The 112291-nt window shown below is 66.4% G+C and carries 104 protein-coding genes, 1 other RNA gene, 2 pseudogenes and 1 riboswitch (1 of these 108 running past the window's edge); of the genes and pseudogenes, 49 read left to right on the forward strand and 58 right to left on the reverse strand.

The annotated features are described in order from the left end of the window. From QE444_RS20715 to QE444_RS20745, 7 genes are all read left to right on the forward strand, one after another. Positions 1-1061, forward strand: partial view of a nucleobase:cation symporter-2 family protein gene (locus QE444_RS20715; RefSeq protein ID WP_309741453.1) — the 3' portion only. Its footprint begins 316 nt before the window's first position; only the last 1061 of its 1377 coding nucleotides appear in the window; its start codon lies beyond the left edge, outside the window; the stop codon is at positions 1059-1061. Positions 1062-1131: 70 nt separating this feature from the next. Then, complete coding sequence (locus tag QE444_RS20720) at positions 1132-1788, forward strand: TetR/AcrR family transcriptional regulator (RefSeq protein WP_187980146.1); 657 nt, start codon at positions 1132-1134, stop codon at positions 1786-1788. Next, on the forward strand, positions 1785-2369 hold the full coding sequence (locus tag QE444_RS20725; RefSeq protein WP_273861859.1) for a YigZ family protein: 585 nt from the start codon (positions 1785-1787) through the stop codon (positions 2367-2369). Before QE444_RS20720 ends, QE444_RS20725 begins: the two co-directional genes overlap by 4 nt. 195 nt (positions 2370-2564) lie before the next feature. Next, positions 2565-3776: an ammonium transporter gene (locus QE444_RS20730; RefSeq protein ID WP_187981250.1), complete on the forward strand. Its 1212-nt coding sequence runs from the start codon at positions 2565-2567 to the stop codon at positions 3774-3776. 209 nt (positions 3777-3985) lie between these two features. Then, positions 3986-5776, forward strand: coding sequence for a SulP family inorganic anion transporter (locus QE444_RS20735; protein WP_309741456.1), 1791 nt, complete (start codon positions 3986-3988; stop codon positions 5774-5776). A gap of 33 nt (positions 5777-5809) precedes the next feature. Further along, positions 5810-6181 carry a copper homeostasis periplasmic binding protein CopC gene (gene copC / locus QE444_RS20740; RefSeq protein ID WP_133862510.1) on the forward strand — a complete coding sequence of 124 codons (372 nt, stop codon included), beginning with the start codon at positions 5810-5812 and terminating at the stop codon, positions 6179-6181. A 294-nt stretch (positions 6182-6475) separates the two neighbouring features. Then, positions 6476-7081 carry a CopD family protein gene (locus QE444_RS20745; RefSeq protein WP_309741458.1) on the forward strand — a complete coding sequence of 202 codons (606 nt, stop codon included), beginning with the start codon at positions 6476-6478 and terminating at the stop codon, positions 7079-7081. 33 nt (positions 7082-7114) lie between these two features. Here the strand turns inward: QE444_RS20745 and QE444_RS20750 are convergent, their stop codons facing one another. The 4 genes and pseudogenes from QE444_RS20750 to QE444_RS20765 all read right to left on the reverse strand — a co-directional run bounded on the left by QE444_RS20750 (position 7115) and on the right by QE444_RS20765 (position 13866). Next, complete coding sequence (locus tag QE444_RS20750; RefSeq protein WP_187980150.1) at positions 7115-7720, reverse strand: outer membrane protein; 606 nt, start codon at positions 7718-7720, stop codon at positions 7115-7117. A 169-nt stretch (positions 7721-7889) separates the two neighbouring features. After that, positions 7890-8901 (reverse strand): annotated as a pseudogene (locus QE444_RS20755) (class 1 fructose-bisphosphatase). A 164-nt stretch (positions 8902-9065) separates the two neighbouring features. After that, positions 9066-11162, reverse strand: a complete 2097-nt coding sequence (gene glgX, locus QE444_RS20760) for a glycogen debranching protein GlgX (RefSeq protein WP_309741461.1) — start codon at positions 11160-11162, stop codon at positions 9066-9068. Between the two features lie 262 nt (positions 11163-11424). After that, on the reverse strand, positions 11425-13866 hold the full coding sequence (locus tag QE444_RS20765; RefSeq protein ID WP_133862515.1) for a glycogen/starch/alpha-glucan phosphorylase: 2442 nt from the start codon (positions 13864-13866) through the stop codon (positions 11425-11427). Positions 13867-14182: 316 nt separating this feature from the next. Here QE444_RS20765 and QE444_RS20770 point away from each other — a divergent pair, with 316 nt between their 5' ends. After that, on the forward strand, positions 14183-14929 hold the full coding sequence (locus tag QE444_RS20770) for an SDR family oxidoreductase (RefSeq protein WP_133862516.1): 747 nt from the start codon (positions 14183-14185) through the stop codon (positions 14927-14929). Between the two features lie 146 nt (positions 14930-15075). Here the strand turns inward: QE444_RS20770 and QE444_RS20775 are convergent, their stop codons facing one another. The 4 genes from QE444_RS20775 to ptsP are packed head-to-tail and all read right to left on the reverse strand — an operon-like array spanning position 15076 to position 22107. Continuing rightward, the gene (locus QE444_RS20775) at positions 15076-16431 is read right to left on the reverse strand and encodes a chloride channel protein (RefSeq protein WP_280311399.1); all 1356 of its coding nucleotides are present in this window, start codon (positions 16429-16431) and stop codon (positions 15076-15078) included. A 47-nt stretch (positions 16432-16478) separates the two neighbouring features. Further along, positions 16479-18263: a PTS fructose-like transporter subunit IIB gene (locus tag QE444_RS20780; protein WP_309741465.1), complete on the reverse strand. Its 1785-nt coding sequence runs from the start codon at positions 18261-18263 to the stop codon at positions 16479-16481. Next, on the reverse strand, positions 18260-19228 hold the full coding sequence (gene pfkB / locus QE444_RS20785; RefSeq protein WP_309741468.1) for a 1-phosphofructokinase: 969 nt from the start codon (positions 19226-19228) through the stop codon (positions 18260-18262). Before pfkB ends, QE444_RS20780 begins: the two co-directional genes overlap by 4 nt. Then, positions 19225-22107, reverse strand: a complete 2883-nt coding sequence (gene ptsP / locus QE444_RS20790; RefSeq protein WP_309741470.1) for a phosphoenolpyruvate--protein phosphotransferase — start codon at positions 22105-22107, stop codon at positions 19225-19227. The genes pfkB and ptsP overlap by 4 nt, the downstream gene beginning before the upstream one ends. A gap of 281 nt (positions 22108-22388) precedes the next feature. On the opposite strand from ptsP, the gene cra reads away from it, so the two are divergent. Both cra and QE444_RS20800 read left to right on the forward strand, forming a co-directional pair. After that, a complete protein-coding gene (gene cra, locus QE444_RS20795; RefSeq protein WP_133862521.1) occupies positions 22389-23381 on the forward strand; it encodes a catabolite repressor/activator in 993 nt (330 codons plus the stop codon). Continuing rightward, positions 23378-24175 carry a TatD family hydrolase gene (locus QE444_RS20800; RefSeq protein WP_309741472.1) on the forward strand — a complete coding sequence of 266 codons (798 nt, stop codon included), beginning with the start codon at positions 23378-23380 and terminating at the stop codon, positions 24173-24175. The genes cra and QE444_RS20800 overlap by 4 nt, the downstream gene beginning before the upstream one ends. Here QE444_RS20800 and ampD read toward each other — a convergent pair. Then, on the reverse strand, positions 24172-24732 hold the full coding sequence (gene ampD / locus QE444_RS20805) for a 1,6-anhydro-N-acetylmuramyl-L-alanine amidase AmpD (RefSeq protein WP_309741474.1): 561 nt from the start codon (positions 24730-24732) through the stop codon (positions 24172-24174). The two genes, QE444_RS20800 and ampD, sit on opposite strands and share 4 nt — an antisense overlap. Further along, on the reverse strand, positions 24732-25208 hold the full coding sequence (locus QE444_RS20810) for an FAD/FMN-containing dehydrogenase (protein WP_133862524.1): 477 nt from the start codon (positions 25206-25208) through the stop codon (positions 24732-24734). Before QE444_RS20810 ends, ampD begins: the two co-directional genes overlap by 1 nt. An 83-nt stretch (positions 25209-25291) precedes the next feature. Between QE444_RS20810 and QE444_RS20815 the strand changes: the two genes are divergently transcribed. Together QE444_RS20815 and QE444_RS20820 are read left to right on the forward strand one after the other, a co-directional pair. Then, entirely contained in the window at positions 25292-25771 is a 480-nt protein-coding gene (locus tag QE444_RS20815; protein ID WP_309741476.1) for an MOSC domain-containing protein, read from the forward strand. Positions 25772-26028: 257 nt separating this feature from the next. Next, on the forward strand, positions 26029-27321 hold the full coding sequence (locus QE444_RS20820) for an NAD(P)/FAD-dependent oxidoreductase (protein WP_273806432.1): 1293 nt from the start codon (positions 26029-26031) through the stop codon (positions 27319-27321). Between the two features lie 67 nt (positions 27322-27388). Here the strand turns inward: QE444_RS20820 and QE444_RS20825 are convergent, their stop codons facing one another. Next, entirely contained in the window at positions 27389-29575 is a 2187-nt protein-coding gene (locus tag QE444_RS20825; protein ID WP_187980160.1) for a DUF1631 domain-containing protein, read from the reverse strand. Positions 29576-29860: 285 nt separating this feature from the next. On the opposite strand from QE444_RS20825, the gene nadC reads away from it, so the two are divergent. Then, positions 29861-30709 (forward strand): carboxylating nicotinate-nucleotide diphosphorylase, encoded by an 849-nt coding sequence (gene nadC, locus QE444_RS20830; protein WP_309741480.1) that lies wholly within the window; start codon positions 29861-29863, stop codon positions 30707-30709. A gap of 118 nt (positions 30710-30827) precedes the next feature. Next, positions 30828-31049: a hypothetical protein gene (locus tag QE444_RS20835; RefSeq protein WP_133862529.1), complete on the forward strand. Its 222-nt coding sequence runs from the start codon at positions 30828-30830 to the stop codon at positions 31047-31049. On the opposite strand, the gene QE444_RS20840 is transcribed toward QE444_RS20835, so the two are convergent. Together QE444_RS20840 and purU are read right to left on the reverse strand one after the other, a co-directional pair. Then, positions 31037-31288, reverse strand: coding sequence for a hypothetical protein (locus QE444_RS20840; protein ID WP_285386386.1), 252 nt, complete (start codon positions 31286-31288; stop codon positions 31037-31039). The genes QE444_RS20835 and QE444_RS20840 overlap by 13 nt on opposite strands. Then, a complete protein-coding gene (gene purU / locus QE444_RS20845; protein ID WP_133862531.1) occupies positions 31260-32111 on the reverse strand; it encodes a formyltetrahydrofolate deformylase in 852 nt (283 codons plus the stop codon). Before purU ends, QE444_RS20840 begins: the two co-directional genes overlap by 29 nt. 300 nt (positions 32112-32411) lie before the next feature. On the opposite strand from purU, the gene mvaT reads away from it, so the two are divergent. Next, on the forward strand, positions 32412-32795 hold the full coding sequence (mvaT, locus tag QE444_RS20850) for a histone-like nucleoid-structuring protein MvaT (RefSeq protein WP_187980162.1): 384 nt from the start codon (positions 32412-32414) through the stop codon (positions 32793-32795). A 244-nt stretch (positions 32796-33039) separates the two neighbouring features. On the opposite strand, the gene sbcB is transcribed toward mvaT, so the two are convergent. Next, the gene (gene sbcB / locus QE444_RS20855; RefSeq protein ID WP_187980163.1) at positions 33040-34485 is read right to left on the reverse strand and encodes an exodeoxyribonuclease I; all 1446 of its coding nucleotides are present in this window, start codon (positions 34483-34485) and stop codon (positions 33040-33042) included. 108 nt (positions 34486-34593) lie between these two features. Between sbcB and QE444_RS20860 the strand changes: the two genes are divergently transcribed. From QE444_RS20860 to QE444_RS20870, 3 genes are read left to right on the forward strand one after another with little or no spacing between them, the layout of a single operon-like run. Then, entirely contained in the window at positions 34594-35796 is a 1203-nt protein-coding gene (locus QE444_RS20860) for a DUF4350 domain-containing protein (RefSeq protein ID WP_309741485.1), read from the forward strand. Continuing rightward, a complete protein-coding gene (locus QE444_RS20865) occupies positions 35793-36788 on the forward strand; it encodes a MoxR family ATPase (RefSeq protein WP_285386391.1) in 996 nt (331 codons plus the stop codon). Before QE444_RS20860 ends, QE444_RS20865 begins: the two co-directional genes overlap by 4 nt. Then, positions 36785-37579 (forward strand): hypothetical protein, encoded by a 795-nt coding sequence (locus QE444_RS20870; RefSeq protein WP_309741487.1) that lies wholly within the window; start codon positions 36785-36787, stop codon positions 37577-37579. Before QE444_RS20865 ends, QE444_RS20870 begins: the two co-directional genes overlap by 4 nt. On the opposite strand, the gene QE444_RS20875 is transcribed toward QE444_RS20870, so the two are convergent. Then, entirely contained in the window at positions 37564-37926 is a 363-nt protein-coding gene (locus tag QE444_RS20875) for a PilZ domain-containing protein (RefSeq protein ID WP_026083800.1), read from the reverse strand. The two genes, QE444_RS20870 and QE444_RS20875, sit on opposite strands and share 16 nt — an antisense overlap. A gap of 56 nt (positions 37927-37982) precedes the next feature. Next, positions 37983-38369: a tol-pal system YbgF family protein gene (locus QE444_RS20880; protein WP_133862536.1), complete on the reverse strand. Its 387-nt coding sequence runs from the start codon at positions 38367-38369 to the stop codon at positions 37983-37985. A gap of 196 nt (positions 38370-38565) precedes the next feature. Between QE444_RS20880 and pyk the strand changes: the two genes are divergently transcribed. Then, positions 38566-40017: a pyruvate kinase gene (gene pyk, locus QE444_RS20885; protein WP_133862537.1), complete on the forward strand. Its 1452-nt coding sequence runs from the start codon at positions 38566-38568 to the stop codon at positions 40015-40017. A 98-nt stretch (positions 40018-40115) separates the two neighbouring features. Here the strand turns inward: pyk and QE444_RS20890 are convergent, their stop codons facing one another. After that, the gene (locus tag QE444_RS20890; protein ID WP_166655937.1) at positions 40116-40286 is read right to left on the reverse strand and encodes a hypothetical protein; all 171 of its coding nucleotides are present in this window, start codon (positions 40284-40286) and stop codon (positions 40116-40118) included. Between the two features lie 124 nt (positions 40287-40410). Here QE444_RS20890 and QE444_RS20895 point away from each other — a divergent pair, with 124 nt between their 5' ends. Continuing rightward, complete coding sequence (locus QE444_RS20895; RefSeq protein ID WP_309741496.1) at positions 40411-43026, forward strand: DEAD/DEAH box helicase; 2616 nt, start codon at positions 40411-40413, stop codon at positions 43024-43026. A gap of 79 nt (positions 43027-43105) precedes the next feature. Here QE444_RS20895 and QE444_RS20900 read toward each other — a convergent pair whose 3' ends face one another. After that, positions 43106-43579, reverse strand: a complete 474-nt coding sequence (locus QE444_RS20900; RefSeq protein ID WP_187980168.1) for a phosphate-starvation-inducible protein PsiE — start codon at positions 43577-43579, stop codon at positions 43106-43108. A 207-nt stretch (positions 43580-43786) separates the two neighbouring features. On the opposite strand from QE444_RS20900, the gene QE444_RS20905 reads away from it, so the two are divergent. Then, positions 43787-44593: a SirB1 family protein gene (locus QE444_RS20905; protein ID WP_187980169.1), complete on the forward strand. Its 807-nt coding sequence runs from the start codon at positions 43787-43789 to the stop codon at positions 44591-44593. On the opposite strand, the gene QE444_RS20910 is transcribed toward QE444_RS20905, so the two are convergent. From QE444_RS20910 to QE444_RS20920, 3 genes are all read right to left on the reverse strand, one after another. Next, entirely contained in the window at positions 44590-45279 is a 690-nt protein-coding gene (locus tag QE444_RS20910) for an LrgB family protein (protein ID WP_133862541.1), read from the reverse strand. The two genes, QE444_RS20905 and QE444_RS20910, sit on opposite strands and share 4 nt — an antisense overlap. After that, positions 45272-45655 (reverse strand): CidA/LrgA family protein, encoded by a 384-nt coding sequence (locus tag QE444_RS20915; protein ID WP_309741500.1) that lies wholly within the window; start codon positions 45653-45655, stop codon positions 45272-45274. Before QE444_RS20915 ends, QE444_RS20910 begins: the two co-directional genes overlap by 8 nt. 112 nt (positions 45656-45767) lie before the next feature. Next, on the reverse strand, positions 45768-46217 hold the full coding sequence (locus tag QE444_RS20920; RefSeq protein WP_187980170.1) for a flavodoxin: 450 nt from the start codon (positions 46215-46217) through the stop codon (positions 45768-45770). Positions 46218-46438: 221 nt separating this feature from the next. On the opposite strand from QE444_RS20920, the gene QE444_RS20925 reads away from it, so the two are divergent. From QE444_RS20925 to QE444_RS20940, 4 genes are all read left to right on the forward strand, one after another. Next, complete coding sequence (locus QE444_RS20925; protein WP_187980171.1) at positions 46439-46999, forward strand: antibiotic biosynthesis monooxygenase; 561 nt, start codon at positions 46439-46441, stop codon at positions 46997-46999. Positions 47000-47095: 96 nt separating this feature from the next. After that, positions 47096-47794: a dihydromonapterin reductase gene (folM, locus tag QE444_RS20930; RefSeq protein WP_273861841.1), complete on the forward strand. Its 699-nt coding sequence runs from the start codon at positions 47096-47098 to the stop codon at positions 47792-47794. Between the two features lie 15 nt (positions 47795-47809). Beyond that, the gene (locus tag QE444_RS20935) at positions 47810-48103 is read left to right on the forward strand and encodes a DUF1244 domain-containing protein (RefSeq protein ID WP_273861840.1); all 294 of its coding nucleotides are present in this window, start codon (positions 47810-47812) and stop codon (positions 48101-48103) included. Further along, a complete protein-coding gene (locus tag QE444_RS20940) occupies positions 48100-48438 on the forward strand; it encodes a HopJ type III effector protein (protein ID WP_273861839.1) in 339 nt (112 codons plus the stop codon). The genes QE444_RS20935 and QE444_RS20940 overlap by 4 nt, the downstream gene beginning before the upstream one ends. Positions 48439-48495: 57 nt before the next feature. Here the strand turns inward: QE444_RS20940 and lpxC are convergent, their stop codons facing one another. The 17 genes from lpxC to rsmI form a co-directional block, all read right to left on the reverse strand. Beyond that, a complete protein-coding gene (lpxC, locus tag QE444_RS20945) occupies positions 48496-49410 on the reverse strand; it encodes a UDP-3-O-acyl-N-acetylglucosamine deacetylase (protein ID WP_017640702.1) in 915 nt (304 codons plus the stop codon). 109 nt (positions 49411-49519) lie between these two features. Further along, positions 49520-50701, reverse strand: a complete 1182-nt coding sequence (gene ftsZ / locus QE444_RS20950; RefSeq protein ID WP_133862548.1) for a cell division protein FtsZ — start codon at positions 50699-50701, stop codon at positions 49520-49522. A gap of 53 nt (positions 50702-50754) precedes the next feature. Further along, complete coding sequence (gene ftsA / locus QE444_RS20955) at positions 50755-51999, reverse strand: cell division protein FtsA (RefSeq protein ID WP_017640704.1); 1245 nt, start codon at positions 51997-51999, stop codon at positions 50755-50757. 16 nt (positions 52000-52015) lie between these two features. Continuing rightward, positions 52016-52870: a cell division protein FtsQ/DivIB gene (locus QE444_RS20960; protein WP_133862549.1), complete on the reverse strand. Its 855-nt coding sequence runs from the start codon at positions 52868-52870 to the stop codon at positions 52016-52018. Positions 52871-52935: 65 nt separating this feature from the next. Then, on the reverse strand, positions 52936-54351 hold the full coding sequence (gene murC / locus QE444_RS20965) for a UDP-N-acetylmuramate--L-alanine ligase (protein ID WP_252977276.1): 1416 nt from the start codon (positions 54349-54351) through the stop codon (positions 52936-52938). A gap of 34 nt (positions 54352-54385) precedes the next feature. Beyond that, the gene (gene murG / locus QE444_RS20970) at positions 54386-55456 is read right to left on the reverse strand and encodes an undecaprenyldiphospho-muramoylpentapeptide beta-N-acetylglucosaminyltransferase (protein WP_187980176.1); all 1071 of its coding nucleotides are present in this window, start codon (positions 55454-55456) and stop codon (positions 54386-54388) included. Beyond that, on the reverse strand, positions 55446-56645 hold the full coding sequence (ftsW, locus tag QE444_RS20975) for a putative lipid II flippase FtsW (RefSeq protein WP_133862632.1): 1200 nt from the start codon (positions 56643-56645) through the stop codon (positions 55446-55448). The genes murG and ftsW overlap by 11 nt, the downstream gene beginning before the upstream one ends. After that, positions 56645-57988, reverse strand: coding sequence for a UDP-N-acetylmuramoyl-L-alanine--D-glutamate ligase (gene murD / locus QE444_RS20980; protein ID WP_187980177.1), 1344 nt, complete (start codon positions 57986-57988; stop codon positions 56645-56647). Before murD ends, ftsW begins: the two co-directional genes overlap by 1 nt. 5 nt (positions 57989-57993) lie before the next feature. Next, the gene (gene mraY / locus QE444_RS20985; protein ID WP_007162057.1) at positions 57994-59076 is read right to left on the reverse strand and encodes a phospho-N-acetylmuramoyl-pentapeptide-transferase; all 1083 of its coding nucleotides are present in this window, start codon (positions 59074-59076) and stop codon (positions 57994-57996) included. Further along, positions 59076-60443, reverse strand: a complete 1368-nt coding sequence (murF, locus tag QE444_RS20990; RefSeq protein ID WP_285386399.1) for a UDP-N-acetylmuramoyl-tripeptide--D-alanyl-D-alanine ligase — start codon at positions 60441-60443, stop codon at positions 59076-59078. The genes mraY and murF overlap by 1 nt, the downstream gene beginning before the upstream one ends. Continuing rightward, positions 60436-61905 carry a UDP-N-acetylmuramoyl-L-alanyl-D-glutamate--2,6-diaminopimelate ligase gene (locus tag QE444_RS20995; RefSeq protein ID WP_187980179.1) on the reverse strand — a complete coding sequence of 490 codons (1470 nt, stop codon included), beginning with the start codon at positions 61903-61905 and terminating at the stop codon, positions 60436-60438. Before QE444_RS20995 ends, murF begins: the two co-directional genes overlap by 8 nt. Further along, positions 61902-63587 carry a peptidoglycan D,D-transpeptidase FtsI family protein gene (locus QE444_RS21000; protein WP_405046486.1) on the reverse strand — a complete coding sequence of 562 codons (1686 nt, stop codon included), beginning with the start codon at positions 63585-63587 and terminating at the stop codon, positions 61902-61904. The genes QE444_RS20995 and QE444_RS21000 overlap by 4 nt, the downstream gene beginning before the upstream one ends. A 59-nt stretch (positions 63588-63646) precedes the next feature. Continuing rightward, positions 63647-63940 (reverse strand): cell division protein FtsL, encoded by a 294-nt coding sequence (ftsL, locus tag QE444_RS21005; protein WP_017640714.1) that lies wholly within the window; start codon positions 63938-63940, stop codon positions 63647-63649. Beyond that, the gene (gene rsmH, locus QE444_RS21010; protein ID WP_280311417.1) at positions 63937-64878 is read right to left on the reverse strand and encodes a 16S rRNA (cytosine(1402)-N(4))-methyltransferase RsmH; all 942 of its coding nucleotides are present in this window, start codon (positions 64876-64878) and stop codon (positions 63937-63939) included. The genes ftsL and rsmH overlap by 4 nt, the downstream gene beginning before the upstream one ends. Before the next feature lie 2 nt (positions 64879-64880). Then, positions 64881-65336, reverse strand: a complete 456-nt coding sequence (gene mraZ, locus QE444_RS21015; RefSeq protein ID WP_007162063.1) for a division/cell wall cluster transcriptional repressor MraZ — start codon at positions 65334-65336, stop codon at positions 64881-64883. Between the two features lie 288 nt (positions 65337-65624). Continuing rightward, positions 65625-65980, reverse strand: an RNA gene (gene rnpB / locus QE444_RS21020) — RNase P RNA component class A. A 66-nt stretch (positions 65981-66046) separates the two neighbouring features. Beyond that, the gene (rsmI, locus tag QE444_RS21025) at positions 66047-66898 is read right to left on the reverse strand and encodes a 16S rRNA (cytidine(1402)-2'-O)-methyltransferase (protein WP_280311418.1); all 852 of its coding nucleotides are present in this window, start codon (positions 66896-66898) and stop codon (positions 66047-66049) included. A gap of 123 nt (positions 66899-67021) precedes the next feature. Between rsmI and QE444_RS21030 the strand changes: the two genes are divergently transcribed. The 4 genes from QE444_RS21030 to QE444_RS21045 are packed head-to-tail and all read left to right on the forward strand — an operon-like array spanning position 67022 to position 70375. Next, the gene (locus tag QE444_RS21030; protein WP_285386401.1) at positions 67022-68809 is read left to right on the forward strand and encodes a penicillin-binding protein activator; all 1788 of its coding nucleotides are present in this window, start codon (positions 67022-67024) and stop codon (positions 68807-68809) included. Next, a complete protein-coding gene (locus tag QE444_RS21035) occupies positions 68806-69180 on the forward strand; it encodes a YraN family protein (protein ID WP_285386402.1) in 375 nt (124 codons plus the stop codon). The genes QE444_RS21030 and QE444_RS21035 overlap by 4 nt, the downstream gene beginning before the upstream one ends. A 32-nt stretch (positions 69181-69212) precedes the next feature. Beyond that, positions 69213-69806: a phosphoheptose isomerase gene (locus QE444_RS21040; RefSeq protein ID WP_007162067.1), complete on the forward strand. Its 594-nt coding sequence runs from the start codon at positions 69213-69215 to the stop codon at positions 69804-69806. Beyond that, positions 69803-70375 carry a BON domain-containing protein gene (locus tag QE444_RS21045; protein ID WP_133862560.1) on the forward strand — a complete coding sequence of 191 codons (573 nt, stop codon included), beginning with the start codon at positions 69803-69805 and terminating at the stop codon, positions 70373-70375. The genes QE444_RS21040 and QE444_RS21045 overlap by 4 nt, the downstream gene beginning before the upstream one ends. A gap of 62 nt (positions 70376-70437) precedes the next feature. On the opposite strand, the gene QE444_RS21050 is transcribed toward QE444_RS21045, so the two are convergent. Continuing rightward, entirely contained in the window at positions 70438-70674 is a 237-nt protein-coding gene (locus QE444_RS21050; RefSeq protein WP_133862561.1) for a DUF2171 domain-containing protein, read from the reverse strand. A gap of 148 nt (positions 70675-70822) precedes the next feature. Between QE444_RS21050 and QE444_RS21055 the strand changes: the two genes are divergently transcribed. Next, positions 70823-71476 carry a sulfite oxidase-like oxidoreductase gene (locus QE444_RS21055; protein ID WP_309741519.1) on the forward strand — a complete coding sequence of 218 codons (654 nt, stop codon included), beginning with the start codon at positions 70823-70825 and terminating at the stop codon, positions 71474-71476. 7 nt (positions 71477-71483) lie between these two features. Here QE444_RS21055 and QE444_RS21060 read toward each other — a convergent pair whose 3' ends face one another. Beyond that, complete coding sequence (locus QE444_RS21060; RefSeq protein WP_133862563.1) at positions 71484-71888, reverse strand: hypothetical protein; 405 nt, start codon at positions 71886-71888, stop codon at positions 71484-71486. After that, positions 71885-73105, reverse strand: a complete 1221-nt coding sequence (locus tag QE444_RS21065; protein ID WP_133862564.1) for an N-acetylmuramoyl-L-alanine amidase — start codon at positions 73103-73105, stop codon at positions 71885-71887. Before QE444_RS21065 ends, QE444_RS21060 begins: the two co-directional genes overlap by 4 nt. A 279-nt stretch (positions 73106-73384) precedes the next feature. On the opposite strand from QE444_RS21065, the gene osmE reads away from it, so the two are divergent. The 11 genes and pseudogenes from osmE to QE444_RS21115 all read left to right on the forward strand — a co-directional run bounded on the left by osmE (position 73385) and on the right by QE444_RS21115 (position 85235). After that, on the forward strand, positions 73385-73723 hold the full coding sequence (gene osmE / locus QE444_RS21070) for an osmotically-inducible lipoprotein OsmE (RefSeq protein ID WP_133862565.1): 339 nt from the start codon (positions 73385-73387) through the stop codon (positions 73721-73723). 192 nt (positions 73724-73915) lie between these two features. Continuing rightward, complete coding sequence (locus tag QE444_RS21075; RefSeq protein WP_132832850.1) at positions 73916-74437, forward strand: hypothetical protein; 522 nt, start codon at positions 73916-73918, stop codon at positions 74435-74437. Between the two features lie 404 nt (positions 74438-74841). Then, the gene (ilvD, locus tag QE444_RS21080) at positions 74842-76677 is read left to right on the forward strand and encodes a dihydroxy-acid dehydratase (RefSeq protein WP_133862566.1); all 1836 of its coding nucleotides are present in this window, start codon (positions 74842-74844) and stop codon (positions 76675-76677) included. 473 nt (positions 76678-77150) lie between these two features. Then, entirely contained in the window at positions 77151-78344 is a 1194-nt protein-coding gene (locus QE444_RS21085; protein ID WP_133862567.1) for a carbohydrate porin, read from the forward strand. A gap of 63 nt (positions 78345-78407) precedes the next feature. After that, positions 78408-79436, forward strand: a complete 1029-nt coding sequence (locus tag QE444_RS21090; RefSeq protein WP_007162077.1) for a sugar ABC transporter substrate-binding protein — start codon at positions 78408-78410, stop codon at positions 79434-79436. 106 nt (positions 79437-79542) lie between these two features. Continuing rightward, a complete protein-coding gene (locus QE444_RS21095) occupies positions 79543-80625 on the forward strand; it encodes an ABC transporter permease (protein ID WP_133862568.1) in 1083 nt (360 codons plus the stop codon). After that, positions 80625-81392 carry an ATP-binding cassette domain-containing protein gene (locus tag QE444_RS21100; RefSeq protein ID WP_042137188.1) on the forward strand — a complete coding sequence of 256 codons (768 nt, stop codon included), beginning with the start codon at positions 80625-80627 and terminating at the stop codon, positions 81390-81392. Before QE444_RS21095 ends, QE444_RS21100 begins: the two co-directional genes overlap by 1 nt. Before the next feature lie 330 nt (positions 81393-81722). After that, positions 81723-82586: pseudogene (locus tag QE444_RS23710) on the forward strand (cache domain-containing protein); the annotation flags it as partial. Between the two features lie 132 nt (positions 82587-82718). Then, entirely contained in the window at positions 82719-83444 is a 726-nt protein-coding gene (locus QE444_RS23715; RefSeq protein WP_405046303.1) for a methyl-accepting chemotaxis protein, read from the forward strand. Between the two features lie 110 nt (positions 83445-83554). Next, entirely contained in the window at positions 83555-84913 is a 1359-nt protein-coding gene (locus QE444_RS21110) for a nucleobase:cation symporter-2 family protein (RefSeq protein ID WP_187980184.1), read from the forward strand. Positions 84914-85034: 121 nt separating this feature from the next. Further along, positions 85035-85235, forward strand: a complete 201-nt coding sequence (locus QE444_RS21115) for a hypothetical protein (protein WP_007162082.1) — start codon at positions 85035-85037, stop codon at positions 85233-85235. On the opposite strand, the gene QE444_RS21120 is transcribed toward QE444_RS21115, so the two are convergent. After that, a complete protein-coding gene (locus tag QE444_RS21120; RefSeq protein WP_309741532.1) occupies positions 85232-85726 on the reverse strand; it encodes a DUF523 domain-containing protein in 495 nt (164 codons plus the stop codon). The genes QE444_RS21115 and QE444_RS21120 overlap by 4 nt on opposite strands. Positions 85727-85757: 31 nt before the next feature. Beyond that, on the reverse strand, positions 85758-86390 hold the full coding sequence (locus tag QE444_RS21125; RefSeq protein ID WP_187980186.1) for a 2OG-Fe(II) oxygenase: 633 nt from the start codon (positions 86388-86390) through the stop codon (positions 85758-85760). Between the two features lie 178 nt (positions 86391-86568). On the opposite strand from QE444_RS21125, the gene QE444_RS21130 reads away from it, so the two are divergent. Further along, positions 86569-87306 carry a DUF2059 domain-containing protein gene (locus QE444_RS21130; RefSeq protein WP_133862572.1) on the forward strand — a complete coding sequence of 246 codons (738 nt, stop codon included), beginning with the start codon at positions 86569-86571 and terminating at the stop codon, positions 87304-87306. A gap of 6 nt (positions 87307-87312) precedes the next feature. On the opposite strand, the gene QE444_RS21135 is transcribed toward QE444_RS21130, so the two are convergent. Beyond that, positions 87313-88251 carry an alpha/beta hydrolase gene (locus tag QE444_RS21135; protein ID WP_280311423.1) on the reverse strand — a complete coding sequence of 313 codons (939 nt, stop codon included), beginning with the start codon at positions 88249-88251 and terminating at the stop codon, positions 87313-87315. Between the two features lie 182 nt (positions 88252-88433). Between QE444_RS21135 and QE444_RS21140 the strand changes: the two genes are divergently transcribed. The 4 genes from QE444_RS21140 to QE444_RS21155 are packed head-to-tail and all read left to right on the forward strand — an operon-like array spanning position 88434 to position 93171. Next, positions 88434-88904, forward strand: coding sequence for a MarR family transcriptional regulator (locus QE444_RS21140; RefSeq protein WP_133862574.1), 471 nt, complete (start codon positions 88434-88436; stop codon positions 88902-88904). Positions 88905-88907: 3 nt separating this feature from the next. Next, positions 88908-90362, forward strand: a complete 1455-nt coding sequence (locus QE444_RS21145) for an efflux transporter outer membrane subunit (protein WP_285386410.1) — start codon at positions 88908-88910, stop codon at positions 90360-90362. 16 nt (positions 90363-90378) lie between these two features. Further along, entirely contained in the window at positions 90379-91590 is a 1212-nt protein-coding gene (locus tag QE444_RS21150) for an efflux RND transporter periplasmic adaptor subunit (RefSeq protein ID WP_133862576.1), read from the forward strand. A gap of 54 nt (positions 91591-91644) precedes the next feature. Beyond that, positions 91645-93171, forward strand: coding sequence for a DHA2 family efflux MFS transporter permease subunit (locus QE444_RS21155; RefSeq protein ID WP_133862577.1), 1527 nt, complete (start codon positions 91645-91647; stop codon positions 93169-93171). Positions 93172-93179: 8 nt separating this feature from the next. On the opposite strand, the gene QE444_RS21160 is transcribed toward QE444_RS21155, so the two are convergent. From QE444_RS21160 to QE444_RS21170, 3 genes are read right to left on the reverse strand one after another with little or no spacing between them, the layout of a single operon-like run. Next, complete coding sequence (locus QE444_RS21160) at positions 93180-93554, reverse strand: c-type cytochrome (RefSeq protein WP_309741538.1); 375 nt, start codon at positions 93552-93554, stop codon at positions 93180-93182. Further along, positions 93551-94363, reverse strand: a complete 813-nt coding sequence (gene mutM, locus QE444_RS21165; RefSeq protein WP_093256224.1) for a bifunctional DNA-formamidopyrimidine glycosylase/DNA-(apurinic or apyrimidinic site) lyase — start codon at positions 94361-94363, stop codon at positions 93551-93553. The genes QE444_RS21160 and mutM overlap by 4 nt, the downstream gene beginning before the upstream one ends. Before the next feature lie 26 nt (positions 94364-94389). Continuing rightward, positions 94390-95214 (reverse strand): HDOD domain-containing protein, encoded by an 825-nt coding sequence (locus QE444_RS21170; protein WP_405046487.1) that lies wholly within the window; start codon positions 95212-95214, stop codon positions 94390-94392. A gap of 220 nt (positions 95215-95434) precedes the next feature. Here QE444_RS21170 and QE444_RS21175 point away from each other — a divergent pair, with 220 nt between their 5' ends. Beyond that, entirely contained in the window at positions 95435-95974 is a 540-nt protein-coding gene (locus tag QE444_RS21175) for a type 1 glutamine amidotransferase domain-containing protein (protein ID WP_187980192.1), read from the forward strand. Positions 95975-96281: 307 nt separating this feature from the next. Here QE444_RS21175 and QE444_RS21180 read toward each other — a convergent pair whose 3' ends face one another. The 8 genes from QE444_RS21180 to QE444_RS21215 all read right to left on the reverse strand — a co-directional run bounded on the left by QE444_RS21180 (position 96282) and on the right by QE444_RS21215 (position 104768). Beyond that, the gene (locus tag QE444_RS21180) at positions 96282-96872 is read right to left on the reverse strand and encodes an LON peptidase substrate-binding domain-containing protein (protein ID WP_133862581.1); all 591 of its coding nucleotides are present in this window, start codon (positions 96870-96872) and stop codon (positions 96282-96284) included. Between the two features lie 88 nt (positions 96873-96960). Next, positions 96961-97659: a membrane integrity-associated transporter subunit PqiC gene (locus tag QE444_RS21185; RefSeq protein WP_273861824.1), complete on the reverse strand. Its 699-nt coding sequence runs from the start codon at positions 97657-97659 to the stop codon at positions 96961-96963. Positions 97660-97753: 94 nt separating this feature from the next. Next, the gene (gene parC, locus QE444_RS21190; protein WP_309741544.1) at positions 97754-100006 is read right to left on the reverse strand and encodes a DNA topoisomerase IV subunit A; all 2253 of its coding nucleotides are present in this window, start codon (positions 100004-100006) and stop codon (positions 97754-97756) included. 140 nt (positions 100007-100146) lie between these two features. Next, positions 100147-102045 carry a DNA topoisomerase IV subunit B gene (gene parE / locus QE444_RS21195; protein WP_273861823.1) on the reverse strand — a complete coding sequence of 633 codons (1899 nt, stop codon included), beginning with the start codon at positions 102043-102045 and terminating at the stop codon, positions 100147-100149. Positions 102046-102052: 7 nt separating this feature from the next. Next, complete coding sequence (locus QE444_RS21200; RefSeq protein ID WP_133862585.1) at positions 102053-102661, reverse strand: YqiA/YcfP family alpha/beta fold hydrolase; 609 nt, start codon at positions 102659-102661, stop codon at positions 102053-102055. Positions 102662-102754: 93 nt separating this feature from the next. Further along, a complete protein-coding gene (gene cpdA, locus QE444_RS21205) occupies positions 102755-103579 on the reverse strand; it encodes a 3',5'-cyclic-AMP phosphodiesterase (RefSeq protein WP_178083930.1) in 825 nt (274 codons plus the stop codon). 122 nt (positions 103580-103701) lie between these two features. Beyond that, on the reverse strand, positions 103702-104157 hold the full coding sequence (locus QE444_RS21210; RefSeq protein WP_132832828.1) for a DUF1249 domain-containing protein: 456 nt from the start codon (positions 104155-104157) through the stop codon (positions 103702-103704). Continuing rightward, positions 104148-104768: an NUDIX domain-containing protein gene (locus QE444_RS21215; protein WP_133862587.1), complete on the reverse strand. Its 621-nt coding sequence runs from the start codon at positions 104766-104768 to the stop codon at positions 104148-104150. Before QE444_RS21215 ends, QE444_RS21210 begins: the two co-directional genes overlap by 10 nt. 186 nt (positions 104769-104954) lie before the next feature. Here QE444_RS21215 and QE444_RS21220 point away from each other — a divergent pair, with 186 nt between their 5' ends. Continuing rightward, positions 104955-105704 carry an RsiV family protein gene (locus tag QE444_RS21220; RefSeq protein ID WP_133862588.1) on the forward strand — a complete coding sequence of 250 codons (750 nt, stop codon included), beginning with the start codon at positions 104955-104957 and terminating at the stop codon, positions 105702-105704. 206 nt (positions 105705-105910) lie between these two features. Here the strand turns inward: QE444_RS21220 and cytX are convergent, their stop codons facing one another. Together cytX and thiC are read right to left on the reverse strand one after the other, a co-directional pair. After that, positions 105911-107173 (reverse strand): putative hydroxymethylpyrimidine transporter CytX, encoded by a 1263-nt coding sequence (cytX, locus tag QE444_RS21225; RefSeq protein ID WP_187980201.1) that lies wholly within the window; start codon positions 107171-107173, stop codon positions 105911-105913. Between the two features lie 97 nt (positions 107174-107270). After that, on the reverse strand, positions 107271-109148 hold the full coding sequence (gene thiC, locus QE444_RS21230) for a phosphomethylpyrimidine synthase ThiC (RefSeq protein WP_309741551.1): 1878 nt from the start codon (positions 109146-109148) through the stop codon (positions 107271-107273). A gap of 102 nt (positions 109149-109250) precedes the next feature. Beyond that, positions 109251-109377, reverse strand: a riboswitch (TPP riboswitch). Positions 109378-109486: 109 nt separating this feature from the next. Between thiC and QE444_RS21235 the strand changes: the two genes are divergently transcribed. Continuing rightward, positions 109487-110983, forward strand: a complete 1497-nt coding sequence (locus tag QE444_RS21235; RefSeq protein ID WP_309741553.1) for a TolC family outer membrane protein — start codon at positions 109487-109489, stop codon at positions 110981-110983. On the opposite strand, the gene waaA is transcribed toward QE444_RS21235, so the two are convergent. Continuing rightward, positions 110929-112194, reverse strand: a complete 1266-nt coding sequence (waaA, locus tag QE444_RS21240) for a lipid IV(A) 3-deoxy-D-manno-octulosonic acid transferase (protein ID WP_309741555.1) — start codon at positions 112192-112194, stop codon at positions 110929-110931. The genes QE444_RS21235 and waaA overlap by 55 nt on opposite strands. Positions 112195-112291 lie beyond the last annotated feature (97 nt).

Here is a 112291-nt window from a genome sequence, read left to right on the forward strand (position 1 = left end):
AACGCGGCGGGACACCGGAGGACATCCTGGCGATGATCTTTGGCGTCTGCTTCTTTGGCGCCTTCGTCCAGATCGGCCTGAGTCGCTGCCTGGGCCTGTTGCGCCGAGTGATCACACCATTGGTGACCGGCATCGTCATCACCCTGATCGGCATCAGCCTGATCAGGGTGGGCGTCACCGACCTCGGCGGCGGCGCCAAGGCCGCCAACTTCGGTGCACCGCTCAACCTGGCCCTCGGTGGCCTGGTCCTGGTGATCATCATCGGCCTGAATCTGTCACGGCGACCCTGGTTGCGGCTGTCGGCGGTGATGATCGGCCTGCTGGTGGGCTCCCTGGCCGCCTGGAGCTGTGGCCTGCTGAAACCCCAGGCGCTGCCGGATCTGCCCCTGATCAGTGTCCCCCTCCCCTTTCGTTTCGGCTTCGCCTTCGACTGGTCGGCCTTTTTGCCGGTCGCGCTGATCTATCTGATCAGCACCCTGGAAACCACCGGCGACCTGACCGCCAATTGCCTGATCTCGCGGCAACCCATCGAAGGCCCCGGCTATCTGCGACGGTTGCGGGGCGGGGTCCTGGGTGACGGCGTCGCCTGCCTGCTCGCGGCCACCTTCAATACCTTTCCCAGCACCACCTTCGCGCAGAACAACGGGGTGATCCAGCTGACCGGCGTGGCCAGCCGCCATGTCGGCTACTGGATAGGCGCCATCCTGCTGGTGCTGGGCCTGTTTCCCATCCTGGGCGCCGTTCTGCAGCAGATTCCCAAGCCGGTGCTGGGCGGTGCGACCCTGGTGCTGTTCGGCAGTGTCGCCGCGGCTGGAATACGGCTGCTGGCGCAGTGCACGCTGGATCGCCGCAGCCTGCTGATCATCGCCACTTCCCTTGGCGTGGGTCTCGGCGTCGCCAGCCAGCCGACACTGCTGGATCAGTTGCCGCCACTGGTGAAGAGTCTGTTCGATACTGCGATCACCAGCGGCGGCATCACCGCCATCCTGCTCAACCTGCTGCTGCCCGAAGAGCGCAGCGCAGCGCTGACGGAATGCCGCTCGCCGGCGCCACACCCATAAAAGAGCCCTTGTGTCCGGGACCGGGGGTACGCTATTGATGCCTGCCGCGCCTTTGGATCCTATCGTTGTCATGACCCTTCTCGTACCCGCCCATCACGCCGGCCAGGACAAGCCGGCCGGACGCATCCGGCAGAAGAATGAGGAGTCGATCCTGAGCGCGGCGGAGGAAGAATTCGCGCGCCATGGCTTCAAAGGTACCAGCATGAACACCATCGCCCAGCGCGTCGGGTTGCCCAAGGCCAATCTCCACTACTACTTCAACAACAAGCTCGGCCTCTATATGGCGGTGCTGGGCAACATCCTCGAACTCTGGGACAGCACCTTCAACCACCTGACCGTGGAAGACGACCCCGCCGAGGCCCTCAGCCGCTACATCCGCGCCAAGCTGGAATTCTCGCGGCGCCAGCCGCTGGCCTCGCGGATCTTCGCCATGGAGATCATCGGTGGTGGTCACTGCCTGTATGAATACTTCGATCAGGACTACCAGACCTGGTTTCGCAGCCGGGCGGCGGTGTTCGAGGCCTGGATCGCGGCCGGCAAGATGGATCCGGTGGATCCGGTCCACCTGATCTTTCTGCTGTGGAGCAGTACCCAGCACTATGCCGACTTCGCCAGCCAGATCTGCCAGGTGACGGGACGCAGCCGCCTGACGCGGCAGGATTTCGACGAAGCGGCGCGGACCCTGACCCATGTCATCCTCAAGGGACTGGGCCTCCAGGCGCCATGACCTTCACCCTGATCCGGGATGCCGCCTTTGAAGAAGAGGTGCGCAAAAGTCGTTTTCTGGCCCTCGCCGCGCCCGTTTCCACGGTGGAAGCGGCCATGACCTTTATCGAGCGCGTGAGCGTACCGACCGCGACCCACAACTGCTGGGCGTGGAAGCTTGGCAACCAATACCGCTTCAATGACGACGGCGAGCCCGGCGGCACCGCGGGCCGGCCCATCCTCGCTGCCATCGAGGGGCAGGATTGCGACCAGGTGGTGGTGGTGGTCATCCGCTGGTACGGCGGCATCAAGCTGGGTACCGGCGGACTGGTGCGTGCCTATGGCGGTTGCGCTGCGCGCTGCCTGCAGCAGGCGGACAGGCAGCCGCTGGTGGTGCGGCAGGACTACGGCTTCGCCTGTACCTATGCGGAGTGGCCGCTGATCAAGGCGCGCCTGGCCGCCTTGGCGGTGGTGCTGCTCGAAGAGGACTACCAGGCGCTGGAGATCGCCCTGCGGATCGCCGTAGAACCGCAGCGTCGCGACGAGGTGGCGACCTTGCTGACCAATCTGAGCAGTGGTCGGATCGTTCTACGCTCGCTTTAGCGGCACGACCTTTGCTGTCTAGTGGTGCATGCCTTTCCGACTTGCACCGCCCTGGCGCATTCCTGTGCTCTACCCGGGTTGTGTCTTGTCTGGCGGCAAGACTGAACCTGCCAAGAGCTGCAGCCCGCCCCAAAAGCGCGCATCAAGCAGCCGTCAGGCATGTTTTTGGTGCAACCCTTTCAGATGACTGCCCTGATGAACGAATTGCCTTCTGCCGTGGCGACCCTGGTCCACAGTGCCAATACCCTCTTTCTCCTGCTCGGCGCCGTGATGGTGCTGGCCATGCACGCCGGCTTCGCCTTTCTCGAAGCCGGCACCGTGCGGCACAAGAACCAGGTGAATGCCCTGTCCAAGATCCTCGCCGACTTCGCCATTTCCACCCTGGTGTACTTCTTCGTCGGCTACTGGATCGCCTATGGCGTGACCTTTTTCGCGCCGGCCCAGGTGCTGACCGCCGACAGCGGCTACGGACTGGTGAAGTTCTTTTTCCTGGCGACCTTCGCCGCGGCCATTCCGGCGATCATCTCCGGCGGTATCGCCGAGCGGGCGCGCTTCGTGCCGCAGCTGTGCGCTACGGCGCTGATCGTGGCCTTCGTCTATCCCTGTTTCGAAGGCCTGATGTGGAACAACAACCTGGGGCTGCAGGACAGCTTCGAAGCGCTGTTCGGGGCGCGCTTTCACGACTTCGCCGGCTCGGTGGTGGTGCACGCGGTGGGTGGCTGGCTGGCCCTGGCGGCGGTGATGCTGCTGGGGCCGCGTCAGGGTCGCTATCGCGAAGGCCGGTTGGTGGCCTTTCCGCCGTCGAACATTCCCTTCCTGGCGCTGGGCTCCTGGATCCTGATCGTCGGCTGGTTCGGCTTCAACGTCATGAGCGCCCAGAGCCTGGCGGGTGTCAGCGGACTGGTGGCGCTGAATTCGCTGATGGCCATGGTCGGCGGGACGGCGGCTGCCCTGCTGCTCGGGCGCAACGATCCCGGCTTCCTGCACAACGGTCCCCTGGCGGGACTGGTCGCCGTCTGCGCCGGCTCCGACCTGATGCATCCCATCGCCGCGCTGACTACAGGCCTGGTGGCGGGCGCCCTGTTCGTCTGGGCCTTTACCGCGGTGCAGACGCGCTGGAAGCTGGACGATGTGCTGGGCGTCTGGCCATTGCACGGCCTCTGCGGCGCCTGGGGTGGCATCGCCTGCGGTCTGTTCGGCCAGACGGTGCTGGGTGGCCTGGGCGGGGTAAGCCTGCTGGCGCAGCTGGCCGGCACGGCCCTGGGTATCGCGATCGCCCTGCTCGGTGGACTGGCCGTCTACGGGCTGCTCAAGGCCGTGCTGGGCTTGCGGCTGAGTCAGGAAGAGGAATACCAGGGCGCCGATCTGTCGATCCATCGCATCGCCGCCAACAGCCACGATGGCTAGTGGCCCAGGTTACCCACAGCCAGCGTGTACAGTAATGTGGATAACCCGTGCATGAAGTCACGAGAACGCCACGGAGACCGGTCTGGCGGCGACTGGTGAAGAAATGAGCACATGCGGTGTCGTGGCGGCAACCGTGGATGGCGGGCAGCCGGTAGCCGGCCAGTAACAGTAATCGGTAGAGTGGGCGATCCTTTTTCCAGGAGTGCCCCATGCCCGCCCTCTCGACCCTGCTGCCCTGGCTCCGCGAGGTGGACCGCACCACCCTGAAGGCGGACCTGGGTGCGGGTCTGCTGGGCGCGGTCCTGGCGCTGCCCCAGGGCGTGGCCTTCGCCACCCTGGCCGGACTGCCTCCGCAATATGGCGTCTATGGCGCCGTGGTGCCCTGCATCGTCGCCGCCCTGGCGGGTTCCAGTCGCCATGTGGTGACCGGTCCGACCAATGCCAACTCCCTGGCCCTGCTGGCAGCGCTGTCGCCGCTAGCGCTGGCGGGCTCCGGCCCCTACATCGACCTGGCCCTGGCGGTGACCCTGCTGGTCGGTCTGTTGCAACTGACGGTGGGCGCCCTGCGCCTGGGCGCCGTGGCCAACTTCATCTCGCCTTCGGTGCTGCTCGGCTTCATGAGTGGTGCGGCCGTGCTGATCGGGCTCTATTCGCTCAAGGACCTGTTCGGGTTGTCGCCGCCACTGGGCACCTCGGCCTTCGGCGTCCTCGGCTATGTGCTCGCCCATCCGCTGGCGATCCACTGGCCGTCGCTGGTCATCGGTGTGGTGACCCTGGTCGCCACCCTGCTGCTGCGCCGGCTGCGCCCGCGCTGGCCGACCATGCTGCTGGGCCTGCTGGCCGGTTGCCTGAGCGCCTGGATCCTGGAGCGCAGCGTGCCGGGCGCGGCCCAGGGGATCGCCACGGTCGGACGGATCCCCTCGGCGCTGCCGCCCTTCCATCTGCCCGACGTCACCCTGCAGGACCTGGGCAATCTCTCCGGGATCGCCGTGGCCCTGACGCTGGTGGCCCTGGGGCAGTCGCTGTCGATCGCCAAGGCGGTGGCCCAGCGCTCCGGGCAGCGGCTGGACGTCAATCGCGAATTCCGCGGCCAGGGCCTGGCCAATCTGGTCGGCGGCTGCTTCTCGGCCTATGTCTCCTGCGGCTCGCTGAATCGCTCCATGCCCAATTTCGAAGCCGGGGCCCGTACGCCGCTGGCGGCAGTGTTCGCCGCCCTGCTGGTGGTGGCGCTGGTAGCCTTCGGGGGTGCCCTGATCGCCGCCATTCCACTGGCGGCCATCGCCGCCACCCTGCTGCTGGTGGCGCGCGGCCTGCTGGACCTGGGGCGCTGGCGCGAGGTGCTGAGGGTCAGCCGCACCGAGGCCCTGGTGGCCGGGGTGACCTTCCTGGCGACCCTGACCATTCCCCTGGACCGCGCCGTGCTGCTAGGCACGCTGGTGTCCCTGGTGGCCTATCTCTATCGCACCTCGCACCCCGCCATCCGCCCGCTGGTGCCGGATCCCCGTACCCCCGAGCGTCGCTTCACCCCATTGGACGAACTGGGCCAGCCGGCGCAGGAGTGTCCGCAACTCAAGCTGGTGCGGGTGGAAGGCTCGGTGTTCTTTGGCGCCGTACCCCATGTCGGCGATCAGCTGGATGGCTTTCGCCGTGCCCAGCCTGGCCAGAAGCACGCCCTGTTCATGACCAAGAGCATGAATTTCATCGACCTGGCGGGTAACGACCTGTGGCGGCGGGAGTGGCGCGAGCGCCGGGCCCAGGGCGGTGATCTCTATTTCCATCGTCCCCGCACGCCGGTCCTGCAGCTGTTCGCCAAGACCGGGTTTCTCAAGGAGCTGGGCGATGGCCACGTCTTCTCGTCCAAGGATCAGGCCCTGCGCAGCATCTATCCGCGGCTGGACCCGGAGGTCTGCCGCACCTGCACCGCGCGCATCTTCGTCGAATGCTCGGCGCGCGCGGCGGAGCAGGCGCCAGGCGCGGACGCCACCCGGACGGACTGCTAAGCTGGCGGTTTCCTTCTGCCGCCGGAGATTTCCATGACCGCTGCCCTGCGTCTCGCTCGCCGCCTCGCCCTGACCGCCCTGCTGTTGCCCGGCCTGGCACTGGCCCATGGTCATCTCAAAAGCGCCGAGCCCGCCCCCGACAGCACCAGCGCGGCACCGAAGCAATTGAGTCTGAGCTTTTCCGAAGGGATCGAGGCGTCTCTCAGTCAGGTGCTGTTGCAACGTCAGGATGGCCAGGCCAGCACGGCGATCACTACCGGCAAGGTCATTTCCGGGCGCGACGAGCGCACCCTGGACGTGCCGCTGGATGCGCCGCTGGAACCGGGTCGCTACCAGGTGAAGTGGCGCGTACTGGCCAAGGACGGGCACAAGACCCAGGGCGATTACCGCTTCACCGTCCAGTAAGGATGGACGGCGGACTGGCGACGCCCGATGCCTGGCGCCCCGTCGCCCGTACCCTGCTGCTGCTGCCGCTGCTGCTGACCTGGGGCTATCTGGCCCTGGCGCTCTGCTTGGGTCGCCCCGGCTTGCGGCTCTGGCTACTGGCACGCGCCCGCCTCTCGGCCCGCCTGCTGGGCGCGCTGCTGCTGCTCGGGATATCGAGCCAGTTGCCGCTGCAGGCCGCGCTGGTGGGCGAGGGCTGGACGGATGCCTTCAACCTGCCGCTGTGGCAGCTGTATCTGGCCACCGAGGCCGGCCATGGCTGGCGCTGGCAATTGCCACTGGGTCTGCTGCTGGCGTTGTGGCTGCTGGTGGGGACCCGGGATTCACGGCAGTCGGTGGCTATGGGGATTCAGCGGCCTGCTGCTGGCCAGTCTGGCCCTGGGTGGCCATGCCGCCGCGACGGCGGCCGGGTTAGGCCTGGCGCACCAGCTGAACCAGGCCCTGCATCTGCTCACCACGGGGCTCTGGCTGGGCAGTCTGCCCGGGGTGCTGCTGTGCCTGGGGCAGCCGCCCCCGGACCTGAGGGATGACGTCCAGCACTTGCTGCGCGGCTACTCGCTGCCCGGGCAGATCTGCGTGGCGCTGGCCTTGCTCAGCGGCGCGCTCAACAGCCTGCTGATCCTGGGGCCGGACGGCCTGCTGCGGCTGACGCCCTACTCCGCTCTGCTGCTGGCCAAGGTACTGGTGGTGGCGACGATGGTCGTCCTGGCCCTGGCCAATCGTTATCTGCTGGTGCCGCGATTGGGACAGGGGCCGCAGGCATGGCAGCTGCTGCGCCGGGCCACGGCCATGGAGATCGCCCTGGGGGTGGTCGCCGTCGCGCTGGTGGCGGTCTTCGCGGGGCTGGATCCCTTCAGCTGAAAGTCGGGGCGCCCGCTGGCGCCCCGGCACGCCTCAGAAATAGACGTTCATGCCCAGGTAGATTTCCTTGCTGCTGTCGAGCTGGCTCGAGCCGAGCTTGGCGCCGTCCTGGTCGATATCGGGCTTGGCATTGCTGCGCAGGTAGCGATAGCCGGCTTCCAGGGAGGTGCGCTCGTTGACCTGCTGCAGGATGCCGGCCTGGACCCCGGCCACATAGCCGAGGTCGCTGTCGTGGCCGAAACTGGAACCATCCTGGGTGACCCGGGCGACGCCCAGGGTCCCGCCACCGAACAGCTTGGTATTGCTGCCCAGGGGATAGAAGGCATCGTAGCTGCCGGTCAGGTCCTGCTGCTTGAGCCCGAGGCCAGCGCTGCTGCCGCTGGCCTGGTCGAGGGTGGCATAGTAGCGACCGGTGTCGTTCTGCTGACCGAGGCGCAGCCCCCAGGTGTTGCTGCCATCGATGGCACCATCGGTATCGGGGCTGTTCAGGTTGCGGTCGAGGGCGTGGCTGTTGCTGAAGTTGTCGTAGCTCTTGCCATAGGTGAGGCCGGCGAAGTTCTGGGTATCGGCGGCAAAGACCTGATGACTGGCCAGGGCCAGCAGGCCGAAGAGGACGACACGGGATTTCAGGGCGTTCATGGTGAAAAGCTCCTCACACGATGCGAATACAGCCCGACCGGCTGCGCGGCCATCTTCGGCGGCGGCGGATTAGCGGCGGATTAAGGGGACTGAATCGGAGCTGAACGCTGAGGCACGACGCGAGGAGTGAACCGGACCGCCCGTTGCAGGCGGTCCGGCTTGAAGGCGATCAACGCTGACGGTGGTACTCGGTCACGCGTTGCACTTCTTCCTTGGAGCCCAGGAACACCGCTACCCGCTGGTGCAGGCCATCGGGCTGGACGTCGAGGATGCGCTGGTGACCGTTGGTGGCAGCGCCACCGGCCTGCTCCACCCAGCAGGGCCATGGGATTGGCCTCGTACATCAGGCGCAGCTTGCCGGGCTTTTCCGGTTCGCGGGCGTCGCGCGGGTACATGAAGAGGCCGCCACGGGTAAGGATGCGATGGACGTCGGCCACCATGGAGGCGATCCAGCGCATGTTGTAGTTCTTGCCCAGGGGACCTTCCTTGCCGGCCAGCAGTTCGTCCACGTAGCGCTTGACCGGGGCTTCCCAGTGGCGCTGGTTGGACATGTTGATGGCGAATTCGGCGGTGGTCTCGGGGATGGTGATGTCTTCGTGGGTCAGCACGAAGCTGCCCAGCTCGCGATCCAGGGTGAAGCCCTTGACGCCGTCGCCCAGGGTCAGCACCAGCATGGTCTGGGGACCGTAGATGGCGTAGCCGGCAGCGACCTGCTCGGTACCCTTTTGCATGAAGGCTTCTTCGGTCACATCACCGGTGGTGCTGCTGACGAAGTCCTTGCGCAGGATGGAGAAGATGGTGCCGACGGAAACGTTGACGTCGATGTTGGACGAGCCGTCCAGCGGGTCGAACATCAGCAGGTAGGCGCCCTTGGGGTAGTGACCGGGGATCTGGTGAACCTGGTCCATTTCCTCGGAGGCCATGCCGGCCAGGGTGCCGCCCCACTCGTTGGCTTCCAGCAGGATCTCGTTGGACAGCACGTCCAGCTTCTTCTGCACCTCGCCCTGGACGTTCTCGGTGCCCATGCTGCCGAGCACGCCACCCAGCGCCCCCTTGGACACCTCGTAGCTGATGCGCTTGCACGCCCGGGCCACGACTTCGATGAGGAAGCGCAGGTCGGCCGGGGTCTTGTGGCTGCGGGTCTGCTCGATGAGGTAACGACTGAGGGATATCCGGGACATCGCGGTGCTCCTTGTAATGATGGGCGCGAGTGTAGCGCCAAAGCTCAAGCTCCGTCTCAAGCAGAGCGGACCGACAGGCCGGGTCTGCCAGCCAGTGCCGATTTGCTGCTTCCTCGACCAGGTGAGAAAGCGATCAGCGCTGACGGCCGACCGGGAACGGGCGCCTAGGGCGCGTCCGGGGTCTCCACGGCCAGCAGTACGCCTCGGCCAACACGGAGGTTTTCGGCGCTGGGATAGACTGCCGAGCCGGGTTCCAGTTCAGGCCGGCGACTGTCCAGCTGTATCACCCAGTGATGTCCGTCACGTGACTGGGGCAGACGCAGCTCGATCTCCTCCCGACGTGGCTGGAAGGCCAGCCAGATTCGCGCCGCCTCGGGTTGATCCTCGCCATCGAGGGATTCCAGGGTGAGCGCAAGCGGCAAGCGGCCCCCGGCTTGCCAGCGACCGTCATCCATCGACACGCCATCGGCATCGAGCCATTCGATCCTCACCCAACCACGGGAATCGGGGCGGCCCAGCAGCCGCTGTGCCTGCAAGGCCGGCAATTCCTGGCGTAGCGCCATGAGGCGACCGACGAAGGCGCTCTGCCGTTGCCCGGCGGGGCTGCCGGCCTGCTGCCAGTCCAGCCAGGACAGTTCGTTGTCCTGCACATAGGCGTTGTTGTTGCCCTGCTGGGTGCGACCGAATTCGTCGCCGGCGGTCAGCATGGGTTCGCCACCGGCGAGGATCAGGGTCGCCAGCAGGGCGCGCTGGTCGGCGGCGCGGGCCTCCTGGATGGCCGGATCGGCGCTCGGGCCTTCGACGCCGTTGTTCCAGCTCTTGTTGTCGGTGGTGCCGTCGCGATTGCCCTCGCCGTTGGCTTCATTGTGCTTCTTGGCGTAGCTGACCAGGTCGGCGAGGGTGAAGCCGTCGTGGGCGGTGATGAAGTTGACGCTGGTGCGCAGCAGGCGATCGCCCGCGCCGAAGAGATCGGCGCTACCGGCCAGGCGGGTGGCCAGGGCGCCACGCAGCCCCTCGTCACCGCGCCAGAAGCGGCGGACGTCGTCGCGGAAGGCGTCGTTCCATTCCTGCCAGGGCGCGCGAAAGGCGCCGACCTGATGACCGCCGGGACCGATGTCCCAGGGCTCGGCCACCAGTCGCACCTGGCGCAGGACCGGATCCTGGGCCAGCGCCTGGAGCAGTGGTGCGTCACGATCGAAACCGCTTTCCAGGCGACCCAGCGCCGGTGCCAGGTCGAAGCGGAAGCCGTCGACGCCGGCGGTGGTGACCCAGTGCCGGAGGCTGTCCAGGGTCAGGCGCAGCGCTGGCGGGCTGTACAGGGCCAGGCAGTTGCCGCAGCCCATGTCGTTGATATAACGCGCCGGATCGTCCGGCTGCAGGCGGTAGTAGCCGGCATTGTCCAGGCCGCGCAGATTGAAGGTGGGGCCGAGTTCATCGCCTTCGCCGGTATGGTTGAAGACCACGTCGAGCAGCACCTCGAAGCCGACGGCCTGCAGGGTGGCTACCGTCTCGCGCAATTCGTCCAGGGCCTCGTGCCCGGCCAGGCGCGGATCGACGGCGGCCATGAGCACCGGGTTGTAGCCCCAGTAGTTGGCCAGGCCCAGGGCCGGCAGATGGCGGTCGTCGGCCCAGGCGGCGATGGGCAGCAGTTCCAGGGTGGTGACGCCGAGGCGGTGCCAGTGCTCGATCAGCGCGGGATGCCGCAGCGCTGCCAGGGTGCCGCGCTGGCGGGCCGGGACCTTCGGATGCAACTGGGTCTGGCCGCGGACGTGCAATTCGTAGATCAGCCCGGCATCGCGTCGCTTGGGCGCGGGCGTCAGGGCGTCGAGCGAAGGCAGGACGATGGCCTTCGGGACATGGGCGCCGCTGTCGCGCTCGTCCGGGCGGCTGGGGTCTTCGGGGTGGAAGCCATAGGTGCTGGGGTGCAGCTGGAACGGCCGGTCCACCGCCAGGGCCCAGGGATCCACCAGCAATTTTTGGGCATTGAATCTGAGCCCGTCCTGGGGCCGATAGGCGCCCTGGGCACGCAACCCATATCTTAGGCCTGGCTTGGCGCCAGGTAGAAAACCATGCCAGACGCCGCCCTCATGTTCGCGAAAGGCCAGGCGCTGGGTCTCGGCCTCACCCTTGGCATCGTAGAGGCAGAGTTCGACGGCTTCGGCGGCAGGGGACCAGACGGCGAAGTTGATCCCGCCGTCGACGACGGTGGCACCGTAATGGGCGGGATTGCCCGCTTCGAGGCGGGTGAAGGTACGGGGCATGGGGACTCCGGTGACGGGCTTGCGGGGCGGATACTGCAAGGATGTAGACGTCGTGGAAGGCAGGGGTTCTCAGTCGGGGAGTGGCTGATCGTGGCCATGGCCAGCCGCCGTAGGCTGGGTTGAGCGTAGCGAAGCCCAGCACATCCTGCCTGGGCGCCGGCTCTGTCGTGGCCCTTATCGCGGCCATGGGCCGCTCCTACGGATGGCCTGTAGGAGCGGCCGCAGCGGCGGACCGCCATGGCCGCGATAGACCCTATAACGACTACAGCGCCTTCCAGATCTCCGTGGCGTATTCGCGGATGGTGCGGTCGGAGGAGAACCAGCCCATGCTGGAGGTGTTGATCACCGCCGATTGCCACCATTTGTCCGGCTGCTGCCAGCGCATTTCAACCTGGCGCTGGGCGTCCCAGTAGGCATCGAAGTCGGCGCAGACCAGGAAGCGGTCGTGCCAGGTAAGCACGTCGAGCAGGCTGTTGTAGCGAGCCGGATCCTCGGGGGAGAACTGGCCACCGCGCAGACCCGCCAGGACCTGGGCCAGGCGTGGCGAATTCTCGATGATGTCCGAGGAGATGCCGCCGCTGCGCTGGCGCTCCTCCACCTCGGCCGCCTTGAGGCCGAAGATGAACATGTGCTCCTCACCGATCAGCTCGCACATCTCCACATTGGCGCCGTCCAGGGTGCCGATGGTGAGGGCGCCATTGAGGCCGAACTTCATGTTGCTGGTGCCCGAGGCTTCCATGCCGGCGGTGGAGATCTGCTCGGACAGGTCCGCCGCCGGAATGATGACCTCGGCCAGGCTGACGTTGTAGTTGGGCAGGAAGACAACCTTGAGCAGGTCGCGGGTCAGGGGATCGTTGTTGACCACCTTGGCCACATCATTGGCCAGCTTGATGATCAGCTTGGCCTGGTGATAGCTGGCGGCGGCCTTGCCGGCGAAGATCTTGACCCGCGGCGTCCAGTCGCCGTTGGGGTTGTCGCGGATGGCCTGATACAGCGCGATGGTCTGCAGCAGGTTCATCAGCTGCCGCTTGTACTCGTGGATGCGCTTGATCTGGACGTCGAACAGCGCGGCGGGGTCGAGATCGATCTCCATCCGCTGTTTCACCAGGCTGGTGAAGGTGTCCTTGTTGCGTTGACGCTGCAGGGCGAAGCGCTCGCGGAAGTTGCTGTCGTTGGCATAGGGCTTGAGCTGCGGCAGGGTCTTTTCCGGATCGTGCAGCACGCCCTGGCCCAGGGTATCCACCAGCAGGTCGGTGAGCGCCGGATTGGCCTGGTGCAACCAGCGGCGGAAGGTGATGCCGTTGGTCTTGTTGTTGATGCGATCCGGATAGAGTCGGTGCAGCGAGCGGAAGACCGTCTTGCGCATCAGGTCGGTGTGCAGTCCCGACACGCCATTGGTGCTGTGCGAGCCGAGGAAGGCCAGGTTGCCCATGCGCACCCGGCGACCCTGGCTTTCGTCGATCAGGGAGACATAGGAGATCATGGCGCCATCGGTCTCGCCGCGGGCGCGCAGGGAGTCGAGGAACTGCGCATTGATCAGGTAGATGATCTGCATGTGCCGCGGCAGCAGGCGCTCCATCAGCTGCACCGGCCAGGTCTCCAGCGCCTCGGGCAGCAGGGTGTGGTTGGTGTAGCTGAGGGTGCCGACGGTGGTGCTCCAGGCGGCGTCCCAGGGAATGCCGTGGACGTCCACCAGCAGCCGCATCAGCTCGGCCACGGCAATGGCCGGGTGGGTGTCGTTGAGCTGGATGGACACGTGCTCGGGCAGGCTGAGCAAGTCGTTGTGCTGCTTGAGATGACGGCGGGTCAGGTCGGCCAGCGAGGCGGCGACGAAGAAGTACTCCTGGCGCAGGCGCAGTTCCTGGCCGGCTTCGCTGCTGTCGGCCGGATAGAGCACCCGCGAGATGCTCTCGGCGCGCGCCTCGTTGGCCACGGCGCCGACATGGTCGCCGGCGTTGAAGGTTTCCAGGTGGAGGATCTCCAGCGGTCGGGCGCGCCAGAGTCTCAGGGTGTTGGCGCCCTCCCCGCCCCAGCCGATCACCGGGGTGTCATAGGCCACCGCACGGATGCGTTCGCCGGGCGTCCACACCTGGCGGCGCGGATCGCCTTCGCCGTAGGGCGCGACGTGACCGCCGAAACCGATCTCGTACACCACCTCGGCCCGTTCGAACTCCCAGGGGTTGCCGAAATCCAGCCAGTTCTCCGGCTGCTCCAGCTGGAAGCCATCGGCGATCACCTGGCGGAACAAACCATGCTCGTAACGGATGCCATAGCCATGGCTGGCGATGCCCAGGGTGGCCATGCTTTCCATGAAGCAGGCGGCCAGCCGGCCGAGACCGCCGTTACCCAGGGCGGCGTCCGGCTCCAGCCCGCGGATGCGCTCCAGGTCGACGCCGAGGTCGGCCAGGGCACGGCGGGTCTCTTCGAGGATGCCGAGGTTGGACAGGCTGTCGATCAGCAAGCGACCGATGAGGAATTCCAGTGAAAGGTAGTAGACCCGCTTCTGGCCGGTGCGATAGGCGTCGCGGGTGCGACTCATCCAGCGGTCGACGATGTAGTCACGGGCGGCCAGGGCGGTGGCCTGGAACCAGTCGTGGTCGAGGGCGTTGTCGGGGTCCTTGCCGACGGCGTAGGTGAGCTTGGAGAGGATGTTGGTACGGAGCGCGGAAACTTCGTTGGGCGAGATGAAGCGGGGTCTTGTCATCAGGATTGACCTCTACAAGCGCTTGAGCTTTGTCTGAAAAGTACCTGCGCATCGGTGATGCTGCGTTGAAAATCAACTCAGAATGCTCATTTACCGCTCGTAAACTGCGCTTCCTCGCTGATTTTTGCCTTGTCTCACCTTCACTCGGTGACCTTTCAGACAAGCCTGGGAATCAGATCGCGAAGTGGCCGCGGATAATGCGGCGCGTGCCGTTCACCCTACTTTTAGGCGAAACGTCGGGCACGTCCAAGCTTTTTTCGACACATCAGACGGTTAGCCGTCTCCCCTCTCCGCTCTCTAGCCCGAGGTTTTCATCATGCGCAAGACCCTGCTCATCACCGGTGCAAGTCGCGGTATCGGCCGCGCCACGGCCCTTGGCGCCGCTCGCCGCGGCTGGAATGTCGCCTTCAACTATCGCCAGGACGAGGCCGCGGCCCGGGCCACCCTGGCCGAGATCGAGGGTCTGGGCGTGGAAGGCCTGGCACTGCGCGGCGACGTGGCCGACGAAGCCCAGGTGCTGGCGCTGTTCGAGCGCACGGTGGCGCGCTTCGGCGGGCTGGACGGCTTCGTCAACAATGCCGGGATCGTCGACCATTCCCAGCCATTGGTGGACATGAGCGCAGAGCGCCTGCGACGGATGTTCGAGGTCAACGTCTATGGCGCCTTTCTCTGCGCGCGCGAAGCGGCCCGTCACCTGTCGCGGGAACGCGGCGGCCGCGGGGGGGCCATCGTCAATGTCTCCTCCATCGCCGCCCGCCTGGGCTCCCCCAACGAATACGTCGACTACGCCGCCAGCAAGGCGGCGCTGGACACCCTGACCCTCGGCCTGGCCAAGGAACTCGGTCCGCACGGGGTAAGGGTCAACGCGGTGCGACCGGGCGTGACCCTCACCGACATCCATGCCAGCGGTGGCCAGCCGGGGCGTGCCGAGCGCCTGGGCGTGACCACACCATTGGGGCGTGCGGGTGACGCCGAGGAAATCGCCGCCGGCATTCTCTGGCTGCTGTCGGACGAAGCCTCCTACACCACCGGCGCCCTGCTGGATATCGGCGGTGGACGCTAGGGCCGGGCTCTGTACGAACAATCGCCGAGCGACGGTCAGGCGAGGCGAAAAACGCTGAGGAAGCGGAGTTTACGAGTGGTAAATGAGCATTCCGAAGTGTTTTTTCAACGAAGCATCACCAAGCGCAGGCATTTTTCGTACAGAGTCTAGTCGCGTCGGGGCGTGAGGGCGTTCAATACCTGTTGCGACAGCGCATGGTAGAGCGGCACCGGCATCAGCCAACCGGAGACGGCGGCGGCCAGCAGACAGGCCGCCAGCACCGGCAGCGCCATGTCCGGGCTGTGGGCCAGCTCCAGGGTGATGACGGTGGCGGTCAGCGGGGTACGGGTGACGCCGGCAAGGTAGGCGGCCAGGCCCAACAGGGCGCATTGCGGCAGGCTGATGCCCGGCAGCCAGTCGACCAGCCAGGGGCCCAGCGCCGCCCCCACCGCCAGCGAGGGCGAGAACAGGCCACCTGGCACCCCGGCCAGGTAGGAGACGACATTGGCGAGGAATTTCCACAGCAGGAAGTCGCCCCCGGTCACCGGCTCGCCGGCCAGGATGGCATGGGTCTCGGCATAGCCGGTGCCGAACACATGCTGGCCGGAAAGCAACCCCAGCGCCGCCAGCACCAGTCCGCAGCCGGCGGCGAAAGCCACCGGACGCCGCCCGCGCAGGGCGTTCAGGCGCCCCAGCCAGCCCCGGTCGGTGGGCAGCACCAGGCGGCCGTAGCAACCGCCCAGCAGTCCGCCGACGACGCCGATCACTGCCACGCCGATCCAGCCCAGGCCCCAGGTCAGGTGCAGATCCAAGGCGCCGAGATAGCTGTAGGGGCCGACGATGCCCAGGGTGACGATGCCGCCGAGCAGCACGGCGGTCAGCACCAGGCCGCTGAAGCGCTGCTCGAAGGTGTGGGTCAGTTCCTCGATGGCGAAGACCACCCCGCCCAGGGGCGTGTTGAAGGCGGCGGCGATCCCGGCGGCACCGCCGGCGAGGATGAGTCCGGACAGGGTGCGGCGGCCATGCAGGCCGAGGCGCTTGCCGAAGCCATAGAGCAGCGCGGCGCCCACGTGTACCGTAGGTCCTTCGCGGCCCACCGAGCCGCCCACCAGCAGGGCGCCGGCGGTGAGCAGCAGCTTGGCCAGGGCGATGGGTGGCGCCAGCAGCCGGGCACGCAGATCCGCTTCGGGTCTTTCGAGGGTGGCGATGACCTGGGGAATGCCGCTGCCACGGGCATCGCGCAACACGCCTTGCGTCAACCAGACCAGTCCGGCGAAGCCGAGCGGCGTCACCAGCCAGGGCCAGATCGCACTGTGCCGTAGCATTTTCTGGAAGAGGCCGAAGGAGGCATCGGCCAGCCAGGCGAAGGCCAGACCGGCCAGCCCTACCAGCACCGCGCCGACCCAGAAGGCGATGCGCTGGCGCCACTCGCGCAGCCGACGGCGCCGGCGATGGCGCAGCAGATGCAGCCGACGCCGGGCGGCGACTTCGGGATCGGTATCGGGAAAGACGGGATCGGACATGGAGAAGAGGACACCAGGAAGCGAGAGCCTCCCAGTGTAACCTCTTGTTACAGCGGTATCGTCAGGGTCCGGATCAGGCCGCGGGGACCAGCTCGGTGGCGGCTTTCGTTGCGCTTGAGCACCGCGTAGATGACCCCGGTCACCAGACTGCCGGCGGCGATGGCGCCCAGGTACAGCCAGGCGTGGCTGATGGCGTTGGGGATCAGCAGCACGAAGAGGCCACCGTGGGGCGCCATCAGCTTGCAGTTGAACAGCATCACCAGGGCGCCGGTCAGGGCGCCGCCGATGACGCTGGCCGGGATCACCCGCAGCGGATCCTTGGCGGCGAAGGGAATCGCCCCCTCGGAGATGAAGCACAGCCCCAGCACCGAGGCCGCCTTGCCGGCCTCGCGCTCGCTCTGGGCGAACTTGTGCCGCGCCAGCAGGGTGGCGATGCCCATGCCGATGGGCGGCACCATGCCGGCCGCCATGGTGGCGGCCATGGGTCCGTAGGTCTTGGACGCCAGCAGGCCGACGGTGAAGGCGTAGGCGGCCTTGTTGATCGGGCCGCCAAAGTCGATGCACATCATGGCGCCGAGGATCAGGCCGAGCAGCACGGCATTGCTGGTGCCGAGATTGTTGAGGAAGTCGGTGAGTCGACTGAGGGCGCCGGCCACCGGAGTGCCGACCAGATAGATCATCACCAGGCCGACGATGAGGCTGGCGAACAGCGGGATGATCAGGATCGGCTTGAGCGCCTCGACGCTGGCCGGCAGCTTGACGTGCTGGGCGATGGCCTTGGCCACGTAGCCCGCCAGGAAGCCGGCGATGATGCCGCCGATGAAGCCGCTGCCCAGACTGGCGGCCAGCCAGCCACCGATCATGCCGGGCGCGAGACCCGGACGGTCGGCGATGGAATAGGCGATGTAGCCGGCCAGCACCGGGACCATCAGCTTGAACGCCGATTCGCCGCCGATCTGCATCAGGGCCGCGGCCAGGGTGCCCTGCTCCTTGAAGGCCTCGATGCCGAAGACGAAGGACAGGGCGATCAGCAGACCGCCCGCCACCACCATCGGCAGCATGTAGGACACCCCGGTGAGCAGGTGCTTGTAGACGCCCGCGCCTTCCTTCTTGGCGGGTTTGGCGCCCTCGCCCGCCGCTGGCACGGCGCTACCGGCCAAGGTTTCGCCCTCGGCCAGCGCCTTCTTGATCGTCGCCTCGGGTTGCTTGAGGGCGACGCCGGTGCCGCAGCGATAGACGCGCTTGCCGGCGAAGCGCTCAACATTGACCTCGATGTCGGTGGCCAGCAGCACCACGTCGGCATCGCGAATGGCCTCGGCCGGCAGCGGATTGCGCGCCCCTACCGAGCCCTGGGTTTCCAGGTGCAGGCGATAACCGAGCTTCTTGGCCGCGTTCTGCAGGGCCTCGGCCGCCATGAAGGTGTGAGCGACACCGGTCGGGCAGGCGGTGATGGCCACCAGCCGTGGCGTCTCGCTGGCACTGGCCGGTACGCTTGGCGCAGCGCCGCTGGCCGCCGGGGCCTGTTCCAGCACCTTGGCTTCGCTGGCGGCGCGCTGCAGGAAGGCATCGACGTCGCGCAGGGCTTCGGCCGGAGCGGCGCGGTAGACACGCTTGCCGACGAAGCGGGACAGGTCGACCGCTCCGGTATGGACCACCACCACCAGTTCGGCGCGCGCCACCTGGTCGTCGGTCAGCAGGGTGGCCTCGGGGCCGTCGTGGATCTCGACGCTGGTGGTCCAGCCACGGCGCTGGGCGGCGGCGTCCAGCAGGCGCGCGCTGAGCACGCTGGTGACCATGCCGGTCGGGCAGGTCGTGACGATGGCGATGTTCATGGGTTTACCCCTGATTCTTGTTCTAGCGGAAAGTCGGGAAGGACGCGTACCCGCACCTGGTCTTCGAAGGTGGCGAGTTGCGCGGAATCGTTGATGCCGAAGCCGATCTGGGTGACCGCCAGGGCCGCGATGGCGGTGGCCGTAGTCAGGGTGCGTTCCGGCGACTGGCCGGTGAGCAGACCGTGCAGCATGCCGGCCAGCAGGGAATCCCCCGCCCCGACGGTGCTCGCCACGGTGACCCTAGGCGGCTGCGCCTCCAGGGTCTGCTGACCGTACCAGCGCACGCCGTCGGCGCCCTGGGAGATCACCAGATGCTCGATGCCGAGGGCGCGCAGTTGCTCGACCAGCAGCGTCTGCTCGGTGGCGGTCTCGGCGGGTGCACCACAGGCTTCGGCCAATTCTTCGGTATTGGGCTTGATCAGCCAGGGACCGGCGGCCAGGGCGGCGCGCAGGGCGGCGCCACTGGTGTCCAGGGCCACCGGCAGGCCCAGCGACTTGAGCCGACCGACCAGCGCGGCCAGCCACTCGGGGGTCACCCCGCGCGGCAGGCTGCCGGCCACCACCACGGCGTCGTGGCCAGGGGCCAGGCGATCGAGGGTTTCGAGCAATTCCTGCTGGGCGGCGGCGGACACCTCCGGGCCGGGTCCGTTGATGTCGGTGATGCGCCCAGCGGCCTCGGCCAGCTTGAGATTGCTGCGGGTTTCGCCGGCGACCCGGACGAAGGCATCGGTGAAGCCGCGGCGGGCGAACAGGGCCTCGAAGGCGGTGGCGTTGTCAGCACCGAGAAAGCCGCTCACCGTCAGGTCGTGGCCGAGATCGGCCAGCACCTGGGCGACGTTGATGCCCTTGCCGGCGGCATGGACGATCACCGCCTCGCTGCGATTCACCGCGCCGGGCTTGAGCTCCGGCAACTGGACGGTGAGGTCCAGCGCCGGATTAAGGGTCAGGGTGAGGATACGGCTCATCGCAGGGCCTCCACGCTCTGCCGCACTTCCGCGGCAGTGGCCAGTTCCAGGGCGCGGGCGGCGCAGGACTGCACCAGGCGCAGCTCCAGTTCGCGCACCCGGGCCTTGACCAGCGGCACGCTGCGGGCCGAGACCGACAGCTCGTCCACGCCCAGGCCGACCAGGACCGGCACCGCCAGGGGATCGGCTGCCAGCTCGCCGCAGACGCCCACCCACTTGCCGTGGGCATGGGCGGCGCGCACCGTCATGTCGATCAGGCGCAGCACGCTGGGGTGCAGGCCATCGGCCTCGCCGGACAGCAGCGGGTGGCCGCGATCGATGGCCAGGGTGTATTGCGTCAGGTCATTGGTACCGACGCTGAAGAAGTCCACTTCCGGAGCCAGCACCGGCGCCAGCAGCGCGGCCGAGGGCACCTCGATCATGATGCCGACCTGCAGGTCGGTGGTGGGGATCTCCTGGCGCAGGCGGTCGAGGATGTCACGCGCCTGACGCCACTCCTCGACCAGGCCGATCATGGGGAACATGATCCGCAGCGGCCGGCCATCGGCGGCCTTGAGCAGGGCACGCAACTGGGTTTCCAGCAGTTCCGGACGGCGCAGGGTCAGGCGGATGCCGCGGATGCCGAGGAAGGGGTTCTCTTCCGGTGGCAGCGGCAGATAGGGCAGCGGCTTGTCGCCACCGACGTCCAGGGTACGCACCACCAGCGGCTTGCCGGCCAGGCCATCGAGGGCGCGGCGGTATTCCGCTTCCTGGGTGGCCTCGTCGGGCGCGCTGTCGTGGCTCATGAACACCAGTTCGGTCCGCAGCAGGCCGACGGCTTCGGCGCCCTGCTCCACCGCGGCGGCGGCCTGGGCGGTATCGCCCAGGTTCACGGCGATCTCGACGTGGTGGCCGTCACGGGTGGTGGCGCTTTCGAAACGGCGCGCTTCAGCGGCGCGGCGACGCTCGGCCTGGACCTCGCGCTCACGCTGCACGGCCTCGATGCGACGGGCATCCGGGGCGATTTCCAGGGTGCCCTTGTCGCCATCCAGCAGCAGCACGCTGCGCGGCGCCAGGTCCAGCACGCGGCGACCGGCGCCGACGATGGCCGGAATGCCCAGGGCGCGGGCGACGATGGCGCTGTGGGAGCTGGCGCCGCCACGGGCGGTGAGGATGCCGCAGACGCGCTCGCGGTCCAGCCGCGCCACATCGCCCGGGCCGACCTCGTCCATCACCAGCACATAGGGTTCTTCAGGCTCGCGGGCGGATTCGACGCCGCACAGCTGGGCCAGTACCCGCCGGCCGACATCGCGCAGGTCGGCGGCGCGCTCGGCGAGCAGTTTGTCCTGCAGGGCTTCCTGCTGGCTGGCGGCTTCCTCGATCTGGGCGTCCCAGGCGGCCGCAGCGCTGGCGTTGGCCTTGAGGCGGGCGGCGATGCCCTGCTGCAGATCCGGGTCTTCCAGCATCTCCAGGTGGGTCAGGAAGATCTCGCGTAGAGCGCTGGCCTCGCTGCGCGCAATCAGCGCCTCGATATCCGCGCGTACCGCGGCCAGGGCCGCATCCAGGCGCTGGCGTTCGGCGGCGGCGCCTGCGCCGGTAGCGGGATAGTCGAAGTGCTGGGGTGCCACCACATGGGCCGGGCCCACGGCCAGGCCGGGGGCGGCGGCCACGGCCTGGGCGCGATCGCCCGGGGCCAGCGGCAGTTGTTCGGACGGGTCCACCAGGCTGATGGCGGTGACCCGGGCGGCCCCGGCCGGGGCCGGTGCGCTGGCGGTGACCGGTTCCACTTCCTCACCGAGACCGGCCTGCACAGCGCCGATCAGATCGTTGAGCGCGGCCTCGGCCGGGGTGCCAGGCTCGACGAGGAATTCCAGGGTCTGGCCGCGACGGGCCCCCAGCGCCAGCAGCCGCGACAGGCTCTTGGCCGAGACCGGGGCGCCGTTGTCGACGCGCACGCGGATCTCGCCGTCATAGGCCTTGGCCAGCCGCGCCAGCTCCTTGGCCGGACGGGCATGCAGGCCATGGGCGTTGGCCAGCACCACCTGGGCACTGGGCCAGTCCGGGGCGACTTCGCCGCCCAGGGCTTCGAGCACGGCGCGGCGGGAGGTGGCCTGGGCCAGCTCCTGGCCACGGCCGGCGACGAGCAGATCGCAGAGGCGTTCGAGCAGGGCACGATGGCCCTCGCCCAGGCTGGCCAGGCAGAACAGGCCGCGCACCGGCTGCTCCTGCACCTGCAGGGTCTGCAGCGGAGTGACGAAGGCCAGGCCGGGGCGTTTCACCGCGGTCTCGCTATTCAGCCACCAGAGGCCGTCGCCCAGCGGCAGCGGCTGGCTGGCCTGCAGGGCACCGGCGAAGCCGGCCCCCACGCATTCCATGTGCTTGAGCATGCGCGCACCCTGCCAGGCCAGGTCTTCCAGGTCCTCGGCATCGATGGCCAGTTGCACCAGTTCTTCGTCCAGCGCCAGCGCCTGGGGCGCGCCCTGCAGCAGGTCGAGGATCTGCTGGGGTTCGCGGGCCTCGCGCAGGGCCTGTTGCAGGTCGCTTTCACCGAGGGCCCGGGTGAGCAGCTGCAGGATGCGCAGGTGTTCGTCGGATTTGGCGGCGATGGCGATGGCCAGGTAGGTCAGCTGACCATCACCCCAGTCCACCCCGTGCGGGAATTGCATCATCCGCACGCCGGTGACGAACACCTGGTCGCGGGTCTGAGGCGTACCATGGGGAATGGCGATACCCTGGCCGAGGTAGGTGGAGCCCTGGGCCTCGCGGGCCTTGAGCCCTTCGAGATAACCCGGGGCGACCAGACCGTCGGTCACCAGGGACTCGGCGAGCATGGCCAGGGCAGTCGCCTTGTCCGGCGCCTGCTGGGCCATGCGGATATGCTGGGCATTGAGTTCGAACATGGAAGGATACCTCCGGCGCCGCGCGCCTGATCCTGGCGCCGTGCCTTTCTTGTAATAGATGCTTGCCGGCTCGCTCAGCCCTGCAATCGCGTCGGGAGCGGCGTGGCAGGGCCCTTGGCAGATTCGTGCCAGCCCTCGGACAACAGAAAGCTGAAACGTTTCACCCAATGGGACTGGAACGTTACTCGATAATCGCCGATCCTTGAAGCACAACACACAATAAAGACCGTCTCGCCAGCGCCGTACAGCGCCAGGCCATTCAGGTCCCATGAGGAACAGGCGTGAAACTCAGCGACATCGCCCAATTGGCCGGCGTATCCCTCACCACCGCCAGCTACGTCATCAACGGCAAGGCGGCGCAAAGACGCATCAGCGCGGCGACCGTGGCGCGGGTCATGGCCGTGGTCGAAGCCCACGGCTACCAGCCCGACCAGCGCGCCGCCGGCCTGCGCCGTGGTGCCACCCACACCCTGGGCTTCCTGCTGCCCGACCTGGAGAACCCCAGCTACGCGCGCCTGGCCAAGCAGCTGGAACGCCGGGCACGGGCGCGCGGCTATCAGCTGCTGATCGCCTGCACCGACGACAATCCCGACAGCGAACGTCAGCTGATCGCGCTGTTTCGCGCGCGCCGCTGCGACGGCCTGTTCACCGCCAGCAGCCTCGCCGAGGACGACGCCCCGTACCGCCAGCTGCAGGAACACAACATCCCGATCATCGCCATCGATCGCCAGCTCGATCCGGCGCAATTCTGCTCGGTGGTCAGCGACGACCACACCGCCGGCCGGCAACTGGCGGCCACGCTGCTGACACCGAACACCCACAGCATCGCGCTGATCGGCGCCCGTCCCGACCTGGCCATCAGCCGCGCCCGCGCCGCCGGCTTCGCCGCGGCCCTCGCCGACCACCCGGCGCGCCACTGGGAGCGGCATGCACCCCACTACAGCCGGGAAGGCGGTCGCGCCCAGGCGCTGGCCATGATCGAAGAACTCGGCCACTGGCCCGAGGCGCTGCTAACCACCTCCTACGTCCTGCTGCAAGGCGTGCTGGATGTGCTGCGCGATCATCCACTGGCCGCAGGCGACACCCTGCGCCTGGCCACCTTCGGCGATACCCAGTTGCTGGACTACCTGCCGTTCAAGGTCAACGCCATCTCCCAGCAGCACGAGGTCATCACCGAGCGCGCCCTGGAGCTGATGCTGGACGCCCTGGAAAACGATCACTACCTGCCCGGTGTGCAGGCCATCCCGAGGGTGCTCAAACGCCGTCTGCCATGAGCCTGCTGATCGATACCCACAACCATCTGGACTATCCGGACTTCGACGCCGCGCGACCGGGCCTGCTGGCCGAATGCGCGCGACTCGGGGTGATTCGCCAGGTGCTGATCGGCGTCGAGCGCAGCCAGTGGCCGCAACTCTGGCGGGTTGCCACGGATAACGCCGGCCTCCATGCGGCGCCCGGCCTGCATCCGCTGTACCTGCAGCGCCATCAGGAGGCCGATATCGAGGCGCTCCGGACCTTTTGCCTGGAACGCCGGAGCGATCCCCGCCTCTGCGCCCTGGGCGAGATCGGTCTGGACTATTTCATCGAGGCGCCGGACAAGACGCGCCAGGCCTGGTTCTTCGAACAGCAGGTGCGCCTGGCCATGGAGCTGGACTTGCCGGTGCTGCTGCACGTGCGCCGCGCCCATGCCGATGTGGTCAGGATCCTGAAGCGTCTCAAGCCACCCCGAGCCGGCATCGCCCACGCCTTTTCCGGCAGCTATGAAGAAGCTCGCGAATACCTGCGCCTGGGCTTCAAGATCGGCCTGGGCGGCGCGCCCACCTGGCCGCAGGCGAAGAGACTGCAGCGGGTACTGCCACAGTTGCCGCTGGAGGGCATCGTGCTGGAGACCGATGCGCCCGACATGCCACCCGCCATGCATCCGGACGTGCGCAACAGCCCTACCCATCTGCCGGCCATCTGCGCCGCCCTGGCGCCGCTGTGGCAGGTTTCGGCCGAGACGCTCGCGGCGACCACTACGCGTAATGCCTGCGCGGTGCTCGGCTGGGACGCGGACCGGCTGGCCTAGACGTCGCCGTCCTGCAGCTCGGCGTGCAGACGCAGCCAGTCGAACGCCGGTCCCGGATCGGTCTTGCGCCCCGGGGCGATAGCGCTGTGGCCCTGGATGCGCTCGGCGCTGATCGCCGGATAGGCGCGCTGCAGCGCCCGCGTCAGCCGCCCCAGGGCAAGATACTGGGCGTCGGTGTAGGCCAGGTCGTCCGTGCCTTCCAGTTCGATGCCCAGGGAGAAGTCGTTGCAGTTTTCGCGCCCGTCGAAGCAGGAGATACCGGCATGCCAGGCGCGCTGCTCGCAGGAGACGAACTGGGTCACCGCCCCGTCGCGCTCGATGAGAAAGTGCGCCGCCACCTTCAGTTCGGCGATCTCCGCGAAGAAGGGATGGGCCGAATGATCCAGGCAATTCTGGAAGAACGCCTGGACGCAGCCGGTACCGAATTGCCCGGGCGGCAGGCTGATGTTGTGGATCACCAGCAGGGACACCACCGTCCCCACCGGGCGTTCGTTGTGGTTGGGCGAAGGACAGCGGCGCGCCTCGCGATACCAGCCCTCGACGAACGCCCGCTCCATCAGCGGGCCTTGGCCTTGAGCGCGTCGCGCAGCGCGGTGGCGTCGCTGAATTCGCGCTGGCTGACGAAGCGGCCATGATCGAGGGTCACCCAGAGCACCTTGTCGGCAGCGCCCGGAAAGCGCGGCACGATCCGCGATTCGCGATCGAGCAGGATTCGGTAGCCGTACTTGCGCATGGCCGGTACGGCGAACATCCGCGTGATGGCCGCCGGCATGCTGCTGATATCGGCGATGTAGGCCACCCGGCTGCCGTCGATATAGTTCGCCGGCTGCTCGCGCATGGCTTCCTTGACCAGGCCGGAGCCGCTCATGCTGCGCGCCACCAGCAGGACCTGCAGCTGGTCGTCGAAGGTATAGGGCTGGTCACGCTGATCGAGCAGGGTGAAGGGTGCCACCCGCTCGCCGGGTTCGAGCGCCAGGGCGGTCAGGGGCAGCAGCAGACACGACAGCAACAACGCCAGAACTCCAGCGCGCATGGCATCCTCTCTTGAAAGGTCTATCGAGGCCGCTATCCTGCCCTACCGCTCGAATTGGCACCACCATCGCGTCGAGGAGCTCCATGATCCCGCTCAAAGAACTGCTCGCCCAGGTCCCCCAGTCCGGCGAGGTGCGCTGGATCGGCGTGCGACCCGCCTCCCGTGCGCCCACGGTCGAGATCGAGGCCGTGGAAGCCCGGCGTGACGCGGGCCTGACCGGCGATCACGCCCGCCCTACCTCGCGCAACCAGCGCCAGGTCACCCTCATCCAGTGGGAACACCTGCCGGTGGTGGCCGCACTGATCGGCAAGACGGTCGCACCCGCCGATCTGCGCCGCAATCTGGCCATCGCCGGGATCAATCTGTTCAGCCTGAAGAACCGGCGCTTTCGCATCGGCCAGGCGATCCTGGAGACCACGGGCTGGTGCCAGCCCTGCGCGCGCCTGGAAGAACGCCTGGGCCCGGGGACCTTCCAGGTCATGCGCGGCCATGGCGGCCTCACGACCCGGGTGCTGGAAAGCGGCATCATCCGCCTGGGCGATCGGGTGGAGGTCCTGGATTGACCCCAGTATCTCCAGGGTCGAATGGCCGGGTCAGCCCGGTTAAACTAGCGCTACCTCTCGTCGCCGCAGACATCCTTGCCAGAGCAGATGCACGCCGCCTCCCTTGAAAGTCACGACTTTTCGCCCATCTTCTCTGCTAGATGGCGCGACTATCACGCGTTGCGACGACCCCCAGATTTCTACCGACCCGGGACTGCGCCCGCTTGCGGCGACGCGCCCGGTCCGGCCCCCGCTTTCCTTCTCCATGAGTGCTCTCCATGACCCATCGCATCGTTATCGTCGGCGGCGGCGCCGGCGGCCTGGAACTGGCTACCCGCCTGGGACGCAGCCTCGGCAAGCGCGACCAGGCGCAGATCGTGCTGATCGACGCCAACGCCACCCACCTGTGGAAACCGCTACTGCACGAGGTGGCCGCCGGCTCGCTCAATTCCACCGAGGACGAACTCAGCTATGTCGCCCAGGCCAAGTGGAACCACTTCGAATTCCAGCTCGGCCGCATGACCGGCCTGGATCGCGAGCGCCGCAAGGTGCAGCTGGCCGCGATCGAGGACGACGGCGCCGTCCTGGTCCCGGAACGGGAGATCGGCTACGACTCCCTGGTGCTGGCCATCGGCAGTACCACCAACGACTTCGGTACGCCAGGCGCTGCGGAAAATTGCATCTTCCTCGACACCCGTGCCCAGGCCGAACGCTTCCACCGCAAGCTGCTGACCCACTACCTGCGCGCCCACGTCAGCGAGCAGCCGGGTGAATACATCGAGGTGGCCATTGTCGGCGCCGGTGCTACCGGCGTGGAATTGGCGGCCGAATTGCGCAACGCCGCCGAAGAGTTGCAAGCCTACGGCATGGACCGCATCCGTCCCGAAGACCTGCGCATCACCCTCGTCGAGGCCGGTCCACGCATCCTGCCGGCGCTGCCCGAGCGAATCGCCGGCCAGGCGCACCGCACCCTGGAGAAACTCGGCGTACGGGTGCTGACCGGTTCGGCGGTCAAGGAAGTCCGCGCCGACGGCCTGCAGACCGCGGGCGAATTCGTTCCGGCCAGTCTCAAGGTCTGGGCCGCCGGTATCCGCGCCCCGGCCTTTCTCAAGGACCTGGCGGGCCTCGAGACCAATCGCATCAACCAGCTGGTGGTCAACTCGACGCTGCAGACCACCCGCGACCCGAACGTCTTCGCCCTCGGCGACTGCGCGGCCTGCCCCCTGACCCCCGGCGACACCCGTACCGTGCCACCGCGCGCCCAGTCCGCCCACCAGCAGGCCTCGCTGCTGGTCAAGACTTTCAAGGCGCGCCTGGAAGGCAAGCCGCTGCCCGACTATGTCTACAAGGACTACGGCTCGCTGATCTCGCTGTCGCGCTTCAGCGCGGTGGGCAATCTCATGGGCGGCGCCCTCGGCAGCCTGACCCTGGAAGGCTGGCTGGCGCGGACTTTCTATGTGTCGCTCTACCGGATGCACCAAGTCGCCCTCTATGGCCCGCTGCGTGCCCTGGCGCTGTTTGCCGGCGATCACCTGAGACGCAAGACCGAGCCGCGCCTGAAGCTGCACTAGGCCTCTGGTCTGGGCATGAAAAAAGCCGTCCTCAGGGACGGCTTTTTTTATGCCTTGCGCAAAGCACTCAGGACAGCGACTGACCGCGCAGATTGCCGATCACCGAAGTCATGGCCCGGTCGAACAGCAGGGCATCGTCCAGCAGCCGTACCCGACCCTCCTGGTAATCCAGCGCCAGTTCCTCGCGGGTCCGGTCCAGCACCTTCATGCCGGTCCGATTGACGAACACCAGGCGGCCCATGGGGCGGATGACCGCGGCCAGCTTGCAGCGCAGCTTCTGCTCGACATCCTGGATTTCCAACCAGGCGCCCACCGAGAGGACATCCACCCACTCCAGGGAGTCGCTGGTCAGTCCGGTGATCCGCTCAGCCGCGCGCGGCAGCTCGAAGGGCTCGTCGACAGGCACCGACGCCGGCACCACGACCGCCGTATCCGCCGCCGCATCCGCCAGTTCGGGACGGGTCTGCTGAAAGGTCTGGACGTGCAGGGACTCGAGCTCGGTGAAGAATTCGGAGGTGGAAAAGGGATCGAAGGCCGCGCTGGCCAGGCCTTCCCGCAGTGCCTTGAGCAGGCCGGGCACCATTTCCAGCAGGCGCTGGCGCGATGCGACGTCGTGGTGCGGCTGGATGCTCCAGATCAGATCATCCATGGTCTTGAGGGCTGCGCGCCATTCGCTGGAATCATAGCCCTGCTTCAGGCAGGTCAGCAGCAGCACCTGGCTCCAGGCCTCGCGCAGGACACGTTGCACGGCAGCGGGCAACGGGTGCTCCTGCAGGCGCTGGCTGAGCACGTGCTCGACCTGCAAGCGAGCGATCTCGGCGCGCGCCCGGCCTTCCTCGGCATCACGGGTGCGCTGTTCGAGCAGCTCACTGCGCCGCTGCTCGTCGCTGACATAGGCCATGAAGTCGGCCAGCAGCTCGGCGAAGATCTCCGGATCGTCGACGAAGTCGGACAGCAGGCGCTGCACGATCTGCTCGATCTTCTGGTACAGGCCGTCGCGCTGCAGGTCGCTCTGCTCGCCCCAGCCCAGGGAAGCGGCGGCGATCTCGTTGAGCAGTCGCCGGGCCGGATGGCTGCCACGGCTGAAAAAGGTCTTGTCGAGGACCGCGACCTTCAGCATGGGAATCTGCAGGCGAGCGATCAGTGCCTTGAGCGAATCCGGCAGGGTGAGGTCGTCGAGAATGAATTCGAACAGCATCGCCACCAGGTTGATAACGTCTTCGTCGACCTGCCCCACCACGCGCTTTCGACCCGAGCGCTCGCTGATGCGGCCCAGGGCAACACCCAGTTGCGCCTTGAGGTCGTAGCCATCCAGGGACTGACTGGATATCTGCTGCTGCAGGTGGGACAGCAGACGCATGAGGTCATAGCTGGTGATGACCTGGCCATCACCGGTCGCGGCGCCTTCATCTGCGGTCATGGCGCCACCCAAGGCCGCACTGGTCGGCGTCCGCAGCTGAGCCAGCAGGCCCTGCAGGGTGCCGAAGAGTTCCTGACCGTCGTCTTCGCTGTTGACGTGGGCCGGGGTGCGTCCGCTGTAGCCCTTGGCCGAGCGGCTCGGCACCTGCTGGGGAATGGCCTTGAGCTGGGGCAGTACGCCCGCCTCGACCAGTTGGCGATTGGATTCCGCATACAGCTGACCCAGCCCGTTGAGCACGAAGCGCTCGAACAGCTTGTAGATGATCAGCTTGACCTTAATGTCGGTGTCGAGATCACGACAGGCTTCGACGAAGGCCTCGCACAGGCGGCGCGGCCCCAGCGGATGAGTCGAATCGTCCAGCTTGCTCGACAGCTGGGTATTGAACCTGATGGTCAGGTGGCTGATGGCCATGGCGTTGTTGCTGAGGGCCTTGGCCACCATGGTGTCCACGGCGACGCTCTCTTCCAGCGCATCGTTCTGCACCAGACTAAGGTCTTCGTAGGAAACGCTGTCCAGGCGCATCTCCGGCTTGCTGCCAACCAGGTTGTTCAGCGCCGCGAAGCGCTCGAAATACTGCTGGAGAAAGCTGCGCTCGATGCTCTTGCGCCGGAGGCGCAGATCACGCATCGCTTCGAAGTAGAGACTCTGTTCCTGGTTGCTGCCGGCCCGATCGGCCATCTCAAACAGCGCATCGTCGGCGTTGTCGAACAGCTGCTGCAAGGACGCATTGAGTCGCTGAGCGGCGCGATCCCTGACCGGTAAAAGCACTGCGGGCAATCGGGAAGAAGATTCCCCGAGCGCCTTGAAATGAACTACGTTTACGTCGTTCTGCACCACCGCCTCCCACAACCGTTCTTGCGTTCGGCTGAATCGCGTTCCACTACAGGAGCATTGAACAACGTTGGCCGCCCTGGCCGCGAGGTGAAACGTTGTCGATGTGCCATTATTTGCTTTGCCAAGGCATCGACCAATCGACATCTGCACAGTACATGACAGGGTTCACAAGGCACCTGTCAGTCAGCGCCTGCCCTTCAAATAATTCGACGTTGTCTATCTCAGATCGTCAACCTCCCCTAAAGTTGCCCGCTCGCCTCCCGCAGCCCTTCTCGGAGTTTTTTCATGTCCAGCGCTACCCCTGCCGATCTCGCCCAGGTCATCACTGACAATGTCGCCGCCGCACTGCGCGAAGACGTCGGCAGTGGCGACCTCACGGCCGGTCTGATCCCCGCTCATCAGCACGCCCGGGCGCGGATCATCACCCGCGAAGCCGCGGTGGTGTCAGGCACGGCCTGGGTCGACGAGGTGTTCCGGGTGCTGGATCCCGCAGTGGAAGTCCGCTGGCAGGTGACCGATGGCGAGCGGGTCGCAGCGGACCAGGTGCTGTTCGAACTCGCGGGTCCCGCGCGCGCCCTGCTCACCGGCGAGCGCAGCGCGCTGAATTTCCTGCAACTGCTGTCCGGCACCGCCACCCGCTGCCGCCACTATGCCGACCTGGTGCAGGACACCGCCGTAAGGCTGCTGGATACCCGCAAGACCCTGCCCGGCCTGCGCCGTGCCCAGAAATACGCGGTCACCTGCGGCGGCTGCTACAACCATAGAATCGGACTGTTCGACGCCTTCCTGATCAAGGAAAACCACATCGCCGCCTGCGGCGGCATCGCCCAGGCCGTGGCCGCCGCCCGGCAACTGGCGCCGGGGCGTCCGGTGGAAGTCGAGGTGGAAGATCTGCGGGAGCTGGAGCAGGCCCTGAGCGCCGGCGCGGACATCGTCATGCTGGACGAGCTGAGTCTGGCCGACATGCGCACGGCGGTGGCCCTGACCGCGGGCCGGGCCAAGCTGGAAGCCTCGGGCGGCGTCAACCAGGACACCCTGCTCGGCATCGCCCAGACCGGTGTCGACTACATCTCCATCGGCACCCTGACCAAGGACGTCAAGGCCGTCGACCTGTCCATGCGCATCCTGAACTGAGCGGGATAGGCAAAGTGCCGCGCGGCGGCTAGACTCCGCAGCCGCGCCTCTTGCGCACCGGCTTCGAGCGGTCCTGACGACCGCTCGCCTCTCGCGACACTCGAACAAGATCGAACCCGTGACCAAAGATCAACTTCGCGCTGAACTGGAACGCCAGGCCCAGCGCTATCAGGATGTCTACGGTGGCGAAATCGTCACCTACGCCGCGCAACCCAAACCCGACCGCAAGCCCTGGAAGAAACGGCCGACCGTGCAGGACGAGGTGTTCGCCTCGGAAGTGCGCAAGATCGCCGATCTCAAGGCCAAAGCCAGCGACGAGTCCATCACTCAGGACACCTGAGGCGAGTCTTCAGCCCCGCTGTCCGGAGCACCCGCCACGCCGTCTTCGTCGCCTTGCCGTGCCTGCAGTTGCCGCCAGAGTGCCGCGGCGGCAGTGAAGTCGGCGCCGCCGTCGAGAGTCATCGCCTGCAGGTCGTAGCGGGCCAGGCAACCTTCGCCCAGACGGGGTGGCTGCTCCGCGGTACCGGGAGCAGCCGCCGGGGAGTCGCTGTCAGTCGAAGATGACGGTCTTGTTGCCATGGACCATGACCCGCTCTTGCAAGTGGTATCTCAGACCGCGGGACAGCACCATCTTCTCGACGTCCTTGCCCAGCCGCACCATGTCCTCGACATTGTCCCGGTGGCTGACGCGCTCCACGTCCTGCTCGATGATCGGACCGGCATCCAGCTCTTCGGTCACGTAGTGGCAGGTGGCGCCGATCAGCTTGACGCCGCGCAGCGACGCCTGGTGATAGGGCTTGGCGCCGACGAAGGACGGCAGGAAGCTGTGGTGGATGTTGATCACCTGGTGGGCATAGCGCGCGCAGAGATCCGGCGGCAGGATTTGCATGTAGCGCGCCAGGACCACGGTATCGGCCTGGTGCAGATCGATCAGCCGCGATACCTCGTCGAAAGCCGGCTGCTTGTTGGCGGGATCGACCGGCACGTGGAAAAAGGGAATGCCGTGCCACTCGACCATGCTGCGCAGGGTGTCGTGGTTGGAGATGACGCAGGGGATCTCGCAGTCCAGCTCGCCGCTGTGCCAGCGGTGCAGCAGGTCGGCCAGGCAGTGGGATTCGCGACTGGCCATGAGCACCACGCGCTTGCGCTGGGCCGAATCGGTGATCCGCCACTGCATGGAGAATTCCCGCGCGATGGGCGCGAAGGCCTGACTGAAGCCGGCCAGATCGAAGGGCAGTGAATCCGCGCGGATCTCATGGCGCATGAAGAACCAGCCACTCTCCGTATCCGAGTGATGACTCGCTTCGGTAATCCAGCCGTTATAGGTCGCCAGGAAGTTGCTGACCTTGGCCACGATACCTACCCCGTCCGGACAGGCGATCACCAGACGAAACGTTTGCATAGCACAACCTCGAACGAAAAGGGGCTGCATTCTAGGCGCAGTCGCCTGCAGCGTCGAGCGGCGCAAGGTGCCAAGGCGCGCGCCTGTACGGCGAGGGTAAAGACTTTGCAAAGGACAAGTAAGGACCGACAAGTTCCACTGCCGACCTGCTGAAAGTTGCGCGCCTTTTACCAACATCATTGTTGCGACGGACGCCGCCTTAATTATCGGGCTGTCATGCGGACAGTTTACTTATTCCAATAGCCAATCTATGATCGATGCAGAATTTCATCTCTGCATCACTCAGAACAAAGGCCGTTTATGTCGCTCATCAACGAATATCGCCAGACCGAAGAAGCCATCAAGGAATTGCAGGAGCGCCTGAAGTCGCTGCAAGAGGATGACAAACTGCAGCGTGAGCTGGAATTCGAAAAGAAACTCCGCGCGCTGATGGGTGAGTATCAGAAATCCCTGCGTGACATCATCGGCATTCTCGATACCGAAGCCAAGCCCGCTCGCCAGACCCGTACGCCCAAGGCCAGCAATGGCAGTACGCCCAAGCGCGCCCGTAAAGTTAAGCAATACAAGAATCCGCACAATGGCGAAGTGATTGAAACCAAGGGTGGCAATCACAAGACGCTGAAAGAGTGGAAAGCCAAGTGGGGTTCGGATGACGTCGAGTCCTGGGTAACCCTGCTGGATTGATCAGAAAAACGCCGGCCAGCCGGCGTTTTTTTTGCCTGCACGGCAAAGGGTTGCGCAACCAGCCAATCCCCAAACACCGACTGCCAGCTTCAATACTCCGCTGACACGACCGTTCACCGCGTCTTTCATATTGTCCAAGCAACATCTTTCTCAGCTGAAGCTGCGGTCCTTGGCCACGGCACCTTTGGCTGTGCACGTCTTTTCTGTTAGCAGACGTCTCTAACGACCTTTGTTGTTCGCGACTTCAGGCAACAGGATTATCCAACCGCTGCATCAACGCCCGAACATGGGCGGACCAGGCCTCGAGAATCGGTACCCGCTCGCTGGCCACCTCAGGCTGCAGTTGTTCGGCCAGGGTAATGAACTGGGTGCAGGTCATATGGCCTTGACCTTCTTCACCCAGCAGGCGCTGCCGGCAGAATTGTCGCCAGCGCGCCCCCTCTTCCGCGGTCAGCAACTCGGGAAAGTTGCGCGCACGATAGCGAAAGAACAGCTCCGGATGTCGCTCGTCCTGAAAAGGCCAGGACCGGCTGCCAAGTTGCTCTGCCGGACACTGCTGAACCTGTTCGCAGAGTTGCCGTTCTTCGGCGGCAATGAAACCGTCGTACAGTCTCTCTTCGGCATCCTGTTCCCGGGTGGCAAAACCGGAGGCCTCGGCATAGAGCGCCTGCACCTTGGGTTGCCAGGTCGCACGCTGGTCGAGCAATTGGCGGGCGCGGCGCCAGACGGCGGCCTGATCGAATTGCAGCCGCTCCGTGTCCGCAGGGCGCAAGACGCTGAAGGGCGCCAGAATCGGACACCTGTTGATCTGTACCAGCTTCAGCGGCACCGGGAGGTCACCCTCGGCCAGCGCCTCCCGCCGGGTATAGAGGCGTTCGCGCAGGGTCTCGACATCCAGTTCCAGCAGCGGCTCCGGCGCCAGGCCGAGATCGCAGACGATCAGCGCGTTGCGATTGACCGGATGCCAGGCCAGCGGCAGCACGGGTGCGAGGAAATGTCGCTCGGCGCTGAAGCGGCCGGAAACGTGCAACAGGGGTTCGAGCAGACGGATGCGCGCCAGCGCCGCCTTCTTCTGGCGCTGCGTCCAGAGATAGTCATAGAGCCTTGGTTGCCGCTGCTTGACCAGCCGCGCCAGGGCCAGGGTCGCGCGGACATCCGCCAGGGCGTCATGGGCCTGAGCGTGTTCGATGCCGTTGGCGACAGTCAGACGGTCCAGGCGTAGGGAAACGCGCTCAGCGTCCTGCGGCCAGCTCAGACTCTCCGGGCGGAAGGCATAGAGCGCCCGGATCAGGCCGAGCACATCCCAGCGACTGTTGCCCTGCTGCCATTCGCGGGCATAGGGATCGTGGAAGTTGCGGTACAGGCTGTGCCGTACCATTTCGTCGTCGAATCTCAGGTTGTTGTAGCCGACCGCGCAGGTGTTGGGACGCCGCAACTCCTCGTGGAGGCGCTGGACGAAGTCGCGCTCGCGCAGCCCCAGCCGCTGCAGGGTGGCCGGCAGGATACCGGTGACCAGGCAGGCCGCGGGATGGGGCAGGACATCCTCGCTCAGTTGGCAATGCAGGTTGAGCGGCGCCTCGATTTCGTTGAGCTCCAGATCGGTACGCACCCCGGCCACCTGCAGCGGTCGATCCCGCCGTGGATCGATCCCCGTGGTCTCGAAGTCGTACCAGAAGATACTTTGCGTCACACTGCCCTCCCCTAGAATCGGCGCAGTCTAGCATCGTCGTGCGCCTTGCTCCCGAACGCCCGCACCCGCTAGGCTCTGGCGCCTGTCTACCGCGTATTCTCTCTGCCCATGCGTTCAGTCGATCGGCTCTCCCTTCGCTTCAGGTGCCGAGGTATCGGCGTACGCCTGGGCGCCGCCGTCTGGGCGCTGACCCTGTCCCTGGCCTGCCTCGCGCAGCAGGAGCCGCTGTCCTGCCCCCTGCCGCCGCAGTCCGACAGTGGTCCGGCCAGCCTGCGCCTGACCCATCAGGGACTCGACAGCCGGACGGCGCGGCAGACCGCCAACCAACTCGGCGCGACCACCCGCAGCACCGATCCCCAGGCGCTGGCGGCGGCTTACCTGCAGCACTTTGGCAGTCGGGTGCGGCACGGCCAAGCCGAACAACTCGCCGAGCTGCCGGCCGGGGACGTCAGGTTCTGGCTGGCCGGCAATCCGCCCCTGGCGGAGACTCAGGCGCAGACGCTGCTGGACTGGGTCGAGGCGGGCGGCCATCTGGTGGCCGTCGCCGATGACAGCACTCTGGCGCTCAGCGCGACCCTGGGCGTTCGCCCCATGCCGACCCGCGAGCTGGGGGGTGCCGCCCCACCCATCATGGCGCTGCCGCTCTGGCCCAACCTGACCCAGCTCTATCTCGCCGAGGACGACGCCCCCGCCTACCTCGGCTTCGACGACAGCCGCCATCTGTTCGATGTCGGTGATCAGGCGGTGGCCTGGGCCAGCAGCGCCAGCGCCACCCATATGCTGATGCTGCCCTGGGGCGACGGCAGCGTGACGCTGCTGTCGGACACCGCGCTTTGGAGCAACGCCCACCTCGCCCAGTACGACAATGCCTGGCTGCTGTGGTACCTCACCCAGGGCGCGCCGGTGACCCTGATCGCCCCGGCGCCACCGCTCCCCCTGTGGCTGGACGCCTTGCAACGCTATGGCCTGGCCCTGCTCCTCCTGACGCTGGCGGCGGGTCTCTGGCTGAGACGCCGCCAGGACCATCCGGCGCCCCGGCGTGACGCCAGACGCTGGCCCGAACTGATCGCCACCCTGCAGCGCGATATCCAGCGCGAGGTGCGCCGCCGTCGCCCCGAACTCACCGATCAGACTGTGGCCGAGCGCTGGCAATATCTGGCGCGCCTGAGCGGCCTGAGCACCCGCATGGTGGGCGAGGCGATGCGGCCCAGCCCGGCACGCCTCTCCACCCGCGACTTCACCCGCCGCATCGTCCAGCTGCGCCTGTTGCGCCTGACCGTGCGCGCCCCCGTTTCCGAGGACTTCCGATGACCGACAGCTCTGCTTCTGACGCCACCCCGGCGGACCCCGGCGAAAGCGGCGTCAAGGCCCGCGCCCTGGCCCGACTGCAGGCCCTGCGACAGGCGCTGCTCAAGGTGCTGCCGCAGCAGGAGGCCGCCGTGGACGGTCTGCTCGCCACCCTGCTGGCCGGCGGTCACCTGCTGTTGGAAGGTCCGACCGGCTCCGGCAAGACGCTGCTGGTTCGCGCCCTGGCCGCCAGCCTGGACGCCGGCTTCGCCCGGCTGCAGTGCCATCCGGCCCTGACCCCTGCCGAGGTGGCCGGCGAAATCGTCACGGACGCCGGCAGCGACAGTGCCCGCCTGCGTCGGGGGCCCCTGTTCAACTCCCTGGTCCTGCTCGAAGAGCTGCAGCGGGCTCCGCCAGCGATCCTCACTCTGCTGGACGACGCCCTGCAGGGTCGCCAGCTGAGTCTGGGCGGCCGCCCGGTGCCCCTGCCAGCGCCCTTCATGGTGATCGCTACCCGCTCCTCGAACAGCGATCTGCCGCTGGCGCTACGGGATCGCTTCCTGGCGCACCTGCGACTGGAGTGGCCGGCAGAAGGCCAGGAGCTCGCCGCCCTGCGCCAGGCTGTCCAGCAGGGTCACGGCGATCCCCTGGAAGCTGCGACCCTGCGCCCGCTGCTGCAGGCGCGGGATCTGCCAGCCCTGCAGCGACTGGTGGCCGGCCTGCCGGTCGCGGAGCCGGTCCTCGAGCATGCCGTGCGCCTGATCCGCCTCACCCGGGAGTGGCCGGCCTTCGAGCAGGGCGCCGGGCCGCGCGCCGGACAGGCCTTGCTGCGTCTGGCCCAGGCACAGGCCTTTCTGCGGGGTGGCGACAGCGTGACGCCCGAGGATGTGCGCACCCTGCTGCCCGCCGTGCTGCGTCCACGCCTGCGGCTGACCCCAGAGCGCGAATTCGAGGGCGACAGCCTGGATGGCCAGATCCTCAAGCTGCTGGGACAGTGTCCGGCACCGCGCCCATGATCCAGCGCTGGCTGCCACTGGCGCTGGGCGCCCTGGCCCTGCTCAGCCTGATCCTGGGCTGGCTGGCGCCTCTGCGCTGGCAGGCCCTGCCGGCCGCAGGGGCATCGCTGCTCCTGGGGCTGGCCCTGCTGGAGCGCCGGCACTGGCGAAAGATCCGGGCGAATCCGCTCATCGCGCAGCCAGCCAGGGCACGCCTGCGGGCGAACACGCCTGTGCAACTGCTGATCGCTAGCCCGGGACTGGTAAAGACCGACGGACGCGGAAGCCACGAACAGGTGCAGGGCTTCTGGCAGGCGCTGGCGGCCAGTGGCAATGAGCTGCGGCTCTACGGCCTCGATCCCGAGCTGCGCCTGCTGGCGGCGGCCACGCCCGCTCGCCCCCTGAAGCCTGATGTCCTTCCTCGGTCGGTCCCAGGCGCGACGGCTGATTTCAAGGCGGCGCTGGCGCGGCTTTGCAGCCAGGCGCGACCCGGCAGTGTCCTGGTGGTTCTGGCGCCACTGGATGAAGCCAGGGTGGCCTGGCTCGGTCGTCTGGATCTGGGCCGACGCGGCCTGCAGCTCTGGCTGGTCGATACCGCGCTGGAGGAGCTGGCAGAGCCCGACGACATCCGTACCTGGCGCGACGCCTGCCGCTATGCCGAGGCCTGGCAGACCAGGCTTCAGGGCGAGCGTCTGGCCGCGCGCCTGGAGAGAAGGGGAATCCACTGGCTGCCTGCCAGCGCGACGGCGGATCTGCAGACCCGCCTGTTGCAGCTATGGAATGCCGGTGACCCGGATCAGATCGCCGACTGAGAAAGACGGCCGAAGGTGAAATAGTGCTGCAGCACCCCGATCAGCTCGGCGAATTCCGCTGGCGGTTCGGCGACGCTGAAGCCGGAATCGTAATTGCCCGGGGTCACGTCTTCGTGGCTCCACTGGCAACGGGCGTCGAAGTCGACGAAGTGCAACTGGCCGTCCTGCCCCGGAATCTTCAGCCGCAGTTCGAAACGCGCATTCACCAGCATGGGCAGCTGGCTGATCATCAGCAACCCCTCGCGGGAGATGTTGCCGATGTAGCCCATGGGCTTGTCGGTGAAGCGGTTGAACACCTTTAGATAGTAGGGCAGCTGGTGGCGCTCGATACGACGATTCTGAGTCATGGTGCGATTCATCCTGCACACGGTAAAGCCACTTTACCGACAACGTCCTGGAAAGCTCAGCGCTGCGGTAGTTTTCGCACCGGTTGGGGCGTCGCAACGGCCGTTCCGCCATCTAGCCCCAATTGGCGCAGGGTGTCCAGTCGGGCCTGGGCCCGAAAGGCGTATTCGCTGGCCGGAAACCGGACCTGGATGAAACGATAGGTCTGAGCGGCGTCGGCGTACAGCTGCTGCTGCTCGAGACACTGGCCACGCAGCATGGAGAATTCCGGCTGCAGCCAGGGGCGGGCGCGACCCTTGCGCTCGGCCTGGGAGATCTGCAGCAGGGCATTGGTGCAGTCGCCTTCAGCATAGGACTTGTAGGCGGCGTCGAGATAGGAATTCATCGAAACGCTGGTGCAGCCGGTCAGGCCGAACAGCAGGAACAGGCAGAGATAAGGGCGCATGGAAAGTCCTCCTGTTCGCTAGATCGGCGCCGGGGCGCGCTTCTTGAGGGCAAACGACCATTGGTGTGACGGAGCTGCGAAAAGCCGTCATGTGCTGGCCACGCGACAGCGCTACAATGAGGTGCGCTTCGTGTTCTACGTCGACTCGGCGCTGAGGCGCCGACTCATGGTTGCAATCCGCTAAAGGAAAGACTGCATGATTTATCGCCGTACCAAGATCGTCGCCACCCTCGGCCCGGCCAGCAATTCTCCGGAAGTCCTCGAGCAGCTCATCATCGCCGGCATCGACGTCGCCCGCCTGAACTTCTCGCATGGAACGCCCGACGAGCACCGGGCCCGTGGTCAGCTGGTACGGGATCTCGCCGCCAAGCACGGTCGCCATGTCGCCCTGCTCGGCGACCTCCAGGGTCCGAAGATCCGCATCGCCAAGTTCGTCAACAAGCGCATCGAACTCAAGGTCGGCGATCCCTTCCGCCTGTCCATCGCCCATCCCCGCACCGAAGGCACCGAAGAAGTGGTCGGCATCGACTACCCGGGCCTGGTCACCGACTGCCGCGTGGGTGACGAACTGCTGCTGGACGATGGCCGCGTGGTCCTGCGCGTGGAAGGCATGACCGCCACCGAATTGCATTGCACCACCCTGATCGGCGGCCCGCTGTCCGATCACAAAGGCATCAACCGGCGTGGCGGCGGTCTCACCGCCCCCGCGCTGACCGACAAGGACCGGGATGACATCAAGCTGGCCGCATCCATGGAGGTCGACTACCTGGCCGTGTCCTTCCCGCGTGATGCCGAAGACATGCACGAAGCCCGTCGCCTGATGGAAGCCGCCGGTGGCAAGTCCTGGCTGGTAGCCAAGATCGAGCGCGCCGAAGCCGTGGCCGACGACGAAGCCCTGGACGGCCTGATCCATGCCAGTGACGCCGTGATGGTGGCCCGGGGCGATCTGGGCGTGGAAATCGGCGACGCCGAACTGGTGGGCATCCAGAAGCGCATCATTTCCCACGCCCGGCGCCTCAACAAGGCGGTGATCACCGCGACCCAGATGATGGAGTCGATGATCAGCAGCCCGATGCCGACCCGTGCGGAAGTCTCCGACGTGGCCAACGCCGTGCTGGACAACACCGACGCGGTGATGCTCTCCGCCGAGAGCGCCGCCGGCCAGTACCCGGTGGAAGCGGTCAAGGCCATGGCGCGCGTCTGCGTCGGTGCCGAGAAGCAGCCCACCAGCAAGCTGTCCAGCCACCGCCTGGGCCATACCTTCACCCGGTGGGACGAGAGTATCGCCCTGGCCTCCATCTACGTGGCCAACCACTTCCCGGGCGTGAAGGCGATCATCAGCCTGACCGACACCGGCTACACCCCGCTGATCATGTCGCGCCTGCGCTCCTCGGTGCCGATCTTCTCCTTCGCCTCCAGCCGCGCCACCCAGGCCCGCACCGCGCTGTTCCGCAACGTGCACACCATTCCCTTCGACCCGACCACCATGCCGGCGAACAAGGTGAGCCAGGCGGCGGTGGACGAGCTGCTCAAGCGCGGCATCGTCGAGCACGGTGACTGGGTCATCCTCACCAAGGGCGACAGCTACACCAAGCGTGACGGCACCAACACCATGAAGATGTACCGCGTGGGCGACCTGCTGGTCTGATCCCTGCCGCCGGTCCTTGACCGGTGCTGACGAAAAGCCCCGAACAGGCGACTGCTCGGGGCTTTTTCTTGGGCGCGGGTGGCACCTACAGGGCAGCGCTAGAGACCCTTGAAGGCGAGGTAGGCCAGGTGCAAGGCCGCCGCACCCAGCACGCCCAGGCTACAGACGATGAGGATGCCACGCTGCAGCGAGCGCAAGCGCCCCTCACGGCGGGCCGCCAGGCGCGTGGCATCGAGCAGCGCAACGTTGGCCAACGGTGATTCACGCATCGTTTCGCTCCCCCGGTCTCTTAATGCACTATATTCTCATTCTCACATAGATCAAGGGAGTCCGACGAGCGTCTGCCGGACTGTGGCAGAATAGCCGGTTTGGTGCGAACAGCCTGGGTGAACGATGGCGTTACGTTTCGAACGGCTCAAGTGGCAGGACTGGAAAGGCGCCTTCACGGAGCGCAACTACGAGCGCGGTCGGCGCCTGGCACTCGACGGCCTGGTGCAGCTGCGCTCGGCGGCCAGGGGCCAGCTCTATGCCGAGTGCAGCAGCCCGGCCGGACCGGCCTATCGGCAGGCGATCAGCCTGCGCGCGGGCGAGACCGCCTGGCGGGTCGACGCCCGCTGCACCTGCCCGGTCGGCCGCAACTGCAAGCATGCCGCCGCCGCCCTCATCGAGCTCGAACGGCTGCAACGCAGCGAGGCCGACTTGCCGGCCACGCCGGTTGCCAATCCGGAGCTGCCGCAACCGGTCCTGACCCTCGGTAGCCATACCCAGATCGATTACGACCGGCACATCGGCAAGATGCGACCCACGGTGCGCCATCGCGCCGCCCTGGCCTTTGCCTATGGCCCGCGGCGACTGTTCGGCACCCCGCCGCGTACCCCGGACGCCGCCTATCCCGCACGCCAGTTGCCGGCCGAACAACGCTGGCGGCAGACGCTGCTCGATCACGGCCTGCGCCTGGCCACCCGGCGCAGCGCCGCGCTGCCCGACGACAGTGGCGAGATGTTCGAATTGCCGGACGACCCCGCCTGGCTCAGATTCGTGCAGCAGGTCATCCCCGGTCTGCGCGAAGCCGGCTGGCAGATCGAGGCCCATCCCGAATTCACCTTCGACCTGACACCGGTGGAAGGCTGGTACGGTCACCTCGAAGAGGTGCAGGATCCGACCGCCGCGAACGGCCAGTTCGATGTCGAGCTGGGTATCCGCCTGGGCCAGCGCCGCGTCAGCCTGATTCCGCTGCTGATCGACGCCCTGCGCCGCGAACCCTCCCAGTACGAGCCGGCGATGCTGGCCAAGCGCGCCGACGACGAACCCGTGTTGTTGCGCATCGATCCTCCGCGCCTCGCCGGCCCGCAGGGCCGGGTACAACGGGTCGCCGTGCCCCTGGGTCGGCTCAAGCCGATCCTGCAGATCCTCGGCGAGCTCTATGCGACCGACCGCCTCACCCAGGACCGTGCCCTGCGCCTGCCGCGCCTGGACGCCGCGCGCCTGGCCGAGCTGGACGAGCGCCTGCCGCTGGAATGGGAAGGCGGTGAACGCCTGCGCAGCTTCGCCGAGCGGCTGCGCAGCTACGCGGCCGAGCCCGTCGTCCTGCCGGACACCCTGCACGCCGAGCTGCGCCCCTATCAGCGCGACGGCGTGGCCTGGCTGCAGGCGCTGCGCGAACTGGAAGTGGGTGGCATCCTGGCCGACGACATGGGCCTGGGCAAGACGCTGCAGACCCTGGCGCACATCCTCGTCGAACAGGCCGCCGGGCGTCTGACCGCACCGGCGCTGATCGTCATGCCGACCAGCCTGATCCCCAACTGGCAGGACGAGATCGCCCGCTTCGCCCCCGGCCTGCGCGTGCTGACCCTGCAGGGCAGCGCCCGCAGCAGTCGCTTCGAGCGGATTCCGGAGCACGATGTGGTGCTCACCACCTATGCCCTGTTGCCCCGCGATGCCGAGCGCCTGGCCGACTACGATTTCCACCTGCAGGTGCTGGACGAGGCCCAGTCGATCAAGAATGCCGCCACCAAGGCCGCCCAGGCCGCACGCCACCTGCGAGCCCGCCATCGTCTCTGCCTGACCGGCACGCCACTGGAAAACCACCTGGGCGAACTCTGGTCGCAATTCCACTTTTTGATGCCCGGCTGGCTGGGCGACGAGAAAGGCTTCAAGCAGGCCTATCGCATTCCGGTGGAGCGCGAAGGCGATGTGCAGCGCCTGGCGGCCCTCAAGGCACGGGTGCGGCCCTTCATGCTGCGCCGCACCAAGCAGCGGGTCGCCAGCGAGTTGCCACCCAAGACCGAGATCGTCCAGCTGGTCGAGCTCAGCACGGCGCAGCGCGAGCGCTACGAAGACCTGCGGCTGCTGCTGGACGAACGCGTCCGCGCCGAGATCGCCCGTCAGGGCATCGGTCGCAGCCAGCTGCTGATCCTCGATGCCCTGCTGCGGCTGCGCCAGGTCTGCTGCGATCTGCGCCTGGTACCCCACGAAGACGCCAGCGTGGCCAAGCCCTCAGCGAAACTGGCGGCGCTGAACGAGCGCCTCGACGCCCTGCTCCCCGGCGGCAGTCGGGTCCTGGTGTTCTCCCAATTCACCAGCATGCTCGATCTCATCGCCGCCGACCTCGACCAGCGCGGCATCGAGTACGTCACCCTGACCGGCGAAACCCGTGATCGGCGCACCCCGGTGCAGCGCTTCCAGAGTGGCGAGGTGCCGGTGTTCCTGCTCAGTCTCAAGGCCGGCGGCAGCGGTCTCAACCTGACGGCGGCGGACACGGTGATCCACTTCGATCCCTGGTGGAATCCGGCTGCCGAGCAGCAGGCCAGCGACCGCGCCTACCGCATCGGTCAGGATCGTCCGGTGTTCGTCTACAAGCTGATCGCCCGCGGTACGCTGGAAGAACGTATCCAGCAGCTGCAGCAGGAAAAGGCCCGTCTGAGCGCCGGTATCCTCAGCGAGAACAGTGGCGACTGGCGCCTGACCGAAAGCGACCTGGCCCAGCTGCTGGCACCACTGGACCGCTAGTGAACCAGGCAGGTGGCCTAGCCTGACGCCGCGGGGCAACCGGCGGCGTCAGGAGCAGACCGGGAAGGCCCACGCGGCGCTACTTGTCGCCCACGCCTTCACCCACCGCATCGCCCGTCGCATCCAGCGCCTTGCTGGAAGGGAATCTGTTCGAGGCGACGCGGACCGCCAGCACCGACAGCGACAGCAGAAAGATGCCGCCGCAGAGATACAGCAGCCCGACATCCGGCGGCCGATGATGAGAGACATCACCGATCAGGTAGCGGGTCAGGGCAGTGATGGCGATGTAGAGCAGAAAGCGGATGGGCAGGTGGTTGGTCTTGAAGTAGATGCCGACCATGGCACCCAGCTCCAGATAGATGAAGAGCAGCAGGATGTCATCGATGCTCGCCTGGCCCTTGTTGAACATCTCCATGAAGGCCATCACCGAGGCCCAGGCCGTGGCCGCGCCAATGGCGAACAGGCCGAAGTAGTGGAAGCCTTCCACCAAAAGGTTGCCGAGGGAGTTCGCCCCGTCGTGCATGCGCTTGCGACCGCTGTCTGCCCATTTCATGGCCTGCCACCCCACTGCCGTGTCCGAATACACCCACCTGCAGACTCGTCCATGTTGAAATTCCCGTTCTCAAGGTTGCTCTGGCACCAGCCGCTCTTATAGCGAGAAGCCGGACCGCCGACCAGTGCGCAACTGTCGCAGACTGGACGGCCCGCCGCTGGCAGGCTAAAACCTGAGGAAAAGCCCGCAAGGGCTCTGGAGTCTACTGTGGAAGCGCGTCTATCCTGCCTCGCCTGCCTGGACCGGCCCGATCCCCGGCTGCTGGAAGCTGCCCTGTGGATCGCGGCCGAGCACCATGACCAGGTCGATCCGCCGGCTCTGCTGCACTCGCTGGACGATCTGGCGCTGCGCCTGGTCGCCACCCTGGATGGCGATGCCAGTCAATCCGAGCGTGCCCAGGCCTTGTTACGGCAATTGTGCGATGCCGGCTTTCGCGCCGCCGAGTGGCCCCTGAATCCCACCGCAGCCCTGCTCGACGAAGTCCTGGCGCGGCGGCGCGGCCAACCGTTGTCGATCGCGCTGGTGGCCCTGGAACTGGCGCGGCGCCTGGAGATCGACCTGCAGGGCATCGGCTTTCCCGGGCACTTCCTGCTGCGCGTCCCCGGCGCGGATCACCTGCTCGAACCCTTTGGCGGACGCCGCCTGTACATGAACGACTGCCGTCAGTTGCTGGTGGATCAGTTCGGTCCCGCCGCGCAACTGCAGGCGAGCTACCTGGCGCCCCTCGGTCCGCGCCAGATGATGCAGCGCCTCTCGCGCAATCTGCGTGAACTGCATCGCCAGGGCGACCAGCCACTGGCCGCGCTCAAGGATGCCCAGCGGGTCATCGAGCTGGGCGCGGTCGGGGTCATCGATCACCTGGCGCGCGCCGACCTGTACCGCCAACTCGATTGCCCCCAGGCCGAGCGCTATGACCTGCAGCACGCCCTGCTGATCAGCGAAGACGACGCCGAACGCGAGCAGGTGCGACGGCGGCTGGAGCAACTGGGCGCGCCTTCCGCCACCCTGCACTAGCCGCGCAGCAACCAGAGCACCAGCTGGGCGCCAAGCAGATTGCTCAGCCCGGCCAGCACCATGACCAGGCCGGCCACGGTGCCCTCCTCCAGACCGACCTCGTAGGCCTTGCTGGTCCCCACGCCATGGGCACCCATGCCGAACAGGGCGCCGCGGGCCAGGGCCGACTTGAGCGGCAGCAGCTTGATCAGCAGGCTGCCGAGGATGGCGCCACCCAGGCCGGTGATCATCACGAAGGCCGCGGTCAACTCGGGGACACCCCCCACGGTGGCGGACATCGGCATGGCGAAGGGGGTACTGATGGAGCGCGGCAGCATGGACAGCAGCACCCGGTCATCGAGCAGCAGCAGGCGGGCCAGCAGCCAGGAACTGCCGATGGCCACGCCACTGCCCACGCAGAGGCCGGCCAGCAGCGCCTGCCAGTAGCGCGCCAGCAGGCGGCGTTGCTGCCAGATCGGCACGGCGAAGGCCACCGTCGCCGGTCCCAGCAGGGTGATCAGCCAGTGACTGTAGTGGGCGTATTCGGCATAGCTCACCTGCTGCCAGAGCGTGGCGGCATAGAGCAGCACCGTGACGAAGATGATCGGACTGACCACATACCAGCGCAGGCGCGCATAGAGCACGCGGCTCACCACGTACCCGGCCACCGTCAGCAACAGCCAGAAGAGCCCGGGCAGATCAGGCATCGCGACGTCCCCGACGGCGGAACATCCAGTCCACGGTACAGGCGGTGGCGATCATGGTCAGCACGGTGCTGAGCAGGATGGCCAGCAGGATGCGCACGCCTTCCTGCCGTAGCAGCGGGCCGTAGTCGAGCAGGCTCAGCAGCGCGGGAATGAAGAACAGCAGCATTTCGCCGAGCAGCAGGCGCACGCCGCCCTGTAACCAATCGGGTTCGACGATGCGCGCGGCCAGCAGCACCAGCAGCATGGCCAGACCTACCACACCACCCGGTACCGGCAAGGCGAAAGAGGTCGCCAGCCAGGTACCCACGGCCCACAGCGCGCCCAATCCGCACAGCTCCAGAGCCAGGCGTAGATATCTATTCACCCAGGGCTCCATTTCAAGTCTTCATCAGGCGCTCAAGGATACCGAGGCTGAGGGGACGAGGACAGCAAACCGGGCCAGGCGGCGGGATCGGCACGGGTAAAGCAGCTTTGCGGCCTGGGCAAGATCAGCCCAGGGCGGCGATGACCTCGGCGACCCAGCGCTCGGCATCTTCGTCCGGCGTCACCGTTTCACTGGCATCGATGCGCAGCATGGGCAGCAGTTCGCGCAGCCCCAGCTCGGCGAACAACTCCTGCATCAGCTCGCCGCCACCACAATAGGTGTCACCATAGCTGGAATCACCCAGGGCCAGCACCGCGCCGGGTCGTCCGGACCAGGACGGCAACCGATCGCGCAGCTGGAAATACAGGGATTCCAGGTTGGCGGGCAATTCGCCCATGCCGGTGGTGGAGGTAATGGCCAGCAAGGCTTCGGGTGCGAAGGCCTCCAGGCTGCCGAGATCGGCATTGGGCTGGTGCCAGACCTCATGGCCTGCCGCGGTCAACCGCGACTTCACCTGTCGGGCGATATCTTCCGCGGTGCCATAGACCGAGCCATTCAACAGTGCGACTTTCATACGGACCTCTTGCGTGGAATCCCGTCCAGTATGCCTGGCGCGGCCCGCGCTTGGCGCTCCTTCAGCAAGATGGCTCCGCTGGCAACCCCGGCTGCAGCCAGGGGTCTCAAGGCTTGTTATGCTAGCGTCGCCTGCTACCCCAGGCGTTTTCGCCACCTGTCCGCCTACCCGGCGGCATGACGGCATCCGGCCTATCCGGCCCGATCGCCCGGAGTTGGAGCATGAATCAGCCTGTTACCCTCATGGTCGCGCGGCGCGTCGCGGCCGGCCAATACGATGCCTTTCTGATCTGGCTGCGCGAAGGCGAAGCCCTGGCCACCGGGTATCCCGGCTATCTCGGTTCGGGGGTCCTGACCCCGCCTCCAGGCGACAATCTGGTACAGATCATCTTTCGCTTCGCCTGTCCCCAGACCCTCGACGCCTGGGAACACTCGGAGACGCGGCGTCTCTGGCTGGAGCGTGGCCAGGGCCTGTTTGAAGCGCCCCTGGCACGGCGTGCCCAGGGCATGGACGACTGGTTCGGCGCGGGCATCCAGCCGCCGCCGCGCTGGAAACAGAGCATCGCCGTCTGGCTGGCGTTCTTTCCCATCTCGCTGCTGTTCAATGCCGCTTTCGGCGATTACCTGGCGCATCTGCCGTTACTGCCGCGCATCCTGCTGAGCACCCTGATCCTCACCCCGGTGATGGTCTGTGTCTTCATTCCGCTGATCACCCGCGCGCTGAAGGGCTGGCTGCACAGTGCCTCATCGCGGACCGGCGACTGGCGCGGTAGCGCCCGCTAGGCCAGCACGGATCGGCCTGCATCCTGACGCGTCGAATGCGTACAATGGCCACGGCCAGCCTCCTGGCCGCTTCGCTCATCAGGATCGGGTACCCTCATGTCCGCAACCCTTCCCCTTCTGGTCACCGGCGCCAATCGCCGCGTCGGTCTCGCCTTGACCCGCCGGCTGCTGGCGGAGGGCCAACCCGTCATCGCCGTCTATCGCGACGATCCGGGCCCCTTGCGTGACCTTGAGATCGAGGCCTATCAGGTCGATCTGGCGGAAGAGGCACAGCGCGACACCCTGCTGCAGCAACTGCATGAACGCCATCCGGCATTGCGCGGCATCGTGCACAACGCTTCGGTCTGGGCCGAAGACGGCCTGGAAAATCTGCGGCTGCTCTACCGTCTGCATCTGGAAGCGCCCTACCACCTCAATCTGGGCCTGCAGGACCTGCTGCTGGCCGCGCCGCGGGCCGACATCATCCATATCGGCGACGACAGCGCCACACGCGGCAGCCGCAATCACATCGGCTACGCCGCCACCAAGGCCGCCCTGCACAATCTGACCCTGTCCTTTGCCGAAGCCCTGGCACCCAGGGTGCGGGTCAACACCATCGCGCCGGGCCTGCTGATCTTCAAGGAAGGCGCCGACGAGGCCTATCGCCAGGCGACCCTGGACAAGGCGCTACTGGATTTCGAACCCGGCGCCGATCCCATCGTGGATACCGTGCTCTATCTGCTGTCGACCCAGTACGCCACCGGCAGTACCTTTACCGTCAACGGCGGGCGCCACCTGCGCCACGGCCGCCGCTAGCAAGAGGAATCAGTCATGACCGAACAAGACCGCCTGGAACTGGAAGCCGCTGCCTTCCGCACCCTGGTCGACCACCTGCGCAAGCGCACCGATGTGCAGAACATCGACCTGATGAATCTGTCCGGCTTCTGCCGCAACTGCCTGTCCAAGTGGTACAAGGCAGCGGCCGACGACAAGGGCCTGGAACTGGGCCTGGACGATGCCCGTGAGGTCGTCTACGGCATGCCCTATGCGGACTGGAAAGCTCGGTACCAGACCGAGGCCTCGCCAGCCCAGGCCGCGGCCTTCCAGGAGCAGCAGAGCAAATGAGCGATCTCGCCAGCTTCCGCGTCAGCCTGGGCCAGGGCAACCATGCCTTCGCCGACACCCTGGCCTTCGTCGCCGAGCACTACCACTACCAGCCCACGGCCTTTCGCAACGGCGAGGTGGACAATGCCGCAGGCCAGAACGAAGGCTCCTGCAAGACCCTGGGTCTGGCCAGACTCGAGGGCCTTAGCGATGAAGAGGCGCTGCTGGCCTTTGGCGAGCACTATCGCAGCGTGTTGCAGACGCCCGAGGGTAGCGATCACGCCAATATCCGCGCCCTTATCGCCCACGGCCTGGCCGGCGTGAGCTTCCAGGGCGAGCCCCTGACGCGTCGCTAGACCTTTTCAGCGAACAAAAAAAGCCCTGCGGATGCAGGGCTTTTTCTTGGACCGGGCTTAGACCGCAGCCGCGGGTCTCATGTAGGAAATCGGTGCCAGACCGGAGTCTTCGAAGGTCACCACTTCCCAGGCATCACGATCGGCCAGCAGCGCACGCAGCAGGCGATTGTTCATGGCATGGCCGGACTTGTAGCCGCGGAATTCGCCAATGAGGCTCTTGCCGAGCAGGTAGAGGTCGCCGATGGCGTCGAGGATCTTGTGCTTGACGAATTCGTCTTCGTAACGAAGGCCGTCTTCGTTGATCACACCCTTCTCGTCGACCACGATGGCGTTGTCGACGCTGCCACCCAGGGCCAGGTTGTGCGAACGCAGGAATTCCAGGTCACGCATGAAGCCGAAGGTACGGGCACGGCTGACTTCCTTGAGGAAGGAGGTGCTCGAGAAGTCCACCGAGGCTTTCTGGGTACGGTTGTTGACCACCGGGTGATCGAAATCTATTTCGAAGGTCACCTTGAAGCCGTCGAAGGGCACGAAGGTGGCGCGCTTGTCACCATCGACGACGCTCACTTCACGCTTGATGCGGATGAACTGCTTGGCCGCTTCCTGTTCCTGCAGACCGGCGGACTGGATCAGGAACACGAAGGGACCAGCGCTGCCGTCCATGATCGGTACTTCGACCGCGGACAGCTCGACGTAGGCGTTGTCGATCCCCAGACCGGCCATGGCCGACAGCAGGTGCTCAACGGTACCGACCTTGACGCCACTGTCACTGAACAGGTTGGTCGACATGGTGGTTTCACCCACGTTCTCGGCCCAGGCCGGGATTTCCACGACCGGATCGAGATCGGTGCGACGGAACACGATCCCCGTATCGACCGGAGCCGGCTTCAGGGTCAGGTAAACCTTTTCCCCGGAATGCAGGCCGACGCCAGTGGCGCGAATGGTGTTCTTGAGGGTGCGTTGTCTAATCATGCCAGGGCCGCTCGGTCGCAGGGTGCGAATGGTGTTCAACGAAGTCGCGATGATAGCAGATGCGAAAATCGATGCCCACTAATCACACCCTGGCTTGTGATATACCCGATCAATCAGCCTGACGACGCAGGAAGGCCGGAATGTCCAGGTAATCCAGGTCGTCGTTGGGATTGACTTTGGTCGCCGCTGCCGAGCCGCCATGATTCTGGCTGCCACGACCGGAGCGCATCGAGGTCGGGTACTTGAGGTCGTCGTAGTTGACCGGAGCGCTTTCCTGACGGGCCGCGGCCAGGGTCTGAGCGGTGTTGTCCACCACCTTGACCGGCTTCTCGATGCGCGCACCCAGGCCGGTGGCGACCACGGTGACGTGCAGCTCGTCGCGCATTTCCGGATCGATCACCGCCCCAACCTTGACGGTGGCGTGCTCTGACGCGAAGTCCTCGATGATCTCGCCGACGGCGGCGTATTCACCCAGGGACAGATCCAGGCCAGCGGTGATGTTGACCAGGATGCCGCGGGCGCCGTGCAGGTTGACGTCTTCCAGGAGCGGGTTGCGGATGGCGGCTTCGGTGGCTTCGCGCGCACGGTTCGGACCGCTGGCGTGGCCGGTACCCATCATGGCCATGCCCATCTCGCCCATCACGGTCTTGACGTCGGCAAAGTCGACGTTCATCAGGCCGGGACGCTGCATGATGTCGGAGATACCGCGAACGGCGCCGGCGAGGACGTCGTCAGCCTTGGCGAAGGCGGCCAGCAGGCTGGCGTCCTTGCCCAGGATGGTCAGCAGCTTCTCGTTGGGGATGGTGATCAGCGAGTCGACGCATTCGGACAGGGAGCGAATGCCTTCGTCGGCGACCTGCATGCGCTTGCGGCCTTCGAAGGGGAACGGACGGGTGACCACGGCAACGGTCAGGATACCCATCTCCTTGGCCACTTCAGCGATGATCGGCGCGGCACCGGTACCGGTGCCACCGCCCATGCCGGTGGTGATGAAGACCATGTCGGCGCCTTCGAGGACTTCGGCGATGCGCTCACGATCTTCCATGGCCGCCTGGCGGCCGATTTCCGGGTTGGTGCCCGCACCAAGACCCTTGGTGACGCCCGGGCCGAGTTGCAGCACGGTACGGGATGTGACGTTCTTCAGGGCTTGGGCGTCGGTATTTGCACAGATGAATTCGACGCCTTCAACACCGCTTTTGACCATGTGGTTGACGGCATTGCCACCGCCACCGCCCACGCCGATGACTTTGATCACGGCGCTTTGTGGAATGTTGTCTACGAGTTCGAACATGGTCCCCTCTCTTCCTTTCGGATCTTCGCCTACTGCCGCGGTTTAATTGTGAATTACAAGTTGCCCTGGACCCAACGCTTCATGCGTTCCAGGACTGTGGATTTGGTTTCGCTGCTATATCCGCCAGAAACAACCGGCAAGGGATCGGTCTGCTTTTGCAGACCATAGAGCAACAGGCCGACGCCTGTGGAATAGATCGGGTTGCTGATCACGTCAGTCAGCCCCTTGACCGTCTGGGGCACCCCCAGGCGTACCGGCATATGGAAAATCTCTTCCGCCAGTTCGACCGCGCCTTCCATCTTCGCGGTACCACCGGTGAGTACGATCCCTGCGGGGATCAGATCCTCGTAACCACTGCGGCGCAGTTCCGCTTGCACCAGTGTGAATAGCTCATCGTAACGGGGCTCGACCACTTCCGCGAGGGCCTGACGCGACAATTCTCGCGGCGGACGGTCACCCACGCTGGGCACCTTGATGGTTTCGCCCGGTCCAGCCAGTTTCGCCAAGGCACAAGCATACCGAATCTTGATTTCTTCGGCATATTGCGTTGGGGTTCTCAAGGCCATGGCAATGTCATTTGTGACTTGGTCGCCAGCAATGGGTATTACCGCCGTATGGCGGATGGCGCCTTCGGTAAAGATGGCTATGTCGGTAGTGCCGCCGCCAACATCCACCAGGCAGACGCCCAGTTCCTTTTCATCGTCGGTCAGCACCGAATAGGCCGACGCCAACTGCTCGAGAATGATGTCGTCGACTTCCAGACCGCAACGACGAACACATTTCTCGATGTTCTGCGCAGCGTTGACGGCACAGGTGACGACATGGACCTTGGCTTCCAGTCGCACGCCGGACATGCCGAGGGGCTCGCGCACCCCTTCCTGGTTATCGATCACATAGTCCTGGGCCAGGGTGTGCAGCACGCGCTGGTCGGCGGGAATGGCCACCGCCTGGGCGGCATCGAGCACCCGCTCGATATCCGCCGGGCTCACTTCACGATCGCGGATCGCCACGATGCCGTGGGAATTCAGGCTGCGAATGTGATTGCCGGCAATGCCGACGAAGGCCGAGTGGATCCGGCAACCGGCCATCAGCTGAGCTTCTTCGATGGCCCGCTGGATGGAGGCGACGGTGGATTCGATATTGACCACCACGCCCTTCTTGAGCCCGCGCGACGGATGGGTGCCGATCCCGACGATCTCGATCTGACCATCGGAAGACACCTCGCCGACCAGAGCCACGACCTTGGAAGTGCCGATGTCGAGGCCGACGATCATCTTGCCGCTTTGCACGCTTGCCATAGTAAAAAACTTCTCCTCAATGCTTGGCCGGTTCGGTCACGGGGGTGGCGGCGACAGCGGGATCACGCCAGGCCACGGCCAGACCGTTCGGATAACGCAGATCGATCCGCGCGATATTGTCCATCTGTGCCTTGAGCACCTGATCGTACAGGCGCATGAAGCGCCGCATCTTTTCCACCAGCTGGTCGCGGCCGAACACCAGTTCCAGGCCCTGACCGGTGGTGAGGTACCAGCTGCCGCGCTCGTGCATTTCCAGGCGCGACACGGTGTAACCGAGCGGCCGGAGCATCTGGCTGAACATCTGGTACTGCTGCATCACCTGCTGCTGGGCCCGTTTGGGACCGTACAGCCGCGGTAGATTGTCATAGTTGGCCAGATCCTGCGGGGCAAAAGCCTCACCCTGGTTGTTCAGCAGCGCCTCGTCGCCCCAACGGGCGATGGGCATCTGCTCTTCCAGGCGGATGCTGATCTCGTCCGGCCAGACCCGGCGCACCTCGGCGTGGGCGATCCACGGCATGGTTTCCAGTTCGTGGCGCATGTCGGCCAGGTCGACCTGGAAGAAGGTGGTGCCTACAAAGGGCGCGATCCGCTGCTGCACCGCGGCCTGGCTGATGTAGGAGAGATCGCCCTTGACGCTGACCTTGGCGATCGGCCGGTCGGCATAGGGCAGCAATTTCTGGGCGCCCTCGTAGGTGCCGAAGCCCAGGCCCAGCAGCAGGAACGGCCAGAGGATGCGCTTGAGCAGGCCCAGGCTGGGGCGTGGCAGGCGTGTCGACAGCGGCTCTTCGGCGACCAGGCGACTGGCGCCCCGTTGTTCGACGTTGCGCGACCGACCGAAGCCGGGCTGGTTGTGACGTAGGGTGGCGACCAAGGTTCAGCCCTCCACGTGCGCGCCGGCAACAGCGGTTGCCGGCAAGGGGTTGTACGGATGGCGGCTCATGCCGAACTCCCGGTGGTCGCGGCAGTGGCGAACAGCGGATGGCTGAGCAGTTGCGGCGCCAGTGCGCCGATGTCGCCCGCGCCCTGGCAGAGCAGGATGTCGCCCGGGCGCAGCAGTGGCTTGACCAGCGGCGCGATGTTGCTGCCGCGCTCGACGTAGATGGGATCGAGCTGACCGCGCTGGCGGATGCTGTGGCAGAGCTGGCGGCTGTCGGCGCCGGGAATGGGTTCTTCGCCAGCCGGATAGACTTCCATCAGCAACAGCACGTTGGCATCGGCCAGCACCTGGACGAAGTCTTCGTAGAGATCGCGGGTGCGACTGAAGCGGTGCGGCTGATAGACCATCACCAGCCGGCGCTCGGGCCAGCCGCCGCGCACGGCCTTGATCACCGCGGCGACTTCACGGGGATGGTGACCGTAGTCGTCCACCAGCATGACGCTGCCACCGGCGACCGGCAGCTCGCCATAGACCTGGAAGCGCCGCCCCACCCCCTGAAAGCCGGACAGGCCATTGAGGATGGCCTCGTCGCTGACGCCTTCGTCGGTGGCGATGGCGATGGTCGCCAGGGCGTTGAGCACGTTGTGCACGCCCGGCATGTTGACCGAGACCGCCAGCGGTGCGCGGCCCTCGCGTAGCACGGTGAAATAGGTGCGCATGCCTTCCTGGCGGATATCCACGGCACGGACGTCGGCATCCTCGGCGGTACCGTAGGTGACGGTGGGCCGGGCGACCTGGGGAATGATCTCGCGCACCACCGGATCGTCGACGCAGAGCACGGCCAGGCCATAGAACGGCAGGTTGTGCAGGAAATCGACGAAGGTGCGCTTGAGCCGATTGAAGTCACCTTCGTAGGTGCTCATGTGGTCGGCGTCGATATTGGTGACCACGGCAACCATGGGCTGCAGGTGCAGAAAGCTGGCGTCGCTCTCGTCGGCCTCGGCGATCAGGTAGCGGCTGGTGCCGAGCTGGGCATTGGTACCGGCGGCATTGAGGCGGCCACCGATGACGAAGGTCGGGTCCAGGCCTTCGGCTGCGAACACCGAAGCGATCAGACTGGTGGTGGTGGTCTTGCCATGGGTACCGGCCACGGCGATGCCATGACGATAGCGCATCAGCTCGGAGAGCATCTCGGCGCGGGGCACCACGGGAATGCGCTGCTCGAGGGCGGCGGAGACTTCCGGATTGGATCTGTTGATGGCACTGGACACCACCAGCACGTCGACCTGATCCAGGTTCTCGGCGCGGTGGCCGATGTAGATGCGCGCGCCGAATTGCTGCAGGCGCGCGGTCACCGCGGATTCCTTGAGGTCCGAACCCGAGACTTCGTAGCCCAGGTTCAGCAGCACCTCGGCGATGCCGCACATGCCGACGCCGCCGATACCGACGAAATGGATGCGCCGGATGCTGCGCATGCGCCGAACTTCGGCCTGGATGGCACTCTGCGACTTAACCACGGGCAACCTCCAGACAGGCGTCGACGACTGCCCGGGTGGCATCGGGTTTGGCCAGGGCACGGCTGCGAGCGGCCATGCCGGCAAGACGTTCGGGATGCATCAGGACCTCGGTAAGCTGCGCGGCGAGATCCGCCGGGCGGGTGGAATGTTGCGGCAGCACCACACCGGCACCGGCGCGCTCCAGAAAGCGCGCATTGCTGGTCTGGTGGTCGTCGATGGCGTGCGGCAGGGGGATCAGCAGCGCCGGCAGACCGGTGGCGGTCAGCTCGGCGACGGTCAGGGCACCGGCCCGGCAGATCACCAGATCGGCCCAGGCATAGGCGGCAGCCATGTCGGCGATGAAGGGCTGGACATCGACCTCCACGGCGACGTTGGCATAGCGCTCGGCGGTCACCTCGGCATGCTGGCGGCCGGCCTGGTGGCGCACATTGGGTCGCAGGCCCGCGGGCAGCTGGGCCAGGGCGTCGGGCAGCAGCTTGTTGAGCGGCTCGGCGCCCAGGCTGCCGCCCAGTACCAGCAGATTGGCGGCACGCTCTTCCAGCGGCGCGCGGGTCACCGGGGCGAAGAGTTCGGCGCGCACCGGATTGCCGGTGGACAGACGCTTGGCGGACGCCGGGAAGGTGTCGGCGAAGCCTTCGCAGACCCGCGCGGCCATGGGCACCAGCAGGCGGTTGGCGGTGCCGGCATGGGCATTCTGTTCGTGGATCACCAGCGGAATGTTGCACAGCCTGGCGGCCAGGCCACCGGGACCGGTAACGAAGCCGCCCAAGCCCAGCACGCAGACCGGCTTGAGCCGGCGCATGAGACCCATGGCCTGCATGAGCGCCCCGCTGAGTTGCAGCGGCGCCTTCACCAGGGAGCGCACGCCCTTGCCTCTCAGGCCGGTGACCGGGATGTGGTGCAGGGTGATGCCGGCCTTGGGCACCACATCGTTCTCGATGCCGCGCGGGGTACCCAGCCAGTGCACGGTATAGCCGCGGGCTTCGAATTCACGAGCGCAGGCCAGGGCCGGAAAGACGTGCCCGCCGGTACCGCCGGCCATGATGAGGACGTTAGCGGACATCGGCGAAATCCTCTTCGGTGAATTCCACATCCTCGGTATCCACTAGGGTGCGTCTCTCCCACTCGATGCGCAGCAGCAGGCCCATGCTCACGCAGCAGATCACCAGGGAGCTGCCGCCGTAGCTGAGGAACGGAAGGGTCAGGCCCTTGGTCGGCAGCAGGCCGACGTTCACGCCGATGTTGATCAGGAACTGGCCGATCCAGAGCATCGACAGGCCGTAGGCCACATAGGCCGAAAAGAACTGCTTGGACTGCTCGGCCCAGTGACCGATGAACAGCCCGCGCACGCAGACGAAGAGGAACAGGCCGACGGTGGCCATGGCCCCGATCAGGCCGAGTTCTTCGGCCAGCACGGCGAAGAGGAAGTCGGTATGGGCCTCGGGCAGATAGAACTGCTTCTGGATGCTGTTGCCCAGGCCGAGACCGGTCCAGCCGCCGCGACCGAAGGCGATCAGCGCCTGGGTCAGTTGATAGCCGGAGCCGAACTGGTCGGCCCAGGGATCGGTGAAGGTGATCAGCCGCTGCATCCGGTAGGACTGGGTCTGCACCAGCACGAACACCGCCAGCACGGCCAGGGCGACCATCATCAGGAAGCGGAACAGGCCGACGCCGCCAAGGAACAGCATGGCACCGGCGGCGCCCATCATCACTACGGTGGCACCGAAGTCGGGTTCGCGCAGCAGCAGCATGGCCATCGGCAGGAGCACGATGAAGGGCTTGAAGAAGCCGGCCCAGGTGTGGCGCACCTCATGCTGACGACGAACCAGGTAACCGGCCAGATAGAGCACCACGAAGACCTTGGCAATCTCCGAGGGCTGCACGTTGAAGATGCCGAAGCCGATCCAGCGCAGGGAACCGTTCACCTCGCGGCCGATGCCGGGCACCAGCACCGCCACCAGCAGGAGGAAGGCGATGATCAGCAACGGAAAGCCGAAGCGCTGCCAGGTGGCCATGGGAATCAGCATCACCACGCCGCAGGAGACGAAGCCGATCGCCAGGTAGACCAGGTGGCGGTACATGAAGTACAGCGGATTGCCCGACTGGGCGGCGGCCACCTCGGAGGAAGCCGAAGTCACCATCACCAGGCCGAGGCCGAGCAGCAGCAGGCAACCCGCCAGCAGCGGGAAGTCCAGGTCGATGCCGTGGCGGCTGGCCAGCGGCGAGGGATAGGGGCGCAGTAGGCTGAGGATCATGCCAGAGCTCCCACGGCCTGGGCGAACAGCCGCCCGCGTTCTTCGAAATTGCGGAACATGTCGAGACTGGCGCAGGCCGGCGACAGCAGCACGGCGTCGCCTGGCTGGGCCAGCCCGCGACTCTCGGCCACGGCTTCTTCTAGGGTGGTGACATGCACCTGTTGCACGGTGGCCGGCAGGATCTCGGCGATCCGTGCCGCATCGCGCCCCAGCAGCACCACGGCGCGACAGTGACGCGCGATGGGTTCGCGCAGGGCACTGAAATCGGCGCCCTTGCCGTCGCCACCAGCGATCAGCACCAACTGGCCGGCGATGTCATCACCCAGGCCTTCGACCGCAGCCAGGGCAGCGCCGACGTTGGTCGCCTTGGAATCATTGTAGTAGCTGACGCCCGCGACCTCGCCGACCCACTGGCAGCGATGCTCCAGACCCGGGAAGGCGCGCAGGGCCTCCAGCATGGGTGCCAGCGGCAGACCGGCGGCCTGGCCCAGGGCCAGTGCGGCCAGGGCATTGCTGTGGTTGTGGGTACCGCGGATCTTGAGTTCCTCGACATCCAGCAGGTTGTCGAAGGCCAGCGCCAGATAGCGACGGCCCTCCTCCTCGCGAATGCCGAAGGCACGGAAATCGGGCCGTCCCAGGCCGAAGGTCAGGCGCGGCACGTCATCGCCGATCAGCGGCCGCGACAGGGCATCGTCGCGATTGACCACCACCTGGCGGGCGCCACGGAAGATGCGGTGCTTGGCCTGGTGATAGGCCGGCATGCCGGTGTAGCGATCCATGTGGTCTTCGCTGAGGTTGAGCACCGTGGCCACCTCGGCGTCGAGTCGCTCACAGGTCTCCAGCTGGAAGCTCGACAGCTCCAGCACATAGAGTTCGACGTCATCGGCCAGCAGGTCCAGCGCCGGGGTACCGAGGTTGCCCCCCACGGCCACCCGCTTGCCGGCGCGCAGCGCCATGTCACCCACCAGGGTGGTGACGGTGCTCTTGGCGTTGGAACCGGTGATGGCGACGATGGGTGCCCGGGCCTGGCGCGCGAACAGCTCGATATCGCCGGACAGCCGCACGCCGCGGGCGGCGGCTTCCTGCAGCGCCGGCGTTTCCAGGGCCAGGCCGGGACTCACATAGAGCTCGGCCGCGCGGGCGAGGAAGTCGACATCCAGCTCGCCGCAGCGCACCTCGACCTGGGGATACTGGGTTCTCAGGGCCTCCAGTTCCGGCGGCTGTTCCCGCGTGTCGGCCACGGCGAAGGGCACGCCCCGGCGCGCGAGAAAGCGCACCAGCGACATGCCACTCTTGCCGAGGCCGACGACGATACGGAACTGGTCGGAAGCGATGAGCACTGCGATTACCTCAGTTTCAGGGTGGCGAGACCGAACAGCACCAGGATCACGGTGATGATCCAGAAGCGCACGATGACCCGCGGTTCGGGCCAGCCCTTCAATTCGAAATGGTGGTGGATCGGCGCCATGCGGAAGACGCGCTTGCCGGTCAGCTTGAAGGAGGCGACCTGGATGACCACCGAGAGGGTCTCCATGACGAAGACGCCACCCATGATGAACAGCACCACTTCCTGGCGGACGATCACGGCGATGGTGCCCAGGGCGGCGCCCAGCGCCAGAGCGCCGACGTCACCCATGAAGACCATGGCCGGATAGGTGTTGAACCAGAGAAAGCCCAGGCCCGCCCCGATCAGGGCGCCGCAGAAGACGATCAGTTCGCCGGAGCCTTCCACATAGGGAATCAGCAGGTAGTCGGCGAATTTCACGTTGCCCGACAGGTAGCAGAAGATGCCCAGGGCGCCGCCGACCATCACGGTGGGCATGATCGCCAGGCCGTCGAGGCCATCGGTGAGGTTGACCGCGTTGCTGGAGCCGACGATGACGAAGTAGGTCAGCACAACGAAGAAAATCCCCAGCGGGATCTCGATGTTCTTCAGCAGGGGCAGGATCAGCGTGGTTTCGATCGGCGCCTTGGCCGTGACATAGAGGAAGATCGCCGCCCCCAGGCCGAATACCGATTGCCAGAAGTACTTCCAGCGACTGGGCAGACCGCGGGAATTCTTCTCGATCACCTTGCGATAGTCGTCGACCCAGCCGATGGCGCCGAACAGGAAGGTCACCGCCAGCACGGTCCAGACGTAACGGTTGTGCAGATCGGCCCACAGCAGGGTGCTGATGCCGATGGTGGTCAGGATCAGGGCGCCGCCCATGGTGGGGGTGCCGGATTTGGACAGGTGCGACTGGGGGCCATCGTTGCGCACGGCCTGGCCGATCTGGCGGATCTGCAGGGTGCGGATCATCCAGGGGCCGAGCCACAACGACAGCAACAGGGCGGTCAGAACGCCCAGAATGCCGCGCAGGCTGAGGTATTGGAAGACGGCGAAGCCCTTGTAGAACTGTTGCAGGAACTCCGCCAACAGCAGCAGCATCAGTGTTTCTCCTCGGTGTTGATAGCGCAGAGCGCGGCGACGACCTTGTCCATCGCGGCGCTGCGGGATCCCTTGATCAGCAGGGTGGTTCCGGCCCGGTCCTCGTCCGCCAGGGCCTCGATCAGTTGTTCGCGATCGGCGAAATGCCGGGCCTCGGCGCCATAGGCGCGGGCCGCATGGGCCATCGAGGGACCGACGCTGTAGAAGGCATCCACCTTGCCGCGGGCGTGCTCGCCCACCTCGCGATGGCCCTGTTCGGTCCACTCGCCCAGCTCGGCGATGTCGCCCAGGACCGCCACCCGACGGCCCGGCAGGGCAGCCAGCAGGTCGATCCCGGCCTTAACCGACGCGGGGTTGGCGTTGTAGCTGTCGTCGATGACCTGGGCGCCGCGCTGGCTGGTGCGGGTCAGGGTGCGGCCCTGGACCGGTGCCGCGGCGGCGAGACCACGGGCGATGGTGGCCAGCTCCAGCCCCAGGCTGAGCGCTGCGGCCGCGGCGGCCAGGGCATTGCCGACGTTGTGGGCACCCAGCAGCTGCAGGGTGACCGGCGCCTGGCCCTGGGCAGTGTGCAAGAGGAAGCTCGGGCGGCCCTGGGCATCCAGGGTCACCTCGCTGGCGCGGACATCGGCGCGGGCGTCCAGGCCGAAGGCGACGACGCTGCGACCGGCCGCGCGGCGCTGCCAGGTCTCGAAGGCGGCGTCGTCGCGGTTGAGCACCACGGTGCCCGCCTCGCCCACGCCTTCGATGATCTCGCCCTTGGCCTCGACGATACGATCGACACCGCCGAATTCGCCCACATGGGCCTGGCCGGCGTTGGTAATGATAACGACATCCGGGCGTGTCAGGCTCACGGTATAGGCGATGTCACCGACGTGGGAAGCGCCCAGCTCGATGACGCCATAGGCGTGCTCGGCGGCCAGTTGCAGCAGGGTCAGGGGCGCGCCGAGGTCGTTGTTCAGATTACCCTGGGTGGCCAGGGTGGCGCCCTGCTGACGCAGGATGGCGGCGAGCAGCTCCTTGACCGTGGTCTTGCCACTGGAGCCGGTCACGGCAGCGAGCTTGCCCTGGAACAGATCACGATTGAAGGCGCCGAGGCGACCCAGCGCCAGGCGGGTATCGGCGACCACCAGCTGGGGCAGCTGGACCTCGGGCACGGCCCGCTCCACCAGGGCTGCGGTAGCGCCCTGGGCGGCCACGTCGGCCAGATAGGCATGACCATCGAAACGCGGCCCGCTCAGGGCGACAAAGAGCTGTCCGGCCACGGCCTTGCGGCTGTCGGTGCCGACGCCGTCGAACAGGGCATCGGCGCCCAGCAGGTTGCCGGTCAGGGCCTCGGCCACTTCGGTGAGGGTGAAGGTTCTAAGCATGCTGTCGCTCCCAGGCGGTCAGGGCCCGCTCGGCCTGGTCGAGATCGGAAAAGGGATGACGGACACCGGCGATTTCCTGGTAGGGCTCATGGCCCTTGCCGGCCAGCACCACGATGTCCTGGGCGGTCGCCGCGGCCACGGCCTGGGCGATGGCCGCCTCGCGCCGGCCGGCGAAGCTCACCTGCTCGGGATGCGCGAAGCCGGCGCGGATATCGGCAACGATGGCGGCCGGATCCTCGGTACGGGGGTTGTCGTCGGTCACCACCACCTGATCGGCCAGGCGCTCGGCCACCGCGGCCATCTCCGGCCGCTTGCCGCGATCGCGATCGCCACCACAGCCGAACACGCAGACCAGGCGACCCAGAGCACCGACATGGGGCCGCAGGGCGGTGAGCACCTTGTCCAGGGCATCGGGGGTGTGGGCGTAGTCCACCACCACCAGCGGTCGCCCGGCGCCGCCCAGGCGCTGCATGCGCCCGGCCGGGCCCTGCAGCTGCGGGAGGATGGCGAGGATGTCGGCCAGCGCATGACCGAGCCCCAGCAGGGCACCGATGGCGGCCAGCAGGTTGCTCAGGTTGAAGCGTCCGATCAGCTGGCTGCGCAGCTCACCGGTACCCTGGGCGGTGACCAGCCGGGCGCGCACGCCGTGGTCGTCGAACTGGATGGCCTGGCAATGGAGGCTGGCGGCCGGATCGCTCAGGCTGTAGGTCAGGGTCGCGGCCGGACTGGGGCGAGCCGCCAGCTCGCGGCCAAAGGCATCGTCCAGATTGAGGACGCGGGTACCGAGCCCCGGCCAGGCGAACAGTTGGGCCTTGGCTTCGCCATAGGCGGCCATTGTCCCGTGATAATCGAGGTGATCGCGAGACAGGTTGGTGAAGACCGCGACCTTGAAGGCCAGCGCCGCCACCCGACCCTGGGCCAGGCCATGGGAAGAGACTTCCATGGCGACGGTAGTGGCGCCGTCCTCGGCCAGTTCGGCCAGGGTCGCCTGGAGCTTGAGGGCATCCGGGGTGGTGTGACGGCCTTCGGCGAGGGCGCCATGGAAGCCGCTACCCAGGGTGCCGACGATGCCGCAACGCTGACCGAGCAGGTCGCAGGCCTGGGCGATCAACTGGCTGACACTGGTCTTGCCATTGGTACCGGTGATGCCGACCAGCGCCAGGCGCCGGCTCGGCTCGCCATGGAAACGACCGGCGATGGCGGACAGCCGCGCGGCCAGGCCCTCGACGGCAACCAGGGGAATGTCCAGGGCCGGCAGTGCGGGAGCGTCCTTCGCCTCATAGGCGATGGCCGCGGCGCCGCGTTCGGCAGCGCTGGCGATATGGGCACGGCCGTCGCTGTGCAGACCGGGAATGGCCAGGAACAGCGAGCCCGGGCGGACCTCGCGACTGTCCAGTGCCAGACCGCCGATGTCGACGGCAGTGGCAGCTTCAGGCAGGAGGTCGGTCAGCAGGCGGCTCATCGATCACGCTCCCCGACCAGCAGCGGCTTGCCGGCCTGGGCCTGCTGCACCGGCAGCGGCTGGAGGTTATCCGGCTGGATGTTCATCAGGCGCAGGGCGCCGGACATCACGCGGCTGAACACCGGTGCCGAGACCACGCCACCGTAGTAGCCGCCCTTGCTCGGACGATCGATCACCACCACCGCGGCCAGGCGCGGATTGCTGGTGGGGCCGAAGCCGGCGAACAGCGAGCGATAGGAATTCTCGGCATAGCCACGGGTGCCGGTGCTGGTCTTGCGCGCGGTACCGCTCTTGCCAGCGACGTGGTAGCCCGGTACCTGAGCGCGGAAGGCCCCGCCCGGAGCTTCCACGACCTGCTGCAGCATGCCCTGCAGGGTCTTGGCAACGCGTTCTTCCACCGCCTGATCGCTGGCCGGGGCCTTGTCCAGGCGCACCATGGACAGCGGCACCGAGCGGCCGTCGTTGGCCAGCACCGAATAGGCATGGGCAAGTTGCACGGCGGTTACCGCCAGGCCATAGCCATAGGACAGGGTCGCGGTCTCGGCCGGACGCCAGGTGCGATGGTTGGGCAGATTGCCGACCCGCTCGCCGGGAAAGCCCAGACCGGTATCCTGGCCGAGGCCTACGGCGCGCATGGCGTTGTAGATGTTCTCGCCACCGACGTCGAAGGCGATCTTGCTCATGCCGACGTTGCTGGACTTGATGAGGATGCCGGTCAGGTCCAGGGCGCCGTCGCTGTGGGAGACGTCCTTGATGGTGTAGCGACCGATCTGCAGCGAACCGGGATAGACGTTGACCTTGTCGGAGGGCTTCCAGCGACCGCTGGCGAGCGCCGCGGTCATGGAGATCGGCTTCATCACCGAGCCGGGCTCCATGACGTCGATCATCGCCCGGTTGCGCATGGCGGCCGGTTCGAGACTGCGGCGATTGTTGGGGTTGTAGGTGGGCATGTTGACCATCGCCAGGACCTCGCCGGTCTTGACGTCGACGATGGTCAGGCTGCCGGCCTCGGCTTCGAACTGGGTCAGGGCATTGCGCAGTTCGCGCGCGGCGAGATACTGCAGCCGCAGGTCGATGGACAGCGCCAGGGTATTGCCCGGCTTGGCGTTCTTGGCGACCTGGACATCGCGGATCAGCCGACCGCGGCGATCCTTGACCACCTGGCGACGACCCGGCACGCCGGACAGCCACTCGTTGAAGGCCAGTTCGATGCCTTCGCGGCCGTGATCGTCGATATCGGTGAAGCCGACCACATGGGCCGCCACCTCACCCGCCGGATAGAAACGCCGAAATTCCTCGATGTCGTAGACACCGGGAATCTTGTGCGCCTTGACCTGGCTCATCACCGCCTCGCCCTGCTCGGGCGTCAGGCCACGGGCCAGGTAGAGGAATTCCTTGCTGGCGTTCTGCTCGATGCGCTTGGCCAATTCCGCACGTGGCTGGCCGACGGCATCGGCCAGGGTCGCCCAGCGATCCTCGGCGCCCAGCAGTTCCTTGGGATTGATCCACAGGGTGGTGACCGGCGTGCTCACGGCCAGGGGCTCGCCGTTGCGATCGGTGATCAGGCCACGGTGTGCGGGAATGGGGATGGTGCGCACGCTGCGCGCATCGCCCTGCCCCTTCAGAAAGGCCCGGTCGATCACGTGCAGATCGACGATGCGCCAGATGATGGTGCCGACCATGACCAGCAACAGCCCGATAATGAGGCTGAAGCGCCATGGCAGGCGCGCGATCAGGCCTTTCACGGATTGACCATCCGGATTTCGGTCGGATCGGGAATACGCATCTGCAATTGGCCGCTGGCCAGGGCCTCGACCCGACTGTGGGCGGTCCAGGTGCTCTGCTCCAGCAGCAGCCGACCGTATTCGGCCTGAGCCTTGTCGCGGATGGCCATCTCGCCATAGAGGGTGTTGAGCAGCTGGCGATTCCAGTGGGCGCTATAGGCCACGGCTACAGCCGACAACAGTACGCCGGCGAACAGCACCAGCATGACGCTGCTGCCCAGGGGCAGTTTCTTGACGAAGAGCCGGCTCATTTCAGCTTCTCGGCAATGCGCATCACGGCACTGCGGGCGCGGGGATTGGCGGCCAGTTCGGCTTCGCTGGCGTAGACCGGCTTGCCCAGCAGGCGCAGCGAGGGTTCGAAGACCGTGGCGCGGATCGGCAGGTCGCGCGGCAGCTGGTCGGCCTCGCCCTTGGCCAGTCGGCGCATGAATTGTTTGACGATGCGATCTTCCAGCGAGTGAAAGCTGATCACCACCAGCCGGCCACCCACGGCCAGTTGCTCGTAGGCCGCCTGCAGGCCCTGCTCCAGATCGCTCAGTTCGCGATTGATGTAGATGCGCAGCCCCTGGAAGGCGCGGGTAGCAGGATGCTTGCCCTTTTCCCAGGCCGGATTGGCCTCGGTGAGCACCTTGGCCAGGTCACCGGTGCGCTCGAAGGGCTGGACTTCACGGCGCTGCACCACGGCGCGCGCCATGCGCTTGGCGAAACGCTCTTCGCCGAATTCCTTGAATACCTGGGCGATATCGGCCTCGGGCGCCGTGGCGATCCAGGCGGCAGCGCTCTGCCCCCGACTCGGATCCATGCGCATGTCCAGGGGACCGTCCTGCATGAAGCTGAAACCGCGCTCGGGATCGTCGAGCTGGGGCGAGGACACGCCCAGATCCAGCAGCACGCCATCGACCTGGCCGGACCAGCCACGGCTGACGAGTTCATCGCCCAGCTCGGCGAAACTGCGCTGGACGATTTCGAAGCGGGGATCTTCCGCGGCCAGGGCCTGGCCGGCGGCGATCGCCTGGGGATCCTTGTCGAAGCCCAGCAGCCGCCCTTCTCCACCCAGCAGGCGCAGCACGGCCCGGCTGTGTCCGCCGCGACCGAAGGTGCCGTCCAGATAACGGCCGGCAGGCTGGATGGCCAATGCCTGTACGGCCTCGTCCAGGAGAACGGAGACGTGGTGGAAGACTGGGTTCATGGTCACAGGATCAAATCGCGCATTTCATCCGGCATACCGCCGGGTTCCTTAATCGCCAGGAGATCCGCGTCGCACACGGCACTCCAGGCGTCCTCATCCCATAACTGGAACTTGTTGAGCTGACCGACCAGCATCACGCGCCGGTCCAGCTTGGCGTATTCACGCAGGCGCGGCGGAACCAGGAAACGGCCACTGCCGTCGAGTTCCAGATCCACCGCATTGCCGATCAGCAAGCGCTGCAGGCGGCGAGTCTCCTCACGCAGCGAGGGCAACTGCCGCAGCTTGCTTTCGATGATTTCCCATTCCGGGAGTGGATAGACGCAAAGGCAGGGGTCGACGGCATCGATCGTCACGATGAGCTGGCCGGCACAACGCTCCAGCAGCTCGTCACGATACCGGCTCGGCATCGCGGCGCGCCCCTTGGCGTCGAGACTGATGGCGTTCGCTCCCCGGAACAATTTCGCGTCCTCTAATAGGCTGTCCTTGCCATTAAATCCCACTTCGCCCCACTTCGTACCACCGGCCGCCACTATATTGAGGAGGGCCGCTTTCAGTCAAGGTAAGCGAGGGGGTAGCCAGGCCGCGTGGGACGGGGATTTCGAGCAAATTGCACGAGTTCACGGCCAGGACGAACGACATCGATTTCCGACAAACGGAAATGAAGTCAATTGATTGGCTCAATTGATTAAAGTGATGTCTTAAGAAGAGGTCTCAGACCCCGGGCGCAGAGGCCCAGGAGGGAGGGGTGCGAGAGCCGACCTGTAAGCCGGGTTCTGTCGAGGACAGTCATTCCTCTGGGACAACCATCGCTGATTGCCTCTAGCGACCTACCCGAATCCAGCGCGGGCCACGCCTATGGATTCCTATTTGGTCTTGCTCCAGGTGGGGTTTACCTAGCCACGAACTGTTGCCAGCCGTGCGGTGCGCTCTTACCGCACCTTTTCACCCTTACCGGCGCTTGCGCGCTTAGGCGGTTATTTTCTGTGGCACTTTCCGTAGGCTCACGCCTCCCAGGCGTTACCTGGCACCTCGCCCTATGGAGCCCGGACTTTCCTCCCTCGCAACCCTTGCGGATCACGACAGCGACTGCCCGGTCGGCTCTCGCGGCGCAAGGGTATAGAGACTGGGGGCGGATAACAAGGAAAGATGCCCACTAATTCACCCTGATTCAGCCCGGCTCGCCCTTGCGCTCCAGGGCCAGCTGATAGAGCCGGTTCTTGCGCGCGCCGGTGATCTGGGCGGCCAGGGCAGCGGCGCGCTTGATCGGCAGCTCGGCCAGCAGCAGATCGAGGATGCGCAGGGTCTCGGCATCGACCTCCGCGTCCTCCGGCGCCGCCCAGCCACCCACCAGCAGCACGCACTCGCCGCGCTGCTGATCCAGATCCGCGCGAATCCAGGCCAACAGCTCGCCGGCGGGCAGGCCGCGCAGGGTCTCGAAGGTCTTGGTCAATTCGCGCCCGAGGACGATGTGTCGCTCAGGCCCGAAGGTGCTCACCATGTCGGCCACGCAATCCTCGATCCGATGGGGCGCCTCGTAGAAGATGAGTGTGCGCGGGTCTTCGCGCAGCGCCGCCAGGCGTCCCTGCCGGCCTACCGCCTTGGCCGGCAGGAAGCCTTCGAAGCTGAAGCGATCCGAGGGCAGACCGGCCGCCGACAGCGCCGCGACCAGGGCGCAGGCGCCGGGAATCGGCGAGACCCGGAGACCTTGGGCGCGCGCCGCCCGTACCAGGTGAAAGCCCGGATCGGAAATCAGCGGCGTGCCCGCATCAGAGATCAGGGCGACGTCTTCCCCCGCCAGCAGCCGGCTGATGAAGCGGCCACCGGCATCGCGTTCGTTGTGATCGTGACAGGCCGCGAGCGGCGTCTCGATGCCGAAATGACGCAGCAGCCGCGCCGAATGACGGGTGTCTTCGGCGGCGATCAGGGCCACTTCGCGCAGGACCTTGAGCGCGCGGGCGGTGATGTCGTCCAGGTTGCCGATGGGCGTGGCAACCACATAAAGAGTACCCGGCGAAATCATGATGAAACCTGACGGACTGGAAATAGCCCAACAGTGTACGCCGCTCTCGCCCTCGGCGTTCGCAGCGCTTGGGTGCTGTGAGACAATCGCCCCCTTTCCAGACTTTTGCTCAGGAACCACAGCATGAAGTTCCGCCTGCGTCCGCTGCTCTGCGCCACCGCCTTCGCCCTGCTCGCCGCCTGCAGCAGCTCGCCCGTCAACAACGCCCTCGGCGACCTGCCCCAGTCCAGCCAGGCGAGCATCGAGCAGCTGCTGAATCAGGCTGGCTCCAGTCAGTCCGAGCAGGCCAATCTGCTGCGCCTGACCGCCGCCGACAAGGCCTATGCCCAGCAGAATTCCCGCGAAGCGCGGCAGATCCTCGGCTCCATCAATATCGAAGGCCTCAAGCCGGCACAGCAGATGTTTGCCCAGACCCTGCTGGCCCAGCTCGACCTGCTCGACAAGCAGCCGGCCCAGTCGCTCAAGCGTTTCGACCACCCGAGCTTCGCCCAACTGGGCGAACTGCCGGCCCAGCAGCAGATCCGCAGCGGCCTGACCAAGGCCGCGGCCCAGGCCGCCAACGGCCAGCCGCTCGCCGCCGCCCAGGAACGCATCTTCCTCGGCCCGCTGCTGGACGGCGACGCCGCCCATGACAACCGCGAGCAGATCTGGCAGCTGGTAACCAGCCTGCCGGACGCGCAGTTGCGCCAGAGCGTGAAGGACGCCGATCTCAATGGCTGGCTAGCGCTCGCCGCCATTACCCGCGGCAACCTGGCGCTGGATCAGCAGCTCGCCGCCATCGAGGAATGGCAGAAGCAGAACCCCGGCCATCCCGCCGCGCGCAATCTGCCCGATGATCTGGAGCGCCTGAAGACCCTGGCGCGGGAACCGCTCAACCGCGTCGCCCTGCTGCTGCCCCTGCAGGGCCAGCTCGCCGGCGTCTCGCGCGCGCTGCAGGACGGTTTCATGGCCGCCCGCTACGAAGCCCTGGCCGCCGGCCAGAGTGCCCCTGCCGTGACCGTCTACGACAGTACCCAGATGGGTTCGCTGGACGCCTTCTACCGCCAGGCCCAGGCCGCCGGCATCCAGCTGGTGGTCGGCCCGCTGGAGAAGAACTTCGTCAAGCAGCTGGGCGATCGTCCGCAACTGCCGATCAATACCCTGGCGCTGAACTATGGCGACACCCAGGGCGCCCAGCCGCCGCAACTCTTCCAGTTCGGCCTGGCCGCCGAGGACGAGGCCCGCGAGGCCGCGCGCCGTGCCTGGGCCGACGGCAAGCGCAGTGCCGGCGCCATGGTGCCCCAGGGTGACTGGGGTGCCCGCGTGCTGGCCGCCTTCCAGAACGAGTGGCAGCAGTTGGGCGGTCGCCTGGTGGCCGCCGAGCGCATCGGCCAACCGGTCGAGATCGCCAATCGCATCACCAGCCTGTTGCAGATGCGTCAGGGCATGGATTTCATCTTCCTCGCCTCGACCCCGGCCCAGGCCCGCCAGATCAAGCCGATCCTGGTCTACCAGAACGCCCGTGATCTGCCGGTATACGCCACCTCCAACCTCAACAGTGGCGTCAACGAACCCGGCGTGAACCAGGATCTCAACGGCATCCTGTTCTGCGAAACCCCCTGGCTGCTCGACCCGAGCAATCCGCTGCGCGCCAAGATCACCGCCCAATGGCCGCAGGCCGGCACCAGCATCGGTCGGCTCTATGCCATGGGCGCCGATGCCTACCTGCTGGCGCTGCATCTGCAGCAGCTCAAGGCCCTGCCCAACTCCGAGCTGCCCGGCCTGTCCGGCAACCTGAGCGTGGCGCCCGACCAGCGCGTGGTGCGTCACCTGCCCTGGGCGGAATTCCGCAACGGCGTGGCCCAGCCGCTGCCGGCCAACAATGCACCGCTGCCCACCACCAGCGTGCCGGCTTCGCTCAGCACCCCGTGAAGCAGGCGCCGCATCTCCAGCGCGGCAGGCAAGCCGAGGATCGCGCCCTGCAGTTCCTGCAGACGCGCGGCCTGCGGCTGATCGCCCGCAACTGGCGCTGGCAGGGTGGCGAGCTCGATCTGGTCATGCTCGACGGCGATACAGTAGTATTCGTCGAGGTACGCGCCCGCAGGCACACCGTCTGGGGCGGCGCCGCGGAAAGCATAGATGCCCGCAAGCGGCAGCGACTGGTCAACAGCGCCGCCCTCTTTCTGCAATCCGAAGCGCGCTGGGCCAAGCGGCCCTGTCGTTTCGACGTGATCGCGATCGGCCCCGGGGCCGACGCGTCCCCTCAGGCACTCGAATGGATCAAACAGGCCTTCGACGCCTGAGGCCCTCCACAGCACAGGTCAAAGATATCGCGATGGACACCCACGCCCGCATCCAGAAACTCTTCCGGGACAGCATCGAAACCAAGCGTCAGGCCATGGAAGTCCTGATTCCGCATATCGATCTGGCCAGCCAGGTCATGGTTGCGGCCCTGCTCAACGAAGGCAAGATTCTCACCTGCGGCAATGGCGGCTCCGCCGGCGACGCCCAGCACTTCTCCTCGGAATTGCTGAATCGCTTCGAGCGCGAGCGGCCCAGCCTGCCGGCCCTGGCCTTGACCACCGACACCTCGACGCTGACCTCCATCGCCAACGACTACAGCTACAACGAGGTGTTCTCCAAGCAGATCCGCGCTTTGGGTCAGCCGGGCGACATCCTCCTGGCCATCTCCACCAGCGGCAATTCGGCCAACGTGATCCAGGCGATCCAGGCTGCTCACGACCGCGAGATGACCGTGGTCGCCCTTACCGGCCGAGACGGCGGCGGCATGGCCTCCCTGCTGCTGCCCGAAGACGTCGAGATTCGCGTGCCTGCCAAGGTCACCGCCCGCATCCAGGAAGTGCACCTGCTGGTGATCCACTGCCTGTGCGACCAGATCGATCAGCAACTGTTTGGAAGCGAAGAATGAAGAAGGCTCCCCTGCTCGCCATCCTGGCGCTGTCCTTTGCGGTCGCCGGCTGTAGCAACGTGGTCACCGCCAGCCGCGACAAGCCCATCGACGACAACCGCGGCACCCGTACCCTGGGCAGCACCGTGGATGACGCCCTGATCGAGACCAAGGCCTCGGTCAATATCTCCAAGGCCAACCCCGATCTGGCCAGTTCGCACATCGTGGTGGTGAGCTACAACGGCGTGGTGCTGATCGCCGGCCAGACGCCGCGCGCCGATCTCAAGGCCCAGGCCGAACAGGCCGTGCGCAGCGTGCAGCGGGTCAAGACGGTGCACAACGAACTGCAGGTGACCGGCAACTCCTCGCTGCTGGCACGCAGCAACGACTCCTGGCTGACCACCCGCATCAAGACCCAGATGTTCGCCGATGAAGACATCCCCGGTTCGCGCATCAAGGTGGTCACGGAGAACGGCATTGTCTATCTGCTGGGCCTGGTGACCCAGCAGGAAGGCGCCCATGCCGTGCAACTGATCCAGAGCGTCTCGGGCGTGCAGCGCATCGTCAAGCTGTTCGAATACATCAACTGATCCCTATTCGCCGCCCAATAAAAAGCCCCGCATCAGCGGGGCTTTTTATTGGGCGGCGTGCCTCAGGCAGCCTGCCACTCGCTTTCGGCCTCGTCACGGGTCTTGGACAGGCGTACCTGACTGCCATCCACCGACTGGACCCAGCTCAGCGGAATGTAGTGATGCTTGCCATCGGCATCCTGATCGCGCTTGGTCAGCTTGATGCGATCGGCGCCTTCCATATGGTCGACGGTGCCCACGTGCTGGCCGTCCGAACCGACAACTTCCGCATGCTCTTTGATCTGGGTTGCATCTACCATGGTGGTTCTCCGGCAGGTTAGGAAAAAGGAGGCGCCTCTCTGAGTGCCTGCAGGATAGGAGGCGCAAGACGTCGTCTGGGTTCGGCCCATGCCGACGAAAGGCCATCATGACGGTCAGAAGCCCGCGACCTGTGAAGAGGATCCATCGATGAGCGACGAGCCGAGCAAGCTGACCCGTTCCAAGGAGCGCTGGGCCCAGGAGGGACGCTTCCTCACCGGCCAGGGTGCGCGTGCGGAAAGCGAGCGTCTGCCACCTGGCCAGCACCGCGTCAGCAACTGGCCGGTCCTGGATCTGGGCATCCGCCCGGAGGTCAGCCGGGAGCGTTGGCAACTGGCGGTGACCGGCGCGGTCCGCAAGACGCTGCGCTGGAACTGGGAGACCTTCGCCGCGCGGGCGACTACCGAGACGGTCAGCGACATGCATTGCGTCACCACCTGGTCACGCTATGACAATCGCTGGATCGGTCTGCCGATAGCAGAATTGCTCGACGAGGTGCAGCCGCGGGACGAGGCGACCCATGTGCTCCTGCACAGCCATGACGGTTACATCACCAATCTGCCGCTGGCCGATTTCGCCGCGCCGGGCGCCATGCTGGTGCACAGCTGGGAAGGCCAGTCGCTGACGGCCGAGCACGGGGGGCCGGTACGGGCCCTGATCCCGCATCTCTATCTGTGGAAAAGCGCCAAGTGGCTCAGGCGCATCGACTTCCGGGTCGGCGACACGCCTGGCTTCTGGGAAATGCGCGGCTATCATGACCGCGGCGATCCCTGGCAGGAGCAGCGCTATTCCGAGGACGCCTGAAGGCGCCTCAGTGCGCCGCCGGGGCCAGTTGCAGCTCTACCGGATCGCCGGGATTGAGGCTGCGGATACGGAATTCGTCGCGGCTGAGGCTGAGGATTTCCGTGGGATAGGTGATGCCTTCCTCGATCATGTTCAGGCCCTTCTCGGTGCGCGTCCAGCGGCCCAGGGAGGGCTGGCTGCTCGGCGACGCCATCACCAGGGTGCCGTCGCTGAGGAAGACGTAGAGCATCCCCGGCTCGATGCTGTTGCTGGTCTTGATCTGCCAGACCTTGTTGACGAAGCCTTCCTGGGCACTGCCCTGCTTGTCGCGCCCGCCCTGACCGTAGCCGATCAGTCCGGCCACGATACAGAGCGCACCTATCACCAGCACCACCACGCGCCAGTAACGACGCGCTTTGTCTTGCAAACTCATGTCACTCCTTGGGTGTTCTTGAGGCTCGCCAGGTAGGTGCCCAGCGGGGGGCGCTCCTGGAAATAGCCATGCAGGCCGGCAAAGATCGAATCGGCCAGCTGCTTCTGGTGGCGACTGTCGAGCAGGCGCCGGCAGTCTCGATCATTGGAAATGAAGCCCGTCTCGACCAGGATCGAGGGGATATCCGGCGATTTGAGCACAGCGAAGCCCGCCTGCTCCACTCGTTTCTGGTGCAGGTTGGTGATGCTCGACAATTGCCCCAGCACCTTGTGGCCCAGGTCCAGGCTCGACGAGATGGTGGCGTTCATCGACATGTCCAGCAGCACACCGGCGAGCATGGGATCGCGCCCCTTGAGAATCTCGTTGGCGCCGATCAGGTCGACGTTGTTCTCGCTGTCGGCCAGGAAGCGCGCTGTGGTGGAAGTCGCGCCACCCTCGGACAGGGCATAGACCGAGGCGCCGTAGGCGGTACGCCGCGGCGCGGCATCGGCATGCACCGAGACGAACATGTCGGCGTTGTAGCTGCGGGCGACCTCGACGCGCTTGCGCAGCGGCACGAAGAAGTCGTCGTTGCGCACCAGCTTGGCCTTGAAGCCCTTCTGCAGGTTGATGCGGCGTGCCAGATTCTGCGCCACGATCAGGGCGATGTCCTTTTCCCGATCGCCCCGGGCGCTCAGCGCACCCGGGTCCTTGCCGCCGTGACCGGCATCGACCACCACCATGATGTCGCGACCCGTGGCCAGGCCCTTGCCGCGCTTGACCTCCAGTGGCGGCTCGGCGTCGGCCGGCTTGCGGGCAGCCACCACCGGCGCTCCGGCGCGCTTGAGATCGAGCACCAGACGATTGGCCGCGCCTTCGCCCGGACCAAGGATGAAGCTTTCCACCTCTACCGGATGGGCCAGCTCCAGCACCACCCGGGTGTCCTGGGCGCCATAGTGAGCGCTGCGCACGGCGCGCACCGGCGATCCCTGCAGGGCGAGGTGATTGAGCACCGCGGGGGCCTGGGTATCGGCGAGATCGAGAATGATGCGATCCGGCGCGACCAGGGTGAAGGTCTTGTAGCGCACCGGTCCGGTGAGATCGAAGACCAGGCGGAGCTTCTCGGCATCCTGCCAGGCCCGGGCACCCTTTAGTTGCTGCCGGGCGGCAAACGCCGGCAACCCGACGGGCAAGGTCATGCCAGCCAGGATCAGATTGAGCAGACGACGGCGATTCATGAGGTCCTCGCGAGAAACGAGAAACGGCTGGGAAGTTACAACATAACGCTAAAGATCGCTTGCCGCCTGGTCTCTGTCAACTGCCATTCGGACAAAATAATCCTTAGAAAACGGGGGCATAGCGTTCGTTTGCAGAATCAGCTTTAGATACAGTCACTTGCCGAGGCCAGCAGCCGGTCCGTCAAAGTGACAAACCGCGAGAAGTGCGACAGAGAGCGAATTTATCGGCGCCGCCATCGTCGAAGTGTCAGGCACTTCCGCCTTTGAAGGGATCACACCATGAACAAGAAGATTGCTGTCGCGACCGCGCTGCTGGCTGGCACCGTGCTGGCGGGCTGCTCCTCGGTGAAGAACACCGCCGACTACACCGTGGGCCGCGTCGAATTTCGCGAGCAACCGCTGGTGAAGCAGGTGGACAAGGGCATGAGCAAGGCTGACGTGCTGCGCCTCGGTGGCACCCCGTCGAGCACCTATACCCGCAAATTCCGTCCCGGCACCTGCAACAACTATGTGCTCAACAAGGATGGCAAGGAGCAGGTCTATTCGATCGGCTTCGATAGCATGAACCGCGTCGACAGCAAGGACTTCGAGACCTGCGAAAGCGCCGATCGCGCCTGAGCCGGGAGCTGACCGGCCGGCCAGGCCGGGTGTCCTGAAGGACGCTGGCGGCGTCTGATGGACAGGATGGGCGAGCGGCAGCACCATGGGCCCTCGCCATTCCCGATCGCTGTGCCAACCTCCTGCACTGTGGATCGACGCAGGCGCGGCCAGCGCCGCCAGGTTCTACCCATCGTTCCAAGGAATTCAGGCATGTCCAGACGTCACCTCATACTCACAGCTGCGGTGCTTTCCCTGACTGGCTGCGGTGGCTATGACTACAGTTGCGATGCGGCCAAGACCGCCGAGCTGGTCCGTCAGCAATACGCCCAGACCATCAACGAGATCTATGCGGACGACATCGCCGCCGGCCAGCCTGCGCTGGAAGCCGGCCAGGTGTCGCTGGTCGACATCAAGACCCAGGAAGAACCCTCGGACAGCGGCGAAGCAGGCTTCTATACCTGCAACGCGACCGTCGAGGCCACCTGGCCCAAGGCCGCCCTCGAGCGCCTGGCTCCAGCTGCCGCCCAGCTGGCCAGTGTCGGCGCCATCCTCGAGAACGGCCACCTGCGCCATGCGCTGAGCTACGAGTCCTCGCTGGAAGGCAGCGACAAGCAGCGCGTCGACATCACCCTGCCCGAAGCCGTGGACCTGAGTCTCAAGACCCTGGCTGGCCAGGAGCCCATGGACGAATATCTGGAAGACGCCCCCGACGGCGAACAGGAAGCGCCCTAGGCCTTGCCTGAAAAGTGCCTGCGCTCGGTCATGCGGTGTTAAAAATCCGCTGGGTCGCCAGTCCGATCGGAATGCTCACTTGCCCTTCGTGAAATCGAGCGCGAGTCCGATCCGCTTCCTCACGGATTTTTGCCTTGCCTGACCATCGCTCGGCGACTTTCAGACAAGTCCTACCCCTTGGACGCCGGCCTGCTGTGCAGTGCTGGCGCCCGGGTGTATGATCCGAATTCCCCTCCGCCAGCATCCTCCGGCGGGTTCGTGAGCCCTGGCAGCCCCTGTGGAGATCCCGCATGGCCTGGCCGCCCTCCGGCCCGGCAACCGTCACTCCGCGTTTGCACCGTGCCTCGTCTGCGCTCACGATGACCAGAACCGTGATCTTGAAAGCTGCCTCGGAGAGACGCTTCATGCCTGACTATCGCTCGAAAACCTCCACCCAGGGCCGCAACATGGCTGGCGCCCGGGCGCTCTGGCGCGCCACCGGGATGAAGGACGAAGACTTCAAGAAGCCCATCATCGCCATCGCCAACTCCTTTACCCAGTTCGTGCCGGGCCATGTCCACCTCAAGGACCTCGGCCAGCTGGTCGCCCGGGAAATCGAGAAGGCCGGCGGCGTGGCCAAGGAATTCAACACCATTGCCGTGGACGACGGCATCGCCATGGGCCACGACGGCATGCTCTATTCGCTGCCGAGTCGCGAGATCATCGCCGACGCCGTGGAATACATGGTCAATGCCCACTGCGCCGATGCCCTGGTGTGCATTTCCAACTGCGACAAGATCACCCCCGGCATGCTGATGGCCGCCCTGCGCCTGAACATCCCGGTGGTGTTCGTCTCCGGTGGCCCCATGGAAGCCGGCAAGACCAAGCTGGCCAGCCATGGCCTGGACCTGGTGGACGCCATGGTCATCGCCGCCGACAGCTCGGCCAGCGACGAGAAGGTCGCCGAATACGAACGCAGCGCCTGCCCCACCTGTGGCAGCTGCTCGGGCATGTTCACCGCCAACTCCATGAACTGCCTGGTCGAGGCCCTCGGCCTGGCCCTGCCCGGCAACGGCTCGACCCTGGCCACCCACGCCGACCGCAAGGAGCTGTTCCTGCAGGCCGGCCGCACCATCGTCGAGCTGTGCCGTCGCTACTACCAGGAAAACGACGAGTCGGCGCTGCCGCGCAACATTGCCTGCCATGCGGCCTTCGAGAACGCCATGACCCTGGACATCGCCATGGGCGGCTCGACCAACACCATCCTGCACCTGCTGGCCGCCGCCCAGGAGGCGGAGGTGGACTTCGATCTGCGCGACATCGATGCCCTGTCGCGCAAGGTGCCGCAGCTGTGCAAGGTGGCGCCGAACATCCAGAAGTACCACATGGAAGACGTGCACCGCGCCGGGGGCATCTTCAGCATCCTCGGCGAACTGGCCCGCGGCGGTCTCCTGCATGCCGATCTGCCCACCGTGCACAGCCGGACCCTGGGCGAAGCCATCGAGCGGTGGGACATCACCCTGACCCAGGACGAGGCGGTGAAGACCTTCTTCCGTGCCGGTCCCGCCGGCATCCCGACCCAGGAAGCCTTCAGCCAGGCGACTCGCTATGACACCCTGGACGACGACCGCGCCGAGGGCTGCATCCGCAGTGTCGCGCATGCCTATTCCCAGGAAGGCGGTCTGGCCGTGCTCTACGGCAACATCGCCCTGGACGGCTGCGTGGTGAAGACCGCCGGCGTGGATGAATCCATCCATGTGTTCGAGGGCAATGCCAAGGTCTTCGAAAGCCAGGACGCGGCGGTGCGCGGCATCCTCGCCGACGAGGTCAAGGCCGGCGACATCGTCATCATCCGCTACGAAGGGCCCAAGGGCGGCCCGGGCATGCAGGAGATGCTCTACCCCACCAGCTACCTGAAGTCCAAGGGCCTGGGCAAGCAGTGCGCCCTGCTCACCGACGGTCGCTTCTCCGGCGGCACCTCGGGCCTGTCCATCGGCCATGCCTCGCCGGAAGCCGCGGCGGGCGGTGCCATCGGCCTGGTGCGGGATGGCGACAAGGTGCTGATCGACATTCCCCAGCGCAGCATCAACCTGCTGGTGAGTGACGAAGAGCTGTCCCACCGCCGCATCGAGCAGGACAAGCTGGGCTGGAAGCCGGCACAACCCCGTGCCCGCCGCGTGACCACCGCGCTCAAGGCCTACGCCCTGCTGGCCACCAGTGCCGACAAGGGCGGCGTGCGCGACAAGGCCCTGCTGGGCTGATTCGCAGGTTCCGAGGGACGGCATCCGCCGTCCCTCGGACGCTCCGCCCCACCTTCCCGCCTGCTTTCTCCGCTCTATTTCGCCCTTCCGCTCGCGTCCTTTCCTCTGCGCTTCGCCTACCGCTCCTTCACCTGGAGCAGCGCTCGCCATGACCCCATTCCAGAGGGGTTCCACAGTTGCTTGGCTTGCTATTTTTGCAGAAGCACAGCCTGTGATTCAGCTCACACCTCGCTGTAATCGACCCGCTAGGCCGTTGAGTGATCAAAGGCTACCCTCCGTCTGCCGCTGAATTGATTCAGCGATAAGTTTGTAGTCAGGTTGGTTTCCAATGGTCACACCTATACCGATCTTCCGCTCGAGCACGGCGGATCAGGTGCTGGCCAGGCACTGAGTTACACAACAACAATAAACAGGGAACATAAATGAATAAGAAAAAGGCTATCCCCTTGGCCAGGGTTTCGGTCGCGTCCTTGATGAGCACCCTGCTCCTGATCCCCGCAGCACACGCCTTCGAAACCACCGGTTATTTCCGCGCCGGCCTGGGAGACTCCTCCGGTTCCAATTCGATGCGCTGCTTCAAGCTGCAGGGCGCCCAGTCCAAGTATCGTCTGGGTAACGAATGCGAACAGTACGGTGAATTCGCCGCCAAGCAGGACTTCCTGACCCTGGACGATGGCTCCGCCGTGGGCGTCTTCGGCATGGCCAGCCTCTACAACCAGTACGATCGCACGCCGACCTTCAATGGTGACAACGGCCAGATTCGCCTGCCCCAGGCCTATGCCTACTGGAACAATGTTGCTGCCCTAAACGGCGGTAACGTCTGGGCCGGTCGCCGCTACTACAAGCGGAACGACATCCACATCTCCGACTTCTTCTACTGGAACCAGAGCGCCACCGGCGGCGGTATCGAGGACGTCAACATCGGCGGCCTGAAATACAGCGTGGCCTTCTCGCGCAAGGACAACCAGAACCAGAAGGACTTCCAGAACCGCTTCGACTTCAACGTCGCCGGCTTCAACACCAATCCGAACGGCTCGCTGGAAATCGGCGTCAGCTACCTGGACAAGCCCACCAACCAGCCCAATGCCAACAGCGGCATCGCGGTGACGCTGCAGCACAAGCAGGCCAACTTCATGGGCTGGGGTGGCGTGAACACCTTTGCCGTGCAGCGCGGCCAGGGCCCGGGCACCGCTCTGGGCAGCACCGGCGATCCGACCCTGAGCAGTTCGGACGTCTCCTACCGCGTGGTGGACTTCTTCGACTGGCAGATCAGCCGCTACTGGGGTGGCCAGGTCGCCGCGGTCTACCAGAAGGACGAACGTCCCAATGGCAACGACCTGCGCTGGACCTCGCTGGGTGGCCGTCTGGTGTACGGCATCAGCGACCAGTTCAAGTTCTCCACCGAGCTGGGTCATGACCAGGTGCAGGCTCCCGGCGGCACCCGCAAGCTGACCAAGCTGACCCTGGCACCGACCTGGTCGCCCAAGGGTCCGGAATTCAAGACCCGTCCCGAATTCCGTCTGTTCTACACCTACGCCGCCTGGAACCGGGCAGCCCAGCAGGCAGCCGATGATTTCGACGCCGGCTCCACGCTGTCGAGCACCGGCAACTTTGGCAACGATCTGCACGGCTCCAACATCGGCTTCCAAGTCGAGCAGTGGTGGTAACAGCTCCACCGCGACCGACGTTCTGCCGGTCGCGTCCCTGTCTCCGAACCTGAGCGCACAACAATGAAAAGAACCGTCTCCCTCGCGTCCTTCGCCGGTTGCCTGTTGGCTGCCGCCCTCGCCAGCGGCACCGCCCAGGCAGCCCCCGTTTCCGCCTGTCTCATCACCAAGACCGATACCAATCCCTTCTTCGTCAAGATGAAGGAAGGCGCCACCGCCAAGGCCAAGGAGCTGGGGGTGACGCTCAAGGCCTACGCCGGCAAGATCGACGGCGACAGCGAAAGCCAGGTGGCCGCCATCGAGACCTGCATCGCCGACGGCGCCAAGGGCATCCTCATCACCGCCTCGGACACCAAGGGCATCGTGCCCAACCTGCAGAAGGCGCGCGAAGCCGGCCTGCTGGTGATCGCCCTAGACACCCCGCTGGACCCGGTGAGCGCCGCCGACATGACCTTCGCCACGGACAACCTGCTGGCTGGCAAGCTGATCGGCCAGTGGGCGCGGGAAACCCTGGGTGACAAGGCCAAGGACGCCCGGGTGGCCTTTCTCGACCTGAACGCCTCCCAGCCCTCGGTGGACGTCCTGCGCGACCAGGGCTTCATGCTCGGCTTCGGCATCGATCCCAAGGACCAGAGCCGTATCGGCGACGAGACCGATCCGCGCATCGTCGGCCACGACGTGACCAACGGCAACGAAGAAGGCGGTCGCGCAGCGATGGAGAATCTGCTGCAGAAGGACCCGACCATCAACGTGGTGCACACCATCAACGAACCGGCCGCCGCGGGTGCCTACGAGGCGCTCAAGGCCGTGGGTCGCGAGAAGGACGTGCTGATCGTCTCCATCGACGGCGGCTGCCCGGGCGTGCACAACGTCGCCGACGGCGTCATCGGCGCCACCTCCCAGCAGTATCCGCTGCAGATGGCGGCACTGGGCATCGAGGCGATCAAGACCTTTGCCGACACCGGCAAGAAGCCGACGCCCACCGAAGGCAAGAGCTTCGTCGACACCGGCGTGAAGCTGGTGACGGACAAGCCGGTCCCCGGCATCCAGTCCATCGACAGCAAGACCGCCCTGCAGAAATGCTGGGGCTGATGACCTCTCGTCTAGGCTAGAGCAGATCGATCGCCCCGCCTGAGCGCCTGCCGCGCCGGCGCGGGCGATCGACTCTCGGCTGCTATCCCGCTCTCAGGAGATTGCCATGAGCGATCCGACCTCGCCCTCCCCGTCCGGCCAGCCCTTCGAACAGGTGCTCAAGCACAGTGCCACGGAGGTCGCCTCCTTCGCCCGTGACGAGCGCAGCCCGCTGGTCAAATTCCGTCACTTCCTGCATTCGCGCCCCTCGGCGGTCTCGTTGCTGGTGCTGCTGCTGTCGCTGTCCATCTTCGGTGCCCTGCTGGGCGGCAAATTCTTTTCCGCCTTCGCCCTCACCCTGATCCTGCAGCAGGTCGCCATCACCGGCATCGTCGGCGCGGCCCAGACCCTGGTAGTGATCACCGCCGGCATCGACCTCTCGGTGGGCGCCATCATGGTGCTGTCCTCGGTGGTCATGGGCCAGTTCACCTTCCGCTACGGCCTGCCGGTGGAGCTGTCGATCCTCTGCGGCCTGGCGGTGGGCACCCTGTGCGGCATGGCCAACGGCTGGCTGATCGCCCGCATCAAGCTGCCGCCCTTCATCGTCACCCTGGGCATGTGGCAGATCGTGCTCGCGGCCAACTTCCTCTATTCGCGCAACGAGACCATCCGCGCCCAGGAAATTGGCGCGACCGCGCCGCTGCTGCAGGTGTTCGGCGACAATTTCCGCCTGGGGGGCGCGGTCTTCACCTATGGCGTGATCGCCCTGGTGGTGCTGGTCGCCCTGCTCTGGTACGTGCTCAACCACACCGCCTGGGGTCGGCACCTCTATGCCGTGGGCGACGATCCCGAGGCCGCGGCGCTGGCCGGGGTCAACGTCCGCCGCATGCTGATCACCGTGTACGGGCTGTCGGGGCTCATCTGCGCCTTCGCCGGCTGGGTGCTGATCGGCCGCATCGGCTCGGTCTCGCCCACCGCTGGCCAATTCGCCAACATCGAGTCCATCACCGCCGTGGTGATCGGCGGCATCTCGCTGTTCGGCGGCCGCGGCTCCATCCTCGGCATGCTGTTCGGCGCCCTGATCGTCGGCGTCTTCGCCCTCGGCCTGCGGCTGCTGGGCACCGATGTGCAATGGACCTATCTGCTGATCGGCACGCTCATCATCGCGGCCGTGGCTATCGACCAATGGATCAGAAAGGCGGCCAGCTGATGACTACCGAACCCCTGCTCATGGCCCGTGGCCTGGTGAAGCGCTACGGCCGCGTCACCGCCCTCGACCATGCCGACTTCGACCTGCTGCCCGGCGAGATCCTCGCCGTGATCGGCGACAACGGCGCCGGCAAGTCCTCGCTGATCAAGGCCATCTCCGGTGCCCTGCGGCCCGATGAAGGCGAGATCCGCTTCGAGGGCCAGCCCGTGCAGTTCGCCTCGCCCATCGCGGCGCGGCGGGCCGGCATCGAGACGGTCTACCAGAATCTGGCACTGTCGCCGGCGCTGTCCATCGCCGACAACCTCTTCCTCGGTCGCGAATTGCGCAAGCCGGGACTGCTGGGCACCCTCTGCCGCACCCTGGACCGCAAGGAAATGGAGCGCATCGCCCGGGAAAAGCTCTCCGAACTGGGCTTGATGACCATCCAGAACATCAACCAGGCGGTGGAGACCCTGTCCGGTGGTCAGCGCCAGGGCGTGGCCGTGGCCCGGGCGGCCGCCTTTGGTTCCAAGGTGATCATCCTCGACGAACCCACGGCGGCGCTGGGGGTGAAGGAGTCGCGCAAGGTGCTGGAGCTGATCCTCGACGTGCGTGCCCGCGGCATCGCCATCGTGCTGATCTCCCACAACATGCCCCATGTGTTCGAGATCGCCGATCGCATCCACATCCATCGCCTGGGTCGCCGGCTGACGGTGATCGATCCGCGCCAGCACTCCATGGCCGACGCCGTGGCGCTGATGACCGGCGCCCAGACGGTGGCCGCCTAGGCACAGGCCAGGCCCAGGGTTTCCCAGCCCACGGCTGAGCGGGAGACCCGGGGCCTGCCTGATCGCCCATGATCCGGCCCGACAGGAAAAACCTGACTGGCCGCTCAAGTTATCTCCGGCAGGCACCGATAAAGTCTGACAAATAACTGTCGGAGTTGCCTCGCCGTGCCTGCCTTGTCGTTGAAACAGAAACTCTCGCTGTCTGCCACCGCGGCCGTCCTGGTCGTGGGGGTGGGTCTGACCGCCATCAACTTCTTCAATACCCGCACGGCGCTGGAAGCCTCCACGGTCGAGCAGCTGAAGACGGTCAGCTTCGTCTTCAACGGCGGGGTGCGCCAGTGGCTGGACGGCAAGGCCGCGGCGCTGGGCGCCCTGGCCGCCGACACCCAGGAGGCGAACCTCCCGGCCGGGCTCAATCAGGTCAAGAACTCCGGCGGCTTCGACAACGTCTTCTATGCCCGGCCTGATGGCAGCCAGGTCAATGCCAATGGCGTCCAGCTGCCGCCGGACAACAACGATCCGCGCAAGTGGCTGTGGTACCAGCAGGCGCAGCAGAATCCCGGCAAGGTGTTCTTTTCCATTCCCACCGTGGCGGCGGCAACCAAGCAGAATGTGCTGTCGCTGGGCTGGGCGCTGCAGTCGGCGGGCAAGACCACGGCGATCCTTGGCGCGGACGTCAGCATCAGCGACATCCTCGACCAGCTCAAGCGCGTGCAACTGCCGGGCGCCGGCAGCGCCGTGCTGGTCAACGGCCAGAACATCGTCCTGGGCCACGAGGACGCCGCCCTGCTGGCCAAGCCGATCACCGAGCTCTTTCCCCAGCTCGACGCGGACACCCTCCAGCGCCTGGCCCAGGCGCCCGGCGAGCGCCATGTCGACACCGTCGCCGGCCAGCGCCTCTATGCCGCGCCCATGAATCACAATGGCGAGACTCTGGTGATGATCGTCGACAGCGGCGTGCTCATGGCGCCGCTGCAACGCCAGCTGTGGATCAGCCTCGCCATCCTGGCCGTGGTGCTGGGTGGCTCGCTGCTGCTCATCAACCTGCTGTGCAGCTATCTGCTCCGGCCCCTGGGTGTGGTCTCGAGCGGCCTGCAGGTGATCGCCGAGGGCCAGGGCGATCTGACCCGCCGCATCGCCGTGCAGAGCACCGATGAGGTCGGCGGTCTGGCCGGCCACTTCAACCAGTTCGTGGCCAGCCTGCACGGCCTGATCGGTGGCGTGCGCCAGCATGCCCAGAGCGTCGACGCCGAATCGCAGAAGGTCCTGCAACGCAGCGCCGCGGCCACCCAGGAGCTGGGTCGCCTGCAGCAGGAGATCACCCTGGTGGCCACGGCCGTTACGGAAATGGCTTCCGCCACCCAGGAGATCGCCCGCAATGCCGAGCAGACCGCCGAGGCCATCCGCCAGTCCTCCGACAGCACCGCCCAGGGCCTGACCCTGGTGCAGACCAGCAAGGAATCCATCAACAGCCTGGCGCGGGAAGTGGACGACGCCACCCGGGTCATTGGCGAACTGGACCATCACTCCCAGGCCATCGCCAAGGTGCTGGACAGCATCCAGAGCATCGCCGAGCAGACCAACCTGCTGGCGCTCAACGCGGCCATCGAAGCAGCCCGCGCCGGTGAGCACGGCCGGGGCTTTGCGGTGGTCGCCGACGAGGTGCGGACGCTGTCGCAGCGAACCCAGGCCTCGACCCGGGAGATCAACGAGACCATCGGCACCCTGCAGCAGATGACCCGCCAGGCGGTGCAGCGCATGGACAGCAGCATGGCCATCGCCGAACGCAGCGTCGCCGACGTGGAACGCGCCTCCAGCGCCCTGGAAGAAATCGCCCAGAGTGCCGGCGTCATCTCCGAGATGTCCCTGCAGATCGCCACGGCAGCCGAGGAGCAGACCTCGGTCACCGAGGAGATCACCCGCAACGTCATCACCATCAAGGGCCTCGGCGACACCCTGGCCAGCGGCGCCGAGGATTCGGAACGCCAGTCGCGCTCCCTGCAGCATCACGCCGCCGACCTCAATCGCGACGTGGCCCGCTTCATCCTGTAACCCCTCAGGCGCAGCCGCCCCTCGGGCCGGCGGCTGCGTCCTGGCCGAAGACCCTGCGCCACGGGGCGGGCATCCGGTAAGATCGGCGCTTTTTCCGCGACGACTCCGCCATGTCCCAGCCTTCCCGCTCCGAACTGCTCTATGGTCCCCAGGACCGACCGCGCCCGCTGATCGCCCTGCTCGCGGCCATCCAGCACCTGCTGGCGATCATCGTGCCCATCGTCACCCCCGGTCTGCTGATCTGCCAGGCCCTGGGCGTCTCGCCGCGCGACACCAACCTGATCGTGTCCATGTCGCTGGTGATCTCCGGCATCGCCACCTTCGTCCAGTGTCGCCGCTTCGGGCCCTTCGGCGCCGGCTTGCTGATCGTCCAGGGCACCAGCTTCAACTTCGTCGGCCCGCTGATCGCCGGTGGCGCCCTGATGGTCAAGAATGGCACCCCGGTGGAAGCCGTGATGGCGGCCATCTTCGGTGTGGTCATGGCCGGTTCCTTCGTCGAGATGGGGGTGTCGCGGGTGCTGCCCTTCGTCAAGCGCCTCATCACCCCGCTGGTGACCGGCATCGTGGTGCTGATGATCGGCCTGACGCTGATCAAGGTCGGCCTGATCAGCATGGGCGGCGGCTTCGCGGCACTGGGCAATGGCACCTTCGCCAATGGCGAGAACCTGCTGCTGTCGGGCACCGTACTGGCCACCATCGTGGTGCTCAATCGCCTTCCGTTGCGCGGTCTGCGCAGCAGCGCCATCGTCGTCGCCCTGCTGCTGGGCTACGCCCTCGCGGCCTGGCTGGGCCGGCTGAATTTCACCGGCATGCACGAGGCCGCCTGGGTGCAGATCCCCCTGCCGCTGCACTTCGGCCTGGGCTTTTCCTGGTCGCTGTTCGTGCCCCTGCTGGTGATCTACCTGGTGACCTCGCTGGAGGCCATCGGCGACATCACCGCCACCAGCAAGGTCTCCCGCGAACCGGTGGAAGGTCCGCTGTGGATGCAGCGGATCAAGGGCGGGGTGCTGGTCAACGGCGCCAACTCGCTGCTGGCCGGGCTGTTCAACACCTTTCCCAGTTCGGTGTTCGCCCAGAACAACGGGGTGATCCAGCTGACCGGCATCGCCAGTCGCCATGTCGGCCTGTGGATCGCCGCCATCCTGGTCCTGCTGGGGCTGTTCCCGGCGGTGGCCGGAGTGATCCAGGCAGTGCCCGAGCCGGTGCTCGGCGGCGCGGCCATGGTGATGTTCGGCGCGGTCGCCGCCTCGGGGATCAACATCCTCGCCAGTGTCGAGCTGGACCGACGCGCGCTGCTGATCATCGCCGTGTCCCTGGCGCTGGGCCTGGGCATTTCCCAGGTACCGGAATTTCTCGCCCATATGCCGGCCGGCCTGAGAGCGGTGCTGGAATCCGGCGTCGCCACCGGCGGCCTGTGCGCCCTGCTGATGAACTGGTTCCTGCCGGAAACGCCCAAGACCCCCGGCTAGACGCCCTTTTTCATCCGCGGACTGAAGTTCCACGCGGGGGTGCCGATAGCCTGGGCAAGTCACCTGTGGACTCGCCACGGTCGTCGTTTCGACCGTGGGCGACCCACCCAGCAGAGCGCCCATGATCAGCCCGGATGTTCCTGTCGTTAAGGTCCCGTTGCGCGAATATGCCGTCCTGGCGCGTGCCATGGGCGCCACCGTCTTTGCCCAGAACCTCGAAAAGCAGCCGGGCGAGCTGGTCGGCTGGCGCTTTCCCAAGGGCTGCTTCGTGCAGAAGGCGCATTTCCAGAGCCTGCTGGGCCGCCAGCCGGAGACCCTCTAGGCGTTGCCTTCCAGCGCCGCGAGCAGGCGCTGCGCCTCTTGCAGTTCGGTCTCGTTGAAGACGGCGACGCCCGCGCGCTTCAGCGCCGCCGCCGTGACGCCCTCGCCCGCCACCCGGGTGCCGCTGAAGCTGCCGTCGTAGTTTTCCACATTGCCGCAGGACGGACTGCGCGCCTTGAGCACCGCCAGGCGGATGCCATGGCGCGCGATCAGTTCGAGCGCGGCCGCGGCCCCGGCGACGAAGGCCCGGGTCACGTCCTCTCCGCTATCGGTCACCACCGGCAGCCGACCGTCCAGCACTGCGCCACCCTGGCCGCCGGGAATTTCCGCCGGCTGACGGGGCGTCGGCAGGCCACCGGCCACTTCCGGACAGAGCGGCACGATGCGGCCCTGGGCCTGCCAGACCGCCAGCAGGTCGAAGGGGCCGTGGGCACCGCCGTCATAGCGCACCCGATGCCCCAGCAGGCAGCGACTCACCAGTATCTTTTCCATGCAGCCTCCCGGTCCGCCGCCAGTCTACGCCCTAGGCCTGCAGCGGATTGTCGCCACGCCGGCGGAACCAGCCGGTCAGCGACAGCCGCTCGCGGGTGGCCGGCAGCACCTCGTGGGGCAACTGGCCGGAGAGAAAGCACACCAGGCTGCCGCCCAGGGGCAGGACATCCTGCTGGCGCCGCTCGTCCAGATAGAGCCGCAGCTCGCCGCCCTGCTCCGGCAACCAGGCATCGTTGAGATAGAGCACCAGGGAGACCATGCGGCGGTCATCGTCGCGGAAGCGATCCAGGTGCCGTGCATAGAAGGCGCCGGGCGGATAGAGGGCGAAGTGGCTCTCGTAGTCTTCCAGCCCCAGGAACAGGCAGCGGTTGAAGGCCTCGCGCAGGGTGTCCATGAGTTGCAGATAACGCTGCACGCCGGGATGGGCATCGTCCGGCTCCAGCCAGGCGATATGGTCGCCTCGTACCCCTTCGCGGATCAGCGGGCTTTCGCCACGACCGATGCCGGCGCGCTCCAGCTCACCGCGGGCGTGGCGCAACCGGCACTCGGCGGCCAGCTCGGCAGTGAGGTCCAGGGGCAGGAAGATGCTCTGCCGCGACCAGCCGTGCTCGGCGAGATCGTCGACGATACGTTGCAGCAGGGGATGCTCGGGGTGCAGAGCCATCGCGGAAACCGTCAGAACCGGGCCAGGCCGGCGGGATGCCGAGTGTAAGAGAAGTCGGCCACGGCTGCGCGCCTGCCTTGACCAGGCGACGAATGCCCGGGATGAGCGCCTCGACAGCCAGCCTGGGGTTGCCGACAATGGCGGACTTTCCGGCTCTGCGCCGCTGCCCGAGGTGTCCATGCGCGTTTTGTTCGCTTCCCTGCTTTTCGCCATCAGCCTGCCCGCCCTGGCCGACGATACGGTCAGTCTCTATCAGGCCGCAGGTTGGCCCGAGCAGCGCGGACACTTCCGTGACGCCCTGCAGGCTGCCCAGCAGCGCTACCAGAACAGCCTGCCGCCGGCGCTCTACCAGAGCCTGGTGGACAACAGCAACAAGCGCTACACCGCCGCGGCCATCGATCAGCGCGCACTGGCCGCCTTGCGCCAGAGCCTGCCGGCCGACGGCCCCGCCCTGCAGTTCTTCCAGTCGCCGGTGGGACGCAAGGTGGTCGCCGCGGAAATCGCCGCCACGCGCAGCGATCAACTGGCCAAGAACGCCAATGGCGTACCCCAGATGCAGGCCAGCCCGGCCCGGCGTGCCCAGGCCAAGCGCCTGGCCACTGCCCTGCCCGTGCGCGAAGCCGGGGCCGAGGTCAGCGTGGCCCTGGCGGGCCTCGCCGCCGACAGCCTGAGTTCGATGCTGCCGGGCCTGCTGGGCCAGCAGCAATCCGGCGGCATGATCGAGCAGCAGCGCCAGCGATTCATCCAGCAGATGAATGCCGGTGACCTGGAAAACACCCTGCTCTATGTCTATCGCCCCCTGAACGACAGCGAACTCGGCCAGTTCGCCGACTTTGCCAGCTCGCCCAATGGCAGCGCCTACTACCGTGCCGCCGTGGCGGCCCTGCGCGCCGGCCTGGGTGGCGGCGGTCAGTAAGACGGCTCAGGCGAGACGGTCGTCCAGCCAGCGGAAATAGCGCTGGCGCAGGGCTTCGGTCTCGTTGACCAGATGGTGCCGCGCCTCTGGCAGGCGCAGCACCTCGGGCCGAGCGAACTTGGCCTCCAGCACTCCCAGGTTGTGCCGCCAGTCGACGGTGAAATCCTGCTCGCCCTGGATCACCAGCAAGCTCCGGTTACTGGCCGGCGCCCTCTCCAGTTGCGGAATCCAGCGCGCCAGGGCGCCAACCCACTGCGCCGGCAACTCGCGTGGCTGCAGACTGTCCCGCTGCAGGAAGTCGAGAAAGGCCGGATCCCCGGAATTCACCGAGAAGCGCCGCGGCAGGGCACGCGCGAAGGGCTTCACCAGGCGATAGGTCCACAGGCCCTGGCGCCAGGCGTGGGGCCTGACCAGGGGCGCCAGCAGGATCGTCTCGCCCAGTTCGGGGGCGGGCTCACCGCGCAGCAGATAGTCCAGCAGAATGGCGCCGCCAGTGCTCTGGCCGAGCAGGTGCCAGGGCCGCGGCAGGTCCAGGCGGCGGGCTTCGGCGACCAGGGCCGTCAGGGCGGTCTGGTATTCGGCGAAGTCGTTGATGCTGGCGCGGGCCCCGCTCGACAGGCCATGCCCGGGCAGGTCGCAGGCCAGCACCGCCCACTGCCGTGACAGGGCCCAGTCCACCACGTGACCATAGAGGCCCATATGGTCGTAGTAGCCGTGCAGCAGCAGCAGGCTACCCCGCGGCTCGCGCGGCCACCAGCCTTGCACGGCGAGCTGGTAGCCGCCGGCGGTAAGTGCGCCCAGGGCCACCGTCACCTCCGGTCGCGCGAGGCTGTCTGCCAGGCGGTAATGGCGGCGATAGGCCTGGTGGTCGAGATCCGCCGGCAGGTCGCGATGCAAGGGCACCAGGGCCTGGCGGAGGCGGTCTAGATCGAAGGGAGGCGTCATGGCTCGGTTCACGGCGAAGTGGCCCCCATGATCGGCGCCTGGGCCGCCACAGGACAAGGGTTCGCCAAAGGACTTTTCCAATTGTTTCAAAATGCGCAACTCTTCCCTGCGCAAAGGTGTCTGAATATTTCACTGCCTAGGCAGTATTCTGGATCCGCTTCATTGCCTGGGCAGATACTGCAATGTCACATTTCGACCGTAGCAACTTTCCCCTGCGCTATTCCGTAGGCCATCTGATCCACCTGGCGAATCAGTACAAGGATCGCCTGCTGGACAGTCACCTGGTGCCCTACGACATCACTGCTGCCCAGTTCAAGGTGCTGCTGCTGCTCGCCCGCGACCTGACCGACACCCCGGCTGAACTCAGCCGCTGCCTGTCGCTGGACAGCGGCGCCATGACCCGCATGCTCGATCGTCTGGAAGCCAAGGAGCTGCTGCGCCGCGTGCGCAGTCTGAGCGACCGCCGCCAGGTGCGCCTGGAACTGACCGAACAGGGCAAGGCCCTGAGCAGTGAACTCATGCAAATCGGCGTCGACGCCCTCAACGACCTCACCCAGTGCCTGGATCGCCAGGAGCTGGACGACCTTGAACGCCTGCTCCGCCGCCTGCTCAGCCCCTCCGGCCTGTTGCCGGAGACCTCTGGAGACCTCTGATCCATGACCTTTCGCCTGCCATTGACCGCCCTCTGCGCCGCCCTGCTGCTGGCCGGCTGCGTGTCGTCCGAGGGGTTGCATACCCAGGGGCGCGCTGTGGATCCGGCGACGCTCAAGGGCGAAGCCACCTTTGCCAACGATCGCCTCTCCCCCGCCCAGTGGCCGAGCGCCGACTGGTGGACCCGGCTGGGCGATCCGCAACTCGATAGCCTGATCCGCGAGGCCTTGCGTGACAGCCCCTCGCTGCAGGAAGCCGATGCGCGCAGCCGCCAGGCCGATGCTGCGGTACTCGCTGCCGATGCCGACCGCTATCCGCAGATCGACGCCAATGGCGGCATCACTCGCTCGCGCCTCGCACGGCCGGACGATCCCGTCGGCCAGGGCGAACGCTACAGCACGCTGCGCCAGTTCGATGTGAGCGGCAGCTACAGCTTCGACCTCTGGGGTGGCCAGCGCGCCGCCTGGGAAGCCGCTCTCGGCCGTGCTCGCGCCGGCGAGGTGGATCGCCAGGCCGCGCGCCTGACCCTGGCGGCCAACGTCAGCCGCGCCTACAACCAACTTGGCCTGGCCTACGCCAACATGGACGTGGCCCAGCAGGACCTGGAGCGTACGCGCGGCATGCTCGACCTGGCCCAGCGCCGGGTCGACGCCGGTCTCGACAGCGACTACCAGCTGCAGCAGACCCAGAGCCTGGAAGCCAGCTCGGCCGCGGCCCACACCGCCGCCGAGCAGCAGGTGCGTACGGCCCAGATCCGCCTCGCCGTGCTGCTGGGCAAGGGGCCAGACCGTGGCGCCGAGATTCCACGACCGAAGCTGATTGCTCCCGCCGCGGTAAACCTGCCCGGCCAGTTGCCCGCCGAATTGGCCGGTCGCCGCCCGGACCTGATCGCCGCCCGCTGGCGGGTGGAGGCCGCGAGCAAGGACATCGTCGCCAGCAAGACCAACTTCTATCCCAACCTCAACCTCACGGTGGCGGCCGGCAGCAAGGCCATCCTCGGCGATGCCCTGTTCGGCGGTCCGGCGCGCTTCTTCAACGTCGGTCCGGCGTTGTCGCTGCCGATCTTCGACGGCGGTCGCCGTCGTTCCGATCTCGCCAGCCGGGACGCCGACTACGACCTGGCCGTGGCCCAGTACAACCAGACTCTGGTGCAGGCGCTGGGCGACATCGCCGACGCCATCACCCGCCAGCGTTCGCTGGATCAGCAGATCGTCGAGCAGCAACGGGCCCGCGACATCGCCAAGAGCTCCTTCGACATCGCCATGCAGCGCTATGGCGCCGGCATCGGCAACTACCTCGACGCCCTGACCGTCGAGCAGCAACTGCTGCAGGCCGAGCGCCAGCTGGCCAGCCTCCAGGCCGATCGCGTCGACAGCGGCGTGCTGCTGATGCAGGCCCTGGGTGGCGGCTTCCAACCGTCCAAACTGCCGCCGGCGCCCGCCGCCGCGGCCACACACTGATACCGAGAGCCCGACCATGGCCGATTCCGCCGCAACCCCCAATGACAATGCCCAGGAGCAGAAACCGCAGCGCTCCGGCAAACGCAAAGTCCTCCTGCTGCTCCTGCTGCTGGTGGTGATCCTGGCCGGCGTGGGCGTCTACTGCTACCACCTGTTCTATGGCCGCTTCCATGCCAGCACCGACGACGCCTACGTCAACGGCAACCTGGTGCAGATCACGCCCCAGGTCGTCGGCACCGTGACCCGCATCGCCGTGGACGATGGCGACTTCGTCCGCCAGGGCCAGCCGCTGGTGGAATTCGATCCCAGCGACACCGCCGTGTCCCAGCAGAGCGCCGAGGCCAACCTGGCCAAGACCGTGCGCCAGGTGCGCGGTCTGTACAGCAACGTCGACAGCTACAAGGCCCAGGTGGCCGCCCGGCGCGTCGAGGTCGAACGGGCCCGCGCCGACTACGCCCGCCGCCAGCAACTGGCCAAGGGCGGCGCCATCTCCAAGGAAGAACTGGCCCATGCCCGGGACACCCTGGTCGCGGCGCAGAGCTCCCTGACCTCCGCCCAGCAGCAACTGGACACCAACCAGGCACTGGTGGACGACACCGAGATCGCCTCGCACCCGGACGTCAAGGCCGCCGCCGCCCAGCTGCGCCAGGCCTATCTGAACCATGCCCGCAGCACCCTGGTGGCGCCGGTCAGCGGCTATGTCGCCAAGCGCTCGGTGCAGGTCGGCAGTCGCGTGCAGCCCGGCGCGGCGCTGATGGCCGTGGTGCCTCTGGACCAGATCTGGATCGACGCCAACTTCAAGGAAACCCAGCTCGCCGAGATGCGTATCGGCCAGCCGGTGGAAATCCACTCCGACCTCTATGGCGACGACGTACGCTATCGCGGCGTGGTGGAAAGCCTGGGCGTGGGTACCGGCAGCGCCTTCTCGCTGCTGCCGGCGCAGAACGCCACCGGCAACTGGATCAAGATCGTCCAGCGCCTGCCCGTGCGGATCCGCCTGGAAGGCGACAACCTGGACAAGCACCCGCTGCGCATCGGCCTGTCGACCGTGGTCGACGTCGACCTGCACGACCAGGACGGCGCCCGCCTGCCCACCACCACGCCGCAGCAGCCGCGCTACAGCACCGACGTCTACGACCATCAGCTGGCCGATGCCGACCAGCTGATCCAACAGATCGTCCACAACAACGGTCCGGCGGCGCGTGCCGCGGGCGTCGCCAAGCGCTGACAGCCAAGGAGGCTCCCTGCGAGCCTCCCCGTCCACCCCTTCTGGTAATCCGTCATGAGCGATAACGCCTTTCGCCCGGCGAGCCTGGTCCTCGCCACGGTGGGCCTGTCCCTGGCCACCTTCATGCAGGTGCTCGACACCACCATCGCCAACGTCGCCCTGACCACCATTTCCGGCAACCTCGGGGTGAGTTCGGAACAAGGCACCTGGGTCATCACCGCCTTTGCCGTGAGCAACGCCATCGCCCTGCCGCTGACCGGCTGGATGGCGCGGCGCTTCGGCGAGGTCAAGCTGTTCATGGCCGCCGTGGTGCTCTTCGTCATCACCTCCTTTCTCTGCGGCATCGCCACCTCCATGCCGGAACTGGTGATTTTCCGCGCCATGCAGGGCTTCGTCGCCGGCCCGCTCTATCCCATGGCCCAGACCCTGCTGCTGGCGATCTTTCCGGCGGCCAAGCGCGGCATGGCCCTGGCACTATTGGCCATGGTGACGGTGGTGGCGCCCATCATCGGCCCCATCGCCGGCGGCTGGATCACCGACAACTACAGCTGGCCGTGGATCTTCTTCATCAACATTCCCATCGGCATCTTCGCCACCCTGGTGGTCTGGAGCCAGCTGGGCAAGAAGCCGGAAAAGCTGGTGCACCAGCCCATCGACTATGTCGGGCTGATCCTCCTGGTGCTGGGTGTGGGCGTATTGCAGGTGGTGCTGGACAAGGGCAACGATCTGGACTGGTTCGAATCCAACCTGATCTGCCTGGGCGCGGCCTTTTCCGCCGTGGCCCTCACCGCCCTGGTGATCTGGGAGCTGACCGACAAGCATCCCATCGTCAACCTGCGGCTGTTCCGCTATCGCAACTTCAGCTTCGGCACCCTGGCGCTGGTGCTGGGCTATTCGGGCTTCTTCGGCATCAACCTGCTGCTGCCCCAGTGGCTGCAGACCCAGCTCGGCTACACCCCGGTGTGGGCGGGTCTGGCCGCGGCGCCCATCGGCATCCTGCCGGTGATCCTCTCGCCGCTGGTGGGCAAGTTCGCGCACAAGACCGACCTGCGTCTGCTGGCCGGCGGCTCCTTCCTGGTGATAGGGGCGTCCTGCTTCATGCGCGCCACCTTCAACAACGAGGTGGACTATCGCCACATCGCCGAGGTACAGACCTTCATGGGCCTGGGTGTGGCGCTGTTCTTCATGCCGACCACCAGCATCCTGCTGTCCAGCCTCAAGCCGTCGGAGCTGGCGGATGGTGGCGGTCTGGCGACCTTCCTGCGGGTGCTGGGCGGCAGCTTCGCCTCCTCCCTGACCACCTGGCTGTGGCAGCGCCGCGCCATCCATCACCATGCCCAGCTGACCGAGGACGTCACCGTCTACAGCCCGGCCACCCAGCATTATCTGGACGCCCTCGGCGGGCCGTCGCAGCAGGCCTATGCGCAGCTGGACAAGGTGGTGGAGAGCCAGGCCTACATGCTCTCCACGGTGGACTACTTCACCCTGCTCGGCTGGATCTTCATGGGCCTGTTCCTGATCATCTGGCTGGCCAAGCCGCCCTTCGCGGCCAAGCCGGGGGCCGGTGGCGGCGACCACTAGCCCGGCATTCAGGGAGTGCCGGGCTGGGTCTCCAGGTAGTCGGCGATGTCGCGCAGGTCCTCGGCGTCGCCGATGCCCCAGAATCTCATCTTGGTGCCCGGCACCTTCCGCTCGGGATCGCGCAGAAAGGCCGCCAGGGCCTCGCGATCCCAGGCGAAGCCGGCCTGGCGCATGGCGTCGGAATAGGTATAGCCGGCCAGGCTCCCGGCCTGGCGACCGAAGAGGTCGTTGAGCTGGGGGCCGAAACCGGACTGGGCGCCCGGTCCCACCGAATGGCAGTTGTGGCAGCGGCGCAGGAAGAGATTGCGGCCATTGTCGGCATCGGCCCAGGCCAGTTCACCGCTGAGCAATGCCAGCACGGCCAGCCCAGCCAGGCCCTTCATCGCTGGCACTTCCGGCAATAGACGCTGGCGCGCTGGCCCAGGCGGATCTCCTGCAGGCCAGTCCCGCAGACCTTGCAGAATTCGCCCTTGCGCCCGTAGACGAACAGCTCCTGCTTGAAATAGCCCGGCGCCCCATCACCACCGATGAAGTCGCGCAGGGTGGTGCCGCCGCTTTCGATGGAGCGCGCCAGGACCTTCTTGATCTCGACGGCCAGGCGCTCGTAGCGCGCCCGGGAAACGCTGCCAGCGGCCCGGCGGGGATCGATGCCGGCGGCGAACAGCGCCTCGGCGGCGTAGATGTTGCCCACCCCCACCACCACGGCGTTGTCCATGATGAAGGGTTTGACCGCCATGCTGCGCCCGCGCGACAGCTCGAACAGCCGACCGCCGTCGAAGGCCTCGGTCAGCGGTTCGGGCCCCAGCTTGCTCAGCAGCACATGGGCATGGGGATCCTGGGTCCAGAGCAGCGCACCGAAGCGGCGCGGATCGGTGTAACGCAACGACAGCCCGGATTCCAGCTCGATGTCGACGTGCTCGTGCTTGGCCGGCGGCTGGTCGGCGGGCACCAGGCGCAGGCTGCCGGACATGCCCAGGTGACCGATCAGGGTGCCGCTCTCGGCGCGGATCAGCAGGTACTTGGCCCGTCGCTCGACGGCCTCGATGCGCTGCCCGGAGAGGCGCACATCCAGGTCCTCGGGTACCGGCCAGCGCAGCCGGCCATCGCGGACGATGACCCGGCGCACGCGCTGACCGACGACATGGGGCTCGATGCCCCGGCGAGTGGTTTCGACTTCAGGTAGTTCGGGCATGAGGATCCAGAAGGATTGCGGACGCCTTAGTAATTGATCCGACCGCTGCCCATTTCAAGGATGGTTTCCTTGAGCGACTCGAAGTCGTATTCGGACAGGCCGACGTGATCCAGCACCCGCGGCGCGATGGCCTGCCACTCGTGATCCTCGTCCTGGCCACCCAGGGCGCGATAGCAGCGGCAGATGTGCTCGGCCATCTTCAGCAGCGCCAGCAGATTCTTGATCTGGATGTCGGTGGACGAGTCCTCGTCGAAGACCGACTGGGCGTTGTGGTGATTGGCGATGGCCTGGCCGACGTGTTCCGGCAGGCGCCAGGAGCGGGAGATGAAATAGCCCACCACGGCGTGATTGGTGCTGAAGATGCGGTTCTCCACGTCCACCACCCGCACCTGCTCGTTGACGCTGGCATAGGCCTCTTCCAGCACCGCCATGTAGTTGGGGAAGCGCTTGAGCATCAGCGGGATGCCGCAGTTGTGGAACAGACCCAGGGCATAGGCCTCGTCCGGGGTCGGATAGCCGGTCTTCTTGGCCAGGCTCAGGCAGGTCTCGGCGACGTCCTGGGCGGTGTCCCAGAAGCGGTTGAGGATGACGATGGTCTCGTCGGTGAGCTCGCCCTTGATCGACTGGGCGTTGATCAGGTTGATGACCGACTGGCTGCCCAGCAGATTGACCGCCCGCTGGATCGAGGTGATGCGATTGCTGAGACCGAAGTACGGCGAGTTCACCAGCTTGAGCAGGGCGCCCGAGAGCCCCGGGTCCTGGCCGATCAGGCGGGAGATGACCTTGAGATCGGGGCTGGGCATGAGTTGTTCGAGTTGCAGATCCACCATGATCTGCGGCTGCGGCGGAATGCTGATGCCTTGCAGAGCCTGACGGATCTGCTCCTCGGACAGCTGAGGGGACGCTTGGGACATGGGGACTACTCTGCGATGGATGTCGCAAATCTACTCCGCACCGCTCGGCTATGCCATCGGGCGCGACGAAGGAACTTCAGAGGGGTAAAGCGAGACGGATTTAGGAGCGCTGGCAAAAGGCTAGCCCGACCGAATTCCAATCGAGGTATCCGCAACCATGGCTACATCCCTGAACGGCAAGAAAATCGCCATCCTGGTCACCGACGGCTTCGAGCAGGCCGAACTCACCGGCCCCAAGCAGGCCCTGGAACAGGCGGGCGCCCAGACCCACATCATCTCCGCCGAGAACGGTGAGGTGCGCGGCTGGGACGGCACCGAGCCGGCCGACAGCTTTCCGGTGGACCTCACCTTCGCCGCAGCCAATGCCGGCGACTATGACGCCGTGCTGCTGCCCGGCGGCGTGGTCAACGCCGACACCATCCGCATCGACGAGCAGGCCCAGCAGCTGACCAAGCAGATCGCCGACGCCGGCAAGCCGGTCGCCGTCATCTGCCACGGTGCCTGGCTGCTGATCTCCGCCGGCCTCGTGCAGGGCAAGACCCTGACCAGTTGGCCCTCGCTGACCGACGACCTCAGGAACGCTGGCGCCACCTGGCAGGACCAGGAAGTCATCGTCGACGGTCAACTGGTGAGCAGCCGCAAGCCAGACGACATTCCGGCCTTCAATCGCGAGTTCATCAAGCTGCTGGCAGGCTGAGTCATCAAGACTGGCACTTTGATCTCATAAGACTGAACTTATGGCAAAGTGCCAGAGTCTTATCGAGTGCCCCCAAAGCACTTTTAGCCCGCCCTGCCCGGCGGGCTTTCTTTTGCCCGGCGTTTGGCTGGAGCCTTTTCAGAATCTTGCGAGCTAGAGCCAAACAAGGCTCGGGCGGCCCCGCAAAAACGCCTGAGGCAGCGGATCGGACCCGCGCTTGGTGTTTACACAGGGTAGACGACGGGGTCGGCCTTCCAGGGTGTTTGCAATGCCGTCTGGCCGACACGCAGCCGATTATGAACAGGCTTCAGGCCTGGAAATCACCTTGCAGATCCACCAGATGGCGCTCGATGTCGGCCAGGCGCTGGCCCTGATCGCTCATGCCCAGCCAATCCAGCTTGAGGTGCGCCTCGAACGGCAGCAGATAGGCCAGCTGGCAGCCCAGGGCCTGGCGGTCGACAACCTCGCCGCCCATGTCCAGGCTGGCCACCATCGGATGCTGGGCCAGGGCCGCCAGCAGCGCCATCAGGTCGGCGTCGCCATCGCGTAGCGGCTGGGGATCGGTTTCCGGGAGCCACTCCACCTCACCCACCACCAGGTGATCGGGTTGCTCTTCCTGGCTCAGCAGGCGAAAGCGCCGTCCGCCTTCGATGCGGATACCCAGCAGGCCGTTGCTCTGCTGCTGCCAGTCGCGGATCAGCGCCTCGCAACCGTAGGCACCCAGGCGATTCGGCGCGCCACCGGTCTCGCGGCCTTCGAGGATGGTCACCACGCCAAAGCTGCTGCCCTGCTTGAGGCAGCGACCGAGCATGTCCAGATAGCGGGCTTCGAACAGCTGCAGATCAAGGCGGCAGCCGGGGAACAGGGTGGTATTGAGCGGAAACAGGGGCAGCGTCATGAAACCTCCGGGGCTTGAGGGTCCTGCTGGATAGAGCATCGAGCGCCGCCGAAGGCTCCCGCGCGGCGACGCGCGGGGCCTGGTCGGGTCAGAAGCGATAGACCTCGGCGCCGGTGCGGATGGGCACCACGGCCGGCAGCGTCGGCCGAGCCTGGGCCTCTTCGACAAGTTTCTTCGGCTCCTTGCGCGCCATCTCGGTCTCGCGGCGGCCGCGCTGGGCGACCTTGGTGAGATCGGTGGCCAGCCGCACCGACAGTTGTTGCAGCAATTCGCCCTGGGCCCGCACCTGGGCCGCGCGATCGCCCGCGTGCCGGGTCTGCAGGTGGATCACCTCGGTATCCAGCAGCCGGCCCTGGCCGTCGCGCAACTGCCAGCTGGCATCGAGGGTGGCAGGCGCCTGGTCACCGGCATCGAGCCGGGTCACCACCAGCTCCACCCGGTACTGCGGATCGAAGCCTGCGGGTTGCTCCCCCACCACCACCCGACCGCTATTAAGGCGGGCGGCGAGTTGGCGCTGCAGCAATTGACGCACGTTGGCGTCCAGCGGTCCGGCCCAGTGGTCGCGGGTGGTCTTGAGACTGCCGTCGGGCTGGCGCTCCAGCAGCACGTCGCGCTGCAGGTAGTCGGCCAGTTGCAGGCTTTCGATCCACACCGCAAGGCCGCGCTCACTGCTCGCCGGCGCACGCGCATTGCCGCCATCGAGCTGGTAGTAGTGGCTGGGGCCGAGGCTGGCACAGCCACCCAGGCCGGCCAGCAGGCCAACGAGCGCCAGCCTGACAAGACACATCCGTTTCATCGAGGCTCTCTCTCGACGGGCAGCGAGGCCCGGCGAGTCCTGGTCGAAAAAATCCGGGCTATGCTAGCGGCTGACCGCGGGCGGCTCAAGTTTCCACCTGCAGCGAGTCCACCCGCTGGAAGCCCCGTGGCAGCTTGTTGCCCCGCCGGCCGCGCTCGGCACGATAGTGCTCCAGGTCGCTGCCCTTGAGGGTATAGGGGCGTTTGCCGGCCTGCAGCGTGAGGGAAGCGCCGGCCGGCACCACGGCCAGATCGACCACGTATTCCTCGCGCTTGGCGACCCGTTCGCCGGGAATGGAGATCAGCTTGTTGCCCTTGCCCTTGGCCAGCTGCGGCAGCTCGGTGATGGCGAACACCAGCAGCCGTCCCTCGTTGGTGACCACCGCGAGGGAGGTGTCTTCCAGGGAGGCGACCGGCTTGGGCGGCAGCACCTTGGCCCCATTGGGCAGACTGATCAGCGCCTTGCCGGCCTTGTTCTTGGCCTGCAGGTCCTCGCCCCTGACCACGAAGCCGTAGCCGGCGTCCGAGGCCAGGACATAGAGGCTGCTGTCGTCCGGCAGCAGCAGACACTCGAAGCTGGCGCCCGGCGGCGGCGTCAGGCGTCCGGTCAGGGGTTCGCCCTGGCCACGCGCCGACGGCAGTGAATGGGCGGCGACGGAATAGCTGCGGCCGCTGGAATCGATGAAGACGGCGAACTGATTGGAGCGGCCCTGGGCCGCTGCCTTGAAGCCGTCGCCGGCCTTGTAGGACAGCCCGGTAGGATCGACGTCATGGCCCTTGGCCTGACGCACCCAGCCCTTCTCGGAAAGCACCACGGTCACCGGCTCGGTCGGCATGAGCTCGGTTTCGGACAGCGCCTTGGCCTCGGCCCGGGCGACGATGGGCGAGCGGCGGGCGTCGCCATAGGTCTCGGCATCCTTGATCAGTTCGTCACGGACCAGGTTGCGCAGCTTCTTGTCACTGCCCAGCAGGGTCTGCAGGCGCTTCTGCTCCTTGAGCAGTTCGGCCTGCTCGCCGCGGATCTTCATCTCTTCCAGGCGCGCCAGCTGGCGCAGGCGGGTCTCGAGGATGTAGTCGGCCTGGTCCTCGGAGAGTTCGAAGCGGGCCATCAGCGCCTGCCTCGGATGCTCTTCGGTGCGGATGATGTGGATGACTTCATCCAGGTTGAGGAAGGCGATCAGCAGGCCATCCAGCAGGTGCAGGCGGCGCTCGACCTTGTTCAGACGGAACTGCAGGCGACGGCGCACTGTGCCGATGCGGTAGATCAGCCACTCCTGGAGGATCTGCCGGAGGTCCTTGACCTGGGGCTTGCCGTCCAGGCCGATGACGTTGAGGTTGACCCGGTAGCTGGACTCCAGATCGGTGGTGGCGAACAGGTGCTGCATCAGTTCGTCGGCATCGATGCGGTTGGAGCGCGGCACGATGACGATGCGGGTCGGATTCTCGTGGTCCGACTCGTCGCGCAGGTCGGCCACCATGGGCAGCTTCTTGGCCTGCATCTGGGCGGCGATCTGCTCCAGCACCTTGGAACCTGAGACCTGGTGCGGCAGCGCGGTGATGACCACGTCGCCGTCTTCGCGGCGGTAGACGGCGCGCATGCGCACCGAACCGCGACCAGTCTCGTAGATTTTGCGCAGATCGGCGCGGGGCGTGATGATCTCGGCTTCGGTGGGGAAGTCCGGGCCCGGCACGTGTTCGAGCAGTTCGGGAATCCCGGCGATGGGATCGTCCAGCAGGCGTATGCAGGCGGCCGCCACCTCGCGCAGGTTGTGCGGCGGGATGTCGGTGGCCATGCCCACGGCGATGCCGGTGGTGCCATTGAGCAGCAGGTTGGGCAGCCGCGCCGGCAGCACCGCCGGCTCGTTCAGGGTACCGTCGAAGTTGGGCACCCAGTCCACGGTGCCCTGCCCCAGTTCGTTGAGCAGCACCTCGGAATAGCGCGACAGGCGTGCCTCGGTGTAGCGCATGGCGGCGAAGGACTTGGGATCGTCCGGCGCACCCCAGTTGCCCTGGCCATCCACCAGCGGATAGCGATAGGAGAACGGCTGCGCCATGAGCACCATGGCTTCGTAGCAGGCCGAGTCGCCATGGGGGTGGTACTTACCAAGCACGTCACCCACGGTACGGGCGGATTTCTTGTGCTTGGCGTCGGCATCCAGCCCCAGTTCGCTCATGGCGTAGATGATGCGGCGCTGGACCGGCTTGAGGCCGTCGCCGATGTGCGGCAGGGCGCGATCCATGATGACGTACATGGAGTAGTCCAGATACGCCTTCTCGGTGAAGTCGGCCATCGATCGGCGTTCGACGCCATCCAGGCTCAGGTCGAGGGGTGCACTCATGGGGGTCCTTTGGTGTTACGTCGTTGATCGGGGGGCCCGGTCCATTGCGGTCATGGACCGCTCCTACAGGTGCTCGATACACCTGTAGGAGCGGTCGCTGCGGCGAACCGCCATGGCCGCGATAGGCGCAGCCAACATATTTAGAGCAGCACTTCGGCGCGATCGCCCTTGGATTCCAGCCAGCTCTTGCGGTCGCCGGATCTCTTCTTGGCCAGCAGCATGTCCATCATCTCGAGGGTGGCGGGCACGTCGTCGAGGGTCAGCTGCACCAGGCGCCGCGTGTTGGGGTCCATGGTGGTCTCGCGCAGCTGCAGCGGATTCATCTCTCCCAGGCCCTTGAAGCGGGTCACCTGGGGCTTGCCGCGCTTCTTCTCCGCCGCCAGGCGATCGAGGATGCCATCCCGCTCGGCGGGATCGAGCGCATAGTGCACCTCCTTGCCGAGGTCGATGCGGTACAGCGGCGGCATGGCCACATAGACGTGGCCGGCATCCACCAGTGGCCGGAAGTGCTGCACGAACAGCGCGCACAGCAAGGTAGCGATGTGCAGACCGTCGGAGTCGGCGTCGGCGAGGATGCAGATCTTGCCGTATCTGAGGCCGCTCAGGTCGGCGCTGCCCGGGTCGATACCGATGGCCACGGCGATGTCGTGTACCTCCTGACTGCCCAGCACCTCGCTGCCATCCACTTCCCAGGTATTCAGGATCTTGCCGCGCAGCGGCATGATGGCCTGGAATTCCTTGCTGCGCGCCTGCTTGGCGCTGCCGCCCGCAGAGTCGCCCTCCACCAGGAACAACTCGGATCTCATCGGATCCTGACCGGCGCAATCGGCCAGCTTGCCGGGCAGCGCCGGCCCCTGGGTGATCTTCTTGCGCTCGACCTTCTTGCCCGCCTTGAGGCGGCGGCCGGCATTGTTGATCGCCAGTTCGGCGATCTGCTGACCCAGCTCCGGATGGGCGTTGAGCCAGAGACTGAAGGCGTCCTTGACCACCCCGGAAACGAAGGCCGCGGCCTCGCGGGAGGACAGGCGCTCCTTGGTCTGGCCGGAGAATTGCGGCTCCTGCATCTTCATCGAGAGGACGAAGGCGATCCGCTCCCAGACGTCTTCCGGGGCCAGCTTGAGGCCGCGCGGCAGGAGGTTGCGGAATTCGCAGAATTCGCGGATGGCGTCCAGCAGGCCCTGGCGCAGGCCGTTCACATGGGTGCCGCCCTGGGCGGTGGGAATCAGGTTGACGTAACTTTCCTGCACCGACTCGCCGCCTTCGGGCAGCCAGAACAGCGCCCAGTCCACCGCTTCCCGGGCCGAGGCCAGGGTGCCGTGGAAGGGTGCCTCGGGCAGCCGCAGGGCGTCGCCCACGGTGTCGATCAGATAGGATCTCAGCCCGTCTTCGTAATGCCATTCGCTGCGCTCGCCACTGGCTTCGTCGAGGAAGCTCACCGCCAGGCCCGGGCAGAGCACCGCCTTGGCCTTGAGCACGTGCTTCAGGCGGCTGATGGAAAACTTGGGCGCATCGAAGTACTTGGGGTCCGGCCAGAAGTGCACGCTGGTGCCGGTATTGCGCTTGCCAACGCTGCCGACCACGGCCAGTTCGCTGGCCTTGAAGCCATCGGCGAAGGCCATGCCGTATTCGTTGCCCTCGCGCTTGACGCGCACCTCGACCCGGGTCGACAGGGCGTTCACTACCGAGATGCCCACGCCGTGCAGACCGCCGGAGAACTGGTAGTTCTTGTTGGAGAACTTGCCACCGGCGTGCAGCTTGGTAAGGATCAGCTCGACGCCGGAGACGCCCTCTTCCGGATGGATGTCCACCGGCATGCCGCGGCCGTCATCGATGACTTCGAGGGAGTTGTCGGCGTGCAGGATCACCTGCACCTGGCGCGCATGACCGGCCAGGGCCTCGTCCACGCTGTTGTCGATGACTTCCTGGGCCAGGTGGTTGGGCCGCGAGGTGTCGGTGTACATGCCAGGGCGCTTGCGCACCGGATCGAGTCCGGAGAGGACTTCGATGGCGTCGGCGTTATAGGCGTTCTGCGTGGCCATGGGGTCTCTATTCGAAGGTGTTGAAATCCAGCTCGCGCCAGAGCGCCGGGTCGAAGCCGGCCAGCTCCAGCAGCAGCGGCAGCTGGCGATGGAAGCCCTGGAAGCCGTGGTCGCCACCCTGCTCGATGCGCAGGGTACAGCCGCCGTAGTAACGTTCGGCGTCGCGGTAGTCGAGGGTCTCGTCGCCGGTCTGCAGCCAGACGTGGAAACGCTCGGGATCCGCCGGCGCCGCGACTTCCAGCGCACGCATGGCCTCGACGTGGGCCTCGGTAAGGGTCCAGCTCTCGCCGGTATGGTGATTGCGCTGGGGCCCCAGGTAGTGCTCCATGAAGCGCCAGGGCCGGACCGCCGGATTGATCAGTACGGCCTTGAGCCCATGGCGCTCGGCCAGGACGGTGGCATAGTAGCCGCCCAGGGAGCTGCCGACCAGCAAGGGGGCGTCAAGCTCGGCCAGCTCGCGCTCCAGCAAAGCGAAGGCAGCGTCGGCATCATTGGGCAGCGCCGGCGCGCGCAGGCGGTCCGCCAGGCCGAGGCGGGTCATGCAGGCAGTGAGCTGCCGCGCCTTCAGGGACGCGGGTGAGCTGTTGAAACCATGGATATAGAGGATCGACGGCATCGGGCCGCTCCTACTGGATAAAAAAACAGGTAAAGAGTAACCCGTTTCGACCCTCGCGACCAAGACAGCCGACCGGCGTCAGCCCGGGCAGCCCTAGTAGCCCGCGGCGCTGTGATCCACGGTGAAGGCATGCTGTTGCAGACGCGAGACACCAGTCTCCAGATTGCCGTCGGGCAACAGGCGCAACCAGCGATAGCCCGGGGCCTGATCGCCCGCCTTGAAGTCCTGGCTGCCCGGCTCGAATTGCAGGCCGGTGGACGGCGAGGCCAGCAGGCGTACGCCGTTGCGCAGCTGATCGAACTCCTGGTGGATGTGCCCCCAGAGCACCACCTTGACCTGGGGATGGCGATCCAGCACGGCAAACAGCTCGTCCGCCCGGTGCAGGCCCAGGGGCTCCATCCAGCCACACCCCACGGGTACCGGATGATGGTGCAGGCAGATCAGTGCCGGACGCTCGGGCGCGGCACTCAGGGCCTCGTCTAGGGTCACCAGCTGCGCCTGCTCCAGCTCGCCGAAGACGCAGCCGCGCACGGTGCTGTCGAGCAGAATCAAGCGCCAGGCGCCCAGGTCGGTGACGGTTTCCAGGAAATCGCGATTGCCACAGGCCTTGGCCATGGGCACGTTCTCGTCATGATTGCCAGCCAGCCAGCGCATGGGCGCAGCCAGGGGTTCGGTCAGCTCGCAGAAGCGTTGATAGGACGCCACGGAGCCGTCCTGGGAGAGATCACCGCTGGCCAGCAGCAGATCGATGCGTGGCTGCTCCCGGACCACCTGGGCCACCACCTGTTGCAGGCTGGCTGCCGTATCGATACCCAACAACCGACCGTTGGCGCGCGCGAACAGATGACTATCGGTCAATTGGACGACGAGGGGAGCGTTGACACTATCCGGCAAACTCACCAAAGCCTCCTGGGGCATAAGGGGACAACGAGCGCAGGCAGGGTGCAGAAAAGTTCCCGGGAACTTGCGTGCATGCTTCACATTTTCGCAGCTTGCACCGCGCGAGGGAAGCTACGGCTGTCAGCGTTGCGCCCCAGTGCTCATCGCTGCAGGATAGGTTCAGCTTCGTGGCCACAGGCCAGGCAGTGACTCAGCCACTCACCGAGAAACAGATTGAGCTGACTCTTTTCGTCAGGCTGATACATGGCCTGATTGGGATAGGGATAGCGTCCGAGCAGGTGCCGGGAGGCCCCGGCCGACACCACTTCCGCCATCCGCGCATCGTGATAGACGCGCACTTCCAGTTCGGGCACCGGCAACCAGGGCAGCCCCAGTTCCTGACGCACCCGCAAGACCGTCGTATAGGGACAGGCCTCGGTGACTTCCAAGGCGAGCACGCCCAGTGGGCGCTCGCCTTGCGACAACATGACGCGGCGCGACACCACGGCTTCGCGCATCTTGGGCAGAAGCCGCATCAGCCGCACGTAGTTGGCCTCGCACGTGGCCTGCAGGCCCGGCAGGTCAACTCGATAGCGATCTCGCAGTTTCAGCCCCATAACCCCCGTACCTCGGCGCGATTGAGCGCCAACCATTGCAGGGCGATGATAGCCGCTGCGTTATTGATTCGACCGTCGCGAACCCCGGCCAGTGCCTCGTCCAGCGACCAGACATGGACGCGAATGTCCTCGCCCTCCTCTTCCAGGCCATGGACGCCACCGGCATCCGCGGTGCTGCAGCGACCCAGGTAGAGATAGACCTGTTCGTCGCTGCCGCCAGGCGAGGGGAAGTAGGTGGAGATGGGCCAGAGCGATTGCAAGGTCAGCCCGGCTTCTTCCTCGGCTTCCCGATGAGCGACCGCCTCGACGGCCTCGCCCTGCTTGTCCACCAAGCCCGCCACCGGCTCAAGCAGCCATGGATGAGCGGTCTTTTCCATGACGCCGACGCGAAACTGCTCGATAAGCACCACCTCGTCGCGCGCGGCGTCGTAGGGCAGCACGCAGACCGCATCGGGACGCACGAAGACCTCGCGTTCCAGTTCCGGCCCCAGGGCACCGGAGAACTGGCGGTGGCGCAGCCGGAAGCGGGCCATGCGGTAGAAGCCCTGGAAGCAGATCTCGCGGCTCAGGATTTCAACGGCGGGCGCCTGGGATTCGTTGGCTTCGGTCATGGGCGCTCCAGCGCTGAATGAAGGTGATCAGCTCATCCTAGCGTGCCCCCCGCGCTCGTGCAGCCCCTGGCGCGCCAAGTCGCGAAAGGGACAACAAGCCGGGAAACCTCCGGCCGCCCCTGGCAAACTTATTGAGCCAGACGGGTTCGAAAGCCGTCATTCTCTGTTTCCATGACAAGGAATCCCATGCGTATCCGCCCACTCCTCCTGCTCGCCGGCCTGCTGCTCGGTGGTTGCCAAAGCGTCTTCGGCCCCAACCTCGACAAACCCCTCACGCCTCGCCATCAGGCCTGGGAGCACCGCCCGGCCGGTTGCCAGGGCGAAGACTGCCCGCTGATCAACATCGACTACGTGGAATTCGGCGACCCGGCGCTGGACGCCCTGGTGCAGCGGCACCTGCTGGGCCTGGCCCGCGCCGAGCCGGGTGCGCCCATCCCGGCTTCGCTGGAGAGCTACGAGCGGGACTTCCTCGCCAAGGCGCAGCCACGCTGGAGCAGCTATCTGCAGGCCAAGGTGCGTGAACAGCATGACGGCCTGGTGATCATCGAGTTCTCCAGCTACCTGGCCAATGGCGGTGCCCATGGTCTGGCCGGCCGTGACTTCGTCACCTGGGATCGCCATCTCGACCGGCAGATCACCCTGGGCGACATGCTGGTGCCGGGGCAGGAAGCCGAGTTCTGGCGGCTGGCGCAGCTGTCGCGCGAGGCCTGGATGGTCAGCAACAACGTCGGCGATGCCGACTTCCGCCAGCAGTGGCCCTTCCTCAAGACCAACAACGTGGCCCTGGACTTCGGCGCCCTGACGCTTAAGTACGACATCGGCAGCATCGCCCCCTACGCCATGGGCCATCCGGAGCTGAAGATCCCTTATCCCAAGCTCAATGGCATCCTCAAGGGCGAGTATTTCCCGGGGCGGGGCAAGGCGCGGCAGCCGTAGGACCTGGTCAACCGAAATCATCTGCTGCAAGCGGGTTTGATCGCGGCCATGGGCCGCTCCTACAGCGGACTCAATCTTCTGTAGGAGCGGCCGCATCACCGGATCCATGGCCGCGATACCCCCACCCCAACCCTCCCCCGCACGCGGGAGAGGGGGCAGTTAGGCGTAGGTTGGGTTGAGCGCAGCGAAGCCCAACAGGCCGGCCCCTAAACCCGCTTCAATCCGAGCAGCGCCTGCGCGGCGCCAGCCACCACGATGGCTGGCAGGGTCGCGCCCCAGGCGGGGAGCAGGGTCGGCAGCAGGTGGTAGACGGCCACGCCCAGGGCCCAGGCGATCAGGGATTCCAGGCGCAACGCCCGTACCCGCTGCGGAGCCTTGCGGCGGCGCAGCAGGAAGTGATCCACCAGCACCACGCCGAACAGCGGGGCGAACACCGAGCCGATCAGCAGCAGGAAGTGTTCGTACTGGGCCAGGGGCACCAGCAGCGCCAGCAGGGTGCAGAGGATGCCGATAGCCAGGGTCAGCTGCCAGATCTTCACCTGGGCCAGGAAACCCGTCGCCACCGCCGCCGAGTGATAGGCGGCAAAGGCGTTTTCCGATTCGTCCAGCAGGATCAGCAGCAGCGGCAGGCCCAGGCCGGCCACGGCCAGGGCGCGCAGCAGGGCGTCGGCTTCACCGCCGCTGGCGAAAGCCAGGGTGTAGGCGAAGCCCAGGCCCATCAGCCAGAGGTTGCCACAGAAATAGCCCAGCATGACGCCGCGCCCGGCGCTACGCCCGGTGCGGGCGAAGCGGGTGTAGTCGGCGATCACCGGTAGCCACGACAGCGGCATGGCCACCACCAGGTCGAAGCCCAGGGCCTGGGTCAGGGAGCCGTCGCCCGAACGCTGCCAGAGCGCGGCCAAGTCGGCGCGCAGGAAGAGGTCCAGGGTCAGCCAGGTGCAGGCCCCGAGCAGCAGCCAGATGCCCCAGCGGCTGAGGAAACGGCGCACGAAGGTTAGGGGACCGGCCACCGCCAGGGCCGTGGCCAGGGCGCCGAAGACCAGGGTCCAGAGCACCGGCGAGGCCCAGCTCTGCAGGCCCCAGCTGCCCAGCAGCACACTGGCAGCCTCGCGCATCACCACCAGTTCGAAGGCGCCCCAGCCGATCAGCTGGGTGATGTTGAGCACCGCCGGCAACAGCGCGCCGCGCTGGCCGAGGCTCTGGCCCAGGGCGCTCATGCCGGCCAGGCCGGTATCGCTGCCCACCAGGCCGGCGGCCGCCAGCAGCAGCACCCCGACCCCGGTGCCGAGCACCAGCACCAGCAGGCCATCGGCCAGGCCGAGGCCGGGTGCCAGCAACGCGCCGGCCTGGGCCACCATGAGACCGATGCCCAGGGAGAACCAGAGGGTGAAGAGATCGCGCCCGCCAAGGATGCGGCGGTCCGCCGGAACGGGGATGGTGGGGGTATAGAGGCCGGGGGCCTGGGCCATGATGGGTCTCGTGAGCAAGGGGTTGAGGACGCCCGACGTCGTGGGGTGACGCCGGGCATTGTTGGGCTTCGCTGCGCTCAGCGCCAACCTACGGTCGTCAGACCTGCTTGTAGATCACCCCGCCTTCGTCCTTGAAGCGCGCCGCCTGTTCCTGGAAGCCGGCCTCGATGGCCTTCTGCTCGTCGGTCAGACCGTTTTCCTTGGCGTAGTCGCGGACTTCCTGGGTGATCTTCATGGAGCAGAACTTGGGCCCGCACATGGAGCAGAAGTGCGCCACCTTGGCCGAGTCCTTGGGCAGGGTCTCGTCGTGGAAGGCGCGCGCCGTGTCCGGGTCCAGGCCCAGGTTGAACTGGTCTTCCCAGCGGAATTCGAAGCGCGCCTTGGACAGGGCGTTGTCGCGGATCTGGGCGCCAGGGTGCCCCTTGGCCAGATCGGCGGCATGGGCGGCGATCTTGTAGGTGATGATGCCGGTCTTGACGTCGTCCTTGTTGGGCAGGCCGAGGTGCTCCTTGGGCGTCACGTAGCAGAGCATGGCGCAGCCGAACCAGCCGATCATGGCGGCGCCGATGCCGCTGGTGATGTGGTCGTAGCCGGGGGCGATATCGGTGGTCAGCGGACCGAGGGTGTAGAACGGCGCCTCGTCGCAGCACTCCAGCTGCTTGTCCATGTTTTCCTTGATCAGCTGCATGGGCACATGGCCCGGACCTTCGATCATGGTCTGGACGTCATGCTTCCAGGCGATCTTGGTCAGCTCGCCAAGGGTTTCCAGCTCGCCGAACTGAGCGGCGTCGTTGGCATCGGCGATGGAGCCCGGGCGCAGGCCGTCACCCAGGGAAAAGCTCACGTCGTAGGCCTGCATGATCTCGCAGATGTCTTCGAAGTGGGTATAGAGGAAGTTTTCCTTGTGATGCGCCAGGCACCACTTGGCCATGATGGAGCCGCCGCGGGAGACGATGCCGGTGACGCGCTTGGCGGTCAGGGGCACGTAGTGCAGACGCACCCCGGCATGGATGGTGAAGTAGTCCACGCCCTGCTCCGCCTGCTCGATGAGCGTGTCGCGGAACAGCTCCCAGGTCAGTTCTTCGGCGACACCATCGACCTTTTCCAGGGCCTGGTAGATGGGCACGGTGCCGATGGGGACCGGCGAATTGCGGATGATCCACTCGCGGGTCTCGTGGATGTGCTTGCCGGTGGACAGGTCCATCACGGTGTCGGCGCCCCAGCGGATGCCCCAGGTCAGCTTCTCGACCTCTTCCTCGATGGAAGAGCCCAGGGCGCTGTTGCCGATGTTGCCGTTGATCTTCACCAGGAAGTTGCGGCCGATGATCATCGGCTCCAGCTCCAGGTGGTTGATGTTGGCCGGGATGATGGCGCGGCCGCGGGCCACCTCGTCGCGGACGAACTCGGGGGTGATCTCCTGGGGAATGCTGGCGCCGAAACTCTGGCCGCGGTGCTGATTGCCGAGCAGGCCGGCGGCGCGGGCTTCCTGCAGCTTCATGTTCTCGCGGATGGCGATGTATTCCATCTCCGGGGTGACGATGCCCTGGCGGGCATAGTGCATCTGGGAAACGTTGCGCCCGGCCTTGGCCCGGCGCGGCTGGCGCGCCAGGTCGAATCTCAGGGCGGCCAGGCTCGGATCGGCGAGGCGCGCCTGGCCGAACTCGGAAGACAGCCCGGCCAGCAGCTCGGTGTCGCCGCGCTCTTCGATCCAGCGCGAACGCACGTCCGGCAGGCCCTTGCGCAGGTCGATACGGGCGGCCGGGTCGGTATAGGGACCGGAGGTGTCGTAGACGCACACCGGGGCGTTCTTTTCACCGCCGAACGCGGTGGGAGTATCGGCGAGGGAGATTTCCCGCACCGGCACGCGAATGTCGGGACGCGAACCGGTCAGATAGACCTTGCGCGAATTGGGCAACGGCTGGGTGGACTGATGGTCGACGCGGGTGAAGTCGGTGACGTTGTTCTGCTTGTTCATCGAGGCTCTCCTGGTGGGCGCGTTGCCGAGGGAAGAACCTGGACGAAGGGTGGGCACGCAGGAAGAGGCAAGCCCGGACGGATGGCGACCACGGATGGAGACGGCGGACGCCCTCTTGTTCCCTACGCAGGTTGACGCACCGCCATGCGGCGCGCCTAGCCTGATCAGGTTCAACGGGATCCGGGACTACCCGATCTCAGCGCCTCGTAGCGCACCCCGACAAGAACGTGGCCAGTGTAAACCCAGAGCGGCAGAAACTTCGACCGCTATTTCCTCTCCTATGGCGGATTCGGACGAAGCCACTACACTGGCGCGGTCCCTCAAGGAAGGCTCCAAGAATGCGAAGATTCCTGCTGCTCGCGGCGCTCTGCAGCACGGCCGGGCTGGCCCAGGCCCAGGTCGCCGGCAATGGCCTGCTCGACGTCTACCGCGAAGCGCTGGACAACAATGCCGACCTCGCCGCCGAACGCGCCGGGCTTGGCGCCCAGCGCGAGGCGGTGCCCCAGGCGCGCGCCGGCCTGCTGCCGCAGATCGGGCTCGGTGCCCAGTTCAACGACACCCATACCAGCCTGCAGCTCAAGGACAATCCGGCGCTGGGCGTCCAGGGTGGCCGCTACAGCAGCGATCGCAGCAGCCAGCTGATCCAGGCGACCCTCAGCCAGCCACTGTTCCGCGCCGATCGCTGGTTCCAGCTCAAGGCGGCCAAGGCCGCCACCGAGCAGGCCGAGCTGCAGTTTTCCGCCGCCCAGCAGCAGCTCATCCTGCAGACCGCCGAGGGCTATTTCAGCGCCCTGCGCGCCCAGGACGCCCTGGCCACTGCTCGCGCCGAGGAAAAGGCGCTGTACCGTCAGCTGGACCAGTCCCGCGAGCGCTACAAGGTCGGCCTGACCGACGACACCGACGTGCTCCAGGCCCAGGCCAGCTTCGACAATGCCCAGGCCAACCGCTCCCAGAGCGAGCAGCAGGTGGCCGACGCCTTCCAGGCCCTGACCCGGCTGACCGATCGCGATTATGGCAGCATCGCCGGTATCCGCCACGACCTGCCGATCCTGCCGCCACAACCCAACGATGCCCGCCAGTGGGTGGACACCGCCATGCGCCAGAATCTGCAATTGCTGGCTGCCGGCCAGGGCGTCAATGCGGCCCAGGAAACCCTGCGCCAGCGTCGCGCCGGGCACCTGCCGACGGTGGATGCGGTGGCGCGCTACAGCCACAGCGACAACGATGCGGTGAATCTGCCCAACGCCGAGCAGCTGTCCCTGTTCGGCAGCCCGGTCAACAGCCGCAGCATCGGTATCCAGGTCGAGGTGCCGCTGTACAGCGGCGGCACCACCAGCTCCCAGGCGCGTCAGGCCTACCAGCAGCTGGACCGCAGTGAGCAGCAGCAGGAAAGCCTGCGCCGCCAGGTGGTGCAGAACACCCGCAATGCCCATCGGGCGATCAACACCGACATCGAGCAGGTGCGCGCCCGACGGCTGTCCATCGCCTCCAGCCAGCGCGCCCTGAGAGCCACCGAGATCGCCTACCAGGTGGGCAGCCGCACCATCGTCGACGTGCTCGACGCCCAGCGGCTGCTGTACAACGCCGTGCGCCAGTACAACGACGCCCGCTACAACTACATCCTGGACACTCTGAGACTCAAGCAGGCGGCCGGCACCCTGGCGCCCAACGACCTGCTGGCCCTGTCCGGCTATCTCGATCCCCACTACGACCCGGATCGCGACTTCCTGCCGCCGGACCTGGCCAAGACCCGCGCCGACGTCCTGCCGGCACGTTCCGCTCAGGGCTTGAGCAGTCCGTCGAGCCCGGAGAGCAGGCGCTCCAGCGCGCCCTGATTGGCGGCCAATACCGCCAGGCCCGCCTGACGACGCCGAGCGGCTTCCGCCGGTTCGGCCCAGAGCCGGGCCACGGCGGCAGCGATGGCCGAGGCTTCCGCTACTGTTTCCAAAGCGCCGGCGTCGCGCAACTGGGCGACGATGTCGAGGAAGTTGAATACGTGCGGTCCGCTGAGCACCGGCACGCCGAGAGCGGCCGGCTCGAGCGGGTTGTGCCCGCCGCGCTCGATCAGGCTGCCACCGACGAAGGCGACGTCGGCCAGGGCGTAGAGAAACAGCAGCTCGCCCATGGTGTCGCCCAGCAGGACCTGGGTCTGCGGTTGCACCGCCTCCCCCGTCGAGCGCTGGATCACGCTGAAATCTTCGCGGCGCACCTCGCCCAGCACCTCGGGAAAGCGTTCGGGATGACGCGGCACCAGGATCAGCAGGGCATCGGGACGGGTGGCCAGCAGTTGGCGCTGGGCCTGGAGCAGGATCTCGTCTTCACCGGCATGGGTGCTGGCGGCGATCCACACCGGGCGACGGCCCCAGCCCTGGCGCAGCGCGGCCGCGCGCGCCGGCAGCTCGGGGTCGATGCGCAGGTCGAACTTGATGGAGCCGGTCACCGTGACCCGCTCGGCACGGGCACCGAGGGCGCGGAAGCGCTCGGCTTCCACCGGCGTCTGCACCGCGAGCCAGGCCAGCTCCGCCAGCATCGGCGCCGTCACCCCGGCCAGTTTTCCGTAGCCCCGGGCGGAGCGCTCGGACAGCCGGCCATTGGCCAGGGCGATGGGAATGTCGCGGCACGCCGCCTGGTGGATGAGGTTGGGCCAGAGTTCGGTTTCCATCACCACCCCCAGGCTGGGCCGCAGCCGGTCGAGGAAACGTCCGGCCAGCCCCGGCAGGTCGTAGGGCAGATAGCAGTGGTGGACATCGCTGCCGAACAGGGCGCGAATGCGCTCCGAGCCGGTGGGCGTCATGCAGGTCACGGTGATCGGCAGCTGCGGATGGCGCTGGCGCAGCGCACGGATCACCGGCGCGGCGGCAATGCTCTCCCCCACCGACACCGCATGCACCCAGATGCCGCCGGGCGGCATCCCTGGCAAGCCCAGCGCCAGGCGCTCGCCGATGCGTTGCCGATAGGCGGGAGCCTTGCGCCCGCGCCAGAGCAGGCGCAGCAGGATGAAGGGCAAGGCCAGGGTGAAGATCAGGCTATAGAGGGTACGGTTCATGGCGGCAGAGCTTAATGAAGCTATGCCGCCAGTGCGAGCCCGTTCCAAGGCTTTGTCTGAAAAGTGCCTGCACTCGGTCAGGCGGCGTTAAAAATCC

This window comes from Pseudomonas sp. SORGH_AS_0199 (assembly GCF_031453735.1).
GTDB classification, from domain to species: domain Bacteria; phylum Pseudomonadota; class Gammaproteobacteria; order Pseudomonadales; family Pseudomonadaceae; genus Chryseomonas; species Chryseomonas aestiva.

Excerpts from the sequence above, each read along its gene's own strand:
- osmE (WP_133862565.1), top strand. The coding sequence starts at position 73,385 with ATGAACAAGAAGATTGCTGTCGCGACCGCGCTGCTGGCTGGCACCGTG.
- purU (WP_133862531.1), bottom strand. The coding sequence starts at position 32,111 with ATGCAAACGTTTCGTCTGGTGATCGCCTGTCCGGACGGGGTAGGTATC.
- QE444_RS21065 (WP_133862564.1), bottom strand. The coding sequence starts at position 73,105 with ATGAATCGCCGTCGTCTGCTCAATCTGATCCTGGCTGGCATGACCTTG.
- QE444_RS20875 (WP_026083800.1), bottom strand. The coding sequence starts at position 37,926 with ATGACTCAGAATCGTCGTATCGAGCGCCACCAGCTGCCCTACTATCTA.
- QE444_RS20865 (WP_285386391.1), top strand. The coding sequence starts at position 35,793 with ATGACCGACAGCTCTGCTTCTGACGCCACCCCGGCGGACCCCGGCGAA.
- copC (WP_133862510.1), top strand. The coding sequence starts at position 5,810 with ATGACCGCTGCCCTGCGTCTCGCTCGCCGCCTCGCCCTGACCGCCCTG.
- QE444_RS21215 (WP_133862587.1), bottom strand. The coding sequence starts at position 104,768 with ATGACCGAAGCCAACGAATCCCAGGCGCCCGCCGTTGAAATCCTGAGC.
- QE444_RS21210 (WP_132832828.1), bottom strand. The coding sequence starts at position 104,157 with ATGGGGCTGAAACTGCGAGATCGCTATCGAGTTGACCTGCCGGGCCTG.
- mvaT (WP_187980162.1), top strand. The coding sequence starts at position 32,412 with ATGTCGCTCATCAACGAATATCGCCAGACCGAAGAAGCCATCAAGGAA.
- parE (WP_273861823.1), bottom strand. The coding sequence starts at position 102,045 with ATGGCCACGCAGAACGCCTATAACGCCGACGCCATCGAAGTCCTCTCC.
- QE444_RS21140 (WP_133862574.1), top strand. The coding sequence starts at position 88,434 with ATGTCACATTTCGACCGTAGCAACTTTCCCCTGCGCTATTCCGTAGGC.
- QE444_RS20910 (WP_133862541.1), bottom strand. The coding sequence starts at position 45,279 with ATGCCTGATCTGCCCGGGCTCTTCTGGCTGTTGCTGACGGTGGCCGGG.
- QE444_RS20840 (WP_285386386.1), bottom strand. The coding sequence starts at position 31,288 with ATGGCAACAAGACCGTCATCTTCGACTGACAGCGACTCCCCGGCGGCT.
- lpxC (WP_017640702.1), bottom strand. The coding sequence starts at position 49,410 with ATGATTAGACAACGCACCCTCAAGAACACCATTCGCGCCACTGGCGTC.
- QE444_RS20820 (WP_273806432.1), top strand. The coding sequence starts at position 26,029 with ATGACCCATCGCATCGTTATCGTCGGCGGCGGCGCCGGCGGCCTGGAA.
- cpdA (WP_178083930.1), bottom strand. The coding sequence starts at position 103,579 with ATGCCCCAGGAGGCTTTGGTGAGTTTGCCGGATAGTGTCAACGCTCCC.
- QE444_RS20730 (WP_187981250.1), top strand. The coding sequence starts at position 2,565 with ATGAACGAATTGCCTTCTGCCGTGGCGACCCTGGTCCACAGTGCCAAT.
- QE444_RS20935 (WP_273861840.1), top strand. The coding sequence starts at position 47,810 with ATGACCGAACAAGACCGCCTGGAACTGGAAGCCGCTGCCTTCCGCACC.
- ptsP (WP_309741470.1), bottom strand. The coding sequence starts at position 22,107 with ATGTTCGAACTCAATGCCCAGCATATCCGCATGGCCCAGCAGGCGCCG.
- QE444_RS21175 (WP_187980192.1), top strand. The coding sequence starts at position 95,435 with ATGGCTACATCCCTGAACGGCAAGAAAATCGCCATCCTGGTCACCGAC.
- QE444_RS21000 (WP_405046486.1), bottom strand. The coding sequence starts at position 63,587 with ATGGTCGGCACCATCATCTGGCGCATCGTCGATCTGCACGTGATCGAC.
- QE444_RS21075 (WP_132832850.1), top strand. The coding sequence starts at position 73,916 with ATGTCCAGACGTCACCTCATACTCACAGCTGCGGTGCTTTCCCTGACT.
- QE444_RS20915 (WP_309741500.1), bottom strand. The coding sequence starts at position 45,655 with ATGGAGCCCTGGGTGAATAGATATCTACGCCTGGCTCTGGAGCTGTGC.
- pyk (WP_133862537.1), top strand. The coding sequence starts at position 38,566 with ATGATTTATCGCCGTACCAAGATCGTCGCCACCCTCGGCCCGGCCAGC.
- ampD (WP_309741474.1), bottom strand. The coding sequence starts at position 24,732 with ATGGAGCGGGCGTTCGTCGAGGGCTGGTATCGCGAGGCGCGCCGCTGT.
- glgX (WP_309741461.1), bottom strand. The coding sequence starts at position 11,162 with ATGCCCCGTACCTTCACCCGCCTCGAAGCGGGCAATCCCGCCCATTAC.
- QE444_RS20900 (WP_187980168.1), bottom strand. The coding sequence starts at position 43,579 with ATGAAATGGGCAGACAGCGGTCGCAAGCGCATGCACGACGGGGCGAAC.
- QE444_RS21200 (WP_133862585.1), bottom strand. The coding sequence starts at position 102,661 with ATGCCGTCGATCCTCTATATCCATGGTTTCAACAGCTCACCCGCGTCC.
- ilvD (WP_133862566.1), top strand. The coding sequence starts at position 74,842 with ATGCCTGACTATCGCTCGAAAACCTCCACCCAGGGCCGCAACATGGCT.
- QE444_RS20890 (WP_166655937.1), bottom strand. The coding sequence starts at position 40,286 with ATGCGTGAATCACCGTTGGCCAACGTTGCGCTGCTCGATGCCACGCGC.
- QE444_RS20780 (WP_309741465.1), bottom strand. The coding sequence starts at position 18,263 with ATGAACATCGCCATCGTCACGACCTGCCCGACCGGCATGGTCACCAGC.
- QE444_RS21180 (WP_133862581.1), bottom strand. The coding sequence starts at position 96,872 with ATGACGCTGCCCCTGTTTCCGCTCAATACCACCCTGTTCCCCGGCTGC.
- QE444_RS20995 (WP_187980179.1), bottom strand. The coding sequence starts at position 61,905 with ATGAGCCGCCTGCTGACCGACCTCCTGCCTGAAGCTGCCACTGCCGTC.
- murC (WP_252977276.1), bottom strand. The coding sequence starts at position 54,351 with ATGCGCAGCATCCGGCGCATCCATTTCGTCGGTATCGGCGGCGTCGGC.
- mraY (WP_007162057.1), bottom strand. The coding sequence starts at position 59,076 with ATGCTGCTGCTGTTGGCGGAGTTCCTGCAACAGTTCTACAAGGGCTTC.
- QE444_RS20720 (WP_187980146.1), top strand. The coding sequence starts at position 1,132 with ATGACCCTTCTCGTACCCGCCCATCACGCCGGCCAGGACAAGCCGGCC.
- QE444_RS20775 (WP_280311399.1), bottom strand. The coding sequence starts at position 16,431 with ATGTCCGATCCCGTCTTTCCCGATACCGATCCCGAAGTCGCCGCCCGG.
- QE444_RS20800 (WP_309741472.1), top strand. The coding sequence starts at position 23,378 with ATGAGCCTGCTGATCGATACCCACAACCATCTGGACTATCCGGACTTC.
- QE444_RS21155 (WP_133862577.1), top strand. The coding sequence starts at position 91,645 with ATGAGCGATAACGCCTTTCGCCCGGCGAGCCTGGTCCTCGCCACGGTG.
- rsmI (WP_280311418.1), bottom strand. The coding sequence starts at position 66,898 with ATGATTTCGCCGGGTACTCTTTATGTGGTTGCCACGCCCATCGGCAAC.
- ftsZ (WP_133862548.1), bottom strand. The coding sequence starts at position 50,701 with ATGTTCGAACTCGTAGACAACATTCCACAAAGCGCCGTGATCAAAGTC.
- QE444_RS20920 (WP_187980170.1), bottom strand. The coding sequence starts at position 46,217 with ATGAAAGTCGCACTGTTGAATGGCTCGGTCTATGGCACCGCGGAAGAT.
- ftsA (WP_017640704.1), bottom strand. The coding sequence starts at position 51,999 with ATGGCAAGCGTGCAAAGCGGCAAGATGATCGTCGGCCTCGACATCGGC.
- QE444_RS21120 (WP_309741532.1), bottom strand. The coding sequence starts at position 85,726 with ATGGAAAAGATACTGGTGAGTCGCTGCCTGCTGGGGCATCGGGTGCGC.
- QE444_RS20765 (WP_133862515.1), bottom strand. The coding sequence starts at position 13,866 with ATGACAAGACCCCGCTTCATCTCGCCCAACGAAGTTTCCGCGCTCCGT.
- QE444_RS20810 (WP_133862524.1), bottom strand. The coding sequence starts at position 25,208 with ATGCGCGCTGGAGTTCTGGCGTTGTTGCTGTCGTGTCTGCTGCTGCCC.
- QE444_RS20735 (WP_309741456.1), top strand. The coding sequence starts at position 3,986 with ATGCCCGCCCTCTCGACCCTGCTGCCCTGGCTCCGCGAGGTGGACCGC.
- QE444_RS21085 (WP_133862567.1), top strand. The coding sequence starts at position 77,151 with ATGAGCACCCTGCTCCTGATCCCCGCAGCACACGCCTTCGAAACCACC.
- QE444_RS20770 (WP_133862516.1), top strand. The coding sequence starts at position 14,183 with ATGCGCAAGACCCTGCTCATCACCGGTGCAAGTCGCGGTATCGGCCGC.
- QE444_RS21060 (WP_133862563.1), bottom strand. The coding sequence starts at position 71,888 with ATGAGTTTGCAAGACAAAGCGCGTCGTTACTGGCGCGTGGTGGTGCTG.
- QE444_RS21030 (WP_285386401.1), top strand. The coding sequence starts at position 67,022 with ATGAAGTTCCGCCTGCGTCCGCTGCTCTGCGCCACCGCCTTCGCCCTG.
- mutM (WP_093256224.1), bottom strand. The coding sequence starts at position 94,363 with ATGCCCGAACTACCTGAAGTCGAAACCACTCGCCGGGGCATCGAGCCC.
- QE444_RS21055 (WP_309741519.1), top strand. The coding sequence starts at position 70,823 with ATGAGCGACGAGCCGAGCAAGCTGACCCGTTCCAAGGAGCGCTGGGCC.
- QE444_RS20750 (WP_187980150.1), bottom strand. The coding sequence starts at position 7,720 with ATGAACGCCCTGAAATCCCGTGTCGTCCTCTTCGGCCTGCTGGCCCTG.
- QE444_RS21115 (WP_007162082.1), top strand. The coding sequence starts at position 85,035 with ATGATCAGCCCGGATGTTCCTGTCGTTAAGGTCCCGTTGCGCGAATAT.
- QE444_RS21095 (WP_133862568.1), top strand. The coding sequence starts at position 79,543 with ATGAGCGATCCGACCTCGCCCTCCCCGTCCGGCCAGCCCTTCGAACAG.
- QE444_RS21045 (WP_133862560.1), top strand. The coding sequence starts at position 69,803 with ATGAAGAAGGCTCCCCTGCTCGCCATCCTGGCGCTGTCCTTTGCGGTC.
- QE444_RS21150 (WP_133862576.1), top strand. The coding sequence starts at position 90,379 with ATGGCCGATTCCGCCGCAACCCCCAATGACAATGCCCAGGAGCAGAAA.
- parC (WP_309741544.1), bottom strand. The coding sequence starts at position 100,006 with ATGAGTGCACCCCTCGACCTGAGCCTGGATGGCGTCGAACGCCGATCG.
- QE444_RS21145 (WP_285386410.1), top strand. The coding sequence starts at position 88,908 with ATGACCTTTCGCCTGCCATTGACCGCCCTCTGCGCCGCCCTGCTGCTG.
- QE444_RS21040 (WP_007162067.1), top strand. The coding sequence starts at position 69,213 with ATGGACACCCACGCCCGCATCCAGAAACTCTTCCGGGACAGCATCGAA.
- ftsL (WP_017640714.1), bottom strand. The coding sequence starts at position 63,940 with ATGAGCCGGCTCTTCGTCAAGAAACTGCCCCTGGGCAGCAGCGTCATG.
- QE444_RS20925 (WP_187980171.1), top strand. The coding sequence starts at position 46,439 with ATGAATCAGCCTGTTACCCTCATGGTCGCGCGGCGCGTCGCGGCCGGC.
- nadC (WP_309741480.1), top strand. The coding sequence starts at position 29,861 with ATGTCCAGCGCTACCCCTGCCGATCTCGCCCAGGTCATCACTGACAAT.
- QE444_RS21185 (WP_273861824.1), bottom strand. The coding sequence starts at position 97,659 with ATGTGTCTTGTCAGGCTGGCGCTCGTTGGCCTGCTGGCCGGCCTGGGT.
- waaA (WP_309741555.1), bottom strand. The coding sequence starts at position 112,194 with ATGAACCGTACCCTCTATAGCCTGATCTTCACCCTGGCCTTGCCCTTC.
- murG (WP_187980176.1), bottom strand. The coding sequence starts at position 55,456 with ATGTCCGCTAACGTCCTCATCATGGCCGGCGGTACCGGCGGGCACGTC.
- QE444_RS20860 (WP_309741485.1), top strand. The coding sequence starts at position 34,594 with ATGCGTTCAGTCGATCGGCTCTCCCTTCGCTTCAGGTGCCGAGGTATC.
- QE444_RS20745 (WP_309741458.1), top strand. The coding sequence starts at position 6,476 with ATGGCTGGCGCTGGCAATTGCCACTGGGTCTGCTGCTGGCGTTGTGGC.
- QE444_RS20725 (WP_273861859.1), top strand. The coding sequence starts at position 1,785 with ATGACCTTCACCCTGATCCGGGATGCCGCCTTTGAAGAAGAGGTGCGC.
- rsmH (WP_280311417.1), bottom strand. The coding sequence starts at position 64,878 with ATGAACCCAGTCTTCCACCACGTCTCCGTTCTCCTGGACGAGGCCGTA.
- murF (WP_285386399.1), bottom strand. The coding sequence starts at position 60,443 with ATGCTTAGAACCTTCACCCTCACCGAAGTGGCCGAGGCCCTGACCGGC.
- QE444_RS20895 (WP_309741496.1), top strand. The coding sequence starts at position 40,411 with ATGGCGTTACGTTTCGAACGGCTCAAGTGGCAGGACTGGAAAGGCGCC.
- QE444_RS21235 (WP_309741553.1), top strand. The coding sequence starts at position 109,487 with ATGCGAAGATTCCTGCTGCTCGCGGCGCTCTGCAGCACGGCCGGGCTG.
- thiC (WP_309741551.1), bottom strand. The coding sequence starts at position 109,148 with ATGAACAAGCAGAACAACGTCACCGACTTCACCCGCGTCGACCATCAG.
- QE444_RS21135 (WP_280311423.1), bottom strand. The coding sequence starts at position 88,251 with ATGACGCCTCCCTTCGATCTAGACCGCCTCCGCCAGGCCCTGGTGCCC.
- QE444_RS20880 (WP_133862536.1), bottom strand. The coding sequence starts at position 38,369 with ATGCGCCCTTATCTCTGCCTGTTCCTGCTGTTCGGCCTGACCGGCTGC.
- QE444_RS21090 (WP_007162077.1), top strand. The coding sequence starts at position 78,408 with ATGAAAAGAACCGTCTCCCTCGCGTCCTTCGCCGGTTGCCTGTTGGCT.
- QE444_RS21110 (WP_187980184.1), top strand. The coding sequence starts at position 83,555 with ATGTCCCAGCCTTCCCGCTCCGAACTGCTCTATGGTCCCCAGGACCGA.
- QE444_RS21125 (WP_187980186.1), bottom strand. The coding sequence starts at position 86,390 with ATGGCTCTGCACCCCGAGCATCCCCTGCTGCAACGTATCGTCGACGAT.
- QE444_RS21050 (WP_133862561.1), bottom strand. The coding sequence starts at position 70,674 with ATGGTAGATGCAACCCAGATCAAAGAGCATGCGGAAGTTGTCGGTTCG.
- QE444_RS21220 (WP_133862588.1), top strand. The coding sequence starts at position 104,955 with ATGCGTATCCGCCCACTCCTCCTGCTCGCCGGCCTGCTGCTCGGTGGT.
- QE444_RS21130 (WP_133862572.1), top strand. The coding sequence starts at position 86,569 with ATGCGCGTTTTGTTCGCTTCCCTGCTTTTCGCCATCAGCCTGCCCGCC.
- cytX (WP_187980201.1), bottom strand. The coding sequence starts at position 107,173 with ATGGCCCAGGCCCCCGGCCTCTATACCCCCACCATCCCCGTTCCGGCG.
- QE444_RS21160 (WP_309741538.1), bottom strand. The coding sequence starts at position 93,554 with ATGAAGGGCCTGGCTGGGCTGGCCGTGCTGGCATTGCTCAGCGGTGAA.
- QE444_RS21100 (WP_042137188.1), top strand. The coding sequence starts at position 80,625 with ATGACTACCGAACCCCTGCTCATGGCCCGTGGCCTGGTGAAGCGCTAC.
- QE444_RS20940 (WP_273861839.1), top strand. The coding sequence starts at position 48,100 with ATGAGCGATCTCGCCAGCTTCCGCGTCAGCCTGGGCCAGGGCAACCAT.
- pfkB (WP_309741468.1), bottom strand. The coding sequence starts at position 19,228 with ATGAGCCGTATCCTCACCCTGACCCTTAATCCGGCGCTGGACCTCACC.
- folM (WP_273861841.1), top strand. The coding sequence starts at position 47,096 with ATGTCCGCAACCCTTCCCCTTCTGGTCACCGGCGCCAATCGCCGCGTC.
- QE444_RS20870 (WP_309741487.1), top strand. The coding sequence starts at position 36,785 with ATGATCCAGCGCTGGCTGCCACTGGCGCTGGGCGCCCTGGCCCTGCTC.
- QE444_RS20815 (WP_309741476.1), top strand. The coding sequence starts at position 25,292 with ATGATCCCGCTCAAAGAACTGCTCGCCCAGGTCCCCCAGTCCGGCGAG.